This is a genomic window from Devosia sp. J20-27, assembly GCF_055808595.1.
On sequence record NZ_CM147875.1, the window covers coordinates 514058 to 625927 of the forward strand.

At 64.0% G+C, this 111870-nt stretch carries 109 protein-coding genes, 1 tRNA gene, 1 pseudogene and 1 riboswitch (2 of these 112 only partly in view); of the genes and pseudogenes, 43 read left to right on the top strand and 68 right to left on the bottom strand.

The annotated features are described in order from the left end of the window. Positions 1 to 115, bottom strand: a riboswitch (cobalamin riboswitch); it reaches 106 nt to the left of the window's first position. Between the two features lie 20 nt (positions 116 to 135). Then, positions 136 to 780, bottom strand: a complete 645-nt coding sequence (locus tag AC0L4C_RS02430) for a hypothetical protein (protein ID WP_473401928.1) — start codon at positions 778 to 780, stop codon at positions 136 to 138. Positions 781 to 875: 95 nt separating this feature from the next. On the opposite strand from AC0L4C_RS02430, the gene AC0L4C_RS02435 reads away from it, so the two are divergent. After that, positions 876 to 1232 (top strand): DMT family protein, encoded by a 357-nt coding sequence (locus tag AC0L4C_RS02435; RefSeq protein ID WP_473403438.1) that lies wholly within the window; start codon positions 876 to 878, stop codon positions 1230 to 1232. Here the strand turns inward: AC0L4C_RS02435 and AC0L4C_RS02440 are convergent. Beyond that, positions 1213 to 2127 carry an NAD(P)/FAD-dependent oxidoreductase gene (locus AC0L4C_RS02440; protein WP_473401929.1) on the bottom strand — a complete coding sequence of 305 codons (915 nt, stop codon included), beginning with the start codon at positions 2125 to 2127 and terminating at the stop codon, positions 1213 to 1215. The genes AC0L4C_RS02435 and AC0L4C_RS02440 overlap by 20 nt on opposite strands. Positions 2128 to 2176: 49 nt before the next feature. After that, positions 2177 to 3142 carry a zinc ABC transporter substrate-binding protein gene (locus AC0L4C_RS02445; protein ID WP_473401930.1) on the bottom strand — a complete coding sequence of 322 codons (966 nt, stop codon included), beginning with the start codon at positions 3140 to 3142 and terminating at the stop codon, positions 2177 to 2179. Positions 3143 to 3265: 123 nt separating this feature from the next. On the opposite strand from AC0L4C_RS02445, the gene AC0L4C_RS02450 reads away from it, so the two are divergent. The 3 genes from AC0L4C_RS02450 to AC0L4C_RS02460 are packed head-to-tail and all read left to right on the top strand — an operon-like array spanning position 3266 to position 5385. After that, entirely contained in the window at positions 3266 to 4081 is an 816-nt protein-coding gene (locus AC0L4C_RS02450) for an ATP-binding cassette domain-containing protein (protein ID WP_473401931.1), read from the top strand. A 53-nt stretch (positions 4082 to 4134) separates the two neighbouring features. Further along, on the top strand, positions 4135 to 4947 hold the full coding sequence (locus AC0L4C_RS02455; protein WP_473401932.1) for a metal ABC transporter permease: 813 nt from the start codon (positions 4135 to 4137) through the stop codon (positions 4945 to 4947). Between the two features lie 3 nt (positions 4948 to 4950). Continuing rightward, positions 4951 to 5385, top strand: coding sequence for a Fur family transcriptional regulator (locus AC0L4C_RS02460; protein WP_473401934.1), 435 nt, complete (start codon positions 4951 to 4953; stop codon positions 5383 to 5385). On the opposite strand, the gene AC0L4C_RS02465 is transcribed toward AC0L4C_RS02460, so the two are convergent. Next, positions 5382 to 7595 carry a bifunctional diguanylate cyclase/phosphodiesterase gene (locus tag AC0L4C_RS02465; RefSeq protein WP_473401935.1) on the bottom strand — a complete coding sequence of 738 codons (2214 nt, stop codon included), beginning with the start codon at positions 7593 to 7595 and terminating at the stop codon, positions 5382 to 5384. The two genes, AC0L4C_RS02460 and AC0L4C_RS02465, sit on opposite strands and share 4 nt — an antisense overlap. Before the next feature lie 436 nt (positions 7596 to 8031). On the opposite strand from AC0L4C_RS02465, the gene AC0L4C_RS02470 reads away from it, so the two are divergent. After that, entirely contained in the window at positions 8032 to 9051 is a 1020-nt protein-coding gene (locus AC0L4C_RS02470; protein WP_473401936.1) for a Gfo/Idh/MocA family protein, read from the top strand. Here AC0L4C_RS02470 and AC0L4C_RS02475 read toward each other — a convergent pair. The 5 genes from AC0L4C_RS02475 to AC0L4C_RS02495 are packed head-to-tail and all read right to left on the bottom strand — an operon-like array spanning position 9048 to position 14283. Further along, positions 9048 to 9887, bottom strand: coding sequence for a dipeptide ABC transporter ATP-binding protein (locus AC0L4C_RS02475; protein ID WP_473401938.1), 840 nt, complete (start codon positions 9885 to 9887; stop codon positions 9048 to 9050). The two genes, AC0L4C_RS02470 and AC0L4C_RS02475, sit on opposite strands and share 4 nt — an antisense overlap. Next, entirely contained in the window at positions 9884 to 10726 is an 843-nt protein-coding gene (locus AC0L4C_RS02480; RefSeq protein ID WP_473401939.1) for an ABC transporter ATP-binding protein, read from the bottom strand. The genes AC0L4C_RS02475 and AC0L4C_RS02480 overlap by 4 nt, the downstream gene beginning before the upstream one ends. A 2-nt stretch (positions 10727 to 10728) precedes the next feature. Continuing rightward, entirely contained in the window at positions 10729 to 11628 is a 900-nt protein-coding gene (locus AC0L4C_RS02485) for an ABC transporter permease subunit (RefSeq protein ID WP_473401940.1), read from the bottom strand. Then, a complete protein-coding gene (locus tag AC0L4C_RS02490) occupies positions 11628 to 12635 on the bottom strand; it encodes an ABC transporter permease subunit (protein ID WP_473401941.1) in 1008 nt (335 codons plus the stop codon). The genes AC0L4C_RS02485 and AC0L4C_RS02490 overlap by 1 nt, the downstream gene beginning before the upstream one ends. 52 nt (positions 12636 to 12687) lie before the next feature. Beyond that, positions 12688 to 14283: an ABC transporter substrate-binding protein gene (locus AC0L4C_RS02495; protein ID WP_473401942.1), complete on the bottom strand. Its 1596-nt coding sequence runs from the start codon at positions 14281 to 14283 to the stop codon at positions 12688 to 12690. Between the two features lie 229 nt (positions 14284 to 14512). On the opposite strand from AC0L4C_RS02495, the pseudogene AC0L4C_RS02500 reads away from it, so the two are divergent. From AC0L4C_RS02500 to AC0L4C_RS02515, 4 genes and pseudogenes are all read left to right on the top strand, one after another. After that, positions 14513 to 14898 (top strand): annotated as a pseudogene (locus tag AC0L4C_RS02500) (VOC family protein). 71 nt (positions 14899 to 14969) lie between these two features. After that, positions 14970 to 15917, top strand: a complete 948-nt coding sequence (locus AC0L4C_RS02505) for an aldo/keto reductase (protein ID WP_473401943.1) — start codon at positions 14970 to 14972, stop codon at positions 15915 to 15917. Next, positions 15914 to 16411 carry a hypothetical protein gene (locus AC0L4C_RS02510; protein WP_473401944.1) on the top strand — a complete coding sequence of 166 codons (498 nt, stop codon included), beginning with the start codon at positions 15914 to 15916 and terminating at the stop codon, positions 16409 to 16411. Before AC0L4C_RS02505 ends, AC0L4C_RS02510 begins: the two co-directional genes overlap by 4 nt. Beyond that, positions 16408 to 16884 (top strand): hypothetical protein, encoded by a 477-nt coding sequence (locus tag AC0L4C_RS02515; protein WP_473401945.1) that lies wholly within the window; start codon positions 16408 to 16410, stop codon positions 16882 to 16884. The genes AC0L4C_RS02510 and AC0L4C_RS02515 overlap by 4 nt, the downstream gene beginning before the upstream one ends. On the opposite strand, the gene AC0L4C_RS02520 is transcribed toward AC0L4C_RS02515, so the two are convergent. The 6 genes from AC0L4C_RS02520 to AC0L4C_RS02545 all read right to left on the bottom strand — a co-directional run bounded on the left by AC0L4C_RS02520 (position 16869) and on the right by AC0L4C_RS02545 (position 21432). Then, entirely contained in the window at positions 16869 to 17600 is a 732-nt protein-coding gene (locus tag AC0L4C_RS02520) for an SDR family NAD(P)-dependent oxidoreductase (protein ID WP_473401946.1), read from the bottom strand. The genes AC0L4C_RS02515 and AC0L4C_RS02520 overlap by 16 nt on opposite strands. Positions 17601 to 17766: 166 nt before the next feature. Continuing rightward, a complete protein-coding gene (locus AC0L4C_RS02525) occupies positions 17767 to 18264 on the bottom strand; it encodes a 2,4'-dihydroxyacetophenone dioxygenase family protein (protein WP_473401947.1) in 498 nt (165 codons plus the stop codon). Between the two features lie 86 nt (positions 18265 to 18350). Then, positions 18351 to 18641: a putative quinol monooxygenase gene (locus tag AC0L4C_RS02530; RefSeq protein ID WP_473401948.1), complete on the bottom strand. Its 291-nt coding sequence runs from the start codon at positions 18639 to 18641 to the stop codon at positions 18351 to 18353. 10 nt (positions 18642 to 18651) lie between these two features. Beyond that, positions 18652 to 19590, bottom strand: coding sequence for a Gfo/Idh/MocA family protein (locus AC0L4C_RS02535; protein ID WP_473401949.1), 939 nt, complete (start codon positions 19588 to 19590; stop codon positions 18652 to 18654). A gap of 236 nt (positions 19591 to 19826) precedes the next feature. Beyond that, positions 19827 to 20174 (bottom strand): VOC family protein, encoded by a 348-nt coding sequence (locus AC0L4C_RS02540; protein ID WP_473401951.1) that lies wholly within the window; start codon positions 20172 to 20174, stop codon positions 19827 to 19829. 4 nt (positions 20175 to 20178) lie between these two features. Beyond that, a complete protein-coding gene (locus AC0L4C_RS02545; RefSeq protein WP_473401952.1) occupies positions 20179 to 21432 on the bottom strand; it encodes a glycerate kinase type-2 family protein in 1254 nt (417 codons plus the stop codon). A gap of 274 nt (positions 21433 to 21706) precedes the next feature. Between AC0L4C_RS02545 and AC0L4C_RS02550 the strand changes: the two genes are divergently transcribed. The 5 genes from AC0L4C_RS02550 to AC0L4C_RS02570 all read left to right on the top strand — a co-directional run bounded on the left by AC0L4C_RS02550 (position 21707) and on the right by AC0L4C_RS02570 (position 24520). Continuing rightward, the gene (locus AC0L4C_RS02550; protein ID WP_473401953.1) at positions 21707 to 22408 is read left to right on the top strand and encodes a DUF1045 domain-containing protein; all 702 of its coding nucleotides are present in this window, start codon (positions 21707 to 21709) and stop codon (positions 22406 to 22408) included. After that, a complete protein-coding gene (locus tag AC0L4C_RS02555) occupies positions 22408 to 23544 on the top strand; it encodes an alpha-D-ribose 1-methylphosphonate 5-triphosphate diphosphatase (RefSeq protein ID WP_473401954.1) in 1137 nt (378 codons plus the stop codon). The genes AC0L4C_RS02550 and AC0L4C_RS02555 overlap by 1 nt, the downstream gene beginning before the upstream one ends. After that, positions 23544 to 24095 carry a phosphonate metabolism protein/1,5-bisphosphokinase (PRPP-forming) PhnN gene (gene phnN / locus AC0L4C_RS02560; protein ID WP_473401955.1) on the top strand — a complete coding sequence of 184 codons (552 nt, stop codon included), beginning with the start codon at positions 23544 to 23546 and terminating at the stop codon, positions 24093 to 24095. The genes AC0L4C_RS02555 and phnN overlap by 1 nt, the downstream gene beginning before the upstream one ends. 73 nt (positions 24096 to 24168) lie before the next feature. Then, the gene (locus AC0L4C_RS02565; protein ID WP_473401956.1) at positions 24169 to 24318 is read left to right on the top strand and encodes a hypothetical protein; all 150 of its coding nucleotides are present in this window, start codon (positions 24169 to 24171) and stop codon (positions 24316 to 24318) included. After that, the gene (locus tag AC0L4C_RS02570; protein ID WP_473401957.1) at positions 24311 to 24520 is read left to right on the top strand and encodes a hypothetical protein; all 210 of its coding nucleotides are present in this window, start codon (positions 24311 to 24313) and stop codon (positions 24518 to 24520) included. Before AC0L4C_RS02565 ends, AC0L4C_RS02570 begins: the two co-directional genes overlap by 8 nt. Here the strand turns inward: AC0L4C_RS02570 and AC0L4C_RS02575 are convergent. The 5 genes from AC0L4C_RS02575 to AC0L4C_RS02595 all read right to left on the bottom strand — a co-directional run bounded on the left by AC0L4C_RS02575 (position 24517) and on the right by AC0L4C_RS02595 (position 29202). Next, positions 24517 to 24759: a hypothetical protein gene (locus AC0L4C_RS02575; protein ID WP_473401958.1), complete on the bottom strand. Its 243-nt coding sequence runs from the start codon at positions 24757 to 24759 to the stop codon at positions 24517 to 24519. The two genes, AC0L4C_RS02570 and AC0L4C_RS02575, sit on opposite strands and share 4 nt — an antisense overlap. Positions 24760 to 24852: 93 nt before the next feature. Next, positions 24853 to 25065, bottom strand: a complete 213-nt coding sequence (locus AC0L4C_RS02580) for a hypothetical protein (protein WP_473401959.1) — start codon at positions 25063 to 25065, stop codon at positions 24853 to 24855. A 537-nt stretch (positions 25066 to 25602) separates the two neighbouring features. Then, positions 25603 to 27411, bottom strand: a complete 1809-nt coding sequence (locus AC0L4C_RS02585; protein WP_473401960.1) for an ABC-F family ATP-binding cassette domain-containing protein — start codon at positions 27409 to 27411, stop codon at positions 25603 to 25605. Positions 27412 to 27539: 128 nt separating this feature from the next. After that, entirely contained in the window at positions 27540 to 28010 is a 471-nt protein-coding gene (gene rirA, locus AC0L4C_RS02590) for an iron-responsive transcriptional regulator RirA (RefSeq protein ID WP_473401961.1), read from the bottom strand. Between the two features lie 145 nt (positions 28011 to 28155). After that, positions 28156 to 29202: an aldo/keto reductase gene (locus tag AC0L4C_RS02595; protein WP_473401962.1), complete on the bottom strand. Its 1047-nt coding sequence runs from the start codon at positions 29200 to 29202 to the stop codon at positions 28156 to 28158. Between the two features lie 528 nt (positions 29203 to 29730). Between AC0L4C_RS02595 and AC0L4C_RS02600 the strand changes: the two genes are divergently transcribed. After that, the gene (locus tag AC0L4C_RS02600) at positions 29731 to 30753 is read left to right on the top strand and encodes a PAS domain-containing protein (RefSeq protein WP_473401963.1); all 1023 of its coding nucleotides are present in this window, start codon (positions 29731 to 29733) and stop codon (positions 30751 to 30753) included. Here AC0L4C_RS02600 and AC0L4C_RS02605 read toward each other — a convergent pair. Both AC0L4C_RS02605 and AC0L4C_RS02610 read right to left on the bottom strand, forming a co-directional pair. Then, on the bottom strand, positions 30750 to 31391 hold the full coding sequence (locus tag AC0L4C_RS02605; RefSeq protein WP_473401964.1) for an NrsF family protein: 642 nt from the start codon (positions 31389 to 31391) through the stop codon (positions 30750 to 30752). The genes AC0L4C_RS02600 and AC0L4C_RS02605 overlap by 4 nt on opposite strands. Next, positions 31388 to 31930, bottom strand: a complete 543-nt coding sequence (locus AC0L4C_RS02610; protein WP_473401965.1) for a sigma-70 family RNA polymerase sigma factor — start codon at positions 31928 to 31930, stop codon at positions 31388 to 31390. Before AC0L4C_RS02610 ends, AC0L4C_RS02605 begins: the two co-directional genes overlap by 4 nt. Positions 31931 to 32090: 160 nt before the next feature. Here AC0L4C_RS02610 and AC0L4C_RS02615 point away from each other — a divergent pair, with 160 nt between their 5' ends. The 8 genes from AC0L4C_RS02615 (at position 32091) to AC0L4C_RS02650 (ending at position 38066) form a co-directional block, all read left to right on the top strand. Beyond that, positions 32091 to 32378, top strand: a complete 288-nt coding sequence (locus AC0L4C_RS02615; RefSeq protein WP_473401966.1) for a BufA1 family periplasmic bufferin-type metallophore — start codon at positions 32091 to 32093, stop codon at positions 32376 to 32378. A gap of 55 nt (positions 32379 to 32433) precedes the next feature. Further along, positions 32434 to 33306, top strand: coding sequence for an MNIO family bufferin maturase (bufB, locus tag AC0L4C_RS02620; RefSeq protein WP_473401967.1), 873 nt, complete (start codon positions 32434 to 32436; stop codon positions 33304 to 33306). Then, positions 33303 to 34076 (top strand): HvfC/BufC N-terminal domain-containing protein, encoded by a 774-nt coding sequence (locus AC0L4C_RS02625; RefSeq protein ID WP_473401968.1) that lies wholly within the window; start codon positions 33303 to 33305, stop codon positions 34074 to 34076. Before bufB ends, AC0L4C_RS02625 begins: the two co-directional genes overlap by 4 nt. Beyond that, positions 34060 to 34554, top strand: a complete 495-nt coding sequence (locus tag AC0L4C_RS02630; protein WP_473401969.1) for a DoxX family protein — start codon at positions 34060 to 34062, stop codon at positions 34552 to 34554. The genes AC0L4C_RS02625 and AC0L4C_RS02630 overlap by 17 nt, the downstream gene beginning before the upstream one ends. 13 nt (positions 34555 to 34567) lie before the next feature. Beyond that, on the top strand, positions 34568 to 34960 hold the full coding sequence (locus AC0L4C_RS02635; RefSeq protein ID WP_473401970.1) for a thioredoxin family protein: 393 nt from the start codon (positions 34568 to 34570) through the stop codon (positions 34958 to 34960). A gap of 2 nt (positions 34961 to 34962) precedes the next feature. Beyond that, positions 34963 to 35685, top strand: a complete 723-nt coding sequence (locus AC0L4C_RS02640; protein WP_473401971.1) for a cytochrome c biogenesis CcdA family protein — start codon at positions 34963 to 34965, stop codon at positions 35683 to 35685. A 125-nt stretch (positions 35686 to 35810) separates the two neighbouring features. Continuing rightward, entirely contained in the window at positions 35811 to 37100 is a 1290-nt protein-coding gene (locus AC0L4C_RS02645; RefSeq protein WP_473401972.1) for a hypothetical protein, read from the top strand. After that, complete coding sequence (locus AC0L4C_RS02650) at positions 37101 to 38066, top strand: NAD(P)-dependent alcohol dehydrogenase (RefSeq protein WP_473401973.1); 966 nt, start codon at positions 37101 to 37103, stop codon at positions 38064 to 38066. Positions 38067 to 38069: 3 nt separating this feature from the next. Here AC0L4C_RS02650 and AC0L4C_RS02655 read toward each other — a convergent pair whose 3' ends face one another. From AC0L4C_RS02655 to AC0L4C_RS02675, 5 genes are all read right to left on the bottom strand, one after another. Next, the gene (locus AC0L4C_RS02655) at positions 38070 to 38720 is read right to left on the bottom strand and encodes an NADPH-dependent F420 reductase (RefSeq protein ID WP_473401974.1); all 651 of its coding nucleotides are present in this window, start codon (positions 38718 to 38720) and stop codon (positions 38070 to 38072) included. Between the two features lie 125 nt (positions 38721 to 38845). Beyond that, entirely contained in the window at positions 38846 to 39949 is a 1104-nt protein-coding gene (locus tag AC0L4C_RS02660) for an ATP-dependent DNA helicase (RefSeq protein WP_473401975.1), read from the bottom strand. Continuing rightward, positions 39949 to 40635, bottom strand: coding sequence for a fumarylacetoacetate hydrolase family protein (locus AC0L4C_RS02665; RefSeq protein WP_473401976.1), 687 nt, complete (start codon positions 40633 to 40635; stop codon positions 39949 to 39951). Before AC0L4C_RS02665 ends, AC0L4C_RS02660 begins: the two co-directional genes overlap by 1 nt. A 105-nt stretch (positions 40636 to 40740) precedes the next feature. After that, positions 40741 to 41577, bottom strand: a complete 837-nt coding sequence (locus AC0L4C_RS02670) for a transglutaminase-like domain-containing protein (protein ID WP_473401977.1) — start codon at positions 41575 to 41577, stop codon at positions 40741 to 40743. Between the two features lie 2 nt (positions 41578 to 41579). After that, positions 41580 to 42491, bottom strand: a complete 912-nt coding sequence (locus tag AC0L4C_RS02675) for a transglutaminase family protein (protein WP_473401978.1) — start codon at positions 42489 to 42491, stop codon at positions 41580 to 41582. Between the two features lie 122 nt (positions 42492 to 42613). Between AC0L4C_RS02675 and AC0L4C_RS02680 the strand changes: the two genes are divergently transcribed. Continuing rightward, a complete protein-coding gene (locus AC0L4C_RS02680; RefSeq protein WP_473401979.1) occupies positions 42614 to 43453 on the top strand; it encodes a transglutaminase-like domain-containing protein in 840 nt (279 codons plus the stop codon). Between the two features lie 19 nt (positions 43454 to 43472). Here AC0L4C_RS02680 and AC0L4C_RS02685 read toward each other — a convergent pair whose 3' ends face one another. From AC0L4C_RS02685 to AC0L4C_RS02705, 5 genes are all read right to left on the bottom strand, one after another. Continuing rightward, positions 43473 to 44804 (bottom strand): metal-dependent hydrolase family protein, encoded by a 1332-nt coding sequence (locus tag AC0L4C_RS02685; RefSeq protein WP_473401980.1) that lies wholly within the window; start codon positions 44802 to 44804, stop codon positions 43473 to 43475. A 104-nt stretch (positions 44805 to 44908) separates the two neighbouring features. Beyond that, a complete protein-coding gene (locus AC0L4C_RS02690; RefSeq protein ID WP_473401981.1) occupies positions 44909 to 45703 on the bottom strand; it encodes an alpha/beta fold hydrolase in 795 nt (264 codons plus the stop codon). Between the two features lie 21 nt (positions 45704 to 45724). Further along, positions 45725 to 46708, bottom strand: coding sequence for an iron exporter MbfA (mbfA, locus tag AC0L4C_RS02695; protein WP_473401982.1), 984 nt, complete (start codon positions 46706 to 46708; stop codon positions 45725 to 45727). 112 nt (positions 46709 to 46820) lie between these two features. Beyond that, positions 46821 to 47186, bottom strand: a complete 366-nt coding sequence (locus tag AC0L4C_RS02700) for a response regulator (RefSeq protein ID WP_473401983.1) — start codon at positions 47184 to 47186, stop codon at positions 46821 to 46823. Positions 47187 to 47391: 205 nt separating this feature from the next. Next, complete coding sequence (locus tag AC0L4C_RS02705; protein WP_473401984.1) at positions 47392 to 48294, bottom strand: LysR substrate-binding domain-containing protein; 903 nt, start codon at positions 48292 to 48294, stop codon at positions 47392 to 47394. Between the two features lie 309 nt (positions 48295 to 48603). Here AC0L4C_RS02705 and AC0L4C_RS02710 point away from each other — a divergent pair, with 309 nt between their 5' ends. Then, positions 48604 to 48735 carry a hypothetical protein gene (locus AC0L4C_RS02710; RefSeq protein WP_473401985.1) on the top strand — a complete coding sequence of 44 codons (132 nt, stop codon included), beginning with the start codon at positions 48604 to 48606 and terminating at the stop codon, positions 48733 to 48735. Positions 48736 to 48745: 10 nt separating this feature from the next. On the opposite strand, the gene AC0L4C_RS02715 is transcribed toward AC0L4C_RS02710, so the two are convergent. Continuing rightward, positions 48746 to 49555: an extensin-like domain-containing protein gene (locus AC0L4C_RS02715; protein WP_473401986.1), complete on the bottom strand. Its 810-nt coding sequence runs from the start codon at positions 49553 to 49555 to the stop codon at positions 48746 to 48748. Positions 49556 to 49627: 72 nt separating this feature from the next. Further along, on the bottom strand, positions 49628 to 50353 hold the full coding sequence (locus AC0L4C_RS02720; RefSeq protein WP_473401987.1) for a class I SAM-dependent DNA methyltransferase: 726 nt from the start codon (positions 50351 to 50353) through the stop codon (positions 49628 to 49630). Positions 50354 to 50481: 128 nt separating this feature from the next. On the opposite strand from AC0L4C_RS02720, the gene lepA reads away from it, so the two are divergent. Next, positions 50482 to 52287 (top strand): translation elongation factor 4, encoded by a 1806-nt coding sequence (gene lepA / locus AC0L4C_RS02725; protein ID WP_473401988.1) that lies wholly within the window; start codon positions 50482 to 50484, stop codon positions 52285 to 52287. A gap of 336 nt (positions 52288 to 52623) precedes the next feature. Continuing rightward, positions 52624 to 53067, top strand: coding sequence for a Crp/Fnr family transcriptional regulator (locus tag AC0L4C_RS02730; protein WP_473401989.1), 444 nt, complete (start codon positions 52624 to 52626; stop codon positions 53065 to 53067). A gap of 24 nt (positions 53068 to 53091) precedes the next feature. Here AC0L4C_RS02730 and AC0L4C_RS02735 read toward each other — a convergent pair whose 3' ends face one another. Both AC0L4C_RS02735 and AC0L4C_RS02740 read right to left on the bottom strand, forming a co-directional pair. After that, positions 53092 to 53430, bottom strand: a complete 339-nt coding sequence (locus AC0L4C_RS02735; protein WP_473401990.1) for a YciI family protein — start codon at positions 53428 to 53430, stop codon at positions 53092 to 53094. 94 nt (positions 53431 to 53524) lie between these two features. Then, the gene (locus tag AC0L4C_RS02740; RefSeq protein ID WP_473401991.1) at positions 53525 to 54409 is read right to left on the bottom strand and encodes a LysR family transcriptional regulator; all 885 of its coding nucleotides are present in this window, start codon (positions 54407 to 54409) and stop codon (positions 53525 to 53527) included. 103 nt (positions 54410 to 54512) lie between these two features. Between AC0L4C_RS02740 and AC0L4C_RS02745 the strand changes: the two genes are divergently transcribed. Further along, positions 54513 to 55469: a sodium-dependent bicarbonate transport family permease gene (locus AC0L4C_RS02745; RefSeq protein WP_473401992.1), complete on the top strand. Its 957-nt coding sequence runs from the start codon at positions 54513 to 54515 to the stop codon at positions 55467 to 55469. 217 nt (positions 55470 to 55686) lie between these two features. Beyond that, entirely contained in the window at positions 55687 to 56262 is a 576-nt protein-coding gene (locus AC0L4C_RS02750) for a hypothetical protein (RefSeq protein WP_473401993.1), read from the top strand. A gap of 570 nt (positions 56263 to 56832) precedes the next feature. On the opposite strand, the gene AC0L4C_RS02755 is transcribed toward AC0L4C_RS02750, so the two are convergent. The 4 genes from AC0L4C_RS02755 to AC0L4C_RS02770 form a co-directional block, all read right to left on the bottom strand. After that, positions 56833 to 58686, bottom strand: a complete 1854-nt coding sequence (locus AC0L4C_RS02755) for a TadE/TadG family type IV pilus assembly protein (RefSeq protein WP_473401994.1) — start codon at positions 58684 to 58686, stop codon at positions 56833 to 56835. A 249-nt stretch (positions 58687 to 58935) separates the two neighbouring features. Then, positions 58936 to 59724 (bottom strand): orotidine 5'-phosphate decarboxylase / HUMPS family protein, encoded by a 789-nt coding sequence (locus AC0L4C_RS02760; protein ID WP_473401995.1) that lies wholly within the window; start codon positions 59722 to 59724, stop codon positions 58936 to 58938. 105 nt (positions 59725 to 59829) lie between these two features. Then, entirely contained in the window at positions 59830 to 61098 is a 1269-nt protein-coding gene (locus AC0L4C_RS02765; RefSeq protein ID WP_473401996.1) for an MFS transporter, read from the bottom strand. Between the two features lie 63 nt (positions 61099 to 61161). Next, positions 61162 to 62271 carry a mechanosensitive ion channel family protein gene (locus AC0L4C_RS02770; protein WP_473401997.1) on the bottom strand — a complete coding sequence of 370 codons (1110 nt, stop codon included), beginning with the start codon at positions 62269 to 62271 and terminating at the stop codon, positions 61162 to 61164. A 209-nt stretch (positions 62272 to 62480) separates the two neighbouring features. Between AC0L4C_RS02770 and AC0L4C_RS02775 the strand changes: the two genes are divergently transcribed. After that, a complete protein-coding gene (locus AC0L4C_RS02775) occupies positions 62481 to 62903 on the top strand; it encodes a Crp/Fnr family transcriptional regulator (RefSeq protein ID WP_473401998.1) in 423 nt (140 codons plus the stop codon). Position 62904: 1 nt separating this feature from the next. Here AC0L4C_RS02775 and AC0L4C_RS02780 read toward each other — a convergent pair whose 3' ends face one another. Next, positions 62905 to 63876 (bottom strand): acetyltransferase domain-containing protein, encoded by a 972-nt coding sequence (locus AC0L4C_RS02780; RefSeq protein ID WP_473401999.1) that lies wholly within the window; start codon positions 63874 to 63876, stop codon positions 62905 to 62907. A gap of 116 nt (positions 63877 to 63992) precedes the next feature. On the opposite strand from AC0L4C_RS02780, the gene AC0L4C_RS02785 reads away from it, so the two are divergent. The 7 genes from AC0L4C_RS02785 to AC0L4C_RS02815 all read left to right on the top strand — a co-directional run bounded on the left by AC0L4C_RS02785 (position 63993) and on the right by AC0L4C_RS02815 (position 68093). Further along, the gene (locus tag AC0L4C_RS02785; RefSeq protein WP_473402000.1) at positions 63993 to 64613 is read left to right on the top strand and encodes a DUF1236 domain-containing protein; all 621 of its coding nucleotides are present in this window, start codon (positions 63993 to 63995) and stop codon (positions 64611 to 64613) included. 107 nt (positions 64614 to 64720) lie between these two features. Then, positions 64721 to 65152, top strand: coding sequence for a Crp/Fnr family transcriptional regulator (locus tag AC0L4C_RS02790; protein ID WP_473402001.1), 432 nt, complete (start codon positions 64721 to 64723; stop codon positions 65150 to 65152). A gap of 2 nt (positions 65153 to 65154) precedes the next feature. Continuing rightward, positions 65155 to 65454, top strand: coding sequence for an Rdx family protein (locus AC0L4C_RS02795; RefSeq protein WP_473402002.1), 300 nt, complete (start codon positions 65155 to 65157; stop codon positions 65452 to 65454). Between the two features lie 116 nt (positions 65455 to 65570). Further along, positions 65571 to 66365 carry a substrate-binding periplasmic protein gene (locus AC0L4C_RS02800; RefSeq protein WP_473402003.1) on the top strand — a complete coding sequence of 265 codons (795 nt, stop codon included), beginning with the start codon at positions 65571 to 65573 and terminating at the stop codon, positions 66363 to 66365. Between the two features lie 38 nt (positions 66366 to 66403). Next, positions 66404 to 67213 (top strand): amino acid ABC transporter permease, encoded by an 810-nt coding sequence (locus tag AC0L4C_RS02805; protein ID WP_473402004.1) that lies wholly within the window; start codon positions 66404 to 66406, stop codon positions 67211 to 67213. Between the two features lie 86 nt (positions 67214 to 67299). Then, the gene (locus AC0L4C_RS02810) at positions 67300 to 67806 is read left to right on the top strand and encodes a CreA family protein (protein WP_473402005.1); all 507 of its coding nucleotides are present in this window, start codon (positions 67300 to 67302) and stop codon (positions 67804 to 67806) included. A 113-nt stretch (positions 67807 to 67919) separates the two neighbouring features. Further along, positions 67920 to 68093, top strand: a complete 174-nt coding sequence (locus AC0L4C_RS02815; RefSeq protein ID WP_473402006.1) for a hypothetical protein — start codon at positions 67920 to 67922, stop codon at positions 68091 to 68093. Between the two features lie 4 nt (positions 68094 to 68097). On the opposite strand, the gene AC0L4C_RS02820 is transcribed toward AC0L4C_RS02815, so the two are convergent. From AC0L4C_RS02820 to AC0L4C_RS02835, 4 genes are all read right to left on the bottom strand, one after another. Beyond that, complete coding sequence (locus AC0L4C_RS02820; RefSeq protein WP_473402007.1) at positions 68098 to 68364, bottom strand: hypothetical protein; 267 nt, start codon at positions 68362 to 68364, stop codon at positions 68098 to 68100. Positions 68365 to 68453: 89 nt separating this feature from the next. Then, complete coding sequence (locus AC0L4C_RS02825; RefSeq protein ID WP_473402008.1) at positions 68454 to 68804, bottom strand: MmcQ/YjbR family DNA-binding protein; 351 nt, start codon at positions 68802 to 68804, stop codon at positions 68454 to 68456. Continuing rightward, complete coding sequence (locus AC0L4C_RS02830; RefSeq protein WP_473402009.1) at positions 68801 to 69175, bottom strand: MmcQ/YjbR family DNA-binding protein; 375 nt, start codon at positions 69173 to 69175, stop codon at positions 68801 to 68803. The genes AC0L4C_RS02825 and AC0L4C_RS02830 overlap by 4 nt, the downstream gene beginning before the upstream one ends. A 3-nt stretch (positions 69176 to 69178) precedes the next feature. Next, a complete protein-coding gene (locus AC0L4C_RS02835; RefSeq protein WP_473402010.1) occupies positions 69179 to 69502 on the bottom strand; it encodes a hypothetical protein in 324 nt (107 codons plus the stop codon). Between the two features lie 230 nt (positions 69503 to 69732). On the opposite strand from AC0L4C_RS02835, the gene AC0L4C_RS02840 reads away from it, so the two are divergent. Next, a tRNA-Ser gene (locus AC0L4C_RS02840) sits at positions 69733 to 69822 on the top strand. A gap of 456 nt (positions 69823 to 70278) precedes the next feature. Here the strand turns inward: AC0L4C_RS02840 and AC0L4C_RS02845 are convergent. The 6 genes from AC0L4C_RS02845 to brxF are packed head-to-tail and all read right to left on the bottom strand — an operon-like array spanning position 70279 to position 82842. Beyond that, complete coding sequence (locus AC0L4C_RS02845; protein WP_473402011.1) at positions 70279 to 71016, bottom strand: hypothetical protein; 738 nt, start codon at positions 71014 to 71016, stop codon at positions 70279 to 70281. Next, positions 71013 to 73013, bottom strand: a complete 2001-nt coding sequence (gene pglZ, locus AC0L4C_RS02850; protein ID WP_473402012.1) for a BREX-3 system phosphatase PglZ — start codon at positions 73011 to 73013, stop codon at positions 71013 to 71015. Before pglZ ends, AC0L4C_RS02845 begins: the two co-directional genes overlap by 4 nt. After that, on the bottom strand, positions 73010 to 75823 hold the full coding sequence (locus AC0L4C_RS02855; protein ID WP_473402013.1) for a DEAD/DEAH box helicase: 2814 nt from the start codon (positions 75821 to 75823) through the stop codon (positions 73010 to 73012). The genes pglZ and AC0L4C_RS02855 overlap by 4 nt, the downstream gene beginning before the upstream one ends. Then, positions 75820 to 78609: a DNA methyltransferase gene (locus tag AC0L4C_RS02860; RefSeq protein WP_473402014.1), complete on the bottom strand. Its 2790-nt coding sequence runs from the start codon at positions 78607 to 78609 to the stop codon at positions 75820 to 75822. The genes AC0L4C_RS02855 and AC0L4C_RS02860 overlap by 4 nt, the downstream gene beginning before the upstream one ends. Before the next feature lie 28 nt (positions 78610 to 78637). Continuing rightward, entirely contained in the window at positions 78638 to 82363 is a 3726-nt protein-coding gene (locus tag AC0L4C_RS02865) for a DUF6079 family protein (RefSeq protein WP_473402015.1), read from the bottom strand. A 20-nt stretch (positions 82364 to 82383) separates the two neighbouring features. Further along, the gene (gene brxF / locus AC0L4C_RS02870; RefSeq protein WP_473402016.1) at positions 82384 to 82842 is read right to left on the bottom strand and encodes a BREX-3 system P-loop-containing protein BrxF; all 459 of its coding nucleotides are present in this window, start codon (positions 82840 to 82842) and stop codon (positions 82384 to 82386) included. An 806-nt stretch (positions 82843 to 83648) separates the two neighbouring features. Between brxF and AC0L4C_RS02875 the strand changes: the two genes are divergently transcribed. Further along, positions 83649 to 84041 (top strand): hypothetical protein, encoded by a 393-nt coding sequence (locus tag AC0L4C_RS02875; protein ID WP_473402017.1) that lies wholly within the window; start codon positions 83649 to 83651, stop codon positions 84039 to 84041. Here the strand turns inward: AC0L4C_RS02875 and AC0L4C_RS02880 are convergent. The 7 genes from AC0L4C_RS02880 to AC0L4C_RS02910 form a co-directional block, all read right to left on the bottom strand. Then, positions 84038 to 84376: a hypothetical protein gene (locus tag AC0L4C_RS02880; RefSeq protein WP_473402018.1), complete on the bottom strand. Its 339-nt coding sequence runs from the start codon at positions 84374 to 84376 to the stop codon at positions 84038 to 84040. The genes AC0L4C_RS02875 and AC0L4C_RS02880 overlap by 4 nt on opposite strands. A gap of 94 nt (positions 84377 to 84470) precedes the next feature. Then, positions 84471 to 84728 (bottom strand): hypothetical protein, encoded by a 258-nt coding sequence (locus AC0L4C_RS02885; protein WP_473402019.1) that lies wholly within the window; start codon positions 84726 to 84728, stop codon positions 84471 to 84473. Between the two features lie 346 nt (positions 84729 to 85074). Beyond that, positions 85075 to 87792, bottom strand: a complete 2718-nt coding sequence (locus AC0L4C_RS02890) for a DUF5906 domain-containing protein (RefSeq protein ID WP_473402020.1) — start codon at positions 87790 to 87792, stop codon at positions 85075 to 85077. A gap of 36 nt (positions 87793 to 87828) precedes the next feature. Beyond that, positions 87829 to 88044 carry a helix-turn-helix transcriptional regulator gene (locus AC0L4C_RS02895; RefSeq protein WP_473402021.1) on the bottom strand — a complete coding sequence of 72 codons (216 nt, stop codon included), beginning with the start codon at positions 88042 to 88044 and terminating at the stop codon, positions 87829 to 87831. A 203-nt stretch (positions 88045 to 88247) separates the two neighbouring features. After that, positions 88248 to 89630, bottom strand: a complete 1383-nt coding sequence (locus AC0L4C_RS02900) for a tyrosine-type recombinase/integrase (RefSeq protein WP_473402022.1) — start codon at positions 89628 to 89630, stop codon at positions 88248 to 88250. 369 nt (positions 89631 to 89999) lie between these two features. Next, positions 90000 to 92714, bottom strand: coding sequence for a cation-translocating P-type ATPase (locus tag AC0L4C_RS02905; RefSeq protein ID WP_473402023.1), 2715 nt, complete (start codon positions 92712 to 92714; stop codon positions 90000 to 90002). A 175-nt stretch (positions 92715 to 92889) separates the two neighbouring features. Beyond that, positions 92890 to 93858 carry a glucokinase gene (locus tag AC0L4C_RS02910; protein ID WP_473402024.1) on the bottom strand — a complete coding sequence of 323 codons (969 nt, stop codon included), beginning with the start codon at positions 93856 to 93858 and terminating at the stop codon, positions 92890 to 92892. Positions 93859 to 94023: 165 nt separating this feature from the next. On the opposite strand from AC0L4C_RS02910, the gene ppsA reads away from it, so the two are divergent. Next, entirely contained in the window at positions 94024 to 96420 is a 2397-nt protein-coding gene (ppsA, locus tag AC0L4C_RS02915; RefSeq protein ID WP_473402025.1) for a phosphoenolpyruvate synthase, read from the top strand. A gap of 104 nt (positions 96421 to 96524) precedes the next feature. Here ppsA and AC0L4C_RS02920 read toward each other — a convergent pair whose 3' ends face one another. The 5 genes from AC0L4C_RS02920 to AC0L4C_RS02940 form a co-directional block, all read right to left on the bottom strand. Then, positions 96525 to 97796 carry an ABC transporter permease gene (locus tag AC0L4C_RS02920; RefSeq protein WP_473402026.1) on the bottom strand — a complete coding sequence of 424 codons (1272 nt, stop codon included), beginning with the start codon at positions 97794 to 97796 and terminating at the stop codon, positions 96525 to 96527. 5 nt (positions 97797 to 97801) lie between these two features. Then, positions 97802 to 98941 carry an ABC transporter permease gene (locus AC0L4C_RS02925; RefSeq protein WP_473402027.1) on the bottom strand — a complete coding sequence of 380 codons (1140 nt, stop codon included), beginning with the start codon at positions 98939 to 98941 and terminating at the stop codon, positions 97802 to 97804. Continuing rightward, complete coding sequence (locus AC0L4C_RS02930; protein ID WP_473402028.1) at positions 98938 to 100461, bottom strand: ABC transporter ATP-binding protein; 1524 nt, start codon at positions 100459 to 100461, stop codon at positions 98938 to 98940. The genes AC0L4C_RS02925 and AC0L4C_RS02930 overlap by 4 nt, the downstream gene beginning before the upstream one ends. Positions 100462 to 100538: 77 nt before the next feature. Next, complete coding sequence (locus tag AC0L4C_RS02935; RefSeq protein ID WP_473402029.1) at positions 100539 to 101549, bottom strand: BMP family lipoprotein; 1011 nt, start codon at positions 101547 to 101549, stop codon at positions 100539 to 100541. Positions 101550 to 101746: 197 nt separating this feature from the next. Next, on the bottom strand, positions 101747 to 102427 hold the full coding sequence (locus AC0L4C_RS02940; RefSeq protein ID WP_473402030.1) for a phosphoribosyltransferase: 681 nt from the start codon (positions 102425 to 102427) through the stop codon (positions 101747 to 101749). 166 nt (positions 102428 to 102593) lie between these two features. Here AC0L4C_RS02940 and AC0L4C_RS02945 point away from each other — a divergent pair, with 166 nt between their 5' ends. Further along, positions 102594 to 103571, top strand: a complete 978-nt coding sequence (locus AC0L4C_RS02945; protein ID WP_473402031.1) for a ribose-phosphate diphosphokinase — start codon at positions 102594 to 102596, stop codon at positions 103569 to 103571. Here AC0L4C_RS02945 and AC0L4C_RS02950 read toward each other — a convergent pair. Continuing rightward, entirely contained in the window at positions 103516 to 104559 is a 1044-nt protein-coding gene (locus tag AC0L4C_RS02950; protein WP_473402032.1) for a hypothetical protein, read from the bottom strand. The two genes, AC0L4C_RS02945 and AC0L4C_RS02950, sit on opposite strands and share 56 nt — an antisense overlap. Before the next feature lie 121 nt (positions 104560 to 104680). Here AC0L4C_RS02950 and ftsH point away from each other — a divergent pair, with 121 nt between their 5' ends. Both ftsH and AC0L4C_RS02960 read left to right on the top strand, forming a co-directional pair. Further along, entirely contained in the window at positions 104681 to 106483 is a 1803-nt protein-coding gene (gene ftsH / locus AC0L4C_RS02955) for an ATP-dependent zinc metalloprotease FtsH (protein ID WP_473402033.1), read from the top strand. 190 nt (positions 106484 to 106673) lie between these two features. After that, the gene (locus tag AC0L4C_RS02960) at positions 106674 to 107525 is read left to right on the top strand and encodes a Crp/Fnr family transcriptional regulator (protein ID WP_473402034.1); all 852 of its coding nucleotides are present in this window, start codon (positions 106674 to 106676) and stop codon (positions 107523 to 107525) included. 51 nt (positions 107526 to 107576) lie between these two features. Here AC0L4C_RS02960 and AC0L4C_RS02965 read toward each other — a convergent pair whose 3' ends face one another. The 4 genes from AC0L4C_RS02965 to AC0L4C_RS02980 form a co-directional block, all read right to left on the bottom strand. Continuing rightward, positions 107577 to 108110: an Hsp20/alpha crystallin family protein gene (locus tag AC0L4C_RS02965; protein ID WP_473402035.1), complete on the bottom strand. Its 534-nt coding sequence runs from the start codon at positions 108108 to 108110 to the stop codon at positions 107577 to 107579. Between the two features lie 225 nt (positions 108111 to 108335). Further along, complete coding sequence (locus AC0L4C_RS02970) at positions 108336 to 108737, bottom strand: c-type cytochrome (RefSeq protein ID WP_473402036.1); 402 nt, start codon at positions 108735 to 108737, stop codon at positions 108336 to 108338. 146 nt (positions 108738 to 108883) lie between these two features. Further along, positions 108884 to 111394 carry a cation:proton antiporter gene (locus AC0L4C_RS02975; RefSeq protein WP_473402037.1) on the bottom strand — a complete coding sequence of 837 codons (2511 nt, stop codon included), beginning with the start codon at positions 111392 to 111394 and terminating at the stop codon, positions 108884 to 108886. A 109-nt stretch (positions 111395 to 111503) separates the two neighbouring features. Beyond that, positions 111504 to 111870, bottom strand: partial view of a carbohydrate ABC transporter permease gene (locus tag AC0L4C_RS02980; protein WP_473402038.1) — the final stretch only. 518 nt of this gene lie beyond the right edge of the window; 367 of the gene's 885 nt are visible here — the last part of the coding sequence; its start codon lies beyond the right edge, outside the window; it ends in the stop codon at positions 111504 to 111506.

A 111870-nucleotide genomic window follows, 5' to 3' on the forward strand; every position in this document is an offset into this window, starting at 1 on the left:
GCTTACAGTTGCGGGGGCAGCCACGGATTCGGTCCCTGATGGGTACGCCTCACCGTATTCCCTTTTGATTCCGTCGCCCAAACGGGGTCGGGAAACCAACGTGGCATCAGTCTTAGGCCGGCAGAGGGGCGGTGGTCAACCGCGCGTATCCTCGACCACCGGGGCGTTGCCCATATCCTCCTCCTCATCGAAGTTTGGATAGGGATAGCTGATGGTGACCGACTGGATGCGGACATCGAGCCGCGCCAGCAGCGGCTCGCTCGAGGGAACTTCGCGATCGCCACTGACCGGCTCGACATCGAGCCCGCCGGGCACGTCGATGGCGGGCTGGAAGGAGACGGAGAGCAGGCAGCCGCCGGGCACGTCGGCCAGATTGCCGGTCTGGAAGCTGGCGTAGCCGCCATAGTCCCACCAGAAGCCCGTCATGCTGAAGGGCGCACCGTTGAGCGCCTCGACCTGGCTGACGGTCATGCCCCTCGTCAGGCCGAAGGCCGTGTCCGGAGGCGGCAGTTCGACATAGCTCAGATCGGCATGGGCCTCTTCATCCCACCAGCCGAAGACAAGCTTTCTGTCGGGGTCATCGGGATAGACAGTGGTGGCGATGATCGTGGTGCCTTCCGGCCCGTCGACCTCGCCGGTCACCACGTTCTCGGCACCAAAGGTCTGGTTGAGCCGCTCGATGGTGGTATCGACGGCGAAGGCGCCGTCGCAGGTGATGTCAGCGGCCAGCGCAGCGGGTGCGAGCAGCAGCAGCGGCAGGAAGACGGCGCGACGAAGCATGTGAAGTCCTCAACCCTGATCGCTTCAGTGTGGCCGAGCTTGCAGTGCGCCGCAAGGCGCGCAATGTCGCTGCAGCTTCCCGATTCAGGTGCGACATGCTGCTGCTTTCTCCCGCCATCCTGCCGATCCTGCTGCTGATCGGATCGAACGTGTTCATGACCGTTGCCTGGTACGGGCATCTCAAGTTTCCCGCCGCCGCCATGTGGGTGGCAGTGATGGCGAGCTGGGGCATCGCGCTGGTCGAATACTGGCTAGCGGTGCCGGCCAACCGCATCGGCTACGGCACCTATTCGGCCGCCGAACTCAAAACCATCCAGGAGGTCATCAGCCTGACGGTGTTTGCCGGCTTCGCCGTATTCGTGCTGGGCGAGAAGCTCACCTGGAACCATGGCGTCGGCTTCGCGCTGATCGGCGCCGGCGCCTTCTTCGTGTTCAAGGGGCCGCTGAAGTAGCGACCGGCGGGAAGAGCAGCGAATGGTGGGCCATGGCGCCGGCCACCACGCCGGCTGACATGGCCAGCGTGGCATTGTGCATCGGGCGCGCCAGATCACCGGCCGCGAAGATGCCTGCCACGGTGGTGGCCTGCCGGTCGTCGACCTTGATGTAGTCGCCGGACGGTCCGGTTTCGAGGGCGCAACCGGCGGCCAGATGCAGGTCGAGCGAAGGGGCGGTGCGGGGGGCGACGAAGATGGCGTCGCGTTCGACGTCGCCGTCCGTGGTGACCACGTGCGTGAGCAGCCCGTCCCGGTGCCGCAACTCGACGACCGGCGCATCGATGATCTGCACGTCGAGCGCTTCGATGCCGGTGCGGGTTTCGGCATCGATGACGTTGCCATTGGCATACATCACGAGGTCAGCGCTCCAGTCGCGATAGAGCCGCGCCATCATCAGCTCGAGGCCGGGCGAGGCCAGGAAGGCCAGCTTGCGGTCGCCATATTCGAAGCCGTGGCAGTAGGGGCAATGCAGCACCGACAGGCCCCAGCAGGCAGCCAGACCGTCTAGGGGTGGCAAGGTGTCGGTGACGCCATGGGCGAGAATGATGCGGCGGGCCGCCAGAGTGCCGTGCGCCCTGGTCTCGACGATGAAATCGTCAGCGGTGCCGGCCAGCGAGATGGCTTCCGCCTGCAGCAGCGCGACAGTGCGATAGGGCGCCATCTGCGCCCGCGCCGCGGCGAGCAGATCGCGCGGCGGCGTGCCGTCATGGCCGAGAATGCCATGGGCGGCCGGCGAGAAGCGGTTGCGCGGACGACCGGTATCGAGGACCACGACATCGCGGCGGGCGCGTCCAAGCTGCATGGCGGCGGCGAGCCCGGCAAAGCTGCCGCCGATGATGATGACGTCGTGCATGGACGTACTCCAGGTCGGGGTGGGACGGAGGGAGAAATTCCCCCGCGAGTCACTTGCCGAGGCAGGCGACAAGGTTGTCGGCGAGGGCATTGAGCAGTTCGCCGTAAAGAGCGGGGCCTTCGGTGAGGTTGGCGCCCTCCGGATCGAGCACGCCCTTGCCGGCGCTGGTGCCTTCGATGAGCACATCGACAAGACGCGGATCGAACTGCGGCTCGGCGAAGACGCAGGCGGCGTCGAGCGTCTTGAGCTTGGCGCGCACTTCAGAAATGCGGTCGGCGCCCGGCATGCTCTCGGGATTGACGGTGATCGAGCCGGCGATGTTGAGACCGAAGCGACGCTCGAAATACTGGTAGGCGTCGTGGAAGACCACAAAGGGCCGCGACTTGACCGGCTCGAGCTTGAGGTCGATCTCCTCGATCAACCTGTCCAGCATGACCAGTTCAGCCGTCGCGTTGGCTTGGTAGGTATCGGCATTCTCCGGGTCGGTTTCCGACAGCGTATCGGCGATGGCGGTGACCATCATCCTGGCGTTCATCGGATCGAGGAACATATGCATGTCGGCTTCGCCGTGCGCTTCAAGGTCGTGCTCTTCATGATCATGCCCGTCATGATCATCGGCCTTGTGATCGGCATGCTCCTCATGATCGGCGTGCTCTTCGAACGTACCGCCTTCGCGGGCGGAAAGCAGGTCGATGCCCTCGGCCTGGCCAAGGGCGACAACCTTGGCATTCGGGGCCAGCGTGGCGAGCGAGTCCTGGAGGAAAACCTCCAGGTCATGACCGGTCCAGAAAATGACACTCGCCGCCTCGATGGCGCCGGCGTCGGACGGTTTCAGGCTATAGACATGGGGCGATGCTGCACCCCTGACGATCAGAGTGGGCTGGCCCAGATCGCCCATAACGGCAGCAACCAGCGAATGGATCGGTTTGATGGTGGCCACAACCGCCGGCACCTCGGCCGAGGCAGCAGCCGTTCCGGACAACAGGGCAAGGAGTGCAAGCAGAGGACGCTTCATGTGTGCAACCCGATCTTGATAAAGCAGCAGGACGATGTGATATGTTATGACATAACGCTTTCGCGATGTAACGCTATAACGTAATGGTCGGAAGACGGTCAAGATCAGATTGGACGGGTTTTCATGGACGCCAGAGCGACCCATGACATCATTGCAGAAATGGCCGGCGCCGGGGTGCGCCGCAACGGCCGCTGGCTGGTAGAGGGCGTCGACCTCAGCATCCGGCGCGGCGAGATTGTGACGCTGATCGGCCCCAACGGGTCGGGAAAGTCGACGACGGCGAAGCTGCTGACCGGGGTGCTGAAACCGGACGCCGGCCGGGTCACGCGGGTCGACGGACTGCGCGTCGGCTACGTCCCGCAAAAGCTCAGCATCGACTGGACCCTGCCGCTATCGGTCAATCGGCTGATGAACCTGACGGCACGGCATACGCGGGCCGAAGTGGCAGCCGCGCTCGAGGCGGTCGGCATTGCGCACCTCGCCAACGAGGAAGTGCAGCACCTGTCGGGTGGCGAGTTCCAGCGGGCGCTGATGGCTCGCGCCATGGTGCGCCGGCCGGACCTGCTGGTGCTCGACGAGCCGGTGCAGGGCGTCGATTTCTCCGGCGAGGTGGCACTGTACGACTTGGTCAAGCAGATCCGCGACGAGACCCATTGCGGCGTGCTGCTGATCTCGCATGACCTGCATGTGGTGATGGCCGAGACCGATACGGTGATCTGCCTGAACGGTCACGTGTGCTGCCGCGGCAATCCGGAATCGGTGGCACAAAGCCCGGAATACCTGCAACTGTTCGGCACTCGCGCGGCCTCGACCCTGGCCATCTACCAGCATCATCATGACCACACGCATCTGCCCGACGGTAGCGTGCAGGAGAGGGACGGCCGGATGGTGGACGCGCACGGGCACGACCATGGGGAGCATCATGGCCATCAGCACTGAGGGAACGTTCTCCTCCCTGGCGACGAGACAGGTCCAGAGAGAAATAGGCCGCCATGTTTGACGACTTCTTCTCGCGCGCCATCATTGCCGGGATCGGACTGGCGCTGGTGACCGGGCCGCTAGGCTGTTTCATCGTCTGGCGGCGGATGGCCTATTTCGGCGACACCATGGCGCATTCGGCGCTGCTGGGCGTGGCGCTGAGCTTCCTGCTCAATATCAACATGACGCTCGGCGTCTTCGTGGTGGCGGCGACGGTGTCGGTGGCGCTGCTGCTGCTGCAGCGGCGGAACAATCTGTCGACCGACGCGCTGCTCGGCATTCTCAGCCATTCGACGCTGGCCATCGGGCTGGTGCTGGTGGCGTTCATGTCGTGGGTGCGCGTCGATCTGATGGCGTTCCTGTTCGGCGATATCCTCGCGGTATCGGTGTGGGACATTGCGCTGATCTACGGTGGCGGCATCGTCATCCTTGCCGCGCTGGCGGCGATGTGGCGACCGCTGCTGGCGGCGACCGTCAATGCCGACGTGGCGGAGGCCGAGGGCCTGCGCCCCGAAGTGTCGCGGGTGGTGTTCATGCTGCTGCTGGCCAGCGTCATTGCCATTGCCATGAAGATCGTCGGCGTGCTGCTGATCACCTCGCTGCTGATCATTCCGGCGGCGACGGCGCGGCGCCTGTCGAGCACGCCCGAGCAGATGGCGGTGATTGCCGCGATCCTCGGCGCCCTGGCGGTGGCCGGCGGGCTCTTCGGCTCGTTGACCTACGACACGCCGTCGGGACCCTCGATCGTGGTGGCGGCGCTGGCGCTGTTCCTGATTTCCATAGCGGTGCCGGTGCAGCTCTGGCGCAAGCGCCGGCGGGAGGTATAGCCGATGGGCCACACCCATGACGATCATCAGCACGAGCGGCCGCGGGACCTGACACGCAACCAGGACCTGGTGCTCAAGGCACTCAACCATGCCGAGGCGCCGCTATCGGCCTATGACATTCTCGACCTGTTGCGGGCCGAGGGATTGCGGGCGCCACTCCAGGTGTACCGGGCGCTGGAAAAGCTCATCGACCAGGGCCTGGCGCATCGTCTCGAATCCCTGAACGCCTTTGTCTGCTGCGCGCAGGCGCACGGGCATAGCGGCGCGACGACCGGCTTTGCCATCTGCAATGGCTGCGGGCGGGTGGACGAGTTTGCCGACGAGGTGGTGACCGAGCGGCTCAGGAACTGGGCCGGCGAGCACGGCTTCGTGCCGGAGCAGACCGTGATCGAGCTGCGCGGAAAATGCGCCAACTGCCAGGGCGCGGCTGACGCCTAACCGGCCTTGCGCTGCGGCTGGTCACCAAGCAGGCGGGTCAACCCGTCGAGCGTCAGCGGCCGCGAGAACAGATAACCCTGGAATTCGTGACAGCCGAGACGCGTCAGCGAGGCGGCCTCTTCCTTGCGCTCCACGCCTTCGGCGGTAACGGCCAGACCCATGGCGTAGGCAACGACCATGGTGGACTCGACGAGCGCCGTCTTGACCGGATCCTTGTCGAGCATGTCGACCAGCGAGCGGTCCAGCTTGACCCTGTCGAACTTGAACTGGCGCAGGTAGCCGATCGAGGAGAAGCCGGTGCCGAAGTCATCGAGCGCGATCAGGATGCCGCGGGCGCGCAGTTCATCGAGCGCGGCAGTGGCGCGTTCGGGCCGGGTGAGCAGGAAACTCTCGGTGATTTCGAGCTGCAGCCGCTTGGCCGGAAAGCCGGTCTCGGAGAGGATCGTATCGATCTGGCTGGCCAGCATCGGATTGCGGAACTGGACGGTCGAGACGTTCACCGACAGTTTCAGGCCTGGATAGTCGACCAGGTCGCGGCAGGCCCGGCGCAGGGCGAAGATGCCGAGATCCTCGATCAGGCCGGAGGACTCGGCAGCCGGGATGAAGTCGCCGGGGGATTTGGGTCCTCCCGTGCGGCGGCGCCAGCGCAGCAGAGCCTCGACGCCGATCATTGCCTGGGCGTTGAAATCAAAGATGGGCTGATAGTCGACATCGAACTCGTCGGCCTCGAGGCCGCGACGGATATCGGCCTGCTCCTCGATCCGCCGCTGGCGTTCGATCTCGATGGAGTCATCATGCTCGATGATGTGGTTGCCGCCGGTTTCGTGGGCGCGGTGCAAGGCCGCCTCGGCCATGCGCAGCGGTTTGGCGACATCGGCCTTCTGGACGGTGACCTCGGCCAGCCCGATGGAAACACCGATCTTGATGCGCCAGCTTTCCACCGGCAGGGGGGCGCTGACGGCCTGCAGGATCTTGCGGGCGATGTGGCGGACAATGAGCCCAGCATCGTCGCCGATACGGCTGACGACGAACTCGTCGGAATCGACCTGGGCAAGGGTCGCCTGGCCATCGATGGCCTGCTCGAACAGATCGAGCACACCATCGAGCAGGACGAGGCCGGACTGCTCGCCATAGGCCGCCACCGCGTCGCGGTAGTCCTCAAGCGCGACATGGGCGACAGCGATATTGACCTCGGATTGCTTGCGCGGCACCTGCAGGCGGAAGCTCTCTTCCAGTCCGAAGCGATTGATCAGGCCGGTGTCCTCGTCATAGCGCGCATTGATCCAGTCGCGTTCGTCGGCTTCGGCCCGGCGCTCCACCGAACGACGGAAGGAATAGAGTACGGCAAACACCAGAAAACCAAGCACCAGCAGCACCAGGGAGGCGATGCCTGCGGCATGGTTGAAGGCGATGTCGCCGGGCCGCAGCGGCGTCCAGATCAGCGACGCTACCCGCGTTCCGGTCGCATCGCTCAGCGGCAGGCCATTTTCGACCTCGGCCGACTGGGCCACGTAGGGTTCCGGGATCTGAAAGCGCAGGGCGATCTGCTGCAGCATGCCCGCGTCGATCTGCCGGGCGAACCAGAGAACGCGGCGTTGGTCATCGGGAATGGAGATGTGGCCGGTGGTCGAGCGGATAACGGCTCCGGCAAGCCCGGCTACACCGCGCGCGTTGCTGGTGAAACTGCCGATCCTGGCGTCGCTGCCGCGCGGCTCGATGCCCTTGCCGAGGGACTGGAGGATGACATCGGTGCCGCTGAAGGTATCCGATATCTTGCCGGTCACGGGTCCCGCCCGGCCTTCGCCGAACAGGATGTTGCCCTTGGCGTCGGTGACGATGGCCGTGTCGTAGTTGTCGGAAATCCGCGCCGTGCTGCCCCAGCTGTCTTCGAGCCAGGCCGGATTGAAATTCACGTAGGTGTTGACGTAGGCCTCGGTCCAGCTCGCCTCGTCGACGACGCTTTCGCCCAAGGTGGCAACAAAGGAATTGAGGGCCGCAGTGACCGCCTTGCGGCCGCGATCACCCTCGATGCGGTTGATTTCGGCCGTCATCACCCCGAGGGTGACGAGCACCAGCACACAGACGCCGACATAGACCAGCACGGCGGGAAGCGCGATGAAGTAAGTGAAACTTCTGAGCGGATTCCTCGACCAGCGTGGCCTGACGCCACGGTCGGGCCGGCTGGCCCCCACCGCGGTTTCGGACGGCAATGTTGCGTCAGGCTTTGGCAACCCTGTCATCGACCTCTTATTCGGGCCGAGAGTAGCCGGATGCGCCTAAGATTAGCTTAAAAGCCGATCAGCAATTGGGAGCCGGGAGGCAGGTTCTGTTCATCGACGCCGAAGGCGGATGGACTGCCAGGCAAGAGTTGGGGCAGGCGGATGAAACCCAAATCATCCACCTGCCCCACTGTCCGCTGCGACGTGACTGACTAGGTTTTGCAGCAACGGATCGACCTGGACGCGACCGGAAGTGACCTGCCCCGCGCCCTCGGTGCGACACAGAAGGGAGGATTGTGGCGCGATTTGGAGCGCCGTCGGTCACAATCGTGACTGTAAGCAATTAATTGGCTGGGCTGGCTTTTTGGCTTTTGGGTTGCGGCTGATCGGCCACACCGGCATGGTCGCCCCAGACAAGGAGACTGGCATGTTCGGCATTGGTATCGTAGGCGCGGGAATGGCAAGCAAGCCGCACGCGCTGGCTCTCAAATCTCTCTCTGACCGGGTCGCCGTGCGTGGTGTCTACCGGCGCGACGCTGCCAAGCGGCAGGCCTTTGCCGATGAATACGGCTTTCCGGCCGCGCCCAGTTACGAAGCCATGCTGGCCGACCGGGATACGCATGCGATCCTGCTGCTGACAACGCCGAACGCGCGTGAGGACCTGGTTGCTGCGGCAGCCAGGGCCGGCAAGCACGTGCTGATGGAAAAGCCGGTGGAGCGAACCACGGCCGCAGCCGAACGAATCGTCGCCACTGCCGACGCCGCGGGGATCCAGCTCGGCATCATCTTCCAGCACCGGTTTCGCGCCGCTTCCAAGAAGCTCGCCCAACTGCTGTCCGAGGGCACGCTGGGCGCGCTGCAGGCGGTGCAACTCTCGGTGCCGTGGTGGCGGCCGCAGAGCTATTATGACCAGCCCGGTCGCGGCACCGTGGCGCAGGATGGCGGCGGCGTGCTGATGACCCAGGCAATCCATCCGCTCGATCTGATGCTCAGCCTGACCGGTCCGGTGAGCGAGGTGTCGGCGATCGCCACGACTACCGGCCTGCACAAGATGGAAACCGAGGACTTTGTCGGCGCCGGACTACGCTTTGCCAATGGCGCGACGGGCGCGCTGATGGCGACGACAGCGTTCTACCCCGGCGGGGCGGAAGTGCTGACGCTGGCCTGCGACAGGGCCGTGGCGACGCTTTCGGGCGGGGTCCTCAAGCTCGACTGGCTCGATGGCCGCAGCGAGAGCTTCGGCGAGGCCAAGACCGCCTCGGGCAGCGGCGCCGATCCCATGGCCTTTCCATTCGACTGGCATGCGGCGCAGATCGCCGAGTTCGTCGAGGCGGTGGAGGCCGGGCGGGCACCGCTGTCGAACGGTCATACCGCCTTGCAGGTGCACCGGCTGATCGACGCGCTCATGGCCTCGAGCCGCGAGGGCAAGCGGGTCAGCGTCGGCTAGGCACTGGCAGCCAGTGCGGCGCGCCTGGCGAGGCGCGCCTTGATGCTTTCGACGTCGGCCCGCGGCGTCGCGGCAAAGAGCTGCCTGGTGTAGTCGTGCTGGGGATTGGCAAAGACGCTCTCGCGGCTGCCATATTCCACGACTTCGCCGAGATACATGACCAGCACATCGTCGGCGATGTAGCGCACCACCGAGAGGTCGTGGCTGATAAACACATAGGTCAGCTGGAACTCGTCCTGCAGGTCGGCAAGAAGGTTCAGAATCTGGGCCTGCACCGAGAGATCGAGGGCCGAGACGGGCTCATCGAGCACCAGCAGCGACGGGTTCAGCATCAGGGCCCGGGCAATGGCGATGCGCTGACGCTGGCCGCCCGAGAACATGTGCGGATAGCGGTTGAAGTGCTCGGGGCCGAGGCCGACCTTGACCAGCATTTCCATGGCGCGATCGCGGCGCTCGGCCTTGGGCGTGTCGGTGTTGAGCATCAGAGGCTCGGACAGCACGTCGCCGATCTTCTGGCGCGGGTTGAGCGAGCCATAGGGGTTCTGGAACACCATCTGCACCTTGCGGCGCATCTCGGCGGTGACGCCGGTCTTGCCGATATCGATGGGGGCGCCATCGATGAACAGTTCGCCCGAAGTTTGCCGGTCGATCATGGTGAGGATGCGCGCCAGGGTGGATTTGCCCGAGCCGCTTTCGCCCACGATGGCCAGTGTCTTGCCCTTTTCGAGGGTGAAACTGATGTTGCGGTTGGCGGCGACAAACCGGGGCTTGCCGAAGAGGCCACCGCCGACGCGGTAGTCGCGATTGAGATTGCGGCCTTCGAGGACGACGGTCATGCGAACCCGCCTTCGGCCGAGAAATCGCCGGTAATGGTCGGCAGCCGGTCGCCAGTGGCGTTCTCGGGCAGGGCCGACAGCAGGGCGCGCGTATAGGCGCTCCTGGGGGCGGTGAAGAGTTCGAGCACGCCGGCCTCCTCCATCTTGCGGCCCTTGTACTGGACAACGACGCGATCGGCAGTTTCGGCGACAACGCCGATATTGTGGGTGATCATGATCAACCCCATGCCGTGGCGGGCCTGCAGCGACACCAAGAGGTCGAGGATCTGTTTCTGGATGGTGACGTCGAGGGCCGTGGTCGGCTCGTCGGCGATCAGCAGTTTGGGATTGCAGGCAACGGCCATGGCGATCATGACGCGCTGGTTCTGCCCGCCCGAGAGCTGATGCGGGAAGGCACCGAGGCGGCTTTCCGGATCGGGGATGCCGACCTGGTCGAGCAGTTCGATGGTGCGGGCGCGGCGCCGCTTCTGATCCATGCCAAGGTGGAAGCGCAGCACCTCCTCGATCTGGAAACCGATGGTGAAGCAGGGATTGAGGCTGGTGGTCGGCTCCTGGAAGATCATGGCGACGTCCTTGCCGATGATCTTGCGCTTGTCGGCGGCCGACATGGCCAGCAGGTCCACGCCGTCAAAGCTCATGCGATCGGCCGTCACCGTGGCGGTGGAGGGCAGCAGGCCCATGACCGAGAGCATGGCCACCGATTTGCCCGAGCCGCTTTCGCCGACAATGGCCAGCACTTCGCGGGCCTCGACATGCAGGTCGATGCCCTGCACGGCGTGAAAGATGCCGACCGAGGTGTCGAAGGTGACCGAGAGGTTTTTGACTTCAAGCAGGGACATGGTCAGCTCCGCTTGAGCTTGGGATCGAGAGCATCGCGCAGGCCGTCGCCGATCAGGTTGATGGCGAGCACGGTGATCAGGATGGCGAGGCCGGGCATGGTGACAATCCACCAGGCGGAGGTGATGAACTCGCGGGCCTTGGCCAGCATGGTGCCCCATTCGGGCGTCGGCGGCTGCGCGCCCATGCCGAGGAAGCCGAGCGCCGCTGCCTCGAGAATGGCGTTGGAAAAGCTGAGCGTTGCCTGGACGATCAGCGGGCCGAGGCAGTTGGGCAGGATGGTGACGAACATCAGCCGCAGGTTCTTGGCGCCGGCGAGGCGGGCCGAGGTCACGTAGTCGCGGCTCTTTTCCGACATCACGGCGGCGCGGGTCAGGCGGGCGAAATGCGGCTGCAGCACCAGCGCGATGGCCAGCATGGCATTGAACAGGCCAGGGCCGAGAATGGCGACGAGCACCAGCGCCAGCAGCAGCGAGGGGAAGGCGAGGATGATATCCATCACCCGCATGATCACGGCATCGACCCAGCCGCGGAAATAGCCGGCGAGCAGGCCGAGCGTCACGCCCACCAGCATGGCACCGATGACGACGACAAAGCCGATGAACAGCGAGTAGCGGGCGCCGTGGATGAGGCGGGAAAGGATATCGCGACCGACATCATCGGTGCCGAGGAAATATTCCGGGCGCGTGCCGCCGGCCCAGGGCGGCGGCATGCGGATGGCGTCGCGGAACTGCTCCTCTGGCGAAAACGGCGCCAGCAGGGGCGCAAAGATTGCCACGAGGATCAGCAGGACGAAGACGATCAGCCCGAGGACGGCGCCCCGGTTGACGGAGAAATAGTACCAGAACTCGCGCAGGGCGGCGAAGCGGCTGGTCTGGACGACGGGGGTGAGTTCAGTGCTCATCACTGCACCCGGATGCGCGGGTTGATGACGGCGTAGAGAATATCAACGATCAGGTTCACGGCCATGACAATCAGCGCGATCAGCAACAGCCCGGATTGCACCGAGACGTAGTCGCGCTTGGAGATGGAATCGATCATCCACTTGCCGATACCGGGCCAGGAGAAGATCGTTTCGGTGAGAATGGCGCCCGCCATCAACAGGCCGATCTGCAGGCCGATGGTGGTGACGACGGGGATCAGCGCATTGCGGAAGGCATGCAGGCCGACAACACGGCCGGGAGACAGGCCCTTGGCCTTGGCGGTGCGGACATAGTCCTCGCCCAGCACCTCGAGCATGGCCGAACGGGTCTGTCGGGCGATGACGGCGAGCGGAATGGTGCCCAGCACGACCGATGGCAGGATGAGGTGGCGCACTGCCGAGACGAAGCCATCGGGCTTGCCGGCCAGAAGGCTGTCGATCAGCATGAAGCCGGTGACGCGCGGGAAGAAAAAGCTCAGGTCGATGCGGCCCGAGACCGGAGTCCAGCCAAGGTAGCCGGAAAAGAAGATGATGAGCAGCAGCCCCCACCAGAAGATCGGCATGGAATAGCCGGTGAGCGCCACGCCCATGGTCAACTGGTCGAACCATGAACCGCGCTTGATGGCGGCAAAGATGCCGGCAGGGATGCCGAGCGCAATGGCGATGAGCATGGCGAACAGCGCCAGCTCCACCGTCGCGGGGAAAAGCGTCAGGAATTCGTTGATGACGGGGCGCTTGGTCGCGAGCGAGATACCGAAATCGCCCTGCAGGATGCCGCCCACGTAGTTGAAATACTGCTCCCAGATCGGGAGATTGTAGCCGAACTGCTCCTTGAGGATGGCGTAGCGCTCGGGCGTGATGCCGTGCTGGCCGGCCATGGCCTCGATGGGATCACCGGGCAGCAGACGGATGAAGGCGAAGGCGGCGATCGTGATACCGATGATGGTCGGCACGATCAGCGCGAGTTTTTGCAGGATATATCGGATCATCTAGGTGTGCCAAAGGGCAGCGCCAGAGACGGCGCTGCCCTCCGGAATGGCCTTATTCAGCGACGTCGACGTTGTCGAAGCGGTGAATGCCCAGCGGGTCCATGGTGAAGCCGAGAACGCGCTTGTTCATCGGCATGAAGACCTTGGAGTGAGCGAGCGTCAGGGCCGGCTCTTCGGCTTTGAAGATTTCCTGAGCCTTGGTGTAGAGCTCGGTCCGCTTGGCCTGATCGGAGGTCTTCTTGGCATCCTGGATGGCCGCCTCGAACTCGTCATTGCACCAGCTCGAGTAGTTGGACACGCCAATGGCCGAGCAGGAGAACAGGGTGGCGAAGAAGTTGTCCGGATCACCATTGTCGCCGGTCCAGCCGATCTGGAACGCACCCGGGCGATCTACGGCCTTGCCGCGCTGACGATACTCGGTCCACTCGTAGGTGACGATGTTGGCGGTGACGCCGACAGCGGCCCAGTCGGACTGGATGAGTTCAGCAATACGCTGCGCATTGGGGTTGTACGGACGGCTGACCGGCATGGCCCAGAGGTCGATGGTCAGATCGGCGACACCGGCGGCGTCGAGCATTTCCTTGGCCTTGACCGGGTCATAGACGTCGGCCGGGATGGCGTCGTTGTAGGACCACATGGTGGGCGGGATCAGGTTCTTGGCGTCCTGGCCGGCACCCTGGTAGACGGCATCAATGATGGCGGCCTTGTTGATGGCCATCGAGAGCGCCTTGCGGACGTCCTTGTTGTCCATCGGGGCGACGGTCGTGTTGTACGACATGTAGCCGATGTTGAGGCCTTCCTGCTCCATCACGGTCAGGTTCGAGTCAGACTGCAGACCGGCAATATCGGCCGGAGCGGGGTAGCTCATGACGTCGCATTCGCCGGCCTTGAGCTTCTGCGCACGCACCGCAGGATCGGTGGTGATGGCGAAGATCAGGTCATCAATGGCCACCTTGCCGGCCCAGTAGTCGGCGAAGGCCTGGTACCGGATGACGGCGTCGGTCTGGTAGTCGAGATACTGGAACGGGCCGGTGCCGACGGGCTTGTTGGCGAAGTCGGCGAGGTTGCCGGAAGCCAGCACCTGGTCAGCATATTCCTTGGAGACGATGGAGGCGAAATCCATGCCCAGGTTGGCGATCATCGGCGCGTTCGGCTCGGTGAGCGTCATCTTGACGGTCAGGTCATCGACCTTTTCCAGCGAGGCGAGGAACTTGGGCATGTCCATGCCCTGGAAGTAGTCCCAGCTCAGGCCTTCGAGATAGGTGTAGAAGGGGTTGTTTTCCTTCCACTGACGCTCGAACGAGAAGATCACGTCATCGGCGTTCAGCTCGCGGGTCGGCGTGAAATAGGACGTGGTGTGGAACTTGACGCCCGGACGCAGATGGAAGGTGTAGGTCAGGCCGTCGTCGGACACTTCCCAGCTCTCGGCCAGGCCCGGCTGCACGGCGGTGCCGCCATGCTCGAACTCGACGAGGCGGTTGTAGATGGTGCGCGAGGACGCGTCGAAATCGTTGCCGCCGGTCGTCGGACCGGGGTCGAAATGCGCCGGGGAAGCCTCCGAGCAGAATACGAGCTGCTTGGCATAGGCACTTCCGCCCATGACCGCGATCAAAGCGGTCGCGGCGAGCAGGGTTTTCATCAATTTCATGATGTTCGTCTCCCGAAAAATATTACGTCGCTGGCTTTGCACCTGCGACTTGGGCGGCAGAAAAGCGTTTTTTCCCAGGCAGCGCAACGACAATATTATGCTGTCAAACAGGCCTGATCCGGCTTGTTGATGCTCTGGTGGAAACTGCCGGCGGGCCGCGCTCCGCTTCGGCGAGGGCTATGTCATTGCAATATTTGACCAAATGGTCAAGATGCGGTGAGGAGGCGCCATGATGCAATCGATAACCACCGTCACTCTGGTTGTCCGGGACTACGGCGAAGCCATCGCCTTCTATCGCGACAGGCTGGGGTTTGAACTGGTTGCCGATGTGCCGCTGGGTGACGGCAAACGCTGGGTCACGTTGGCACCGAAGGGCGGCGCGGGTGCCCGGCTGCTGCTGGCGCAGGCCAACGGGGCAGAACAGGTGGCGCGGATCGGCGACCAGACCGGCGGTCGCGTCGGACTGTTTCTCGAAACCGACGATTTCGCCCGCGATCATGCGGCCTATGTGGCAGCGGGTGTGCGCTTTCTCGAGGCGCCCCGGCACGAGCCCTATGGCTCGGTGGCGGTGTTCGAAGACCTTTAAAGTGGGACCTGATCGAACCCAAGGGGTAGTTGGCAAGGGCGGCCGACCGTCCTAGTCTTGCCGTCCCTTCCTGACTGCAATCCCATCTGCGGAGACCAACATGACCAAGCGCCGCCTCGGACGCTCCGACCTGCATATCGAGCCGCTGGTGCTGGGCACCAACGTCATGGGCTGGACGGCCGACGAACAGACCTCGTTCGGGGTGATGGACGCCTTTGTGGCCGAGGGGTTTACGGCCATCGATACCGCCGACAGCTATTCGCGCTGGGTGCCGGGCAATGACAGCGACAGTGAAAAGATCATCGGTCGCTGGATGAAGGCGCGCGGCAACCGCGACAAGGTGCAGGTGTTCACCAAGGTCGGTTCGGACATGGGCCAGGGTCACAAGGATCTCAGCGCCAAATGGATCGTCGAGGAAGTCGAGGCCTCGCTGAAGCGACTGCAGACCGACTATATCGATCTCTACCAGAGCCACTGGCCCGACGAGCGGACGCCGCAGGAGGAAACGCTGCGCGCCCATGACAGCCTGATCAAGGCGGGCAAGGTGCGGTTCATCGGCACCTCCAACCATGACGAGAAGCTGCTGACCGAAGCGCTGGAGATTTCGCGGCGCGAGGGCCTCGCCCGCTACGAGACGATCCAGAACGAGTTCAACCTCTATACCCGCGACAAGTTCGAGGGCGCGGTGCAGGACATCTGCGTGCGCGAGGAGATTTCGGGCATTCACTATTACGGGCTGGCTTCGGGGTTTCTCTCGGGCAAGTACCGGACGCAGGCCGATGCCAGCAAGAGCCCGCGCGGTGGCGGCATTGTCGGCAAGTACCTCAACGAGCGGGGGCTGCGGATCCTGGCCGCGCTCGACGCCGTTGCGGCGCGGACGGGCGCGGCCCATGCCGAGATCGCGCTGGCCTGGGTGGCGGCGCAGCCGGCGGTGGCCGCGCCGATCGCTTCGGCGACCAGTGTCGAGCAGGTCGCGAGCCTTGCCCGCGGCGCCCGGCTCGAACTCAGCGCGGCCGACCTGCAGGACCTGACGAACGCCGGAAAATGAAGCCGCTCGTCAGCCTTGCCCTGTTGCTGGCGTGCTGCCCTGCCCTGGCGCAGGAGGCAGGCTGGCACTACTCGCCGCTGCCCGGTGAGGGCGACCGGGCGGCGATGGGCTGCGGCTATGGCGCCAACGCGACGGACTATGCCTGTCTCGTCGTGCGCTGCGAGGATGATTTCTCTGTCGGCCTTCACATCCATACCAGCCGGCCCGGCGGTGACGCCGGACGCTGGGGACTGGAGTTCGACAAGGGCGATCCGCGCTTTGCGGTGACGGCAGTTGCCGGCGCGCCCTACCATGCGCGGGTCGAGGGCGATGTGGCGCCGATGATCGAGGCCATCCGGAATGGCGCCATGGTCTATCTCGACCCGGCGGAAGGCGCGCCGATCGACCGGGCCATTTCGCTCTCCGGCTCGCTCTATGTGATCAACCAGGCCCTCTATTTCTGCACACCGAAGGTGGTGCCTGAAATGGAGACGGAGTCGGAGACGACAGAGTGACACGTCTGCTGCTGCGCTTCCTGCCATCGCTGTTTGCGCTGGTCTTTATCCTGATGGCCTGGGGCAGCTGGAATTTCGGCGTGCCGCCGACCTGGACGCAGTTCGCCGAACGGGCGGCGAGCGAGGTGGTGTCGTCCACCGTGGTGGAGGGCCCCTATGGCAATGGCACGACCAAATACAGTCCGACAGTGATGGTCACATGGCCGCCGGGCAGCGCGGACATCGTCGAACTGGGCAATGTGGCGCCCGAATTCTTCAGCTACAATTCCCGGGGTGCCCGGGAGGTGGCGGCGCGTTACGTGCCCGGCACACCGATCACCGTCCGCGTGTTCGAGGGCCGGCCCTATGCTGACCAGATCGAGTGGTTCAAGCTGACGCATGCCAGCTTTCTCAGCCTGATGTGCATCGTGCTGGTCGGCATCGCCTGGCTGTTTTTCAGGATCTTTCCGCCGGAGCGTCAGGCGACGAGATAGCCGCCATCGATAGGCAGGATGGCGCCGGTGATGTAGCCGGCCAGCGGCGAGCAGAGAAACAGTGCGGCCGGCGCCAGATCGGCCGGGGTGCCCCAGCGGCCCAGCGGGGTGCGGGCCATCAGTTCGGCATTGCGGGTTTCGTTGGCGCGGGGCACGGCGGTCATGGCGGTTTCGATCCAGCCGGGGGCGAGGGCGTTGACGCGGATGTTGTCGGTGGCAAAGCCCGTGGCGAGAGACTTGGTGAGGCCGGCGACGGCGTGCTTCGAAGCGGCATAGGCCGGGGCGTGAGGGGCGCCGAAAAACGAGAACATCGACCCGATATTGAGGATGGCGCCGCCCTTGAGGTGCTCACGGAAGGCATAGGCCGTGCGCATCGAACCATTGAGATTGATGTCGATGACAGTGGCAAAGCCGGTGGGAGTGTGCTCGGCGGCGCGGAGGTTCACCCCGGCGCAGTTGACCAGCACAGCGACTGATCCGATGGCGGCGGCATATTCCGCAACCGCCTCGTCGCTGCGGACGTCGAGCTGGGTGTAGCGGAAGCGCGGCTCAGCGGTGCCGGCGGCCTCGACTTCGGCCTGCGTGGCGCCGGTGGCATGGACAATGGCCCCGGCATCGGCAAAGGCGCGGCCAATGCCCTGGCCAATGCCCGAGGTGGCGCCGGTGATGACGACGGTCTTGCCGGAGTAGAATTCGGTGGCCCAGTGCGTTGTCATTTCTGGCCTTTCTTCCTTCTCCCCTTGCGGGAGAAGGTGGATCGGCCGCAGGCCGAGACGGATGAGGGGTGGTTTGTGCAATCGCGGATGCGGAGACAAACCCCTCATCCGCCCTTCGGGCACCTTCTCCCGCAAGGGGAGAAGGCGACCACGGCAGCGTCAATGATCAGCGGATGAACTGGTCGACATAGTCGGCGCCGAGGCCGTTGGCGGTGTAGTGCTTGCGGCACATGTCGATCTTGGTGAAGACGTCCTCGAAGCCGATCTGCTTGTTGTCCTTGTCGAGATAGACCATGCAGCCCGAGATGTTGAAGAAGGTCATCATCTCCGGCACGTCCTCGGGGACGGTGAGCGTGTGGATTTCGCCGGGCGGCTCGAAGACGTAGGAGCCGGTTTCCGCCACCCAGTCGTGCTCGAGATAATGCCACTTGCCCTTGATGACATAGCCATGCACGGGCTGCGGATGCAGATGCCGGCTGAGGATGCCGGCGCGGCGCACGCGCAGCAGGTTGCACCACTGGCCCTGCAGGGTATTGAGCATCAGCGGCCGGAACCAGACGCCCTCGGCCTGCGGCACCCAGACGCGCTCATCCTCGGGGACGGCGGTGACAGCAATTTCCTTTGGTGCCAGCGGGTGAGCTGAGCCGTTCAGGGTCTCATACATTTGGGGTCCTCCTCAGGAAACGCTAGAGCGCCGACGCGCGGCGCGCCAGTCCGACCATGGTCTAGACAGGCGTGACAGATCGTCCGTCAGATGCCGATGCCACCGACGGGCTCGAACTCGATGCGATCGCCGAAGCCGGCGATCAGCGGCATGGCCGTCTTGATGATGGCGGCAACGGCCGGGATATTGAGCGAGGCCCTGTGGCTCGCGGCCGAGTCCCAGATCTCGATGATGCGGATCAGGTTCGGGTCGGCCTGGTCCTTGCCGACCACGTAGCTGCGGCAGCCGGGCATATCGTTGACCGCCAAGGTCATCAGCGCGACCAGTTCGTCGCGCTTGCCCGGATGGGCGCTGAAACTGCCGATCAGTCCGAACATGCCGAGCCTCCTACCAGTTGAAATCTTCGACGTTCTCGCGAGCGCCAAGGAAGAAAGCGTCCGAGATCAGCCGCAGTGGGGCGCCGTCCATGTCGGACTTGCCCTTCTTCAGGAGCTTGGCGAAGCGATCATAGATGCCCTCGTATTCTTCCGAGGGCTGCTGGATGACCACATGGTCGTTGACGACCAGCACCGTGCCGCCCTTTTCGAGCCGCAGCTTGTTGCCCTTGCCGGTCTTGATGTCGAAGGTCCAGATTTCGCCGGTCTCCTCGAGCCAGTTGAAGCCGGCGCTCAGTCTGGGCTGGTGCTTTTCAAGGGACTTGAAGGTGATCTCGACATCGACAGGAGTCTGCCGGTTGGCCGGGTATTTCAGATGCGAGGCCTGTACGAAGACCGGAAACGGCATGATCTTGGTGAAGATCGACATGGCATTGATGCCGGGATCGCAGACGCCAAAGCCACCCGGCTCCCAGACCCAGTCCTGACCCGGATGCCATTTGCGGACGCTTTCGCGCCAGTCGATGCGGACCGAGGCGACGCCCTCCTTCTTGAGGATCTTTTTGGTTTCGTCGACGGCGGCGTTGTACTGGCTGTGCCAGGTCTGAAACAGCACCCTGCCGGTCTTCTTGCCATAGGCTACCAGATCGTCGAACTCGGTGAGTGTCTGGGTTGGCGGCTTTTCGAGCAGCACATCCTTGCCGGCGTCGAGCGCCTCGCGCACCATCTGGTGCCGGACGCTGGGCGGCGTACAGATCGACACCAGCCCGATTTCGGGCATGGCCTTGTAGAGTTCGGCCGGGGTCTTGAACACCGGCACGTCGCCGTGGCCGATGCCGCGCATGGAGACGCAGGCGGCGAGCTGGAAATCGCGCGACTTGTCGATGACCGGCAGGTGCTGGTCCTGCGAAATCTTGCCGATGCCGATGACGGCAATCTTCTTTTTGGCCATGGCGACAGGCTCCCCTTTTTGTGCCGGCACTTAAGGCGAATGGCGGTCAAAAGGGAAGCCGGGCACGGGAGTATTTTCCGGGGGGCCTCACTCCATCAGCGATCTCTAGGTCCCCCTCCCCCTTGAGGGGAGGGGTCAGGGGCGGGGGTGGGTGCGGCGGGTCGCCGATGGACCCCACCCTCGGTCCCTCCCCTCAAGGGGAAGGGAGGCGTAGACTGAGAGGCCGGTGCCTTGGCCTACTCTGCCGGTGGTTGCCAGAGTTCGATGGGATTGCCCTCCGGATCGTGAATGCGAGCGAAGGTACCGGTCTCGGGCGTATCCCACTCGGGGCGCGTTTCGACGGCAATACCGGCCGCCGTCAGTTGCGCCATCAGGCCAACCAGATCGTCAACGCGGAAATTGATCATCCACTGCCGGCCGGCGGGGAAATAGTCGGTATCGCCCGGAAACGGCGCGAAGACGGTCGGACCGGCCTCCTGCATCCAGAACCCGGAGACCCCCAGATGCGTCTGGTACCACTTGGCCAGCGCCTTCTGATCCTTGGCGCGGAAGAACACGCCGCCTATGCCCAGTGCCTTGGCCATTGTGCTACCTCACGATGATGGCGCGGAAGTCGTTGACGTTGGTGCCGGTGGGGCCGGTCATAAAGAGCCCGCCGATCTCGCGGAAGGCAGTGTAGGCGTCGTTATTGGCGAGCGCCGCCTGCGGGTCGACGCCGGCTGCCCGCATGCGCGTGGCAGTGGTGCCGTCAGCGATGGCGCCGGCATTGTCCCCTGCCCCGTCGATGCCGTCGGTGTCGGCGGCCAGTGCGGTGATGCCGGCCATGCCCTCGATGGCGATGGCGAAGGCCAGCAGGAATTCGGCATTGCGGCCGCCGCGGCCGGTGCCACGCATTGTTACGGTGGTTTCGCCGCCCGACAGCAGCAGTGCCGGCTTGGCAAAAGGCCGGTTGCGCCGCTGCACTTCCCTGGCGATGGCAGCATGCACCTTGGCCACTTCGCGGGCCTCGCCCTCGATGGCGTCCGAGAGGATGGCCGGATTGAGCCCCATGCCGCGGGCCGTTTCGGCCGCGGCCTCGAGTGATATGGCGGCCGAGGCAATGACGCGGACGGTATTATGCGCAAAGGCCGGATTGGTTGGCCGGGGCGCCGGGTTGTCATCGGAGGCCAGCAGTTCGGCGACGGATGCAGGCAGTTTCAGCCCATAGAGGGAGACGAGGTGCCTGGCTTCGGCGCGGGTCGCTGCCATCGGCACGGTGGGGCCCGAGGCGACCAGAGCCGGGTCATCGCCGGGGATGTCGGAGACCACCAGCGTGGCGACGCGGGCAGGCGCGGCGAGAGCGGCAAGGCGGCCACCCTTGATAGCCGAAATCTGGTTGCGGATGACGTTCATAACGCTGATCGGTGCGCCCGAGGCTAGAAGCGCCTCGTTGACGGCCTGCTCGTCCTCGAAGTCGAGGCCGGGCGCCGGCATTGGCAGCAGAGCCGATCCACCACCCGAAATCAGTGCCACCACCAGATCATCGTGGCTGAGTCCGGACACCCGTTCCATAATGCGCCGTGCCGCGAGGAAACCGGCGGCATCGGGCACCGGGTGAGCCGCCTCGACAATCTCGATGCGTTCACATGGCGTGGCATAGTCGTAGCGGGTGACGACAAGCCCGGAAATCTCGCCCGGCCAGGCCGCTTCAAAGGCCTTTGCCATCTGTGCCGAGGCCTTGCCGGCGCCGATGACGACGGTGCGGCCGGCCGGCGGTTTTGGCAGATGCGCCGCCACGGCCTGATCGGGCTGCGCAGCGGCCACGGCCACCCTGAAGAGAGTTTCGAGATTGTCGCGATCCATCCGTGGCCCCTTTGGAGCCGCATATTGAGACTCACGGGGGCACCGCGCAAGGACAGCGATGGCGCTCGCGGTCCGCTTTGCACGTTCATCTGCAATTCATTTTCGCGCCTCTAGGTTCCCGCCACTGCAAAGGCTGCGGCGCAAGCGGCGGTCGTGCAGCCACCCGGCATGAGCATGATGGGGCTCATGCCGGGTGTGACGATCCGGGCTTGTCAAATAGCTGTCATGCTCTTCAACTAGGCAGGCCGCTTGTCCCATCCCCCCGATTGAGCTGATGCCAGACCGTTTCGCGATCTACTATGCGCCGCCCACTACAAGCGATCTCTGGCAGCGGGCTGCACGCTGGCTCGGTCGCGATGCCGCTGCGGGACCGGTCTCCAACGAGGGCATACCGGGCATTGACGGGACGACGCTGACCGCCATCACGCCGTCGGCCTCACGCTACGGTTTTCACGCCACGATCAAGGCGCCGATGGCACTGGCCGATGGCCGGACCCAGGCCGAGCTCGAAGCTGCGGTGGAACAGTTTGCCAGCGGGCATGCACCGGTACTGCTGGGTCCGCTGGAAGTGCGCTCGCTCGACGGCTTCCTGGCGCTGACGCCGGTGCTGCAGAGCGACACGCTCACCACGTTTGCCGGTGACGCGGTCACCGCCTTCGAGCCGTTCCGGGCGCCGATGTCGGCAATCGACCGCGAGCGGCGCCTCAAAAGCGGGCTGAGCGCGCGCCAGACCGAATTGCTCGACCGTTTCGGCTACCCCTATGTGATGGAGCAGTTCCTGTTTCACATGACGCTGACGGACCGGCTCGACCCGGCCACCCTGCCGGCAGTGATGGCGGCAGCGAAAGACTGGTTCGCGCCGGTGCTGGAAGAGGCTACAATGCTGGACCGGCTGACGCTCTACACCGAGACCGGATCGGGTGCGCCATTCTGCCGGGAGACCGACTATCCGCTCAGCACGCAGGTGAAGGTCTGATGACCGAACTGAGGATTCGCAACGCCAGGATCGTGCTCGCCGACGAGGTGATCGAGGGCTCGCTACTGGTGCGCGATGGCGTCATTGCCGCCATCGACGCCGGGCCGTCGCAGACCGGCGAGGATTTCGAGGGCGACTACCTGATCCCCGGACTGGTCGAACTGCACACGGATCATTTCGAGAACCATTATCGCCCGCGCCAGGGCGTCACCTGGCACGCCATGGCGGCGCTGCAGTCGCACGACGCGCAGATCGCCGGCGCCGGCATCACCACGGTGTTCGATGCTGTCCGGCTGGGCTCCGATCCCGAGACGGGCGACATCACCGATGACGTGGCGGCACAGGTCGATGCCATTGCGCAGGCCGATGCGGAAGACCGGCTGCGGGCCGAGCATCTGGTGCATCTGCGCTGCGAATTGCCGACCGCGGACGTCTTCGAACAGTTCGATGCCCATTGCGCCAAGCCGGTGGTCAGGCTGGCGTCGCTGATGGACCATACGCCCGGTGCGCGGCAGTACACGACGCTCGACCACTACATCGCCTATTACCAGAAGCGCATGCGCTTTTCCGAAGCCGAGATGGCCCAGTACATTGCCGACCGGCAGCGCGAGCGCGGGCTCTATGCGCAAAAGAGCCACGACGCCATCCTGGCGCGCGGCCGCGAGGTCGGGCTGGCCTTTGCCAGCCATGACGACGCGACCCCGGCGCATGTCGACGAAGCCGTCGCCGACGGGGTGGTGATCGCCGAGTTCCCCACCACCATGGACGCCGCACGGGCGGCGCACGGCGCGGGCCTGGCGGTGCTGATGGGGGCGCCCAATGTGGTGCGCGGAAAATCCCATAACGGCAATATCTCTGCGAGCGAACTGGCGCGCGAGGGCGTGCTGGACGTGCTGAGCTCGGACTATGTGCCGTTTGCGCTGATGTTTGCGGCTTTCGTCCTGCCCGAGCGGATCGACACGATCACGCTGCCGCAAGCGATCTCGATGGTGACGCGCAATCCGGCCAAGGCAGCGCAGCTGGACGATCGCGGCGAGATTGCCACAGGCAAGCGCGGCGATTTGGTACGGGTGCGCAAGACCAGTTCGGCACCGGTGGTGCGTTCGGTGTGGCGGCAGGGCAAGCGAGTGAATTGATGCCGCGTCCGGGGGCTCTGGTACTGGTGGTCGGCCCGTCGGGCGCCGGCAAGGATACGCTGATGGCGGGCGCCAGGGCGGCGCTGGCCGGTGACGACGGGTTCGTCTTTGCCCGCCGGGTGATCACCCGCGATGCCGTTGCAGCGCTCGAAGACCACGACAGCATCGACCGTCAGGGATTCGAGGCGGCGAAGGCGCGGGGCGATTTCGCGCTGACATGGGACGCGCACGGGCTCAGCTATGGGGTGCCCGCCAGCATCGACCGCGAGATCGGCGAGGGCCGCACGGTGGTCATGAACGGTTCGCGGCGGATGATTGGCGACGCGCAGGCGCGCTACCCGCGCTGTCTGGTGACGTTGATCACTGCCGATCCGGCGGTGCGGGCCAAACGCCTGGCGGGACGAGGCCGCGAGACGGAGGCGGAGATCGCCGATCGGCTGGCGCATGAGGGCGCCCCGGTGCCCGACGGCGTGGAAGTGGTCCGCATCGACAATTCGGGCGATCTCGACACAGCGATAGCGGGGCTGGTGCGAGCGCTGCGACAGGCCTAAAGCCTGAGGCGCAATGAACCCGGAGCCGCCGCCGCGCGTTAGGTTCCCATCAGCGTCAACAGAGGCTATCCTCATGAACCGGAATTCGCTCTACGCCATCATCGCCGTGCTGGCGATCGCAGTGGCTGGCTTTGCCATTTACACGATGTACCAGGAGAGCCAGAACCCGGGGCTCGAGATCAAGATCGACGACAAAGGACTATCGGTGAATGGAAATGGCTGAGCTGGACGAGCGCAAGCAGACCATCCTTGAAGCGCTGGGCCGCGAGATCGCGCGACAGGCCGGGACCGACCTGAAAGAGATCGATCTCGTCCGGCTGGCCGTGGCGATCGACAGGGCTCTCGGCGGCGACGGCATCATGCCTGGCGAGGAATTCGACGACGGCAAGGAGCCGGACGAGCTCAACGCCGCCAATGACGGCTAGGCATAGAAATCCACGAGTCTGCGCGGCGTCAGAGATGCCGCCGCGGTGTCGCCGACAGCGGTGACGCGCGTTGTGTCGCGCGGCAACTCCCTGGGTGTCTTGCCCTTGAGCAGATCCGCCTCTGCCAGTTGCTCGGCCTTGACGGGATCATTGCGCGGGTTGCGCGGGTCAATGTTTTTGCGGGCGACGGCGACGTCGCACGAGGACGTGCAGGGATATCCGTTGATCACGGCGAACATGGCCCAAGGTCACGGGCGCAAGCCTAAGCGGCGGTAAATTACACGCGGTTGTGACACCGGAGCCATGGAGGAGAGGCGCGCCCGTGGGCCCGCCTACTGCGCGTGGTAGTCCCTCAGAGCCGCGCCGGCGGCCCGCTCGGCCGCTTCGACGGTCGAGAATGTCTGCCCGTCAATGCCGAAGGCGTTATAGCGCACGGCCAGAAAGCGGTAGCCTTCCGGGTCCGGGACGACAACGCCCAATGGCTCCCCGTTCACGGCGATGGTGACGGGCCTGCTGCCTGATGGCTTGTTGACTGTGTGCTGCATGAAAAGTTCTCCTGCGGCGCGTCGCTGGCGACGGCCGGGTGGTACCGAATTTGTGAGACGAACAGGTGACGGTGGGTCACATTCGTTTCGAGCGGCAACACCCGATGGCGGAGCCTACGCGTTTGTCCGAGATCCCCGACTCGGAGTGCAGTGGCTGATTTCATCGCAGTCTCCTTCCTCAGGTTCGGGCCGATGCTTCAAGCAGTCGGCCAGCGTAGTTACGCGAGATGATGGGGCGGCAGCGTGACACCCCAAGGCTTTTTGTGTGGCCATTTCCGGCCAAGGAGAATTTAGGTTCTCCGCCCGGCGAATTCAAATGGCCTTTAGTCTATGCGGCAGCATGAAGAAAAGACTCATGTTCCCAGCGCTTTGAAACCTAGCAGCTGGAAGATGAAAAAACCAGACCAGGCCGGTCTGTTTTTGCAGCGGACGGCGCAATAGTGTGCCCGCATTGCAGAGCGACGGGGAAATGCCGCGACCCTGAAGCGGGACATTCAGAGGTTCCGATTGCCTTGGGGAACCCTGAGGCGCCTTGCCTCAGCCCTCGATTTCCTCGCGGATCATCTCGAGTTCAAGCCACTCGTCCTCGGCCTTGGCCAGGGACTTCTCGGTTGCCGTCAGGGCGGCGGTGGCGGCGCTGAAGGCCTTAGGGTCCTTGGCATAGAGCTGGGGATCGGCCAGCGTCGCATTGAGCCGTTCGATCTCGGCGCGGAACTTGGCCATCTGTTTGGGCAGGGTTTCGAGCGCGTGCTTGTGCTTGAAGCTGAGCTTGCCCTTGGGGGTGGGCGGCACGATCGGGGTGAGAGGCGCAGTACGCCCTGCCTTGGCCTTTGGCGCGCCCTCGGGCGCCCGCACGCCGAAGCCGCGCTGGCTTACCATGTCGGAATAGCCGCCCGCGTATTCGGTCCAGACACCGTCGCCCTCGGCCACGATCACCGAAGTGGCGACCCGGTCGAGGAAGTCACGATCGTGGCTGACGACAATGACGGTGCCGGGATAGTCGTCGAGCATTTCCTGCAACAGATCGAGGGTTTCAAGATCGAGATCGTTGGTCGGCTCGTCCAGCACCAGGAAGTTGGAGGGCTGCGACAGGGCACGGGCCAGAGCGAGACGGCCGCGCTCGCCGCCGGACAGCTTGGCCACCGCGGTGCGGGCCTGCTCGGGGGTGAAGAGAAAATCCTTCATGTAGCCGACGACATGCTTGGGCTGGCCATTGATGGTCAGCGTATCCGAGCCGCCGCGCGTCAGGGCTTCCTTGAGGGTGGTTTCCGGCGACAGCGCCGCACGGCGCTGGTCGAGCGTCGCCAGTTCGAGGTTGGACCCCAGACGGATACGGCCGCTATCGGGCTCGAGCTCGCCGGTCAGCATGCGGATCAGCGTGGTCTTGCCGGCGCCGTTGGCACCGATGATGCCGATGCGGTCGCCGCGGATCACCCTGGTGGAGAAGTCGACAACGATCGGCTTGTCATAGGTCTTCGAGATGTGCTCGGCCTCGACCACCATCTTGCCTGATGTATCGCCTTCCGAGATCGACATCTTGACGTCGCCGACGACGCGGCGCTGGTCCTTGCGCTGCTGGCGCAGGTTGAACAGGCCTTCGAGACGGCGGACGTTGCGCTTGCGGCGGGCGGTGACGCCATAGGTCAGCCAATGCTCTTCGCGCACGATCTGGCGATCGAGCTTGTGGCGGGTCTGCTCTTCTTCCTCGAGGACAGCATCGCGCCACTCCTCGAAGCCGGAAAAACCCTTGTTGAGCCGGCGGGTGACGCCGCGATCAAGCCAGTAGGTGACGCGCGTCAGGTCAGCAAGGAAGCGGCGGTCGTGACTGATGATGACCAGTGCCGAGCGGATCGACTTCAGTTCGCTTTCCAGCCACTCAATGGCGGGCAGATCGAGGTGGTTGGTCGGCTCGTCGAGCAGGATGATATCGGGCTCGGGCGCCAGCACGCGAGCCAGGGCCGCGCGGCGGGCCTCGCCGCCGGAGAGATTTTTGGGGTCTTCCTCGCCGGTCAGGCCGAGGGCATTGAGCAGGTAGGTGGCCCGATAATGGTCGTCGCCGGCCTCCATGCCGTCCTCGACATAGGCGAGCGTGGTGGCAAAGGCGGAGAGATCGGGCTCCTGCGGCAGATAGCGGATGGTGGCACCCGGCTGCAGGAAGCGCTTGCCGCCGTCGGCCTCGATCTGGCCGGCAGCGATCTTGAGCAGGGTGGACTTGCCTGAGCCATTGCGGCCGACCAGCGCAATCTTTTCGCCGGGCAGCACCGAGAGTTCGGCAGCCTCGAGCAATTGCGTGGTGCCGAATGTCAGCGCGATGTCCTGCAGGGCGAGTATGGGCGCCGCGGCCATGGGTCAGTTCCGATTGCAAAGGGATTTGGGCGCATAGAGCACGCGCGTCGGGGACGATCAAGCCCGCCTGCCGGACAGGTGCCGGGCCGCCGAGGTTCAACTGATGGCGGGCGGACCGCCGCAAGCCATCAGTTCATGGCAATGAGGGCGGGCTCCATGTCCTCGTATTTGAGGCCGAGCTTCTCGCGCAGCGACCGGCGCTTGAAGGCCAGATCGGCGATGGTCTTGCTGTCGAGCACCTCGAAGAACGCGCCAAGGGCTTCGCGCAGGGCTGCGTTGACGTCGCAGGCATCGACCAGCGGGCAGGTCACATCGCCGCCCTCGAAGCACTCTGCCATGGCAAAGCTCTCCTCGGTCAGCTTGATGGTATCGAGCAGCGTGATCTCGCTCGCCGGCCGACCGAGCTTGATGCCGCCGTGGCGACCGCGCACGGTTTGCAGCAAGCCGTTCTCGACCAGCGGCTTGATCAGCTTGAACAGGAACAACTCCGAGATCGCATGCGCCTTGGCGATGTCGGCAATGCGGCTGAGCCCCGGCTCGCTGACCGCGCAATAGATCAGCGTGCGGATGGCATAGCTCGACTGGCGCGTCAGTTTCATGGTCGAATCCCGTTAAGTCAGGCCCGCCACTTTATAAGAGTTCTAAAGTTCGTCAAGCAAAGCTGATGGCTTTCATCAGGAATTGATCGACGAAGGCTCTGGGCGCGGCAGCCATGCCGCCACGCCCCCAAACACCCAATTGGGACTATTGGTCGAGATAGGGCCGATGCAGCGACAGATCCGCCTCGCCGAGGCGGTCGCGGGCCGTAAAGCTCTGGTGCCAGTAGGGATAGATCAGCGGCGGCCGGCTGACCTTGTCGAGGCGGGCCACCTCGTCGGCGCTCAGCGTGAGGTCCACAGCTTTCAGATTGTCCTCGAACTGCTCGATATTGCGGCCGCCGATGATCACCGAGGCGACCAGTGGCCGCTGCAGCAGCCAGGCCAGCGACACCTGGGCGCCGGAAACGCCGTGCGCGCCGGCCACTTCGTTGATCACGTCGACAATGTCCCAGAGTTTTTCCGGATCATAGATGGGCGGCTCCTTGAAGCCGGTGACCTGACGGCCACTCGATGGCGTGCTGCTGCGGGTATATTTTCCCGACAACCAGCCGCCGGCGAGCGGCGACCAGATCAGCAGCGAGACGCCCTGATCCAGCCCGAGGGGCACGAGTTCGTACTCGGCCTCGCGCGAATGCAACGTGTAGTGGATCTGCTGGGAGACAAAGCGCTGCTGATGCGCCGCGTCGGCGACCCCAAGCGCCTTCATCAGGTGCCAGGCGGAATAGTTCGAGCAGCCGACATAGCGCACCTTGCCCTGTTTGATCAGCGTATCGAGGGCCTCGATCGTCTCTTCGAGCGGTGTCTGGCCGTCCCATTGATGCACCTGGTAGAGATCGATGACATCGGTCTTGAGGCGCTTCAGCGAGTTCTCGCACTCGCGGATGATGTGCCAGCGCGACAGGCCACGATCGTTCGGCCCCTTGCCGGTGGGAAAGCGCACCTTGGTGGCCAGCAGGACGCGGTCGCGCCGCCCGTCGCTCAGGGCTTCGCCAATGATCTGCTCCGAGACCGAACTGGAGTAGACATTGGCGGTATCGATGAGATTGACGCCGTGATCGAGACACAGGTCGATCTGGCGCTGTGCCTCGCGCGTGTCGGTGTCGCCCCAGAGTCCGTCGCCACCGAACGTCGCCGTGCCAATCGCCAGCGATGACACCTTGAGCCCCGACCGGCCGAGCAATCGATAATCCATGAAATTCTCCCTTTGAAATCCGCGCAGACCCTAGAATGAGTCGGCGGCCGGATGGACACAAATGCTGCCCGGGGCGCCGGAGACGGCTTCTGCGGCACAAAAGCTGATCGGAAGTGGAAAGATTTCGGGCGCGGCCAAAAAGACTCTTCCCGAGTCGCACTTTTTCCGTTCAGATGCCGCCCGGCAAAGGCCTCCTGCTCACACCATGGATGGCCGCCACTAGCCAGCGGCAAGATTTCAGCCGCATAGCCAATAGACTAGTCGGAACAGCAATCGTTCCTCAACATGTTTTCTCGTTCGACTTTGCGTGTCTGGGGTTCTTGCTGGTCTGTTTATATATCGGCGTATTGCTGTCAGTATTGAAGCGGACTGATGCAGACGTCTGCAAGACATAGCGGTCATAGCTCCGCGGATCTGCGCCGTCATCAAGCTGACTGCCCGACTACTGCCGGGTGGTTCGAATAAGGCCCATTTGGGGGGCCGAAAGAGGGAATAGATGAAACGTTCTGACGAGGCTGATTCAGTCACATGATCAGCGAGAGGACGCCGGGCCTGAGCCCGAGTGAGTCGCTTGAACTGATCGAAGCTCATGGAATTGGGACGTGGACGTGGCTGCTGGACGCAGGCCACTTCACCTGGTCGCCAGGGATGTCGCGCATCCTGGGCGTCGAACACGCTCCCGACCGGCAGAGTCTCGATCACTTCGAGCAGTTGATCCACCCTGACGATCAGCAGGATTTCCGCAATCCCGCGCAGGTGGCAGCCAGCGACATGCTGATGGACCGCGAGTATCGCGTGCTGCGGCCTAATGGCGAGCTGTGCTGGGTGCAAAGCCATGGCAGGCTGATCCATTCCCGCGACGGGCGACCCGAGCGGCTGGTTGGCGTGGCCATGGATGTCACCGACATCCGCCAGGGCATGCTGGCGCTGCAGCAGCGCGAGGGCCTGATTGCCGCCCTGCGCGAGATGTTCGACGTCGTCATCTGGACGACCGAGGCGAACGGCGAGATCCGGGACGAGATTGAATGGTGGCGCAACACCGGCCAACGGGGGCGCGTCGGCAACTGGGACCGGCTCAATTCCGTGCATCCCGATGATCTCGACCGCGTCAAGGCGGCGTGGGAGGACGCGCTGGGTCACCGGCGCCGCTATTCGGTGGCATGCCGGGTGCTGATGGGCGACACCTATGTGCCGGTGGTGTCGACGGCGACTGCCGTGCTGGGACGCGGTGGCACACTCGAGGGCTGGATCGGCTTTACCGCGCGACAGGATTCCAGCCTGGGGGTCAAGCTGGACATGCCCTCGCCCGGGGGACCGCCGCTGTCACCCGGACAGGTGCGCGCCGCGCGCGGCTATCTCGGCTGGTCTGCCGAGCAGCTGGCCGAAAATGCCGGTGTGTCGTTCTCGACCGTCCGCCGGGTGGAAACCCCCAGCGAGCGCGGCGTGCGCGAGCAGAGCGTGGCGGCAATCCGCAAGGCGCTGGAGCGTGCCGGCATCAGCTTTTCCAGCGGCAGCGACGGCCGCACCGGCGTGTCGCTGAGGCCGATCTAGAAGCGGGCAAAGACTCGCCCGAGGACAAACCCCAGTCCGGCGAGGATCAGGATCGCCGCCGGATACCAGATCGCAACAAAGAACGGCGAGTCGTCGGTGCAATGGGCGGCGTAGAAGCTGGCGGAGATGCCGCCGGCGACGATGCCGGCCACGGCTCCCGACAGGCCCGGGCGCGTCGGCGCTCCGGTGCGCAGGGCGGCGATCATGGCGGCCAGCGGGCCCAGTCCGATCAGGGGCACGAAGGTCAGGCAGATCAGGCCGTTCTTGCCGGTAGCCGCCATCTGCCATTGGGGTGAGGGCAGGAGAAAGGCCTCGATGACTGCCATGATGGCCAGCACGGCCGGGGCGGTCGCGAGCACGGCGAAATCGACCCAGCGCACGGCGCCGGGGCGCATCAGGCGGTCGAGCAGCAGGATGCTGGTGACTGCCAGCAGCCCGGTCACCAGGAACTTGCCGACGAAGCGATAGGTCTGGGCCACGTCGGCGATGTCGGGACGCGGGCCGATGGTGGAAAAGAACACTGCGGCGGCAGTGATCACGGCGACGACCAGCGCAATGGCGATCGCCCTGCCCGGCCGCATGCGCTGACGCGGCAGGTCCGAGGCAAGTGCGGCAATAAGGTCATCGGTCTTGATCATTGCTGTCCAAACTTGGCCGCGATGGTCGCGAGCCCACGATGCAGTGCCACGCGCACTGCGGTTTCCTTCATGCCGAGGCGTGACGCCGTCTCGGGAATGCTCAGGCCTTCGACACTGATCGACTGCACCACCACCCGCTGCCCGTCCGACAGACAGGCGAGGGCGCGAGATACTTCGGCACCGCTCAGTGTCTGGCTCTCGGGTTCGGCGAGAGTCTCGGCGAAATCGGCGATATCAACCTCGACCCGCGTGCCGCGGCGGCGATAGGCATCGACGATCTTGTAGCGGGCAATGGCGAACAGCCATGGCGTCACCAGTTCGTCGGTCCGCCATGTGTGTCGCTTGAGATGAATTGCCAAGAGCGTCTCCTGCACAATGTCCTCCGCGTCGATCTGCAGATTGCTCGCCAGCTTGCGCCGGGCAACCGAACGCACCAGCGGACTGACCGCCGAGAGAAACTCGGCATAGGCCCTGTCGTCGCCGGCGAGTGCCGCCGACAACAACCGATGCAGCCGTGTCTCCTCTTGTGTGGAGGCCACCTATATCTCCCAGTTCGTAGCGCCGGCGCATTTGTTACGTCGGACGGGGCGCACGCGTCTCTCACGAACACGTGTACGGGATGAACGTAACAAATCTACCCACCGCGGCGAACTCGTTGGTGTTGGCAGGATGGACCTGCCGAAAACGAGGAGTTGTCAAATGAACCACGTCGCCACTCTCGCCCTTGCCGCTTCGCTCGCAACCGCCATCGGCGGCATTGCCACCACTGCAAGCGCTGCCGACACCGAAAAGTGCTACGGCGTCGCCCTCGCGGGCCAGAACGACTGTGCCGCCGGCCCCGGCACGACCTGCGCCGGCACATCGTCGGTCGACTATCAGGGCAATGCCTGGAAGGCCGTGCCGATGGGCACCTGCGCCACCATGGAACTGCCGGAAGGCCGCATGGGCTCGCTCGAAGCGCTTGAGCGCGACGTTCCCGCCGCCTGATCCTGCTGCAGTCGGGGGGCTCCGCGCCCCCCGCACCTTTCCGGAGGACCAACACATGCCAGCCACCGCACCAGAACAGCTTCCGCACCGCGCCGGGCTCGGCCTGAAGCCGGAGCACTATCGCGACATCATCGACACGGCGCCCGATATCGGCTTTTTCGAAGTGCACGCCGAAAACTACATGGGCGACGGTGGCCCGCCGCATCACTATCTGGAAGCGATCCGCGAGCGCTATCCGCTGTCGCTGCACGGCGTCGGGCTGTCGATCGGCGGCAATGGGCCGCTGGACAAGGCGCATCTGGAACGCCTTCGCAACCTCAACGAGCGCTACAAGCCGGAGTCGTTTTCCGAGCATCTCGCCTGGTCGACGCACGAGAGTGCCTATCTCAACGACCTGCTGCCCCTGCCCTATACGCCCCAGACGCTGCAGAACGTCATCGCCCATGTCGATGAGGTGCAGCAGGTCCTGGGACGCCGCATGCTGCTGGAGAACCCCTCGACCTATGTGCTGTTCGCCGAGTCGAGCATCGACGAGATCGAGTTTCTGGCCGCCATCGCCGCGCGCACCGGCTGCGGCCTGCTGCTCGACGTCAACAATGTCATGGTGTCGTCGGTCAATCACCGGCTCGACCCGTTTGCCTATATCGACCGCTTCCCGCTGGGGCTGGTCGGAGAGGTCCATCTTGCCGGCTATGACGAGACCGAGGACGACGCCGGCGAGCGCCTGCTGATCGATGCACATGGCAGCCGGGTCAGCCCCGATGTGTTTGCGCTGTTCCAGCATACGCTGGCCAAGGCAGGGCCGCGCCCGGTGCTGGTCGAATGGGATAATAACGTACCCGATTTCGCGACGTTGGCGGATGAGGCCGGGCGCGTCGATACAGCAATCGCCGCCAGCACGCCGGACGCCCTGAGGCGGGCATCGTGACGGTCACGCTGGAAAGATTTGCGGCGGCCGTGCTTGATCCGGCGCGGCCGGTGCCCGATGGCGTGCAGAGCCCGCGCGCCACGCCCGACAGCAAGCGCTTTGCGGTCTATCGCAACAACGTCTTCGTCAGTCTGGTCGGCGTGCTCGAAAAGCGCTTTCCGGTCACCCGCCGGCTGGTGGGCGACGCGTTTTTCACCGGCATGGCGCGCGCCTTCGCCGGGATCGAGCGGCCGGCCTCGCCGATGATGATGCGCTACGGTGACGGCTTTCCAGGCTTTGTCCGCGGCTTTCCGCCTGCCGCCGGCATCGCCTATCTCGGCGACGTAGCCGAGCTGGAGGCACGCTGGTCCGACGCCTATCACGCCGCCGATGCGACGCCACTGGCGGTTGCAGCTCTTGCCGAGATCGCGCCCGACGCCGTGGCGACGACGCGCTTTGTGCCGCATCCGGCAAGCCGGCTGCTGCGCTCGGCTTTTCCGGTCGGCAGCATCTGGGCGGCGCATCAGAGTGCCGAAGTGAAGCCGCTGACCCATCGCATGGCCGAAACGGTGCTGATCGTCCGGCCGGGGGCCGAGGTCCGCGTCCATATCCTGCCGCCGACAGACGCCGGCTTTGCCGCCGCGCTGCTGGCCGGCGCCAGCATTGGCGCGGCTGCGGCGCATGGAGCGGCGGGATTTGATCTGGGAACGGCTTTGGTCGGACTGGTCAGGCTCGGTGCCTTTGCCGGGATTCACACTGGAGGGGAGACTGACGATGTCGACGCTGACTGACTTTTTCGATCGCGGCCGCACGCTGCAGACCACGCTGGCCGGACTGCTGACCGCCCCGGCACTGCTGGCGTTGCGGGTGGCGCTCGCCATCCCGTTCTTCCGCTCGGGGCTGACCAAATGGGACGGCTTTCTCAGCCTCTCGAGCGGCGCCACCTATCTCTTCACCGAAGAGTTCAAGCTGCATTTCTTCTGGGGCGAGATGGCCTATCCGGCGCCGCTGCTGATGGCCTTCCTCGCCGGCATCGGCGAGATCGTCCTGCCGGTGCTGCTGGTGCTCGGCCTCAGCACCCGGCTGGCCGCGCTCGGGATCCTCGCCATGACCATCATCATCCAGCTCACGATTCCGGATGGATTGATCAACTTTCATCTACCATGGGCCGCAATGGCGCTGGGGCTGATAGCCTTTGGCGCAGGCGCATGGTCGCTCGACCGCTTTTTCGGCCTGGCACGCCGTGCCGCAAGACCTGTCACCCAGTAAGGGAGTTTTCCGTATGCTCACCATCATTCGCGGCATCGCCATTGCCGGCTTTGGCCTCCTCGCGTCCATGTCTGCCGCGATGGCCGGAGAAATCCGTCTCTGGGACGAGGCGGGCTTTGCCGCCGCGCAGGCGGCCGGCCAGCCGGTCGTCGTGCATGTCACGGCGCCGTGGTGCCCGACCTGCCGGGCACAGAAGCCGGTGATCGAGTCGCTGGCAGGCAGTGCGGACTATCCGGACCTGCTGGTCTTCGAGGTCGATTTCGACAGCCAGAAGGACGTGCTGCGCACCTTCGGCGTACGGCAGCAGAGCACGCTGATCGCCTTCCGCGGCGAGACTGAAGTAGCCCGCTCGGTCGGCGTCACCAATGCCGAGGCGATCTCGAACTTCGTCGCCGAGACGCGCTGATCATGGATCCCCTGTCACTGCTGCTGGCCGGACTGGCGGGCGTGCTCTCGACGCTGTCTCCCTGCGTCTTGCCGCTGCTGCCGGCGGTGCTGATCGGCGCCCAGTCCGAGCATCGGCTGGGGCCGGTGGCGCTGGCCGGGGGCCTGGCGCTGTCATTCACAGTGCTCGGCCTGCTGGTGGCGACGGTGGGATTTGCGCTCGGGCTCGATCCGAACCTTTTCCGTTATGCTGGCGGCGGCGTGATGATGGCCATCGGCGTCATCCTGCTGGTGCCGCTGGCGCAGGTGCGGCTGGCGACGATGGCGGCACCGATCCAGACCTGGACGAACGCGCGGCTCGGTGGCCTCTCCACCAGTGGCCTTGGTGGCCAGTTCGGGCTCGGGCTGCTGCTGGGCGCCGTCTGGGCGCCCTGTGTCGGGCCGACGCTGGGTGCCGCTTCGCTGCTGGCGGCGCAGGGCACCGATCTGGGCGCCGTGGCCCTGACCATGGTGCTGTTCGGGCTCGGCGCCGCTGCACCGATCCTCCTGCTCGGACTGCTGTCCCGGCAGGTCTGGAGTTCGGTCACGAGGCTGGGGCGGCGTACGGCCGGGTACGGCAAGCCGATCCTCGGCATCATCCTCGTCGGCATCGGTCTGATGGTGGTCACCGGGATCGACAAGCAGATCGAGGCCGTGCTGGTGTCGGTGTCGCCGCAGTGGCTCACCAACCTGACCACCGCGATCTGACCGCGCCGGCCGGCGCGACCGCCGGAATTCGGCTTTACCAGGAGAGACTTGAGACATCCGTGCGGATTGACCTCGCCAGCGGGGGCGTGTCCAATGGCACCAATCGAGTACACAGGACGCGTGTCATGAAGAGTTTTTCGTCGTCGAGTTTCGCCAGCAATCATACGCTGGCGCTCGAAGCTGCCCATGCGGCCGTGCAAAAAGACCCGCTGGCGCTGTTCACGGACTTCCAGTGGTTCCTCTATGCCGGGCGCGACACCATCTTTTTCACCGCCTTCTCGAAGGAGAGCTTCGACAAGGAAAAGCTCAAGAACCTGGCGGCCCGGGTGGTGGCGCTGGCGCCACAGCTGACGCATGGCTTTGAGGGGGCCCTGCCCGGACACCCGCTGAGCGAGACGCAACTCGACGCCATCACCTCGGTCGAGATGGTCGATACGTTCGACGGCTATCCGGACAAGTGGCTGAGCACCAGCGCCGACATCTACGAGACCAAGGGACTGCCGCTGTTCCGCTTCATGGCCGCCACCCGCACGGGCGGGCCGGACGGCGAGGGCCGCGCCTCGATCATCCAGGTGCGGGCCGCCCACGCGGTACTCGAGGGCTCGGACTCGGCCCTGCTGGCGCGCTCGCAGACGGCCGGTCACGGCATCCAGTCGGACGAGAAGAACAAGGTGAGCCTGGGGACCCGCATCGGCGCCTTTCTCAGCGGCCTGCTCGGCGCCTCGATCCACATGTTCTTTGCCTGGGTGCTGTCGCCCACCGAAAAGCCGACGCTGTTCCGCACGCTGCCGATCGAGCGCAGCCGCATCCGTCGCCTCGCCAACGAGATCGGGGTGCGGCAGCGCTCGGTGTATTTCGCGCTGGTGACGCACGCGCTGCATACGGAAGGCGACAAGAAGCACAACGAGAAGGTCATCACCGCCGCCTACACCATGCTCGACACCAATCGCACCGCCGGGGACGACGACTTCTTCCGGGTGCGCACGCTGATGGCCAAGTTCCCCCACAAGGACGACTTCCTCGAGTATGTGCGCGGCGTCGACAAGGTGGTGGACGAGATCGAGAACAAGGATGTCACCAAGTTCCAGATGGGCATCCTGGCGCTGTTCTCGATGCACCGGCGGATCTCCAGGCTGTTCCCGTTCCTCTACAGCCCGCGCTTCTGGCGCTTTTCGGGGACCAAGGACACGACGGTGCTGACGCTGGTGCCGCCGCATCGCAGCTTCGGGCCGGTGACCGAGTGGATGATGGAACCGATCTATTGCGGCGCCTATCACCCGTCCTCCAATATCTGCACCTTCTGCCCCGGCCGTGAGTACATGACTCTCAACTTCACCATGGAGCAGCGGCAGATCGCCAAGGTCGACAGGATCCCGACCCTGATCGAGGCGGTGGAACAGCGCGTGCTCGGCTAAATGCGGGTCGCCCGCTACGAGCGCTATGGCAGCCCGAAACGGGTCGCTGTGGCGGAGGTGGACGCACCACAGGCCGGGCCCGGCGAGATCGTGGTGCGCGTGCAGGCCGCTTCAGTCAATTCCTGGGATATCGACAAGCTCACCGGCAACGTGCTTGGCCGCCTCGATGGCCCGTTCGCGCCGCGCCACACGGTGCTGGGTGCCGAGGTGGCGGGCATCATCGACAGCATCGGACCGGTTGTCAGTGGACTGGCCGTCGGCGACAGGGTGTTTGGCGACCTGACCGAAAGCGGCTGGGGTGGCTTTGCCGAACTGGTCCGGGGCAAGGCCGGGGCCTTCCTGCCCATGCCGGAGGGGCTAGGCTTTGAGGAGGCGGCATGCGTCCCGCAGGCCGGGCTGCTGGCGTTGCAGGGGTTGCGCATGCATGGCGGACTGCGGGCCGGCATGCGCGTGCTGATCAACGGCGCAGGCGGCGGAATGGGCTCGTTCGCCATCCAGCTGGCCAAGGCCGCCGGCGCCGAGGTGACCGCCGTGGACCGGGGCGACAAGCTGGCGTTCATGCGCGGGCTCGGCGCGGACGAGGTGATCGACTACACGCAGCGCGATTTCGCCAGGTCGGGCGGGGCTTATGACTATATCCTCGATGCGCAGGGGCGACGCTCGATCGGCCGGCATCTCGGCGCGCTTGCCGATGGCGGCACCTATGTCCTCGCCGGTGGCAGTGTTTCAAGCCTCTTGCAGACGGCCCTGTTCGGCGCAACCAAAGGCAAGGCACAGGGCAAGCGCGTGTCGCTGCTGTTCTGGCGTCCGCTGCCGGCAGACATGCAAGAGCTGGCGGGCATGCTCGCCGCCGGAACGCTGCGCGCCGTCATCGACCGACGGTTCAAGCTGGCGGAAACGGATCAGGCGCTGGCCTGGGTGGCCGAAGGCCATGTCAAAGGCAAGGTCGTGGTGATGCCGGCCTGACGGCTAGCGTGCCTCGACCTCAAGACCGAGCTGCGTCAGCAACCGGTCGCGGGTCTCGACGACGCCGAAGGCGGGACCGCCTGGGCCCAGTGCCGCGCCGGCGGCGAGCGGCCCGGCATCGACCGGATCAAAACCCAGATCGTCGATCAGCCGCAGGACCGAACGCACCGCGTCGCGGTCGTTGCCGGCGGCCGCCATACCAATGCGGCCGGGCGTGCCGCGCGGTTGCCGCTCGTCGCGAAACTGGTTGTAGCCGAGCTGGTTGAGGCTCTTGACCAGCCGCGCCGAGGGAAAGTGACGCTGTACCGCCAGGCTGGTGTCGGCGGGCGCTTCGGCAAACTCGGGGATCACCCCGTCGGTCTGCTCCCAGTAGTTGATGGTGTCGATCAGGATCTTGCCGGCAAAGGTATCAGGCGGCAGTTCGCGGAACCGCCAGGACGGCACGGCGAGAATGATCATCGAGGCATGGGCTACGGCATCGGCCAGCGTCACCGCCCTGGCGCCGGGCGCGAGGATATCGACGAGCATCTCGATGCTTTCGGGCGGACCGGAGCGGGCCAGCACCGTATCATAGCCGGCTTCCACTGCCGCACGCGCCAGCACGGTGCCGAACTTGCCGGCACCGATGATGCTCAGGTGGGGGCGGATATCCAAAAGGTCACTCCAGGCACGTCGCGTTGGCAGGCAGTCGGGTCAAACGAGCTTACCTATGTAGGGATTGAGGGCAGGTAACATCAACCGCCTCCAGGGCACAGGGAGGAAACCGGGCGCCGCAAGGCTCAGGTCACCACCGTAATCCGCTCGCTGGCACGGGTGATCCCGGTATAGAGCCAGCGCTTGCGATCCTCGCGGAACACGAAGCTCTCGTCGAATAGATAGACATTGTCCCACTGGCTGCCCTGCGCCTTGTGGACGGTGAGGCAGTAGCCGAAGGTGAATTCGTCGAACTGCTTGCGCTCGGGCCAGCTCAGATTGTCCTCCTCGCCGGAAAAGAAGGCGAGATGGCTGATGACCTTGGCCTGGGTCTTGTTCTTGCCCGTCGCCGGCTCGTCGGGGTCGAGCAGCATGGAGAAGCGCCCGCCGGAGCGTTTCTTGACTTCAGCAGCGGTCCAGATCTGGCCGTTGAGCAGCTTTTTCTGCGGATTGTTCCGCAGGCAGACGAGGCGGTCGCCGACGACGGGTTCGTGGCGCGGCATGTTCTTGAGTTCGCGCATGCGGTCATTGTAGGCGACGCGGGTCTTGTTGCGGCCGGCCAGCACCTGGTCGGCCTCCATGACGGCCTGGCGGTCGACATCCTCGCGGCTGATGACGAGGGACTCGCCATAGCGGCCGTGTTCAAGATGGTCGCCCTCGCGGATATCCATCGACATGCGGATGATCGGGTTGTCGCGGGCCTGGCGATGGATTTCGGTGAGCATGATGTCGGGATCATGGGCGGTGAAGAAGCCCGCGCCCTGCACCGGCGGCAGCTGGAACGGGTCACCCAGCACCAGCACCTTGGTGCCGAAACTGAGCAGGTCGCGGCCCAGCGCCTCGTCGACCATCGAGACCTCGTCGATGACGATGAGATCGGCCAGTGCCGCCTCGCTCTCGGGATCGAGGGCGAATTTCGGTTCACCCTCCTTCTCCGAAACCAGCGAGTAGATCAGCGAGTGGATGGTCGAGGCGCCACGGCAGCCGTTCTTGCGCATGACCAGCGCCGCCTTGCCGGTAAAGGCAGCGTATTTCACCGATTTGACGCCCTGCGCCAGATGGCGGGCCAAAGTCGACTTGCCGGTACCGGCCCAGCCGAAGAGGCGAAAGACCTGCGGGCCGGACTTGTCCTTGAGCCAGTGCGAGACGGCCATCAGGGCTTCGTCCTGCTGCGGCGACCACTCCACCATCAGACGATGGTCGTCCGCACGGAACCAATGCCGTCGATCTCGCCCTCGAGCACATCGCCCCGCACCACGGCACCCACACCTGCCGGAGTGCCGGTGAAGATCAGGTCGCCGCGCTGCAGTTCGATGGATTTGCTCAGATAGGCGATGACATGGGGCAGGTCCCAGATCATGTCGGCAATGTCGGCGTCCTGGCGCAGGGCGCCATTGACCTTGAGGCTGATGCGCGCCTTGTGCGGATGGGCGCCAAGGTTCATGGCCGGCAGCAGCTTGCCGATGGGGGCGGAATGGTCAAAGCCCTTGGCCATGTCCCACGGCCGGCCGCCCTTCTTGGCAAGTGCCTGAATGTCGCGACGCGTCATGTCGATGCCCGCCGCATAGCCCCAGACATGGCTCATGGCGTCGTCGACGCTGATGTTGCTGCCACCGCTGCCGAGCGCGGCAACCAGTTCGATCTCGTGATGCAGGTCGGCGGTCTCGGGCGGATAAGGCATATCGCCGCCGCCGGTGACCAGCGCATCGGCGGGCTTGCCGAAAAAGAACGGCGGCGCCTCGTTGGGGTCGTGCCCCATCTCGCGGGCGTGCTCGGCATAGTTGCGTCCGACGCAGTAGACGCGGCGGACCGGGAACAGCGCCCCGTCGGTGGTGGGCACGGCAATGATGGCAGGCGGGAAAACGTAATCGGGCATGAGACTCTCGCAAATATCGGGCGGACAGTAACCGAATTTGTCCGTGTACAAAATGCGAACTTTGCCGCCTGCCGCGGCCGGCGGTCAACGCCCGACGCCGGCTGCTCAGGCCGGTGATCTCGCCGCACTGGCAGGTGCGGCAAGTTCGTCGGTCACCACCTCGAAGCCGTCCAGAACGGCGGGGCCGAACTGGGTCGACAATGCCACGTCGGTGGCGTCGCGACCGATGGCCATCAGGATGCGGCCGATGCGCGGCGTGTTGTGCCGGGCGTCGGCCGTATACCAGTGGCCGCCCAGATAGACCTCGAACCAGGCCGAGAAATCCATCGGGTCGGGCACGGGCGGAACGCCGATATCGCCGAGGTAGCCGGTGCAGTAGCGCGCCGGGATGTTGAGGCAGCGGCAGAAGGTGATGGCGAGATGGGCAAAGTCGCGGCAGACGCCGACCTGCTGGTTGTAGCCGCCGAAGGCGGTCCGCGTGGGGTCGGCCTGCATGTAGTCGAAGCGGATGTGATTGTGGACGAAGTCGAGCACCGCCTGGACGCGCGGCCAGCCCGGCGGCGTATTGCCGAAGAGCTGCCAGGCGACATTGCCGAGCAGGTCGGTCTCGCAATAGCGGCTGCCCATCAGGAAGGTCAGCGTGTCGTCGGGGAGGTCGCGGATGTGATGCTGCACGGCATCGTGCGGCACTACGTCGGGCAGGCCGGAATCATAGATCTCGAAGGCTGTGGAGATGGTCAGCGCGCCGGCCGGTGCGGTCACCCGGGTCGCAACATTGCCGAAGCTGTCGGTATAGTCCCAGACCTCGGCCGGCGGCGAAAAGTTCAGCACCTGCGGCGTCAGCAGATCGGCCCGCCGCGAGGGGTGGATGTTGAGATTGAGCAGCATCGGGGTGGGCTGCGGGCATTCGTAGCGCAAGGTATAGCCGGCCTTGATCTGCATGATCAGACGTCCTCGATTTGCGGGATGGGCGCGATGGCGGGATCGGCCGTGGTGACGTTGACCTGGACGGTCATGCCCTGCGGATCGTCCTTCCGCCCGACATAGGTGCCGCTGAGCGGGATGGCCTGGCGCGGATCGCGCGCCACCCCGACGCGGATGAGGTCGCGATTGCCGACAATGCCGTTGGTGGGATCGAACTCGACCCAGCCGGCGCCCGGCAGGTAGACCTGACACCAGGCGTGGGTGGCGCCACCGCCGCGGGTGACCGAGCCATCGCGGCTGGGCACGTAGATGTAGCCGGTGACGAAGCGCGCCGCGAGGCCGAGCGAGCGGCAGGCCTCCATCATCAGCAGGGCGAAGTCCCGGCAGGTGCCGCTGCCGATCGACAGGGTCAGTTCGGGCGGCTGGGTGCCCGGATCGGTGCGGCGCGAGTAGACGAAGCCCTCGCGGATGGCCATGGTCATGGTGGCGAGCAGGTGCGCGGTGTCAGTGGTGCCTTGCGGCTTGACGAAACGGCGGGCCCATTTCTCCACCGCGCCGGCATCGTTGGTATAGTGGCGGCGCATTGACGGCTCGAGATCTGGCAAGGTCTCGTCGTCGTATTGCATGGGCCAGGTCCGGCCCTGCTTCTGGGTCTGGAACTGCGGCGCGGTCGGCGGGGCGTGGTCGAGGGCGATGTTGGTCTCGAAGCGCAGTTCGGCGGCCTTGCTGTCGAACCTGGCGAGGGCGACGCAGTTGCCGAAGACGTCGTGCATCCAGGTGAGCGATGACGGTACGGGCGAGATGTCGATATCGGCCAGCAGCAGGCGCTGGTCGTAGCTGTCGCGCGGGCGAAACAGCACGCGATGCTCGCCGAACCCGACGGGGCGCCTGTAGGCGTAGGTTGTGGTATGACGAACGCGCAGTATGGTCATGGCGTCGTCAACGCGCAGAGGCGAGAAAAGTGCCGCGCCTGCGGCAATTGCGATGCAATCGCCGGGAACCGTAGCACATCGAGACCATTGTGGGTCGTCATCACCTGTACCAGGAACACATCATGCGGTTCTCGCTTGGCTGCGAACTCGACTACACCATCGAGCAGCCGACTACCCTGATCCTCAACATCGAGCCGATGCGTGGCGCACAGCAGCACGTGCTGTCGGAGCGGCTGACGCTGACGCCGTCGATCCAGAGCGAACCGCATCAGGCCAAGGAGAGCTCCAACCTCTACCGCCGGGTACTGGTCTGGCCGGGCACGCTGAACATCCGCTACGAGGCGGAAGTCGAGACCATGCCCAAGGCGTTCGACCCGTCGAGCATCTACGAAGTGCCGGTGGCGCAGCTGCCGCTCGACGTGCTGCCCTATCTCTATCCCAGCCGCTATTGCGAGAGCGACAAGCTGGGGCGCTTCGCCTGGCGCGAGTTCGGCAATGTCGGCGTGGGGCACGAGAAGGTCACGGCGATCTGCAACTGGATCTACGACCGTGTCGACTACGTTGCCGGCGTCAGCCAGTCGGCGACTTCGGCGCAGGATACCTTTTCCGAGCGGGCCGGTGTCTGCCGCGACTTCGCCCATCTGGGGATCAGCTTCTGCCGGGCGCTGGGCATTCCGGCCCGGTTCGTGTCAGCCTATGGCTGGCAGCTGCAGCCGCAGGATTTCCACGCGGTGTTCGAGGCCTATCTGGGCGGACGCTGGTACCTGTTCGACGCAACGCGGCTCTGCCCGGTCGACGGCATCGTGCGTATCGGTATTGGCCGCGATGCCGCCGACACGGCGTTCGTGACATTCTACGGCCAGGTGCAGAGCGCGCCGAAGTCGGTGTGGATCGAGCCCATCGACGGGGCCGACCGCGGCCGTGACTGGACCACCGAAGCGGTGAGCGTGGCGGAAGTCTAGCCGCCACGCCCGGGATGGATCAGACCGGCGCCGGGCCCGTCGCCTGCCGTGCCTGCGATCCCCTGCTGCCCGCCTTGCCGGCGGCATAGGGATTGGTGCGCGGATCGCGCGGGTCGCGATGCAGGGCCCCGTCCTTCATGATCAGCGAGAAGTGGTGCGGACCCACGAGGATGGACTGGTCGAGCAGCGGGTTACCGTCGACCAGCAGGATGTCGGCCAGCGCCCCCTCCCGGATGACGCCGAGCTCGCCCTTGTGACCCATCAGGTCGCCGCCGACGGCGGTGGCGCAGCGCAGGGCTTCGGCGGGCGAGTAGCCGAAGAACTTGACGAAGTGGCCGATATCGCGCGCATTCTGGCCCATCGGCGTAACGGTGAAGCCGTAGTCGCCGCCGACCACCACGCGCATGCCGCGCTTGCGCATCTGGTGATAGGTTTCGATCGTGTGCTCGATCTTGCGGAAGAGGCCCATGGCCTCGACGCGCTCCCGTGTCAGACCGACCACGTCGCCCTCATAGACCGAGTTGTGGACCAGCCCGAAGGCAGGCCCGACGATGACGCGATCCTTGGCGGCCTCGAGCATGTCGAGCGCCTCCTCGTCGGCGAAGTCGCAATGGTAGATGCAGTCGACACCGGCGCGCACGGCGCGCTTGACCGACTCGGCGGCGCGCGAGTGGCAGGCGACGCGCTTGCCCCAGTCATGGGCGGTCTGCACGCCGACGGTCAGTTCCTCTTCCGACAGCGAGACGATCTCGGCCCGCGCATGGCCGACGAACTCGTCGCCGGAGACATTGAACTTGACGTTGTCGACACCCTCGCGGCAGCAGAGCCGCACGGCCTTGCGGACCTCGTCGACGCCATCGGCGATCAGGCCGAAACTTTCGGCATGCATATGCTGCTTGCGCTCGTCGCCAAGCCCGCCGGTGACGGTGATCTCGGGACCGGCGGCACGATAGCGCGGGCCCTTGAGATAGCCGTCCTCGATCTCCTGGCGCACCACCACGTCGATGCGCATCTTGGCGCTGGCCGCCGAGTAGCAGGAGGTGAAGCCGTAATCGAGGATCATGGTGGCGTTGCGACAGGTGCGCAGCAGATGCTCCTCGGGCGGAATTTCGCCGAGGTCCTGGTTGCGCGCCGGGCCGACGAAGCTGAGATGGCAATGGCCCTCGACCAGCCCCGGCATCAGGAACTGGCCACCGCCATCGATGATCTCGGCAGCACTCGCGTCGCTGATCTGGTTGGCGCCGCGCGCCACGGTCTTGATGCGGTTGCCTTCGACGACGACCTCCCCGACGAACGGCTCATCGTCGATGGCGTCCCAGATGGTGACGTTCCTCAACAGATATGAATTCATGGCTTTCCCCTCCAATGCTGCCGGACAGCACGGCGTTTGTCGCCAGGTCAGCCGGTCGCAACCGGAACCATAGGGCGGGGAACCGGGACTGTCATCGTCGGCAGCTAGGAGGCGGCCCAGAAGCGCTCGAGTTCGGCGTGCAACTGGTCGGCGGCGTCGAGATTGGCGCAATGGCCGCCGCCGGGCAGGTCGACGAGGGTGAAATTCGGTCGCTGCAGCATGGCCGCGAGGGTCGGCCCGAGTGCGGCGTTGATGGCGCGGTCCTCGCTGCCGCGCAGCAGCAGGATGGGCAGCCTGGCCCGCGTGGCGTTGGCGATCAGATCGTAATGGGCGAGGTTGCGCGTCAGCGGCAGGCCGACTGCCGGGTCGAACTGCCCGATGAGCCGTTCGATCATGGGTCGTGCCGCCAGGTTGCGGGTCGTGGCTCGCGCAGCGATCCAGGCGACCAGCGGCTTGCCGAGCAGCGCCTGCAGGGGCGGCACGATGGGCGCCCAGAAATCGGGGACGCTCAGACTGTAGCTGGTGCCGAAGGTCGCCAGCGTGCGCAGGCGCCGTTCGTGGCTGCCCAGCATCCAGAGCGCGACGATGCCGCCCAGCGAATTGCCGACCCAGTGGACCCGATCAACGCCGGCATGATCGAGCATTTCGAGCAGGTCGGTGGCGAGGCGATCGATGCCCAGCGTCTGCTGGTCGAGGGATGCCGGTTTGCCGGAGCGGCCGTGGCCGCGCAGGTCGGGCACCAGCACACGATGACCGCGGCCGGCAAAATAGTCGGCATCGGCAAAGAGCTGTTCGCCGGCTGCCGCGAGGCCATGACAGAGCACCACGACGTCGGAGCCGGCGCCGCGATCATCGTAGACCAGGCTGACGCCGTCGGAGGCAGTGAACCGCTGCTCCATTACTCCCCCAGACCGGTTTCCTCAGGCACTACCTATCAGGATGCCGGCGGCAAAGACCAGCGCGCCGCCCACCACCACCTGCAAGGCGGCCCGCCAGAACGGCGTCTGCATGTAACGCTGCTGGATGAAGGCAATGGCCCAGAGTTCGACCAGCACGACAACGGCAGCGACGCTGGTGGCGACCCAGAAATCGTGGATCAGATAAGGCAGCGCATGGCCGAGCCCGCCGAGCGCCGTCATCACGCCGGCCGCCAGGCCGCGCTTGATCGGCGAACCGCGGCCGGTGAGCTTGCCGTCATCGGAAGCCGCCTCGGTAAAGCCCATGGAAATGCCGGCGCCGACGGCCGCAGCAAGGCCGACCAGAAAGGTCTGCCAGGTATCGCCGGTGGCAAAGGCCGCCGCGAACACCGGCGCCAGGGTGGAGACCGAGCCGTCCATCAGCCCGGCGAGGCCAGGCTGCACATAGGTCAGCACGAACTGGCGATGCGCCTCGCTCTTTTCGGTCTCCCTGCCCGTGATGCCGAGCTTGTCGGCGTCGAGCTGATCGGCCGCATCGGCGTGGTGCCGTTCCTCTTCGGCCAGATCGCCCAGCAGCTTGCGGACGGAGGCATCGCCGCACTGCTTGGCCGCTTCCATATAGTAGCGGTAGGCACCCTCCTCCATTTCCCACACCACCTGGCGCACGGCCTCGAGGGTGAGGTTCTTCATCAGCCAGATCGGCTTGCGCTGCAGGAAACCGCGCACATGCTCGCGGCGGATGGGGACCAGGCGGGGCCCGAATTTCTGCTCGTAAAGTTCGAGCAGGCGGCGGCGGTGTTCATGCTCCTCGGCGGCCATGCCCTCGAAGATCGCCGCCGAGCCGGGATAGGTCGGCTCGAGCTGCGTGGCCAGCTCGGAATAGATCTGACTGTCCTCTTCCTCCGCAGCGATGGCCAGCGAGAGGATTTCCCGCTCGTTCAGGGAACTGAATTCGCGCCGATTGGCTTGCCACAAGCGACTGAACATAAACGATATTCCTCTTTAGATTAGAGGAATTCTAATGTTTGAGATGGCGAAGCGCAAGCCGGCACACCGCGTGCCGCGATGCGGCATGACGGCAAAGGGCTGAATGCCGGTGCTAGCGGACGCTGGTGAGCGACCTGGCGGCGTCGACGATGGAGGTTTCGCTGAACGGCTTGCCGATGACCATGACGCCGGGAAAGCGGCTCTGCATTTCCTCTGGTGCGGAGCCGGTGCAAAAGGCAAACGGAATGCCCTTGGCCTGCAGTTCGGACCAGAGCTGCTCACTCGAGGACGAGTTCAGCCGGTAGTCGAGGAAGGCGAAGTCGACCTTGCGATCCCGCAGCAGGTCTGCCGCCTCGTTCTCCTGGGTGGCGAGCAGCACCTGGATGCCCTCACGTGCCAGGATGTCCTCGATCATGGCGGCGATGAGGAATTCATCATCAACGACAAGGGCCGTTTTGCCTGCAACATGAATGTTCATGGTCAAGTCCGCGCTCGAAGGACCGGCGTCCGCCATGGAAACCGGCATAGATAAATGCTTGCGCAGGATTGCTCCGCCCCGATACAGCGTCTGTCACGATGCCCGCAGGACACCCGCCTATCGGGTCTGTCCGGAGGTTTGCACGGAGACCGACGGGCTGCAAATAACATAAGTATGTGGGGGCGCGGTTTGCGACGGCATGCCGTCACATGGTCGTGAGCGCCGCTCCGTCACCGGCCATCTCGGCTGCCACCCATTCCCGGAACAGCCGCGTCTTGCGTGGCTCGCGGCGCCCCTCGACGGAAATGAACCAGTAGCCCAATCCGTCGCGCACCGAGAGATCGAAGGGCCGGACCAGCCGCCCGTCGGCAATGGCATAGGCGGACATGGCGTCGACGGTCAGCAGCGCGCCCTGCGCCGATACGGCCGCGTCAAAGGCGAGGGCCGGGTCGGAGTAGGTCGGTCCGGTGGTGACCGGCTGTGGCCGAACACCGGCGAGCTCGAACCAGTCGGCCCAGCTCAGCATGGTCGCCAGATCCTGGATCACCGGAATAGTGGCAAAGTCGGCCGGCGTCCGCAGCCCTGCCGCCAGTGCCGGTGCCACCACCGGGCTGTAGCTCTCGCCGCCGACGCGCTCCGATCGCAGCCCGCTCCAGACGCCACGCCCGTAGCGGATGCCGCAGTCGATATCGGAATGCGCGAGATCGATCGGCGCGCCGTTGACCGCCAGCCGCACGTCGATGTCGGGGTGCAGCTGGGTGAACTTGCCCAGTCGCCAGACCAGCCAGCGCGAGGCAAAGACATTGCCGGTGGTCACGGTCAGCACGTGGTCGCCGGCCACCCGGAGGGCGGAGACGGCATTGGCCAGCACCGCAAAGCCGTCGCGCAGCTGCGGCGCAATCGCCTGCAGTGCCGGCGTCGGCACAAGGCCCTGCGGCGTGCGCTCGAACAGCTCGATGCCCAGCCGCTCCTCGGCGCGCCGCAGGTGCTGGCTGACCGCGCCGGGTGTCACTCCCAGTTCCTCTGCGGCAGGCGCCAGGGCACCCCGGCGCGCCACGATCTCGATGGCACGGATGGCATTGAGCGGAACGGGAAAAGGATTTGCCATGTAGGTTTTCTATATCGAGACAGGTCATCTTGTCGATTGTTTCGATCTGCGGGCGTCCGATATTACGGTCTCAACCGAGAAAGGCGGACACGACATGTACAAAATCTTCATGACAATCCGGGCCTGGCTGGCGACACTCATTGAAGTTGAGTGCCCGCCTGACCATCTGTCTCACATGAGCCGCAGCGAACTTGCGGATCTTCCCCACACGCATCCGCCAACAGACGAATGCAACGCCTGCTAGTTCATGTCGGGTTCATGCAACCTGACTAGAACCGGCAGCGAAACAAAAAGGACTTGGACTGAACAATGAGATTTCTAGCGATACTTGGCCTGCTGCGCACTTCGTCGCGGCCGCGCCGCACCACCTGGCAGGATGGCCTCAGCCTGCGGGACCTAGCCGACCTGCCGACCCATCATCCCCGCCGCGACGACCGCTAGGCCGTCGCGACTACTCACACAGCCGCGCCGTACACGTCTTGCCGTGACATCCCATATCGATGTGGAGATGATCGTGATGCAGGGCATTGGCCTCAGGGCCGAGCGTGGTGGTGAACTGCGTACAGGCGCTGTCATGCGCAAAGCGCAGCAAACGGCCCTCCGATGAGAGCGGATCGCTCCATCCCCCCTCGACAGTCACTGTCCTGCCATCCTGCAGTTTGAAGCCGATCACGTCCAATGCCTCGGCAAAGGCGTGAAAGCTCAAATTGCCGGAACCGGCATTGTTGACGTTGCGGCACATGTAGCTGGTGCCGATCAGCACCTCGTCGAGACGGGTGTTTTCCCTGGCAAAGAGATAGGCATCGATCGACGCCGCCCAGGCCGGCAGTGCGGTGGCAACGCCGCAGGTGGTGGTCACGCCGCCCGAGATTTGCACCATGCGGCCATTGACCAGTACGCCCGTCAGCGCCAGCGGCGAGCGCGCGCCGCACTGGCTGTCGGCAATCGGTGGCAGCATGTCGGCCTCGACCGCGCCGGCGACCACGGCGGGACAGGCGCTCTGGTAGACGCGCGGCGGCCCGGGTGGCTCCTTGGGTTCGTCCTTCGGCGCGGGTCGCTCGTCGGGGCCGGTTGGCTCGCGAGTGACATCCTCGGGCGCCTTCGCGTCCGGTTCGACCGGAACTTTGGTCTCGTCTGCATTCGGCCGGGTGCGTGGCAGGGGTACCTCAGGCGTGACGGCCGGTGGTTCCGCGGTGGTGACGGTAGCGGGACGCGGTTCAGGCAGCGACACCGTGGTGTCCTGCGCAAAGGCCTGGAACATTGTTATCTGGGCAAGGGCCGCAAGACACACGACTGCTGGAATCCGCATGTCCATCCAACGCGCTAAGGGCGCTCAGGTTGCCCGCACGAGAAAGATCATTTCCTCCTGGGTACCATCGAAGGCGGCACCGGCCCAGTCGCCGAGCACGCGGTCGAGCCGCAATCCGGCTGCCGCCAGCCGGGCCGCGATGGCGTCGTGGCTCATGAAGCGCAAGGTGCTCCGCGATAGCAGCGTCTCGTCGGGGAAGCTGAAACGCTGCTCGAAGCGCACGAATTCTCCATCCCGCCCGAGGAACTGCCGTTCTTCCCTCAGCGGCCGGCCGTCGACCGCGACTTCGGCAACGGCGTAGTCCCAGCGGGTGGCCCAGTCGATATCGGGATTGCGGCTCTCGAAGACGAAACGTCCGCCGGGCGCCAGCCGACCCGCCACCATGGCGAAGGTCCGGTTGACCGCTGCGTCGTCGAGCAGCACCTGAAAGGCGTGGCCGGTGGAGATGATGAGATCGAAGCGGGCCGACGAGCGGAAATCCTCCGCCGCGGACAGCACCCAGTCGATCTCCGGCCCGAAGGGCCGCCTGCGGGCCACATCGAGCATGGCGGCGGCGGGATCGACGCCGGTGACGTGGTGGCCGCGCGCCGCATAGGCATTGGCGAGCAGCCCGGTGCCGCAGCCCAGATCGAGGACGCGCTGCGGGGTCGAGGGCGCCAGCGCCAGATAGAAATCGCGATCCGCCGACCAGCCGCTGCTGAGGTCGTAAATGGCGGCCAGCCGCGGATTGGCGTAGTGCTCATCGATCATGGCACGACCTCTAGGGCCTCGCCCGTGCACCGTCCAGCCATGCACGGTGCACATGGGCCGCAATTCTGCGGCTTAACCGCTGATAAACCATCTTTGCCGGACCCCGCGGGTCTGCTATCAGCCGCCTCATGTCCGTACCCCTCGACCATATCCGCAATTTTTCCATCGTCGCCCATATCGACCATGGCAAGTCCACGCTGGCCGACCGGCTGATCCAGATGACCGGCGGGCTCGAATTGCGCGAGATGAAGGCGCAGGTGCTCGACTCGATGGATATCGAGCGCGAGCGCGGCATCACCATCAAGGCGCAGACGGTGCGGCTCAACTACAAGGCGCAGAACGGCGAGACCTACGTTCTCAACCTGATCGACACGCCCGGCCATGTCGACTTCGCCTATGAAGTCAGCCGCTCGATGGCCGCCGTCGAGGGTTCGCTGCTGGTGGTCGACGCCAGCCAGGGCGTCGAGGCGCAGACGCTGGCCAATGTCTATCATGCTCTGGACGCCGACCACGAGATCGTGCCGGTGCTCAACAAGGTCGACCTGCCGGCCGCAGACGTGCCGCGAGTCAAGCAGCAGATCGAGGACGTCATCGGCCTCGACGCCTCCGAGGCGCTGGAAATCTCGGCCAAGACCGGTATCGGCATCGACACCGTGCTGGAAGCCATCGTGCATCGCCTGCCGCCGCCCAAGGGCGACGTGTCGCTGCCGCTCAAGGCGTTGCTGGTCGACAGCTGGTACGACACCTATCTGGGCGTCGTGGTGCTGATCCGCGTCATCGACGGCACCATCAAGAAGGGTCAGAAGATCCGCATGATGGCCTCGGGCGCCACCTATGAGCTCGACCGTGTCGGCGTGTTCACCCCCAAGCTCGTCGATATCGGCGAACTCGGGCCGGGCGAAATCGGCTTTTTCACCGCCTCGATCAAGGAAGTGGCCGATACCAATGTCGGCGACACCATCACCGACGACCGCAAGCCGACGGCCGAGCCGCTGCCCGACTTCCGGCCGGCGCAGCCGGTGGTGTTCTGCGGCCTGTTCCCGGTCGATGCTTCCGATTTCGACGAGTTGCGCAATGCCATGGGCAAGCTGCGGCTCAACGATGCCAGCTTCTCCTACGAGATGGAAACCTCGGCGGCGCTCGGCTTCGGCTTCCGCTGCGGCTTTCTCGGGCTGCTGCATCTCGAAATCATCCAGGAGCGGCTCAGCCGCGAGTTCGATCTCGACCTGATCGCGACGGCGCCCTCGGTTGTCTACGAAGTGCACATGACCAATGGCGACAAGCTGATGCTGCACAATCCGGCCGATCTGCCGGATGTGGTCAAGATCTCGGAAATCCGCGAGCCATGGATCAAGGCCACCATCCTGACGCCGGACGAGTATCTCGGCTCGATCCTCAAGCTCTGCCAGGACCGGCGCGGCGTGCAGCGCAACCTGAGCTATGTCGGCAACCGGGCACTGGTCGAATACGACCTGCCGCTCAACGAAGTGGTGTTCGATTTCTACGATCGCCTGAAGTCGATCTCCAAGGGCTATGCCAGCTTCGACTATGTGCTCGCCGACTATCGCGAGGGCGATCTGGTCAAGCTCTCGGTGCTGGTCAATTCCGAGCCGGTCGATGCGCTCTCGATGCTGGTGCACCGCAACGTGGCCGAAACGCGCGGCCGCATCATGTGCGAAAAGCTCAAGGAGCTGATCCCGCCGCACCTCTTCGTCATTCCTATCCAGGCGGCCATCGGCGGCAAGATCATCGCCCGCGAAACCGTGCGCGCCATGCGCAAGGACGTGACTGCCAAGTGCTATGGCGGCGACGCCACCCGCAAGCGCAAGCTCTTGGAAAAGCAGAAGAAGGGCAAAGCCAAGATGCGGCAGTACGGCAATGTCGACATCCCGCAGGAAGCCTTCATCAAGGCGCTGAAAATGGGGGACGAATAGTCCCCCAGGCGAGTCGCGAGCCCCTGCGCGAGACGTCCGCCAACGCAAGAACAGCGTGACGCGCCGAAACCCGCACCGCCTCAGTATGCCGCGAGCCGGCCCTGCCCTACTGCGACATCGCGTGTTCAGCGCGGGACGCCATTGTTGGTCGGCGGCTGCTCGCATAACGGCTCGCACCTCGCAGTTCGTTGGCGGCTGCTCGCATAACGGCTCGCACCTCGCAGTTCGTTGGCGGCCGCTCGCATAACGGCTCGCACCTCGCCTCAGCCCCGCCATATGCCATTGCCCGCCCGGCCGCTTCATCCTAGGCTCGCTTCTTCTCTTGCGGAGACCGACATGGCCAATCTGCTCACCCTCACCAATGCCCAGCCGTCGCGGACGCTCGAGCCCGGCGACGACCTCATCGAAGCCGGTGAGGCCGGTGGCGAGCTTTTCGTGCTGGTCAGCGGCAAGCTCTGCGTGATGCGCGACGGCATCGAGATCGCCCGCATCGAAGGCGCCGGGGCACTGGTGGGCGAAATGAGCGTGCTGCTCGGTGTCGATCACTCGGCCACGGTGCGGGCCCTGACCCCGGTCGAGGTGCGGGTCATCGAGGACGGCATCGACTGGCTGGAGCGCACGCCGATCGCGGCACTGCATGTCGCCACCCTCGCCTGCCAGCGCCTCGACGCCACCAGCGCGGTGCTGGTCGAGCTGCGCAAGGAGATGCAGGGCAACAAGGAACAGGGTTTTCTCGAGCGCCTGTTCGGCGCCGTCAGCGGCGACGGCGCCAAGGCGTAGACCCGCGCCGGCTTCCGGCAGTCGTCAGTAGAACGGCCGCACCTCGACATTGGCGCGGCAGGCGATCGTTGCCTTGCGGCCCCAGGCCAATGCCGCGTCCATGTCGGCGACGTCCAGCACCCAGAAGCCGCCAATGTGCTCCCTGGTCTCGATATAGGGCCCGTCGGTGACCAACAGCCCGCCGTCGGCCTCGGCGCGGACCGATCTGGCCTCCCCCGGTGGCCGCAATCCGCCGACAAAGACCGTGACCCCGGCTTGCTTCATCTCTTCATTGAGCTCGTTGATGTCGCGCGCCGTCGCCGCATCCTCCTTGGACGCATCGAAATCATCGCGATGATGAATGGCCACCAGAAACCGCGCCATCTGTCTCTCCCTCAATTGATACGCACCCGCATGGGCTGCTTCACACATGGTCGACGGGTTGAGCCGGAATTCGACAGCGCCAGGCTGTGCCACTTCAGCGTTCCCAGGACGAGGCGGTTTCGATCAGCTCGCCGGCGACGCGGCTGGGGAACTGTCGACGGAAGGTCAGGGCGTAGAAGGACTCGCGGATGCCTGGTAGCGGCACGATCTGACGCAGCGTGCCGGCCTCCAGTTCGTCGCGGACGACGATGGCCGGCAGTGGTGCGAGACCGATTGCCTCGCGCGCCATGAGGCGAAGCATGGCCATGTCGTCGACCTCGGCCACCACGATGGGGATGACGCCGAGGCGAGTGCACAGCGCATCAAGGTCGGCTCGCAGGCTGCTGTCGCCGGTGGGCAGGATGACCGGATGGGATGACAGCGCCTCGCTCGGTGTCGCGGCGGTACAGTTCAAGCGCGGCGCACCGAACAGGCTGATCGCCTGCTGCGCCAAGCGGTGCACGATGAGGCCATCCGGCGGTGAGGACGGCGGCGCGTTGCAAAGCACGACATCCAGCTCGAGGTGCTGCAACAGGCCGACCAGTTCGGTCAGGCTGCCTGAGGTCAGCACGATCTCCAAGTCGGGCCGACCAAAGCTGGGGCTCAGAAACTGGATCTGGAAATTCCGCGACAGGGTCGCCAACGCGCCCACGCGCAGCGCCTGACGACGACCGGAATTGGCCCGCAGCGTCGCCAGCAGGTCCTCGCCGGCCGAAAAGATCGCATCGGCATGCTCGAGAGCAATGCGGCCGGCCTCCGTCAGCATGAGGCGTCGCCCCACCCGTTCAAACAGCGGATGACCCAGACGCTGCTCGAGCGTGCTGATCTGCGTCGACAGCGCGGACTGGGAGACTCCAAGGCCTTGCGCGGCGCGCGTCAGGTTCCCCAGGCGCGCCACTTCCCGGAAGTACCGCAGATGGCCGTAGTTCAAGCTCGACATTCATTCACTTATACAGAACATCTCTATATTTTAAATGAATTTTTCAGAACGAATGCGCCGGTCTAGAGGAGGCCCAGCAACTGGCACGAACCCGGCGACACTCATGGATACCCTTCTCTCCCCCATCATTTTGTTCTTCGTCCTCGGGGCTGGCGCGGCGCTGGTGCGCAGCGATCTGGTGGTGCCCGAGGTGATCGGCAAAGCGCTGGCCCTTTATCTGATGGCGGCAATCGGTCTGAAGGGCGGAGTGCAGGTATCGGAAACCGGCTTCACCTCGGACCTGCTGGTTGCCGGGCTTGTGGGGACCTGCCTCAGCCTGCTGCTGCCACTGCCGGCCTTCTGGGTATTGCGCAAGCTGGCTCGCCTCAATCAACGCGACGCCGGCGCCATCGCGGCGCATTACGGCTCGGTCTCGGTCGTCACCTTTGTGACGGGCGCGGAAATCCTCACTGCTGCCGGCATGCCCCCGGCCGGCTACATGGTGGCGGTTCTGGCCCTGATGGAAACCCCGGCAATCATGACCGGGCTGTGGCTGGCGCAAAGGTCTAGCGCAGCAGGCGTCAGCCCCACCCACGGTGGCCACACCCATCTGGCCGAGGCATTCACCAATGGCTCGGTGCTGCTGCTGGCCGGCAGTTTCGTGATCGGCCTTGTCGCCGGACCATCCGGCTTCGCGCCCATCGAGCCGGTCTTCAAGGATGCGTTTCGGGGGGTGCTCTGCCTGTTCATGCTGGACATGGGTCTGGTGGCGGCGCGTCACCTGATCAAGACCCGAAGCCTCACCCCGAAGCTCGTTGGCATCGGCATCGGTCTGGCGGTGGTGAACGGCACCATCGGCGTCGTCGCGGGTTCCCTCCTGGGCCTCGATCCGGGGTCTGCCGCCGCCCTCGGGATCCTGACCGGCAGCGCCAGCTACATCGCCGCGCCCGCCGCCGTCCGGCTCGCCCTGCCGGATGCAGATATCGGTCTGGCGATTGCCATGTCGCTCGGCGTCACCTTCGTTTTCAACATCCTGCTGGGGATCCCGCTCTTCGTCAGCCTGGCGCGGCTGCTGGCATAGGAACAAGCAAAGGCCGCGCAGCGGAGGGTTCGCGCGCGGCCTTGCCTGGTGCCGCTGCTGCATCGGGGGAGTGCGCGGCGGCTTGTCCGATAGATTGGGTCCGGCCGGCCATTGTGCAAGGCGCCGGCCACCCGCCCGGATGGGCAGGTCCTCTGCACTCATCCCCGTCCGTCTTGCCGGAAGTAGACTGCTCCGCAACGGCAATCGGGAGTGCACAATGGCAGTTTCAAAGCTCACGGCGGCGCGGGCCGCGCGGCACGAGGCGCTCTATCTGCGGCTGCAGGCGCTGCATACACAGGTTGCGGCGCTGGCGAGAACCCGGCCGGGCGAGGCAGCGCTGCCGCTGCTGGCCGGGGTGGCCGAGGAACTGCTGTTTGCCTGCAGCGAGTTTCGCGCACCTGGCCAGCGGCGCGGCCTCGTCGGCGCGGCGCCGCATCTGGGCGGACTGGCGGCGCAGCTCGGTCAGGCGCTGGCGGTGCTGCAGGGATATGAAGCGGCCCATACGGGCTGGATCGAGAAGCGGCAGCATGTCGTCTGGCTGCTCGCCGATGGCACGCAGCTGCCGGTGCAGCGGCTGCATCCGCAGGCGCCGCCGCCGTCACTGGCCGCCGTCGAGGGCGAGAACATGCCGCAACTGCGCGCCAAGCTGGCACGGCGCATCGATGGACACATCGAAGGCAAGGTCCATGAACGGCTGCGCCAGATGGGTATCGACCCCTACGCCCCGCGTGTCGAACCGACAGCTGAGGCGGCAGAGACGTGGAGTTATCCCCGTCGTTTCGGGCAGGACTAGACTGGCCGCCATCTGCCCACGCGGACGGATCGCGACGAACGATGTGGTGTCAGACTGCCGGGAGGGGGAAGGAGGTCGCTCCACGCCCCTGGGCCAAGCGCACGGAGTTGAAAAGGGGCGGCAAGTCGGGCTCCAGTCTCCCGAAGCGCGGGACAATGCCACAAACCCCGGTGCCCCGGATGCGGATGCATCCACAAAACTATCCCATCGGATGCGTCCGCACCCGGGGTCCGTCTGTTCTGCCTGTCCCCGGCGGGTCTCGTACCCGGCCGGCGGCAACGGCTGCGGTTTTCTCCGGTTCGGTCGGGCGACCCAGCCAGCCCCCAGACTTCCTTCTCCCCTTGCGGGAGAAGGTGGCTGCGCAGCAGACGGATGAGGGGTGACACGCTCAAAACCGACCCCTCATCCGCCCTTCGGGCACCTTCTCCCGCAAGGGGAGAAGGGGAGATTTGAACGTGAGGTGGCCTTTGCTTGCTGCCGTCGCAGATCTCACACCCCTCATGGTGAGCCTGTCGAACCACGAGGGGCTGCATCGCAAGCTGCAAGAAGCGCCCGCGGGCGCCGCTTCGCTTACTGTGCCAGGCGCAGTTCCGAGAGCTGCTCGGCGATTTCCTTGAACACGGCGACCAGATCGGAGGAGCTCGACGGGAAATAGGAGAACTTCACCGTCTTGCCGCCATCGACCTTGGAGGGCGTGGCGCAGTTTTCCAGCATGGTCCTGGTGGTCGAGTTGGGGACCGACAGACCGATGGTATAGACGATGATGCCCCTGGCCTTGGCATTGGCGCAGGCCAGTTCGGTGCGGCGGTTGACCTCGCCGATGACCTGCGAGGAACTGGCAGTGGAGTCCCTGGGCGAGGTGGATTCGGTCAGCAGGCGCTTGTTGGAGCGGAAGCCCCAGGCGGTCCAGCTCGAGTTGCCGTAGGGATTGCTGGACGAATAGTACTGGTAGTTCGGGTTGTTCTCGCCGTCGGTCATGATGATCATGATCTTGGACGTCGCCTCGTCGTAGGGGCGGCCCTCGGTGAAGGGCTCGGTGGGCGACAGCGAGCGGAACCCCCACACCGTGCCCTGCTCGATATTGGTGGAGCCGGAGGCGACCATGGCGTCGATGCGGTCCTTGATGGTGGCGCGCGTGTTGTCGAGCGGCAGCAGGGCCGTGGAGGGGCAATCCGAGTTCGGACCGCTGCCGGAGAAGCTGGCGCCCTTGTACTTGCAGAGGCGCTCCTGCTTTTCGCGGTCGCTGAGATCGGGATCGTATTTGTCAAAGCAGGTGCGGATGCGGGTGCGCTTGTACTTGTAGTAGCCGTTGACCCAATCGACATCCCGCGTGTCCGAGAGGATGTCCTCACCCGAACACGAGCAGGCACTCGAGCCGCTCTCGGTATGCCCGTCGGGGTAGCTGGCCTCGTAGTCGTTGTCGCGGCCCGACCAGCAGTTCCGGCCCGAGGAGTTGCAGCCATAGCGCGTCTCGGTCCAGCTGCAGGTGCGGGTCTTCTGGCACCAGGTCGGGGTATCACTGATGTAATTGTCGGGCGGGCCGTCCGGCGCGAACACCGGCTGGAACATGGTGTCGGGAACGGCATTGTTGGGGACCGTATCGTCGGTATCGAACGGCGCCACGCGGGCCTCGACGCACCCCTTCCAGCTCTCGTTGTAGAACTCGTCGTAGAGCGTCCAGCGGTTCACCGTGTCGGTGAAGGGCGTATCCTCGTCGTCGTCATCGTCGAAGTTGAGATGCGAGATGCTGGAGGCGCCGGTCTGGCTCATCCAGCTGGCATAGCGGTTGGCGGTGCCGACATTGACGTACTGGGTGAAGGGCACGACGCTGATGAAAACGTTGGGCTGGGTCGCCTGGTCATCGAACAGGATATCGGTGGCGCTCTTGGCCGCTTCCTTGAGCTTGCTCATGCGAGAGTAGCTGCCCATCGAGCCGGAATTGTCGAGTACCATGGCGACCTCGAGGTTGAGCCGCTTGCGCGTCGCTTCCGACAGCAGCTTGGCCTTGACCGTGGTGATCCCCACCAGCGAGACGAAGGGCGTCGGCACGCTGACCTCGGCGTTGAGGATCAACTGGCCGTTGCGTGCATTGAAGGTGGCGGATGTGATGCTGGAGGAAATCTGCTCATCACCCAGCCGCTCGGCCAGAAACCGGCCGGCCGTCTCGATATACTGGGCTTCGGTCCAGGCCGGGTCGTCGAAGACATGCGGTTGCAGGCCGAGCGCGGCAGCGTCCAGCGCGTTCTGCGCGCGCGTCCGGGTCTGCTCGATCTGGGTGAAATCAACCACCGCCCCGGCGGTCGCGATCAGCACCAGGGCCATCACCCCGAACAGCACGAGGAAGGCGCCCCGCTCGTCGCGGCGGAAGCGACGCACCACATCTTTCAACCGTTCCAGCACCAGCACCTTCCTTGCGATCGGCAATCTCGCCAGCAAGATGCAGCAAAATGGTTTTCAAACGTTAATCGAACCGCGACAAATGGGACAGCTTCGGCCCATTCCGGCAACATCGCCGCCGATATCCCGCCTCTTCCTGTCAGGTCTGATGTCGGATATAGAGCCCTCCATTGCTCTTATATCTTCCCGATAGACAAACATATCTATCTGTTTCTACTTCTCCATCGATTCATTTATCTGTTGACCGCTCGGCAGAAAAAACAACCTGCACCGACTTCACTTCTCCGTCCCCGCTACCCGGGCGATGAAATCGGCGACCAGCGCCTCGATCTCTGCTGCCGGCAGGTCGTAGCGTGCCTGGCTGTCGGGCAGACCGAAATTGCCGCTGATGACGAAAGCCCGCAGGCCGCTTTCCGCGAGGCCCTGCGCCTGGGCGATGCTGAGGCCGCCCACGACCTGCACCGAGGCGGCCTCGCCGACTGCCTCGAACACGGCACGCGCCACATCGGCGAGGTAGCTCGACTGGTGCAACGCCGGATCGGCCCGCCGCGCATCGAGCTGCAGATGCAGGCCGACGCCATCGACCCCCGCGTCGAGCATGCGCCGGGCGACATCGACTGCCACATCGGCAGGCCCCTGGTGCGGCACGAGGATATCGGCAAAGGCCAGACGCGGCACGTCCGGTTCCGCATTGCGGAACTCGTCGCGCACGGCACAGACCGCTCTGGCCGAGTTGACCCCGGCGAGAGCCAGAAAGTCGATGATATTGCCGCCGCCGGCATAGACCGAGCGCGCCTCGAAGCCGCCGCCATCCATGGTTTTCATGTCGGCCAGCAACAGCGCATCGGGAAACTGTCGGCGGAAGGCCGGTACGACGTTCAGCACGCCCTCGGACTTGAGCAGTGGCGTGCCCATCTCGACCAGCGTGACGCCGGCGGTCAGCGCCGCGGCGGCAACGTTCAGGCCCAGGCTCAGCGAGCCGGTATCGACCGAGATCTGAAACGAATAGGCGGTGCGCAGCTGTTCGAGCAGGCGGGCAGACATGGTCTGAGCCGGTACGGCCATGACGGGAAACTCCTCCGGGTGGGTGGCCGGTCTGGTGCCGACTCTTGGGGTGGGAGGGTTGCGGCAAACCGGCGGCCCGTCAAGGCAGGCCGCCGCAGCCAAGCATCAGGTCTCGGCTTCCTGCACGACCAGGTCGCTGAGCTGGACGGCGCCTTCGTCGCCCACCACCGAGACGGCGGCACTGGTGCCCAGATCGAAGCTCTGCTTTTCGGCCTCGGGCAGGCCTTCGCGGCGCGACAGACGATAGCCGACAAAACCGATCAGCCCGACCTGGACCAGGAGGTTGAAAATAAAGAGGCCATTGGGGCCGTAGACCTGAATGGCCAGCGAGCTCAGCAACGGTCCCACCGTCGATCCGAGGCCGTTGAGCAGCAGCAGGCCGGCGGAGAGCTCGACATAGTCGGAGCGGTCGGCAAAGTCGAAGACATGCGCGGCTGCCACCGCATAGCTCGGCAGCAGCCCCGCCCCGAAAGCAAAGCCAAGCCCGAGCCAGAGCACCGGACTGAAGGGGAAGACGATGATGGCTGCGCCCGCAACGGCACAGAAAGCGGCCAGAAAGATCATGACCCAGCGGCGGTCGACACTGTCGGAGATCTTGCCGGCCGGCCATTGCACGAGAGCGCCGGCGAGCACCGCCGTGCTCATGAACAGCGCCGCCTCGGTCACGCTGCCGCTGATCTGGTTGGCATAGGTCGGGCCGATCGACCAGAACGAACCGGTGGCGAGGCCGATCAGGAAGATCGCCACCGTGCCGGTCGGCGACAGGCGGAACATGCGCAGGGGTCGGAAGCGGACATAGGTGATCGGAGGTGGCTGCCGGGAGCGGGTCAGGGCGATGGGCACGGCCGCAAGCGATACCAGTACCGAGGCAATCGAGAACAGCACGAACGATGTCGGCTGCACCAGCGTCACCATCATCTGGCCGAAAGTGATGACGATGAAGTTGATCGCCACATAGGTGGAGATCAGGGTGCCGCGGGTCTCGTTGGTCGCCTGGTCGTTGAGCCAGCTCTCGACGACAAGATAGAGCCCGGCGAGACAGAAGCCGGTGATCAGGCGGAAAGCCACCCAGACCCAGGGATCAACCGCCAGCGGGTAAACCAGCGCCACCGCCGACGCGATCGACACCAGCGCAGCGAAGGTGCGGATGTGACCGGCGCGCATGATCAGCAGCGGCGTGGCGGCGCATCCGAGCACGAAGCCGAAGAAATAGCCAGAACCGAGCAGGCCCACCTCGACCGGCGAGAACCCCTCGATGCCGCCCCGGATGGGCAGCAGCATCAGTTGCAGGCCATTGCCCATGATCAGCAGCGCCACACTGAGATAGATGGCGCCGGCTGCGAGCAGCGGAGAGCGAACGGGAGACTGGGTCATCCCTGCACCCTAGCCCAGATGCACTGCCGAGGGCGACCATGCTTGGGCCAGATCGAACGAAAACTATCGCAACCCGACGTTGCCGCCCGCCGGCTGGCTGCCGTCGGCCTCCGCGCGCAGGCGTGGCAGCGATTGCGGATATTCCTGCTGCAGAAAGGCGACCAGCTTCTCGCGCACTTCGCAGCGCAGGTCGAAGGTCCGGGGCGCGTTGCGGGCCGAGACGAGGATGCGCACCTCCATGGTGAACTCCTTGAAGTCGGTCACCTGCACGGCGACGACACCGCCCTCCCAGAGCGGGGAAGCGCGGGCAATCTCGTCGACCTTGGCGCGGACCGCATCCATCGGTGTCCGATAGTCCAGGTAGATGGTCACCACGCCAATCAGCGCAGCCCCCTCGCGGGTCCAGTTCTGGAACGGGTTCTCGATGAAATAGCTGAGCGGCAGGATCATCCGGCGCCAGTCCCAGATCTTGATCACCACATAGGTCGAGGTAATTTCCTCGACATTGCCCCACTCGCCCTCGATCAGCAGCGCGTCATCGATGCGGATCGGCTGGGTAATCGCCAGCTGCAGTCCGGCGAAGATGTTCTTGAGCAGGGGCTGCAGTGCCAGGCCCACCACCAGTCCGGCCGCGCCGGCCGACGCGAGCAGGCTGACGCCCCACTGCGCCACACCATCGAAGGTCATCAGGGCCGCTGCAATACCGACGACAACCAGCAGGGTGACGGCGATGCGCTCGAGAATGCGGCTCTGCGTGACGTGCTTGCGGGCCAGCAGGTTGTCTTCGGAATCGAGCTCGAAGCGGCGCAGATAGAGCGTCATCCAGATGTGGAGCGCGGTGCGGGCACCGAGCACGGCCAGCGCGATGATGGCGAGGACCACCGCGTGCGACACGATGTCTGCCTGCTCAGTACTGAGCGGGGCCACGGCGGCAGCGGCGCGCACAAAGATCACGATCAGCGCCAGCCGCAAGGCCGTGCCGGTCCGCTTGACCAGCGAGCGCCAGAACATGTCGCGCCTGGCAGCGGCTCTGGTCAGCAGCCTCGCCAGCACGCGATGCGCCAGCAGCGCGAGGACCACCGCGGCGACAAGCAGGAGCAGGGAGATTACCCAGTCGGGCAACCAGGAGATCTGGTGCAGGAGGTTCTCGATTGCTGTGGTGACGTCGCTCATGGCGCGCTCCGCTCGTTCGAGGTCCGTGCCTCCCCGCACGAACGCAACGCTTTGGTGCCGGCCTCCCGTTCCGGCGCGAGGCACAACTGTCCGGCATTTGCACGTGGCAGGCAAGCTCGCACGGCAGATGCGGGGCGGCGCAGGATCGCAGATGGACACCGGACCACCCGGTGAGGCATATTTGTCCGGTGCTCACGGAGCCGGAAGCAATGATGCTGAAGTCGTTTGATCGCTCGCCTCCCCGCATCTTCACCGAAGGCCAGCTGCTGCTCAAGGAGGGCGGCCCCCCGAGCAATCTCTATGTGCTCGAGTCTGGGGAGGTCGAGGTGCTGCGCCACGGCATGGTGGTGGCGACCATTGCCGAGCCGGGAGCCATCATCGGCGAAATGAGCGTCCTGCTCGACGCGCCGCATTCGGCCTCCGTCCGCGCCAAGACCACCGTCATGGCACATGTGGTCGAGAATGCCCGGGATGCGCTCAAGAAGCGGCCGGAACTCACCTACAAGGTGGCGCAGATCCTGGCGCGGCGGCTGGGGGCCACGACGAGTTTTCTTGTCGACAGCCGCGAGAAGCTCGAAAACACATCCGATCTCGAGTTCCTCGAAAAGGTCTACGATCTGCTGGGGCGCTAGCCTATTGCGGCAGCGGTACATCCTCGATCGGCGATGAACTCATGGCCTCGCACAGGCTCATCATGGCCTGCAGCTCGGTTTCCTCGCTGGCGGTGCGCTCGCGTGTGAGCATTTCCCACATGTTGTCGGCCTCGACCTGCTCGAGAGCGCAGCCGCAATAGCGCTCGGCAGCGAGTGCATCGGATGAACTCTGGAGACGCGTGGCCCGGCAACTCTCGACAAAGTCCTGCGCTTGGCGTTCCGCACCTGCCGATGGCAGCAAGAGGCTCACCCCATAGAGGCCGCCATAGAGCAACGGCTGATGCAGCAGGTAGATGACCAGGCTCCAGCGTCCCATGGTGGCCAGCCAGCCGGGCGCCGGAAGGGTCCAGAAGACCCGGCCGTCGAGAAATCGTGCGGCCACCAACCCCAGCAGCACGACGCCCAGCCAGGGAAACACCGGGACGATGTCTGCCGTTGCCGGCGACACGGGCCAGAAGCCGATCCAGGCCAGCCAGCGCTCGCGCATCAAGGGGTGCGTGACCAGCAAAGGAGCGACAATCACGGCGATGCCGACGGCGGCGGTTGCCAGCGGCGGTAGCCGCAGGAACGGCAATGCCAGCAGCGAAAACAGAGCGATCGCGTGCAACACGCCGAAAAACGCGAAGTAGTCACCGAAGGCCAGCCAGGTGCCGGCGCTCACGGCCAGCGCGGCGGCCACCAAAATGGCCTCGCGACGCCAGAAACTGCGCCAGCGGATGGCTTGGCCATGGCCAAGCCACAGGCCGATCCCGGCCAGTGCCAGAAACCCCGTGACGATGGCCTTCTGGAAGGCCGTCCAGAGCGGATCGGTGGAAATATCAAGGGACGTAAAGCCCAAGAAATAGAGGTCCCAGGCGACGTGGAAGATCACCATGGCGATGATCGCTATGCCCCGTGCGGCATCCAGCAGCGGATAGCGGGGGCGATGGAGGGGGGCGGCGTCAAGGCTCATGGCGCGACCCTGCCCCGGCGCCGGAACGCGGTCAATCGAGTTCGGAACCAAGCCCGTTCGGCGCCGTTAGCTGGGCCATGGGGCACACAAGAAAACGACCTCGAAAGGAATTTCACATGCGTAATCTTCTTCTGATCAGCGTTGCTGCACTCTCGCTTGGCGCCGCGATGCCCGCCCTCGCCCAATCCTCCGAAACCGGCAAGGCCGTGGTCGGCGCAACTGCGGGCGGTGCAGCCGGCGGTACGATCGGCTTCCTGCTGGGTGGCCCGATTGGCGCCATTGTCGGCGGTTGGGCCGGTGCCGTGATCGGTGGCGATGCCGCCGTATCCGAGGCCTCGGTCCGCTATGCCGGCGAAAACCCCGTCGATGTCGTGTATCTGGAAGGCGATCTGACGGTTGGCACCCGGGTGGGCGATGACGTCACGATCTATCCGATCGAAGGCGATGACCAGTATGGCTACATCTATGCCAACAATCGCGTCTACATCATCGATCTGAACGAGCGCGCCGTGGTGCAGTCGCCGGGCTATCTGATCCCGAACGAAGCCGTGTCCTATGCCGAGGCAAATCCGACCGCTTCGGTCAGCGTCAGCGGCAATCTCGAGGCCGGCCTGTCGCTCGATGCCAACGTGGCCCTGAACGACATCCCGGACTCCCGTACCTACAAGTACGTCTACATCAATGACCGTCCGGTACTGGTCGACGCCGGTACACGCACGGTGGTCTGGGTCCGCTAAGCGCTCCCGGTTTCCCGTCCCTGAGCCGCCCGGCGACCCCGTCGCCGGGCGGCTTGCATTTGTCTCGCCCTCGGCTAGGCTTGCGTCGGACAACGCAGGGGAAAGCCGTGACCGACGCTCCCGACTGGCTCAAGTTCGAGTTCTTCCTCGCCGGTACCGTGCTGCTCGAACAGGGCACGCAGACGGGCAAGCTGATTGTCCTCAAGGATGGCGAGCTGGAAGTGGTTCGGGACGGGACCTTCATTTCCTCGACCAGTGCCCCCGGCGCCATCTTCGGCGAGATGTCCCTGCTGCTCGAGAAACCCCATACGGCGACGGTGCGCTCGGTGAGCGATGTCGAATGCTACGTCATCCATGATGCCCTCAAGGCGCTCGAGACCCATCCGGCCTGGACGCTGCAGATCGCCCGGTTGCTGGCGCAGCGCGTCAACAGCACGACAAGCGCGTTGATGGCAGCCAGACCAGGCGTCGAAGAGGACGAGGAACGGCTTATCCTGCCGCATTACGTGTTCTCCGACTGGGCGGACCCGCAGGTCTGAGGATGGACAAGCCTTCGCTCACCATCACCTATTGCACCCAGTGCAACTGGCTGCTCCGCTCGTCCTGGATGGCGCAGGAGGTGCTCTCCACCTTCAGCCTGGAGATGGGCCAGGTGACACTGATCCCCGGCACCGGCGGCATTTTCGAGATTCGCCTCGATGGCCAGCTGATCTGGGAACGCAAGCGCGACGGCGGCTTCCCCGACGTCAAGCAACTCAAGCAGATGGTCCGGGACCGCATCGATCCCGACCGCGACCTGGGCCATATCGATCGCCCGCACGGCCCGGCTGCGGGACGATGAAGGCCTTCCGCCGCGGTGGGCGAGAAACGTGTTGAGCGGTGGCCGCCGACATGGCTAGAGTCCGCGCCAATGCCGGGGCAAGGATCCCGGCCGCCAACACGGGAGACCGCCGCCTCATGAAATCGATCCTTCGCCTTGCCGCCGCGCTGATCGCTGCGAGCCTTGCCGCACCCGCCGTCGCGCAGGACCTGCCGGACCTGGGTGGCCGCACCATCCGCGCCGTGACCGAAAACGCCTACTACCCGTTGAACTTTGCCGATCCCAAGACCGGCGACGGCATTGGCTGGGAGTATGATGCCGTCAACGAGATCGGCAAGCGTCTCAACGCCAGGATCGAATGGAACCTGTCGAGCTGGGACGTGATGATCGAGTCCGTCAAGAGCGGACAATTCGATATCGGCATGGATGGCATCACCATCAATGACGAGCGCAAGGAGCAGGTCGATTTCTCCGCGCCCTACCTGACCAGCCAGCAGTTCATGCTGATCCGCGCCGACGACGACCGGATCAAGGAAAAGACGGCCTTTGCCGAGAACACCGACCTGCTGATCGGCGCCCAGGCCGGCACGTCCAACTTCTACGCCGCGGTCTACGACATCCTCGATGGCGACGAAGCCAATCCACGCATCAAGCTGTTCGACACGTTCGGCGCTTCGGTGCAGGCCCTCAAGTCTGGCGACGTCGACATGGTGCTGATGGATCAGGCCTCGCTCGACGGCTATATCGCGGCCGACCCGGGCGTCTTCAAGACAGTCGGCGAGCCGGTCGGTTCTGACGAATTCGGCTTCATCCTGCAGAAGGGCTCCGACCTCGTCGAGCCCGTCAATGCGGCGATTGCTTCGATGCGGGCCGATGGCACGATCGACGCGCTCAACCGCAAGTGGTTCTTCGAATACGGCCAGAGCCAGTAGCCGCAAGCGAGAGGGGCGCCGACCCGGCGCCCCGCTCCATGTCCGTTTCAACACCCCCGCACAAGCGTGGAACCGCGTTCCCGTGGTGGCTGCTGGCGATCGCGCTGCTCTTTGTCGTCCTCTTCTGGGCAATCATCGCCGACGAGGGCTATTCCGAGATCTTCAACATCCTGACGCGCGGCGTGGTGACGACTGTGTGGGTGACGCTCGTCGCCTTCGGGCTGGCGACTGCGCTCGGCCTGCTTGTGGCCGTGGCGCGCACCTCGCACAACCCGATCCTGCGGCAGGTGGCGACCTTCTACACCGAGATCCTGCGCGGCATTCCGATCCTCGTGGCGCTGTTCTACGTCGCATTCGTGGGGGCACCGGCCATGGTCGAGGCCGCCAATTTCGTCCTCGGCCCGGTGATCGACCAGGGCTGGCTGCCGCGCCTGACGGTCCGCAATTTCGATCTCACCTGGCGGGCCATCGTTGCCCTGACGATCTGCTACTCGGCGTTCATCTCGGAGATCTTCCGGGCCGGCATCGAAGCCGTCGCCGAGGGGCAGGTCGAGGCCGCCCGGGCCCTCGGCCTGTCGCGCTGGCACACCTTTCGCTTCATCATCGCCCCGCAGGCCCTGCGCACCATCCTGCCGCCGCTCGGGAACGACTTCATCTCGATGATCAAGGATTCGGCGATGGTGTCGGCGCTTGGCGTCCAGGACATAACCCAGTTGGGAAAGGTTTACTCGTCGGGCTCTTTCAAGTTCTTCGAGACCTACAATGTCGTGGCCCTGCTCTATCTGACCATGACTATCAGCCTGTCGCTGCTGGTTCGCATGCTGGAATCGCGGATGCGCCGCCGATAGAGGGAACCGAAGCGCGCCCATGTTCTTGTTATGCGGAGCGCCGGTGACCATGTAGAGCGCGTCGTCAACCGAACCCGGGACCACAGATGTTCAAGAAAATTGCCACCGTTGCACTGCCGCTGGCGCTCCTCGCGCTACTTGCCGGCTGCGGCAAGAACAACGAAGTTGGCAGTGTCGGCGTCGACTGGACCGGCAATGACATTTCGGTGGACGCGGTCGCCGATCCCGAGGTGCAGGGTGTGGTTTGCCATATCGCCTACTTCAACCGCAGCTTCATCGACCGCATCAGCCAGGGCAACTGGTTCGAGGATCCCTCCTATTCCGCTGTCGACTGCGAGGCCAGCGGACCACTGACCATCGGTGATATTTCGCTGAACAAGGGCGGCGAGGAAATCTTCAAGCAGGGCCGCTCGCTGATCTTCAAATCGATCCGGGTGTCGCGCGTCTATGACGCCGAGAACAACTCGCTGCTCTATCTCGCCCATGCGCGAGAACTGCAGCAGGGCTCGGGCAAAATGTCCCTGTCGGTCGTCCCCCTCGGTGGCCGGGACGTCACCTGGACCAATGGCGCTCCGGCCGCTGCGGCCCGGTAGAAGCCGACAATTAGATTAAAAACCGACCACCCGCTGCAATTGTCCGGAAATGCTCGGGGGCGCCTGCTGCAGTCAGGCCCAACGAGGGCCGAAGCGTTGTGCGGAGGGTCGCCATGCAATTTATCACAGCGGTGACGCAAACTGCGCCAATCGTCTTCGCCATCGTCCTGGCAGTGGCGGCGTTTTACTCGATCGGTCGCGTGGTCAATGCGCGGCAGCCGATAGCGCTGGCGTTTGCCCTCGTCCCCATGCTGCTGCTCTGGACCGCGCAACAGAGCCTGGTCTAACCGATCAGGCCTGACCGCGCAGGCTGCGGTTGATTGCGCCGAGCAGCATGATGATGCGGGCCACGCCCATCAGCAGCAGGCCGCCGACGATCGGCGTGACGGCCCAGCCGAGGCTGCCGAGCAGGCCGCCCACCACTCCGAACATGTTCTGGTTGCCGGCATCCATGGCCGCAGAAAAGCTCTGGAACATCGCCGGGGCGCTGTAACCGATGATGACAATGCTGACGAGTACGGCGATCAAGCCGATCAGATAAAGTAGTCCAGCGACCATGATCTCCCCCACGCTGCCGGGACTGCAGTAAATTCGGCTGCCGCGGTTCCGTCAACTGTCGACAGACTTTCGGGGTTTCCGCCGAACGACTACAGCCCCAGTGCTGCCCGGGCTTTTCGGGTGAGCCGCGCGGCAACCAGAGCGTGCGCCTCGGTCAGATAGGCGGCAAGTTCGGGCTGGCTGAGCGGCGCGAGCGGCCCGACGGCCACCCAGCCGGCGCGCGCAAAGTATGGCGCCGGACGAATTCCGGGCAGTTCGGGCAGCATGCGGAAGGCCATGTCGGACGCCTTGAACCAGATTTCGCCGCCATCCCGATCGAACAATGCGAACACCTTGCCGCCGATCTTGGCGACGGAATCGTCGCGCCACTGATGCACCAGCGTAACCTTTGGCAGGCCCAGTACGAAGGCTTCGAACGCAGCCCGCTCGAACAGGCTCACTGAGCGATCCCCAATTCGCGGCGCAACTTGCGCGTCAGCTTGCCGGCGATGATGTGATGGGCCTGGGTGACATAACCTGCCAGCAGGTCTTCCGGCAGGGCGCCCGGGTTCACCCGCACCCACTGACGTCTGGCAAAATAGGGCGCCTGGGTGATGCCGGGCAGGTCGACGAGGCCATCGAAGGCCAGTTCGGTCACCTTGAAGACCAGTGGACTGTCCGCGTCGCCCAAGAGGCAGAATACCTTGCCGCCGACCTTGGCGACGAGGCTCTCCCATTGCGGGGTGAGGGTTGTGCCGGGAAGCGTCCCGATAAACGCACCAAACGCCGCCCGGTCATGCAGGCCCAGCGCCTGGCCCGACGGCCCCGCCACGGCTCAGATCCGTTCCTGCTTGATGAAGACCCGGGTTCGCTTGGAGCGCCCCAGCCAGGCCAGCAGCGCACCGGGAATGCCGAGCACGGCCCAGCCGGGAAAGCCCAGCAACGCCCCGATCATGCCTTCCAGCACCGGTCCGAAGAACCGGCTGTCGATAAAGGCCTGCAGCTGCACGAGGCTCTCGGCGTGGATCGTCGCCCAGGTGGTACCCAGCGGCGTGATGACCAGCGCGTTTTCGCCCAGGGATCGCGTGCCGTCGAGAATGATCAGGATGAGAGCCAGCGCCAGAAGCGTCGTGCCGATGATCCGCAGGAGAAGCCGCATGTTTCCCTTCGCGCGGGCCGGACCGCGCCGCCCCAGGAGTTCCGGGCCTTTCTGGCACAGCCCGGGTCCGTCGTACAAGCCAATCCGCCCCGCGAGCCGACAAAGACGCGCATTCGGTCACTGATGGCTTGCGGTCGAGCGGTTCCTGAGTATATTGCGCCCGCTTGCGACCGGCCATGTGCCCATGCATGCGGATCGCGGCCGACCCCGCCTTCCGTCGGAAGACAAGCGGAGAGGTGGCCGAGTGGTCGAAGGCGCACGCCTGGAAAGTGTGTAGGCGGGTAACCGTCTCGAGGGTTCGAATCCCTCTCTCTCCGCCAGTCTTTTTTCTAAAGCGTTGTTTTTAATTAATTATTTCGCGCATTGTCAGTTGAGCGGCGGCCCGGCCACCTTGTGGGCCCCCTTCTCCAATGCATCTCCGGTCATCAATCGGCGCTCATGCGAGTAAGCAGGCCTTGTGAGGTATGGTCGCAACAGCGATGGGGCGTGGAATAGCATGGCAAGAGCTGTCTCGATAAGCTTCCGCAGCCTTCAGAAATGTAATGCCACCATGTGCACAGAGTGTCTGGACGCAAGCTTCTGGTTGGCCACCCAGTACGGGAATCACTCAGCGAGCCACTACTAAGGCTTGCGTCGCCATCACACTGGCCGTTCTATCCCCGGACGCTCCCCCCCCCCCCCGGCTACACTGGATTGCTCGCCGCTGTTCCTATCTAGGAGCAGCGTAAAGCGGAGGCTTTCTAATCTTTTTGACAATCTAGTCAAAAACGAACTTTTCACGGCCGCCGGAGCAGCTGATTAGTGTCTAGGCTTAGGATCTGACTGCCTGCGCTGTCGACCCGCAGTTCAACCACTTTGGACTGGGCAAGAGAATACGTGCTCGCCGCAGATAGGTCGAACGGATAGAGAGCGGGGCTCGACTGGATGCCGGCGAGAGGAGTATCTCTTCCGCTGAAGCGCAAACCTGATTCTATGAGCCAAATGGCCAATCTCGTGCCGACTGGATTTCTTGGCGAAGTTCGAACTATCCGCTTTCGCCCGTCGAGGCGTTCGATCGCCCCCCAGCTTGCCTGAGACTGCAAAACCATATTGGTCATGCGGCGAGTACCCTCCCGTTCTCCGTAGAGCTCGGTCATACGCCGATGGACCTCTGCGGACGTGCAATCGCCTTGCAGCGCCGTCAGTCGGCCGACGATCTCTGACACTCTTCCAAAGAAAGGATACGTGGCGAGGGCCATACCCCAGGTCAGTGCGGGAGCAGTGGTATCGGGTGCATCGCGATAGATTCGAATGCCGCGATCTGCGAAATCGACAAGGTCAGGCCGCGGTTCCAGCCAAAGGCGATTAAGTACAGTTCTGGTCTTCTTCTTGGCTGCCGGCCCAGCGTGCGACGAGCCCAGATCCTCCATGAGATCTTCAATAGTGGCCACGCCCACCCTGATGCGGAGCGCGATTGCAGCCCAGTCCAACTGAATGAAGCGGTCAAATCCGATTTGCGGGGACGGCGAGTTCATGAAGCAGTGCTCGTGACATTTATTCTTATGAAAGGGACAATCAGCTCCTCTACAGAGATACCACCGTGTGCAACGATTCGATCTCCCTTCGGAACAAATGCTCCCCGCGTGCCAGCGTATAGCGGCAAGAAGTCCGGCGGCAGTCCGGGACTATCAAACCGGAAGGCGTCGATTTCCGGCGGTACAGAAGATGCTAGGGATTCACTGCGATAAGTTCGAACCCTTTCGCCCCTCAGTTCGGACACCACACCCTGACTAAGTCGTCCAATGCCTTCCGCGTCGACGTTCCCGTGGTCCGCTGTAAGGTAGATCTGATACCCATGCTCAGCGAGGAGCAGAAAGAGCTTCTCGACAAAGCCAGTTTCGCACCATGCATGGATCTGCCCTGCGATACCTCGCTTCCCGAGCATCGCCCCATGAACGATTTCATCGATCATATCGACGACTATTCCGGCAACCTTCGTCGTCGGCCTGGCGATGGCCTCCTCTAACTCAGCCAGTTGCTCAGTCCGCTTCAGGCTCTTTTGGTAAATGATCTCTGACTTTCGAAGTCCATTCTCCTGCCAGAAACGGGCCCACAGAGAAGGTTCCTGAGACGTGGTTTCGATCGAGTTCTGGAATTCGCGGGGCTTGAGACCCGAGAACAGGGCCTGTCGTGAAACCGACGTCAGAGTGGGCAACCAGGCGAAACATCCGCTTTCATCCGCCGAAAAGCTGGGGACGCGTGCCGTCAGATGCTCTCGGATCTGGGTCCATTGATCCATGGCCAAGCCGTCGAATACAAGCAGCGCCACCCGCTCTTCGCCGGCGCTCCGACGCAATGCCAGATACCGCGGCACATGATGGACCATCACGGGCCCTTTCGCGGCTGGAAGAGACGGCAGGTCCGCGAAATGCTGGAACAGCCAATCTTTCAAACGCTCGTCCACGTCGCGCTGCAGCGCACGGACCTGCTTCTGTATCGGCTCAGCAGTTTGCGCGCTCAGACCATTGAACCGGGAGATGACCTCTCCAAGTCGGCGGGCCAGCTCCACCCAGTCGCGATGCGATGACGCGACCGAAGGCAGATCGGCGGCGATCCTCTTCACACCTTCGGAGACAAGGTTGCCGAGCGCGTGAGGATCTTCAACCAGCCCCACATTGATCCACCCCGGCAAGTCAGCCGGGAGAGACCCTTGCACACCGACCGGCTGAATGGCTCCTTCGAGAAACATCGTGTCGACGATGACCCTGACATCGGGATGCTCAAACGGGACCGAAACCGGTTCGAGCGCCTCTGTAGTTCCGTCGTTCGATGCACGATCACTCTGGATCCCGTACTGCGACAAGAAGCGGCTCCATGCATCCTGCACGGTGCGCACCATGTAGCTCTTCGTCGAGAGCAGCTCTGCGATGGGCAGGTCGCCGAGGGGCGTGTCCTTCAATATTGCCGCAACATGCCTCGCGAGCAGATCCGGCAGCCCGGCTCCACGGTAATGGAGTCGCAGGACCTCTCGCCAGAAGTCCTCTGGTCTGCTGAGCAGGTAAGGGCTGATGCGGAAGATGTGGGTGAGGATGAAGTCCTTGGTCGCGCCTTCTCCGAGCGGCTGTGTGGCATGCTTGTTGTGCGCCAGGAACATGGCTTCGTGGTGCTCCGAGTCGATCTGCCGGATTACACCATAGCTCAGCCTGGGAAACAGATCGGCCAGGCTCAGGCTTACCTTGCGGCCCATGCGGACATAGTCCCAGGGCAGCGTGTTCAGATCTGTCCCGCGCAGCTGCAAGACGAGCGCCTTCGATGACCCTTCGTCACCGCGATCCCAAGCGGCCCGGTAGCGCTCTTCATATTCTGTTCTGAAGGCAACGGAGTCTTTGAAGGGCAGCACCTCGAAGCCCCGTTCCCGAAGACTGTGAAGGATGCGCTCATCCAACAGAAGATCGTCGGGGTCGCACGCGATCCAGAAGCGGGAAAGATCAGCAGGAAACTCCTGCAGTATGCGGTCTGTCCAAGCGCTCATGATGCACCGAGCGCCGGTTCGCCGACGCGCAACATGAGGACAGCATTGAGATCGGGCGTGTACGCATCGGCAGCATCGAGCTGGGCCATACGGGCATCATGGTCGGACTTCAGACGCTTGCGACGGTAATCCCGAACCGTCTGGAGGCCGATCCGGCCGATCGCCTGGTGTCGCGCCTCGTAGGCGTACTCGGCGCGTTCGCGCTCTTCCAGGATCCGGGTCCTGTGCTCCTCGACCAGATCGGTGAAGATACGCTCACCCTGAGCGAGAGCGGCATTCCTTGACCGACCAAACCAGCCATCGGCATCTCCCGCAGCGACTGCTCCGACCCGCTCGACTTGTTCCGTGAGAAGAAGATCCCAGATCCGCTTGGCTGTCGGCAGGAAGGTACGCCCTTCGTCGTTGACAAACACGGATAGGAAACGCCGCCGGCTGAAGTCATCGGCGGACAGGCTGATCTCCCAAAGCGACCATACGCCCCGGACGCTGTCAGTAAGCCCTGCAATCCGGACTGTCGGCAGTGGTTGACCCGAAACGCAGCGCGGCAGATCGCTGATCACAGCCCGAGCGCGGGGATCTTCAAGCGTCACCCATTCGATTTCGGGCCGGTCTTCTGCTGTTCTCGCGTCGAAGCAGACCTTGGCTGACTCGCTGCCATCCGCCCAACGCACTTGCCATGCGTCGCCTTCCTTGACAGCTTTCCCGCCACGTGCGGGCAACCCGGTCGTGATCGCCCGCTCCAGCCAGAACTGCGCCGGGTGGTCCCGCCACTTGCGGGCAGCGTCTGCATCAAGCTCGTGCCCATCGGACAGAAGCTCGCTGCTCTTGCGGCTCTCTGAGATCGTCGATCGGAGCTGCGATACAACGGCGTCGCATTCGCTTTCGATCGCATCGGGGTTCTGAAGGCCTTGCACGAACAGCTCGTCGAAAAGGGGCTCGGCTTCGACCGAGTCCATCACATCGGAGGCTTTGTCGACGCCGAACTCTTCGGCAATGACCGCCAGCTTCGTTTCCAGGACCTCACGGACACGATGCTCGACCGTGTCCTCCAGCACGAAGTTGATCGCGCGAACGATATGTGGCTGTCCGATACGATCAACCCGGCCGATGCGCTGTTCGACGCGCATCGGATTCCACGGCATGTCGAAGTTGACGATGATATGGCAGAACTGAAGGTTCAGGCCTTCGCCGCCGGCATCGGTTGAGACAAAAATGCGGACATCGCGGCAGAAAACCTGTTGAGCCCGCGCGCGTGCTTCGAGATCCATGCTCCCGTTCAGCGTGGCGACCGAGAAGCCGCGGCTTTCGAGGAAATCCGCGAGCATCGCCTGCGTTGGCACGAACTCGGTGAAGACCAACACCTTCATCTCAGGATCGTTCTCTTCCTGCTGAAGTTTGTAGATCAATTCGAGGAGTGCTTCGGCTTTGGCGTCCGTGCCCTGAGCTTCAGTGGACCGGGCCAGTTCGAGCAGCGTGTCGACCTCGGCTTTCTCCATCTCCCAGCCTCTGGTCTGGACGGCGAGATCCACCTGGGTTTGGCCATCGAGCTCGGTCCATTCATCGACGTCGGCCGTTTCGAACAGGGATGGCTGGAACTGCGGCTGGTCCAGCAAGGCCTGCCGCTTCTCGAGCGTCGTGCGGATGGCGGCCGTGCTGGAAGTCACCAGCCGCTGCATCAGGATCATCAGGAACCCGATGTGGCGTTGCTTCGCGGCCATGGCCTGGTTGTAGCCGTGGCGGACATAGTCCGTGACAGCCTCATAAAGCTTCTGCTGAGCCGCATGCCGGTCCTGCCAGGGAACAGGCTGAAGCCGGGTTATGCGCGGCTTGAACAGAGGTTTGCCTTCAGCATCGATCGCGACGCGTTTCTCTGTGCGGACCACAAAGGGGCGCACCCGCTCGCTCGTCACGCTGCTCTCATCCGGGAAGGAATCCCGGTCGATCAGCTGCAGCAAGCGATGGAACTGGTCGGTCTTTCCCTGATGCGGCGTCGCTGAAAGGAGCAGCAAGTAAGGCGCGGCCTCCGCCAATGCGGCGCCCAGCTTGTAGCGTGCGACCTGATCCGTACTCCCGCCCATGCGGTGGGCTTCGTCGATGATGACCAGATCCCAGGACGCCGAGATCAGGTCCTCGAAGCGCTCCCGATTGTAGGTGCTGAGCTGCTCGAGGCTCCAGCCGCGACGGCCTTCGAGCGGCTTCACGGAATCTAGCGAGCAGATTACTTGATCATGCAGCCGCCAGAGGTTTTCCTCGTCGCTGCGCCATTGGCGGAAGGCGGAGAGTTCGGCGGGCTCGATGAATTGGAAGTTTTCTCCGAAATGTAGCCGCATCTCCGCCTGCCACTGCCGGACCAGCCCCTTGGGCGCGACCACAAGGATCCGCTTTGCCATCCCGCGCAGCTTGAGCTCGCGCAGTATGAGACCAGCCTCGATCGTCTTGCCGAGCCCGACTTCATCCGCCAGCAAATAGCGGATCCGGTCCCGGCTCATGGCTCGGTTGAGCGCGTAGAGCTGGTGCGGCAGCGGCACGACGCTCGACTGGATCGGCGCCAGCAAGAGGTTGTCCTCCAGCGCGTCCAGAAGCTTCGCCGCCGCAGCAGTGTGCAAAATCTGCTCAACCGTAGGCTGGACTGCGTCGAGCGGGCTCAGGTCGCGTGAACGGGCGCGAACGACGGCGTCCTTGCCGGGCAGCCAGACCCGATAGGCGGTCTCGCCCCAGATCTCCTCCCGGTCAACGACGCGGCAGGGTGCGGCATGTCGCTCATGCCAGCACCACTCGCCGATGCCGTGTCCGCTGCCCGCATGCGTCACGCATCAGCCTCCATGCGGGTGAGCGCCTGGTCATACCAGAGCAGCAGTTTCTCATCCTCCTGCAGCGCCTCCTCGGGGACCTTCTGGGCGATGCCGATGATGGTCTTGTAGTCTTTCGCCGCCCACGCGGCCTTGAAGCCCGCGCGCAGCACCTCGAGCCGGAATTCCCTGAGCCGCCGTCCGGGGGCGGACTTATAATTCTCGAATTCCTTCAGCAGCGACCGCTCGCGCTTTTGCTCCAGGTCCTTCGCCCTGCTCGGGTCGGGCACGAACCAACGGTCTTTCGCCTTGGCCTTCAGACGCGGGTCCTCCTTCTCCAGACCGCGGAGATCCTTGAAATTTGAAGACAGGTAGCTGTGGATCTGGCTCGGCACGTCGCCATTGCCGTCGTAGCGGAGGAAGTTGTCCTCCAACAAAGCTGAAAGTTCTGGCTTCTCCTCGTGCTTCTTCCAGCCAGCGCCAAGCTGCGTCATAAACTCTGGATGCATATCCTGATAGGTCGAGGGACGCCTTTTCAGGAAGTCCGTCAGCCAGTCGATCGCGCTGCGTTCATCCGCTACGAACAGCTCCATCTGTGGTGCATGTGGGACTCGGGCCCGCTTTCGATCGTATTCTGTAGCCTGCTGAGGAAGAAAGACCATGCCATCTCTCTCAGAAAAGCGAGTGCGCAGGCCATCCTGAAACTCTTGGCTAGAGAGTGGAACAGGCACATTATGTCTAACGAACCAAGCGATCATCCTGTCAAACATGATCCTTGGATCCCGCTCTGAGACGAACTCCAACACCTCTCCCTTTGTCTTACTAGAAGGTAAGTACGTTAGGTGAGTGCGAACAAAATCCCAGGCAGACTGTTCAGTTCCACCAGATTTCCTAAACCTTTCTTCCAAGCCGCCATTCGGTTTGTAGGCTGAAATGACTAGATCCTGTTTTACAGATGTCTTGTTGTTCACCGAATTGAAGCTGCCCTGTTTCTTATCAAGGGCAGACACATTCGCGATCACGAAGCCAGCTTCCTGAATCGATGTTTGAATTGCATTCCATACGGCGGCCTGCGTGTTCGAAAATTCAACCGTAATCCATCGGCCCGGCTTGAGTATCCGGTAGGCCTCTGAAAAACATCTCGTCATCGACTTCCTATACGACAACAGATCTTTGCCTTGCGACTTACTTTCGATCGCTTCCGGTTTCGTATCGGTAAAAACTTTGAGCCAAGACTCCCAAAGAAAATTCAGCTCAGAGTACATTAGGTTCGAGCCAAACGGAGGATCTAGAAAAATGTAGTCAACCTGCGAGTCGCCAATATGTTGCCTACTGGCAGATCCAGTCGATATAATGCTCCGCCTAGAGTCAGTCACCGGCGGAACGCCTCGCGCTGATGCGGCACACCGGCTCTGAAATATGTTCAGCCAGTTCTGTTCTCCGGAAATGGATGGAATATACATTGTACCGGCCGTATGCGGTTTCATTGGACCGGTATCTTTTTGAATCCAGCGCAGTGGAAGAAAGCGCGCAGTCTTTAGTCCGACTGTATAGCCGCCAAGCAATGCTAATCTTGTAAGTGGAGAATCTGCCCGAGAATAAAGAGCTGAAAAAGTTAGAAGGCTTCTCTTTGTGTAAAGATGATGCACATTAGTAAGACCAATTCTAATCGGCTCACCAGTTTTGTCGCCATCAGGAATTGCGTCCACGGGAAACTGGTGCCGAAATGCTTCGGCGTCAATTTTTTCTATAAGTGAAAAATCTAGTTCGTCTGGATCCTTTTCATATCGCTTTCCGCCAAAGGAGTAATTGATCAGGACTGGAACCTGTTTCACTTGGCGGACAATTTTTCCAAGCGCCATGTCTAATTTGGAAGTCCAGGCACGATCCATATTGCGCTTCGACAGCTCGGCAGAACAGTGCGGACACGGGAATATATCTTTTACTTGCCCGCCGATTGGATCAACTGCCTCGCGCCAAAATATCACTTCGCCCGTGCACTCACGGCAGGTAAATACGTCTGACCAAACCGTGTAGTTTATCCGCCCAGTCGCTGCGCTACCGCCGTGGCTAGTTTCATACATCCAGCCATATTCGTCCTCCACCTTTCCGAGGATTTTTCTGGACAACGCACCAAATGAGTCGATGTCCTCGGGAGCGTTATAGTTTTGTGCAATAAACGTGGCAGCTGGCGAGAGATCAGCTAGTATTGCTCTGCGGGAACCAAGCTCAGAGAACGGTATCCATTCCAAACGTCCTTCCACGTTTTCTTGTGTTAGAATAGTTCCATCATGCGCAATTCGATATCCGAGCTCCTCGATCGTTCTTCGATTGCCGCACAGGCTCGCAGCAACTCCCGTCATACCGGTTCCGCAGAATCCATCGAAAATCAGGTCACCAGGCTTAGTGTAATGCAATATGTAGCGCATAATTGCTTTATGCGGCACTTTTGTATGATAGCTATGAGCATTGTAGATGGGGTCGTTCTTTCCTTCGCTCACATCGGCGGTAAATGGCTCTTTGCTGTATGGCGCGGACGGATCGTAGTTTGTCCCGTAATTGGTCGCAAAATCTGAAAGCCACGGATTGGGGCATGCCGTGTAATATGGCGGATCTGACATGGCCAGGATCGCGTCGTCAGATCCTTGCGGAAAGCCCTCCTGGTTCCGGAACGCCGGATCCCTCAGTTTCTCAGCCAGCAGCTCCAGAAAATGCTCCCGCCGCGCGTCCTCGCTTGGGAACGTCATTCCAAGGCACTCGACTGGGCCGCTCGTCTTCCCGCTCGCCATCGTCAGTTGATCATTCATTGGTTCTCTCTTTCCAGATGGCGAGCGATCATTCGACCACGAAGCGCAGCTTGGTCGTGTCCTTGCCTTTGCAGCGGTCGTTCAGGAACGATTCGAAGCGCTTGCGCAGATCCTCGGGCGTGGCCGGCGACCCACCTTGGAGCAGCGCCTTCCTGATGTCCTCTTGGGCAACACTGATCTTTTCAAGACCAGACAGCGCCTCCTGAACGGCAGCTATGAACTCGGGTGTGACGAACTCGGGAAGGGTCTTGGTTTCGGCAAAGCCGGTGACGATCTTGCGCGACGAGTCCTTCAGGAGTTCGAAGTTCGACTGAATGATCGGATCCTCGAGGTTGTCGACCAGCGTCTGCACCCAGCCTTCCTGAAGGCGGTCAAGCTCGTCATCGAGCTGCTTCAGCACATTCGCGGCTGGAAGCAGGTCGCCTTGCTCGTTCGCGGGCCTAAAGTTGCAGTGCGGGCAGACCGGGCTGGCCGAGAGCTCGGACTCCACCAGCGACGCGCAGCTTTTCAGCTTGTCCAGCTTATCCTCGAAGCTCGTGAGCTGGCTGGTCGGCATCAGAGAGATGCCAGCCAGTGCCCGCATCGCGACGAGCCGGGGGTCCTTGCGCAGGGCAGATTTCGTCTTCTCTTCCGTAACCCCAAGGCGCGCCTTGCTGTGCTGCCCGACATAGGCGGTGATGTAGTCCTTCTTAAGCCGGGCCAGCGTCTGCCGGTACTCGGCCGCATGCTGCGCGGTGCGATCCGAAGCGAGCTTGTCGAGTATCTGCTTCCGGGTCTCCTGCGCCTGCTTCGCCCAGGCATGATCCGCCGACAGGACCATCTCGGCCTGCGATAGATAGCTGGCCGTTGCGCCGAGCTCGGTGACCAGCTCCAGCATCCCCTCGACGGCTTCCAGGACTTCGAGGTTCTTCTTCTGGGCCGCGATGTCGTCGGAGCCGATGCGAAGGTTCTTGAGCTTCCCGACCGTGTTGTAGGGTGCCAAGCTTTCCGAGAAGGTCTTTAGCGCATCAAGTTTGGTACGCCAGTCGCGGATCTCTTCTTCCCGCAAGAGGGGCTGACCCCAGAAGCTTAACCTGCCGGTCATGTCCGTGGTCGCGCTGAGCACGCGCCGCGTGAGCTTCCCGACCTCCTCCTGGAGCAGCTTGACAGGCTCGTCGGAGCCTTGCGTTGCCTGCTGGGCGAGACCGGGCGGCAGACCCAACATCTCGAACAGCGAGCGGAGGACGGCGACGTTAATCTCTTTCGGCGCCTCGACGTGCTTGAACTGCTTAAGTTCGTCCAGCGGCCGTTCGGCGAGCAGCGTGATCTTGCCGGAGTCGATCTTGTCGCCGGTGATCGCCAGGACAATGTCGCCGGCATAGACCAGTCCGCCGAGAACGGTGGCCAGAAGATCGGGCTCGAGGCGGAATTTGATCGGGGCGAAATACTCAACGTCGGCGTCGCCGCTGATCAACTCGCCGCGATTCAGCACCTGGCCATGCCCTTTGGCTCTGAGCCGGGTCAACACCTCCTGTGCGTACCGAGACCGGGTGGGGTCGATCCGATCGCCGTCAAGCATCTCCAGCCCGTCGAGAATGACGACCGCGTCCTTCGTGCGGTTCCCGCCTGCAAGCGCGCGGATGGCGTTCCCGACGAGCTGCTTGCGGTTTGACTCGGTTACGAGCGCGGAGAAGGTGGGGTACTCGGGCGCCACTTCGGCGAACTGGTTGTTCAGTGCCAGGCCGGAGATGACGTTCACGGCGTCGCGGAAGTTGATCCGCTCCTCCGGCCCAAGCCGGGCTTTGTCGCGCAGCGAGACGCCCTTGGTCCACTCCTGCAGGGTCTTCGTCTTTCCCTGATAGGTAACCTCGAACGCCGCCATCTGCTTTTCCTGCAGCCACTTGCTCATATCACGCAGAGCGTCTTTGGCCTTGTCGAGGTAGATGGATTTCGCACCGCCGCTGGCGGTCGATGCGAGATCCTGAGCGGCAGCATAGAAAGAGAGATGACGCCGGATCGCATCGTCGAGCCCCTTCAGCCGAAGAAATACCTCATCGGCTTTGTGGTCGTCTCGAAACCGCGGCGGCTCGAACGGCTGAATGAAATAGATGTAGAAGTCCCGCTCGGGCTGAGCCGTCGGCCGATCGTTGGGCGCGCCGAAGAAGAGGTAACCATTGCGTTCGACGCGCCGGTCTTGCCACTCGATCTGGTACTGCCAGATTTGGTGGCCCGTCACGTAGGTGGTTTCGTCAGTGCGCTCCATAAGCTGTCGGATGGCGCTGTAGTAGGCGCGATCCAGCGCATCGTCGGAAAGGGCTTCAGAGCGCTTCTCGACCTGGGCGTCGTAGTCGACGTCCTTCTTCAGATCGAGATAGTATTGTTCGGTGTCCGGCGCTTTGGAGATGAACTGGCCGTTGACGGTCTTCAGCGTCTCCCGCAGGACGGTCTGCACGAGTGACAGCAGGTCGGCTTCCGGTTCTCCACCCATATCTTCGATTCCGGGCTGGAACAGGCAGAGCGTGTCACGGAGTTCCTCGGCGGTTGGGCCGACGGGAACGTAGATGTCCCCGCCCGTCGTCAGGCGATGGACCGCGAGACCGTCAATGATCCGAAGCGCCATCGGCTTGTAGGTCGGTCGGGTGAACGCCTTCCGCACGCGTTCTGACAGGACCTCCGACACCTTGAGCACAGGCCCGATGTTCGGATCCGAGCGCAGGACGGAGTTCGACGTGACCGTTTCCCAGAACTTGTCGTAGCCGATCAGCCCTGGTCGATCGTCGGGCACCTCATTGTTGAGGACGGCCTGAATCTGATCCCGGAGCGTGACCAGTGCGCCGCGCTTTTCGGTGAACACCAGGCGCTCGAACGTTCCGATGTAATCAGGATGCACCGGAAAAAGCCGGACGTACTCATCCATGCGCTCATTCATCGAGCCATAGAACTTGGCGAACGGCGCAAGGTAGGTCCGGATTTTGTTCTGCTGATCGGCTGTCTTCTTGAGGAGCCGCTCGGCCACCACGAAGCTGACGTCCTGCCGGGCGAGAAGGACCTGTGTGAAGCGATCCTTCACACGACGCAGGCTATCGGCGACGTGCTGGAAGCGACTGCTGTCGAAGATCGCTTCCTGGACGCCGGCGACGAAGCGGAAGCGGAGGTGCTTCGTGACCTCGCCGATCTCTCGCAGGAACGACAGGTCGAGAACGAGGTCGTGATCCCTTCGAGAGCGAAGATAATCCAGAAACTCGTCGACGACGAGAAGAACGCCATGGTTCGGGTGACCCTCGGCGAACGCTGCCATCATTTCTTCGAATGCCGCCTTGTTGTTGGTCACCTTTTCGGCTGGCGGGAAAGTGTAGCTGACGCCGTGCCTTTCCAGGAAGAGTTCAAGCTGCTGCGTGACGATGTCTCGAAGTGACATCTGGCTGGAGATTTCGATCCGATGTACCTTGAACTTTCCAGCGATCGCAGCTGCGGCTTCGGCGACCTTTGGATGGCGGATCATCGGGACATAGGCGGCGTCCTCTGCCACCAGCGAAAGCACTGACATCAGGTGCGATTTGCCGGTCCCGTAATTGCCGACAACCAGCACGCCCATATGGTCCACCGCCGCGTCGAACGAGAGCTGGGGAATTATGAGCCTCGCAATCCGCTCTGCCATGTCGTCGGAAATGACGTAGGTCGAAACAAGCTTCTTCGCCTCGTCTGGGCGGTTGGCGTCCAGAAGCTGAATGACCGACTCGATCGGCTCGAATTGAATGAGATCGCCATAACGCATCGGCATCCCGTGTTCCCCCTTCAATGAATTTTGAACGGGACCAGGCCGTCTGTGCCGTAGTCCTGATGTTCTGGATGTCCTGTCGTAGCGTAGGAAAGTCGGGCTTCCCGAAGGTCTCCCGGCCATACTGCAACGACGCGGCGCGCATGAGCATGTCGCTTCAGTAAGTCGAGCGGGCTGAGCTGCAGCGTCCGGTCAAAAAGAAGCTCGATGTTGTCCATGAGCAATAGCCCATGGCTGGCAAAGTCGTCCGCGAGGTTCTTCAACATGTCGGCTGCCCGCAAATGTCTTTGCATACTAGGAATAGCAAGGAGCTCGCGGCCAAGAGCAGCGCTAGCGTTCAGAACTCGCGCCTGCCGACGCAAAGCAAGCTTTCCGAGGAGACTGCTCTTCCCAGATTGCGGCGCCCCGGTCAAAAGTATCAATTTACTGTTCAGATCCAATGTGTCCTCAACGAGGGCATCAAGTATTTCAATCACGTCTCAGCCACCCCGCATGTCGGCCTAATGTCTTCGTCAAGTGTTTGCGCTCCAACGTGCTCAGAAATCGGCCAATTAAGGTGCTCTGTGGGATTGCGGGCAAGCTAGTTGGCGAGCGGCCGACATTCAATCGAAACTCATGAAGCTAATGGAAATTGCACACGCACCGGACACCGACGGCCCTCACAAAAAGTCAAAAAGCACAGTGATGTGCCTACTCCAGAGTATGGATAATCTCACGTCGACATGGGCGTACATAGAGTTTCTCAGGCTGGCGGTCCCCAAATCAGATAAGATGACATGTACATCACAGTTGGTCTGGCGCAATGAAACTCGCGGGCGGATTTTATTCTCAGGGTCATGAAGTAACGTTCGCTGCAGCGTCTCGGGCCGTGCGCCGAGGGGGGCAGGCAGAGAAGACTTGTGGTGCCCGCACTCGTGGCGGAGGCACTTGCGGTCAGCCACCTCTGGTAGGCGGCGCGCGCTGCCTGCGGCATGCAGGTCCTCACGCCGCCCGCGCCCATCGCCAGCGGCAGTTCGAGGCTCTGGCCAGGGGCAAGCTTTCCCACGAGGACTTTGCTCGGTTTGAGGCGCGGCGGGCCATCAATGCACTGCGCAACGCTTGGCGGCGCGACCCGTGGACACCCGGACAAACTATTGACCTCGGGAAACACGAGCGCCGGTTTCAGACCGTGTCCGGGCTTGCCCGGCTCGACACACCGGTGCCCCCGGCCGTGCTTGACTGGCTTCGGTGGCGTTACCGCCGCCTTCAAGTAGACGGGCGCCGCGATGATGAGTGGGCGCGGGTGGTCTTTGATGAGTATCCGCGCCGGGTGCGGGATGCAGGACCGCCCCCACCGACCTATGATCCGTCGCAACTCGGTATCGGTCGACCGATGTGGACGGCAGAGGCGCCGCCGCACTGGTCCCGGCGGAACAACGCCGACGGCCCCCGTGTCGTGGCCGGTGAACCGGTGCCGGTCATCCGCGCGGCGGAGGATCAACACGACGCCACCGCCCTGGCGATGGTCGCGTATGAGCAGCGGGAAGTGCTTTCCCCGCTGCTGAAGTTGTGCGGCACCGCGGTCGAACAGAGAGCGGTGATCGGGACCCTGAAGAGCTATCTGGACCGTCCCCAACACCACGCCGCGATGCGCCGCTGGCTGGACATGGTCAGCGCTCTGCGGTCGCGCGCCTAGTGCTGCCGCGACTTTTCCGGCAGGGTGATGTCTGGGGACAACTGCGCGACTCCAACCAGGAGGCCGCGCGCCTTGCCTGAGTCATAGCAGCTGGAACACAGGCGCGCGAACTTGCGTCCCATGCCAGCGGTGATCACAACAAGCTCGCCAGTGCGGATTGCGCGGCGGCAGCCATCGCAATGCGCCAGCCCATCCCGGCTCGTCCGAGTAAGTGCTTCGCGGCCCTTGCGGATCAACGCTTCCTTAGTCGCCGGACGCCCCCGGCGGCGAGTGGGGCGGTTGATGTCAAGTGTCGGGTGGAACGGAACGTGGAAGTCGGGGCTGTCCTGAGGCATTTGTATCTCCGAAACTACGGGCTCACCGCGAGCCCGGAAACGGGGTCATGGACACCTCCTTTCTGGTTGGGGGGCTGATGGTCTGCTTGGCGCGTCACGGGCCGTCGCGGGCGACCATCTGCCAGTACTCCACTTCCTCGTCACGGCTAGACTGGCCGTTGGCGTAGCCGTCCTCGAAGATGCTGTCTTCACCGTCCCAGCGGGACGCCTCGCGGTCCTCGTACGCTTCGTAGGTGGCCTTGGTCCACTCGTCCCACTCGGCACGGGTGGGTGCGCCGGTCTTGAACCACTTCACGGCGAGTTCGAGCACCTTGTCCTGCCAAGGTTTGGTTTTCGCGAATGGGCTGGTCATCTGGTTCCCCGGTTCAACTTGTGGCGGCCCTCGTACTTTGCGTGGGCCATATCTTGGGCACCGGGGATCCCCTGTGCTTGATCCAGTGTTCCGGCGATCCACGCGCTTTCATCACCTCTAGAAAACGCTGCCAAAACAGTCAGGAACCATGAAAGTTCTGACTATGATGTCAGGAACTACTCTCTTGTGACTTCCCTCTTGGATCAGTGGATCATTGGATCAGTAGTCAGAAACTCCAAGGTCTGCAGGGCTTCCGCTGATCCGCGACTGATCCACTCTGATCCCCCCTCGTGCCGGCCGTTCCACGGGAGCACTCCGGCTGGATCAGGATTGGATCATAACTGGATCACGGGCTGGGCGTGCCCACCGCTTTTGAGAACGCATCCCGACACTCGCCAAGGGCCGGATACTCAAAGCCCCTGACAGGAATACCGTTTACACGGGGACGATGTGGCTTGCGGCCTGGGCACATCTCACCAATGCGCCGAACCACCTCGATTTGAGACGGCAGGTGCCGAGTGACGCCCGCGCCCTGGGCGAAGCGCGTGAACGCTGCATAGAGGTCTGCATTGCTACTGAAGATGGCACCCGCCGCCCAATCCTGCGTGTTGGACACGGCGCCAGGAAGAAAGCCAGTTTCCAGTGCATCCGCCCAGAAACGCGAGATGATATCTCCCGCCTCCGCCAACGCCGCTGCTTTCTCGGGGGTATTGAGCGGCCGCCTGGGATCGAATTTCGCCACGTCGCGCCCCATGAGGAACTCGATGAAGGCCTCGCGCCCCCCGTTTGTCCAGACGGAACGAAGCTCGCCAAAGTAGGCATTGTCTGCACGCTTCGCATCGGACACCCGCAGCAAGGTTGTCCGGCGGTCCCCCGGTTCAAGAGGGACTACCGCAGCGCTGTTGGAGGTCAGAACGACTGCGAGCATGTTGTCAGCGTCACGGAGGTCCCGCCCCTTCGCCTCAATGTGCAGCCGGGAACCGGTGACAAGGTCCTTGAATGGCCCGGCCATTTTGGGGTCCTTGCCCAGGAATGCCTCCTCGAACACGGCGAGCACTTTGCCTTCAAAGTGCGCGTTGAAGTTGCCAGCCATCTGACGCTCCTGCGACGCGGTGACGGAGTGGTGGCGGCCGAAAATGTCGATGAGCATTTCTGCGAGTGTGCTCTTGCCGGTGCCCTGTTGCCCCACCAACGCGAGCACGGTTCCGGGGGCGGACAGAGGATTCTGCACCTTAAATGCGATCCAATCGAGGACGTAGTCTGTCTCTACAGGACGGCCGGAAGCGATCACGTCGCGGACAAAGGACAGAATTGGCGAAAGCAAGTCTACAGGCGGCGCCGCACGAGAGTCTTTGTGCCAGCCGGAGCGGGTGGGGATGCCGTGCCAAAGATTCAACGAGTCAGCAGGTTCTTTTCCGACCGGCCACAGTCCGACCCTCTTGTAACGGCGCGCGTCCGACGACTTGAGCCAAGCCGTTCCGAGGCCAACGCGTCCCACCCGGTCGGCACCGTCATGAAATGCCTTGAAGGCGGCGAGCGTGTGCTGCGCGGTAATTCCCCGCTCATCGACCTCCACCACGCGGTCGAGGGACAGCACGTGGGCGTACTCCCTGTTGAGGTCTGTCACCCATTGTGGGACGCCGGGCTCGGCAGTAGGCACCAGCGCAGCGAGTTGTGCGAGCTGGACGGGGTCAATAGGAGCAGACGCAAGGTCAGCCAACTGTTTGGCCCGGAAGGCTTTTTCGACTACTTCGTACCCCGAGGGGTTGAGGGCCGCCAGCGTCTGCATAATCGTGCCCCAACCCGTGTGTGGGTTGCGGCAGGTATCCCAGAACTCGGCATTCTTATCGGGATCGCCGCCCCACTGTTCGCACCATTCTAGCCAGATTTCGCGACCCTCGCTCTCCACGTCTGCCGCAACGGCCGCGCCCTTCACCGCGTGCCCAAAGGAAGTCCATTCGTCGCGGTCGTCGAAATGGCCGCCGGACTGGTTGGGGGTGTGGCTCAGCGCGAGACGCAACAGGTCGGCACTCGGGGCGGGGCTGGGCCTCTTCTCGCCCACCCTCTCACTCACCTTTGCCAGCACGGACGCCGACCCAGTTTCACCCGTTGCAGTGTGTCCGCGCCAAACGGCGATCAGTTCGTCCACGGACCGCACGGGGGAAGTATTGTCCACTGGGCTGACGATCTTGGCCAGGGACACCCCCGCCCCGCGCTTCTTTTTGATCGCGGTGGGCACGTTGATGGTCCACGGAAGACGCGTGATCCTATCCGGGTTCTTCATGCTGCTGTCGGCACGAAGAGGTTTCATGGCGCTGCCGAGCGCGGCACTACTGGCCTCATCAACAGGCGCGCCCGGTGCAAGCTTAAACCAGAGATGAGTGCCGTTGCCGGTCATCACCTCAGCCAGCGGCTGGTGCAAGCGCAGCGCAGCGAGCATGCTTGCATGCCTCGGGTCGTCCTCCGGTGCGTCCTTATTGTCGAAGTCAAGCACAGCATACCGGCGCTCCGGAATTTCGGTGGCTTTTGCCTGATGTGGGGCGCCAGCGAACTCCGTAGGACGCGGGTTGATGCCGGCGTAGAGGTTCCGGCGCCCGAAGTGCTCTGCAATGAAGCTCCGCATACGCTCCAACTGGGCCGGGTCACCGAGTTGCCCGCTGTACGAAATGCGCCTTGTGCGGCCGGTCATTTCATCCAGAGCGCTCAACTCAATGACCGTGTCCGGGTCGTAGAGGTTGCCCAGCCACGAAAGAACCTTCTGGCTGGCGCTCTCGCGGGACGCTGCCAGAAGCGCGGCGTAGGCCATTTCTGGAGGCGTGGTGCCGCCCAGGACCTCCTGCGCTGCTGCACCCAGAACCAAGCGGAGTTCGGCGGCCACAAGACCGCTCGCGAGCGCGTCATTGATAAGCGCCGCGACGTTCTCTTTGGTGGGCGCGAAGCCCAACTCAGCACGAATTTCAAACTCAGCCGCACGACGGGCGTGCCGGTTCAAAGTAGGTCCCGCCGAAGCGGTTTCGATTGTGTTATTAAGCATGTTCTCGGTGCCCAGCCCGTCATTCGCCATTAAGTCGGCGCGTGGCGGGCTTTCCTCTTTGATCGGTTACGCGCGCTTCGAAGCGGCCTCTTGCTCTGCAAGCCAGGAATGCACTGCGCTCTCCCGCCAGCGGCTGCGGCGCGGGCCAAGCTTGATGGGGCGGGGGAAGGTGCCGGCGCCCGCGTGCGTAGCGCGAACAAGCTCGTAGATTGACGACTGAGGGATGCCAGTCATGGCAGAGACCTCATAGATTGGGATCAGGCGGTCGTTGAGGGTGGTCACGTCAGTTCTCCAGCGGCCCGACTATGGGCCAGTCGCTTACATTGCTGATCGTCCTCCTGCGCTTGTTGGAGCAACTCGGGTAACAGGCGAGTCGGTGATTTGTCAGAGCGAAGTTGGGGCTCCTGACGGACGGAGCAAAAAGAGTTGCGGCCCAGTCTTTAAGGACCGAGCCGCTGAGATCTGAGAGGCCTTGGTGCGTGAACCTATGCCCGCTTGTGGTACAGACGGACGACCTCCGCGCCGACACCCCCGATGCTGCCCAGAAAGGCATCCCAAGCCGCCATAAGTTCAACACGCTGGTCGAAAGCATCGCCGCGCCGGTATGCGGCTTCAGCCTTGTCCTTGATCGTATGGGCAAGGGCGGCCTCGACAACCCGCGCGGGGAACCGTGCCGCGTCTTCGGCCCAGTCCCGGAACGTGGACCGGAAGCCGTGGACAACCACGTCGTCCCCACGGGCATCCCGGAGAAGCCCGCGCATCGCTTCGGCCTCGTCGCCCTTACCCTCCCGCATGCGCTTGAGCACGGCGCTCAGCGTCATGTCGGATAGCGGGGGCGTGTCCAGTTTGGAGCGCCTTGTCTTTTGACCGGGGAACACCAGGCCATCAGCTGGTTGATCCTTCATTCGCAGCATGTCCATCTCGGACAGGATTGCCCGTGCCCGATCCGTGAGTGGCACCCGGTGCTCGCGTCCGGCCTTCATGCGCTCGGCCGGTATGGTCCAGACCTTGCGGTCACCGTCCAACTCGTTCCACCGCATGCCGCGAACCTCTCCCGACCGAGCGGCGGTGAGGATCAAGAACTCTAGCGCACGCGCGGCGACGCCGTTGCGCTCCCGCAGCGCCGCAACGGCGGCCGGGGCCTTCTCGTAGGGCAGCGCCGGGTGGTGCCGTTGAGATGTTTTTGGCCGAGCAGGTAGGACCAGTTTCAGGTGACCCTTCCAGCGTGCAGGATTTTCTTTCGACTTGTCTCGAAGCCCGACGACTCCAGCTGCGTCTAGCAGCCTCTCCAGTCGCCCTTGCACGCGCTTCGCGGTTTCCGGAACGCGAGTCCAGAGCGGCGTCAGAATCTCCAGCACGTCTTCCTGCGTGATCAGGTCGGGGGTCTTGTCCCAAAGGGGTTTGGCATAGGTCCCAATGGTGCTCAGCCACTGCTCTCTGTGCTTTGCGTTGCGATGCTCGGCAGTGTTGCGGGTGACGTTTAGGTCGATCCATTCCTCTGCCCACTGCCCGAACGTTTTGGGGGGCGCTTTGGACGCCTGCTCGACAATCTCTGCGGCTCGTCTGTCGCGCTCCGCTATAGGGTCGAGACCCTGTTTGAGCAGGTCATGTGCTTGCCGTGCGCTTGTCCGGGCCTCATCAAGCGTGACGCCAGTCGGGTCTTTGGCCGCCCGCTTGGCGGCACCTAGCCCCATCTCAACCCTTTTATTGGTCAGCGGAGATTTGTATCGAAGCACCCACCGGCGCCGGGTGTCCGAGACGAGGAGATATAGCCCGCCGCCATCGTGGTAGATGCCGGGGCCGAAGGTCTCAACCTGTCGGGTGGTCAGGCGCCGTTCGGCACGACTACGGCCGGTGAGCGGAGTCATTGGGTCTTTTGCTGAGGCCACAGTCCAGGTCTCCATGGCAGACGCGATCAGTGACCTTTACTCCGGCCACCTTATGGGCCACCTTACACTCCCATATCTTCTCAGTCATCCCCATAGCTCTTGATACGAAGAAACGTCGGTATATCATGCAATTACATCAACTTGCGGCGAGTACCCAGAGCACCTCAGACCTTCTCAGTCTATCTAATGGCGGACTCTCTCTCCGCCAGTTCCTTTGAATGCGTCAGTATCTTAAGCCCCCCTGCGGAGACGTTCGACGTCGCCTTCGGATCAATGCGCCCAATTCATAGTCCATGGCTGCGGCTCGTGCTTCGCCCGCGCCTCACGGCCCCGCCACGCCACGCCCGTTCACGCCCGCCCGCGGGATGCGAGCCAACCAGGGCCCATGGCCAGCAGCAGGATCTGGCCAACGGCAAGGGGCAATGTGCTCATGGCTGCGGCGAGGAGCAGCCCCGCCATGCCGGGATCCGGCAGGCCGAGGACGACGGATAGACCCGGGAGCCAGAGCGCCAATGCAATCACTGCAAGGCAGAGGATGAGCGCGCCCCAGACATAGGGATTGTGCGTCACGTCGTTGCGGAGGAAGCGGCCGGCCGGGTCGCGCACGTTGAACACATTCCAGAGCTGCGCCAGCGCCAGCGTCAGGAACGCCACCGTCACCGCATTGGCGGCCGCAAGCTGCAGCCAGAACAGTGCCAGAACAAAGGCACCAAGCGTGGACAGGGTGATGCCCCCGCCGAGCAAGCCGATCAGGATCCAGCGCGAACGGTCCACGATGGCCTCTGCCGGATCGCGCGGCGGCTGCGACATCACCGTGTCGTCGCCCCTGCCCAGCCCCAGCGCGAAGGCCGGAAAGACATCGGTGACCAGGTTGAGGAACAGGATCTGCAGCGGCAGCAGCGGCGACGGCAGGCCCATGCCGACGGCCAGCCCGACGACCAGCAGTTCGCTGACATTGCACGACATCAGGTAGACGACGAACTTGCGGATATTGGCGAAGATGACGCGCCCCTGGCGCATGGCCTCGATGATGGTGCCGAACGCGTCGTCCTTGAGCACCATGTGCGCCGCCTCGCGGGCAACCTGGGTGCCGCGCTGGCCCATGGCGATGCCGATGTCGGCCTTCTTGAGGGCCGGCGCATCGTTCACCCCGTCGCCGGTCATCGCCACGACGTGCCCCGCCCGCTGGTAGAGCGTCACCAGCGTCAGTTTCGTCGCCGGCGACACACGGGCGAAGACGTCGGCGGCGAGCAGGCGCTCGCGCATGGCGTCGTCCAAATGGTCCGCATCGATGTTTTCGAGTTCATCGCCCCGGATGTCTCTGAGGTCGCCATCGCCAAGCCCCGCAGCGCGCGCAATGGCCTCGGCAGTTTCGGCGTGGTCGCCGGTCAGCATCACGACCCGCACGCCCGCCCGGCGACTGGCACGGATGGCTTCGGCAACGTCGGCGCGCAAGGGATCCTGCAGGCAGACCAGCCCGACCAGGGTGAGCCCGCCATAGGGATCGGCGTCGCAGGCATCTGCCCGTTTCATGGCGAGCGCCAGCAGCCGCAGCCCTTCCCTGGCAGCCGCTGCGTTGCGGTCTTCCCACGCGCTGCGTCCCTTGTCCTCAAGGGGACGCGGTCCGTCGGGTCCGAGCTCCTTGTCGCAGACGGCGATGACCGCCTCGGGTGCGCCCTTGACGGCAAAGACATGCGCCTCCCCTGCCCTGTGGACCGTTGCCATCATCTTGGCGTCCGGATCGAAAGCGTGCTCGCGCTCCTCCTGGTAGTCGGCCAGCATTTCGGTGCGGCGCATACCCGCCTGGTGCGCGACGGCCAGCAGCGCAATCTCCATCGGGTCGCCGGCACGCCCGTCGCCCGAGTGCCCATCGGCACCGTTGCCGAGCGACGCTGTGTTGCACAGCGCTCCGATGCGCAGCGCCCAGGCCAGCCGCGCATCGTCCTCGAGCGAGAGGCGCGTGCCTTCAGCCGCGAATGAAAGCGCACCCCCCTCGGGTTTGACCTCGACATCCTGACCCGCCAGCAGATAGCGCACCGCCGTCATGCGGTTCTCGGTCAGCGTGCCGGTCTTGTCGGTCAGGATGATTGTGGTCGCGCCGAGCGTTTCGACCGAAGACAGCCGCATGATCAGCGCGTTGCGCCTTGCCATGCGCCACATGCCGCGGGCTAGGCTCAGCGTCGCCACGACCGGCAGACCCTCGGGCACGGCCGCTACGGCAAGCGCAATCCCGGTCTGGATCATATCTATGGGTGAATGGCCCCGCAGGAGGCCCAGGCCGACAGTCAATGCCGCCAGCGCGAGGGTCAACCAGACGAGCCGATGGCCGAGTCGGTCGAGCCGCCGCTCGAGTGGCGGCGCCTCGCCCTCGGCGCTTTGCGCGAGGTCGCTGATGCGACCGAGCTCGGTCCTCATCCCCGTCCTCACAACAATGCCTTCGCCGGTGCCCTGCGTGATTGCGGTGCCCTTGAAGGCCATGCTCAGGCGATCGCCGAGCCCGACCTCCGGGGGTACTGCCTCGATGTGCTTGGTCACCGGCACGGACTCGCCGGTCAGCACGGATTCGTCGCATTGCAGGTTCGACGCTTCGATCAGCCGCAGGTCGGCGGTGACCATATCGCCCGCCTCGAGGACCACCAGGTCGCCAGGTACCAGGTCGCGCGCGTCGACCTCCATCTCGTGGCCATCGCGGCGCACCCGGGTGCGGACCATGGCGATCCGCAACAGCGCCTCCAGTGACCGCGCGGCCCGCAGTTCGGTGAAAAATCCGATGGCGCCGTTGATTGCCAGGACGACGACAATGGCGACGCCCTCGGGGATATCCCCGAGGAAAAAAGAGAGAGCCGCTGCCGCTGCGAGAAGCCAGACGATGAAACTCTCGAACTGATGCAGGAGGATGGTGAGCGCGCTTTTGGTCGCCCGCCGGCGCAACAGGTTGGGGCCGTAGAGATCGCGGCGCTTGTGCACCGCCTCGGGATCGAGCCCCCTGCCGGCATCGGTGTCGAGGGCTGTCGCAACATCCTCGATCGATTGCGCATGTGGGTTTTCAAGCAGATCCGCCAAGCTACACTCCACACGGCGGGCGCCGCACATTGATGTCGCAGGTATGGAAACCGTGCGGCGTCATGCATGGCGTCGACCCCGCATCTCCTTTCGCAAAGATGTCCTCAACGACAGACGCCGCAAGTGGTGCATGCGCCCGCCGAGGAGTCGAGAACTCACGGCAAGATCATATCGCCTAGGACCGCTTCTCGAAGGTCAGCGCGACGCCGCGCAAACCCGCATCCGACGTTGCCTTGATGATCTGGAGCGGGATCGTGGCGGCATAGGGTGCAAGGCGGCCTCTCGCACGGAAGGCGGTCTCGAAGGCGTCGCTGTTGAGGGCGGCGGCGATGGCCGACGGAATGCCGCCCGCCAGATAGACCCCGCCGCGCGCCCCGTAGAGCAGGGCAACATCGCCGGCAAAGCGGCCAAGCCATTGAGCAAACTGGGCGAGACTGGCTTCGGCGACCGGGTCCTCGCCGGTTGCTGCGGCCTTGACCACATCGGGCGCGTCCAACTGGCGGACGGTCGTGCCGGTTTCCTTGGCGATGACCTGATAGAGCAGGCGCAGTCCGCCGCCCGAGAGCAGGAACTCCGCCGCCGGATAGTCATGACCGGCGGTGACGGCCGTCATGCGCGCCAGTTCGTCCGCGCTCTGTGCGCCGAACGAGGCGTGCCCGCCTTCGCCAGCGATGGCGACCGCGCCCGTTGGCGCGGGGACAAGGGCCGCGACGGCAAGGCCGGTCCCGACGCCGATGACGACCTTGGGTGCCTTTGCATCGGCGGGGTGGCTGTCACCGACGGTGATCAGATCATAGTCGGTGAGGTGCGGCACCATCAGGGCGACGGCCTCGAAATTGTTGATGAGCGTGACCTCCTCTGCCCCCGTGGCGGCGCGGATATCGTCCGCCGTGAAGGTCCAGGGAACGTTGCTCATCGTGGCTGTCGTTCCGGTGACCGCGCCGGCAATGGCCAGTCCAACCTTGGCGGGACACGCTGGGATGGTGCGCAGGTACTGCTTGAGCGCCTCCTGCGGCGACGCAAAATCGGCTGTCCGCAACGAGGCAAAGTGATCGATGGTCAACTCATCGAAGTCGGAAACGGCAAACCGGATATTGGTGCCCCCGATATCGCCCACGAGGGCCTTGCGCGCATAGTCTGTCATGATCTGGGGTCCTGCTCGTATCGAATACTGCAGGCACCCTAAGGCAGCGGCAGAGCCGCATATTGACGTGGATCAAGGCCATGCCGGCCCCGTCGTCCCAAGGTGATCGACAGGACGTCCAGTCACACCAGCCACCTTTGACAGCTGCAATCGGGATTGATCACCATGACCCAGACTCCGTCGCCCATCGCCTGGTTCGAGGATATCGGTCGCTCCGATGTGGCCAGGGTCGGGGGCAAGAACGCCTCGCTGGGCGAGATGGTTCGCGCCCTCGGCGGGAAGGGCATCAAGGTGCCGCCCGGCTTTGCCACGACCGCCGATGCCTATTGGGCCTATGTCGAAGCCAACGGGTTGCGCGACAAGGTCGCGTCGCTGATCGCGACCTGGCAGGCCGGCAAGGCGACGCTCGCCGACACGGGCGCCGGAGTGCGCGCGCTGTTCCTGCAAGGGGACTGGCCGGCCGACATGGCAGCGGCGCTCGTCGCCTCCTATCGGGAGCTGTCGGGCCGGGTGGGCAAGCAGGATGCCGCCGTGGCGGTGCGGTCGAGTGCGACCGCCGAGGATCTGCCGGACGCCAGTTTTGCCGGCCAGCAGGAAACCTATCTCAATGTGAGCGGCGAGGCAGCGCTGCTGAACGCCTGCCGTCGCTGCTATGCGTCGCTCTTTACCGACCGCGCCATCAACTACCGGCAGACAAGGGGCTATGATCACCTCAAGGTGGCGCTGTCGATCGGTGTGCAGATCATGGTGCGGTCCGATCTGGCGGGTTCGGGTGTGATGTTCTCCATCGACACCGAGACCGGCTTTGACCGGCTGGTGCTGATCAATGCTGCATGGGGACTGGGAGAAAACGTCGTACAGGGTGCGGTCGACCCCGACGAATACGAGGTCTTCAAGCCGCTGCTGTCCCAGCCCCGGTTCACCCCGATCATCAAAAAGAGCTGCGGCGGCAAGGCCAAGAAGATGGTCTATGCCACCGGCGAGTCTCCGACCCGGAATGTGCCCACATCGCTGGCCGAGCGGGCGGCATTCGTCCTCACCGACGCGGAAATCCTGACCCTGGCGCGCTGGGCAGCAACCATCGAGGCACACTACGCGTGTCCGATGGACATGGAGTGGGCCAAGGACGGCGAGACCGGCGAGATGTTCATCGTGCAGGCGCGTCCCGAGACGGTGCAGGCGCGCCGCGAAGCCGGGGTCTTCACCTCGTTCGAGATCGGCAAGAAGGGCAGGCTCATGGTGTCGGGGGCCGCAGTGGGCGATGCCATCGTTTCGGCCCCGGTCTGCCTGATCAGGGACGTCAAGGATTTTGACCAGTTCGTCGACGGCTCGATTCTCGTCACCTCCAATACCGATCCCGATTGGGGACCGATCATGAAACGCGCCGCCGCCATCATCACCGATCATGGCGGGCGAACATCGCACGCCGCCATTGTCAGCCGCGAACTGGGTCTGCCGGCCATCGTGGGCTGTGGCAACGCCACCCATATGCTGCATACCGACCAGGTCGTGACGGTGTCCTGCGCCGAAGGCGAGGAAGGTTTTGTCTATGATGGCAAGGCAGAATTCACGGTCAGCAAGGTCGATATTACCGACGTGCCGCAGACGCGCACCGAGGTCATGCTGAACCTCGCCAATCCGGGAGCGGCCTTTCGCTGGTGGCGCCTGCCCGCCGACGGCGTGGGTCTGGCGCGGATGGAGTTCGTCGTCAGCAATGCCATCCAGGTGCATCCCATGGCTCTGGTCAAGTTCGACACGCTCACCGACGCGGCGGCGAAAAGCGAGATTGCCGCGCTTACAGTCGGTTATGCGGACAAGCCCGAATATTTCGTCGACAAGCTCTCGCGCGGGCTGGCGCGTCTGGCGGCGGCGGCCCATCCCAAGCCGGTTATTGTGCGGATGAGCGACTTCAAGACCAATGAATATGCGGGCCTGCTCGGGGGCGCCGAATTCGAGCCCGAGGAAGACAACCCGATGATCGGCTTCCGCGGCGCGTCGCGCTACTATTCACCGCGCTACCGCGATGGCTTCGCCCTGGAGTGCAAGGCCATCAAGCGGCTGCGCGAGGAGATGGGCTTTGACAATGTCGTGGTGATGATCCCGTTCTGCCGGTCGATCAAGGAAGCCGACAGGGTACTGGCGGAGATGGCGGCCAATGGCCTGGAACGCGGACAAGCCGGCCTGCAGGTCTACGTCATGTGCGAAATCCCGGCCAATGTCATCCTGGCGAGGCAATTCGCCGAGCGCTTCGATGGCTTCTCGATCGGTTCGAACGATCTGACCCAGCTCACGCTCGGCGTCGATCGCGACTCGAGCGACCTCTCCGAGCTGTTCGATGAACAGGACGAAGCGGTCAAATGGATGATTGCCCGTGTCATCAAGGAGGCCGGCGAGGTAGGGGCCAAGATCGGCCTCTGCGGTCAGGCGCCCAGCGACTATCCCGAATTTGCGCGGTTCCTCGTGGAATGCGGGATCAACTCGGTGTCCGTCAGTCCCGACAGCTTTCTGGCGGTCAAGCGTCAGGTGGCGAGCGCCGAGGCCGGCGCAGCGCCTGCGGCGTAGCGCCGTGCCCTGCGGGGCATTGCCCGCCGGTTCCGGCAGGGCGGCGCTGCGACTACACTCTCCAGCATCGCGGACAGGATCTCGGCCCGGTCGCGTGGCGAGGATCACTCCTTGACGTAGGCCTTGCCGTCCGCGGCAGGCGGGCGGGCGCGGCCGACCAATCCGGCCACCAGCACGATGGTTGCCAGATAGGGCGCCATGGCGAGGAACTCCGACGGGATGGGCGTCTGCAGCAGCGCAAGTTTCTGTTGCAGGGAATCGGCGAAGCCGAAAACCAGGGCAGCCAGTAGCGCACCGACCGGATGCCAGCGACCAAAGATCATGGCTGCCAGACCGATATAGCCGCGCCCGCCGGTCATGCCCTCGTCGAACATGCCGACCGAGCCGAGCGTGAACCAGGCGCCGCCGAAACCGGCCACCATGCCGGCCAGCGTCACATTGATGTAGCGCGTCCGATAAACATTGATGCCCAGAGTGTCTGCCGCCTGCGGGTGTTCGCCCACGGCCCGGGCCCGCAGACCCGTACGGGTGTAGAAGAGATAGTAGGTGGCGATGGCGACGAGGATCAGGGCGCCATAGACAAACAGGTTTTGCTGGAACAGCACCGGCCCGAGCACCGGAATGTCGCTGAGCAGCGGTATCCGGATGGGGGCGAATACCGGCGCATTGTTGAGGAAACGGTACTGCTGGAAGACCTGGCTGCTGACATAGGATGTCACGCCCAGCACGAAGAGATTGATCACCACGCCGGCAATGATCTGGTCAACCCTGTAGGTGACGACGAGCGCGGCAAGAATGAAGCCGAAAAGACCACCAGCGGCCACCGCCGCGGCCAGTCCGATATAACCGCCGAGCAGTGAGCCGATCAGCGCGCCGGTGAAGGCGCCCGCCAGCAGCATGCCTTCAATGGCGATGTTCACGACCGCGACGCGTTCGGACAGTACGCCTGCGAGGCCGCCCAGAGCGATCGGCACGGCACGCACCATGGTGGCCTGCAGCATGCCGGTCATGGAGAACGACTTGCCGGCCGTGGCCCAGACCAGAAAGGCCATCACCGCCAGCGCCAGCCCGATGCCGAGCGACAGCCCGATCCACTTGACGCCACCCTGCAGCAACTGGCGCACACCCAGAAAGGCGAGCACGGCGGCGATGACGTAGTTGAAGGGACCGGCAGGCACGATCAGGTTGGGCAAGGCGAAGGGGTCGGTTGGCCGTGACAGGCCGAACGACGCATTGCCGGAAACCCCAAGCCCGAAGGTCAGCGCCACCATGATGGCGAGGCCGATGAGCAACCCGCCCACGATGCGGGACTGGCGCAGTCTGGCGCTGTTGAGCTTGGTTTGTGCGGGGGCGGTTGTGTCAGCGACTGCGGTCATCCGGGCTACTCCTTTTCCGCTCTGGCGGCGCGGCGAAATCCCCATGGGAAGATGGCGCGGACCAGCAAGGGTGCGGCGATGAACACCACGATCAGGGCCTGAATGATGCCGATCAGGTCGATGCTCACTCCGGCATCGACCTGCATCTGGCGGCCACCCACCTCGAGCGCACCGAACAGCAGTCCGGCCAGCAGAACGCCGACGGGGTGGGAGCGGCCCAGCAGGGCCACAGCGATCGCGTCGAAACCGATACCGGCGGAGAACCCCGGCGAAGCGCGCCCCAGGACCCCGAGCACCTGATTGGCGCCGGCGAGGCCGGCCAGGGCGCCGGCCGACACCATGACGACCACGATGATCAGGCCGGAGCGCATGCCGGCGAAGCGGGCCGCCTCGGGGTTTTCACCGCTGGCGCGAAACTCGAAGCCGAGCTTGCTCTTGAACAGGACCCAGTGGACCAGCCAAACCGCGCCCAGCATGAGCAGCACGCCCCCATGCAAACGCAGCCCCGGGTCGATCCAGTCGAGCAGCTTGGGCAGTTCGGCGCTCTCCAGTACGGACTTGGAAATCGGATCGGCGCGCCCGGTGCGCTGAATCACCGGCAGGCGCAGCAGGTAGTCGACCAGCCGATAGGAGATCAGGTTGAGCATGATGGTCGTGATGACTTCATGGGCCCCGGTCGCGGCGCGCAGCCAGCCGGCGATCCCGGCATAGAGTCCGCCAATGACAGCCCCGGCGAGCAGAGCCAGCGGCAGGTGGACGACCAGAGGCAGTCCCGGAAAACTGAAGCCGACGATGACCGCAGCCATGCCGCCCATCAGCAGCTGGCCTTCGGCACCGATGTTGAACATGCCGGCGCGGAACCCGAGGGCCAGGCCAAGGCCGGCGAACACCAGCGGCGTGGCCGCGGTCAGGGTCTCGGACAGCGCATTGATCGATCCCAGGGACCCCAGCAGCAGGGCGACGTATGACTGGCCGATCGTGGCAATGTCGACATTTGTCGCGAGCATGGCCAGCATGCCGAGGACCAGTGCGGCGACCACGGCAAAGACCGGCACGATCACAAGGTCCTCGAACCTGACCCGGTCCGGCGCAGCCTTCCTGAGCAGGGCGTTGATGGTGGACGTCGTGGTTGGCTGCTCGCTCATGCTGCTGCCTCCGGCTCGGCGCCGGCCATAGCCAGGCCGATGGCATTCTTGTCGACAGGTCGTCCGTTCTCTCCGAATTCGGCGACGAAGCGACCCTTGAACATCACGAGGATCCGATCCGACAGCGAGATGATCTCATCGAGTTCGGACGAGACGACGAGCAGGCCGTCGCCGCTGTCGCGGGCCGCGACCATTTGTTCGTGGATGTATTCGACCGAACCGATGTCGAGACCGCGTGTGGGCTGGGCCGCAATCACCAGGCCGATCTCGCGCGACAGTTCGCGGGCCACCACCAGCTTCTGCTGGTTGCCGCCAGACAGGCTGCCGGCAGGGGTGAAGACCGACGGCGTGCGCACGTCGAAACGGACTACCAGTTCGGCGGCATTGGTGTTGACCGCTTTCCAGTTCATCTGCGGCCCGGCGGAGAAACGCTCGTCATAGTAGGTGTCGAGCACCATGTTCTCGGCCACCGTGAAATTGGCGATCAGCCCGGTTCGCTGGCGATCCTCAGGGATATGGGCGATGCCGAGCCGATGGCGCTCGCGCGGCGAGGTCCTGGTAATGTCCTTGCCGCAATAGGTCACCCGGCCGCCGGCGACCGGCTGAAGGCCGGTGAGCGCCTCGACGAGCATGGTCTGGCCATTGCCCTGCACGCCGGCAATGCCGACAATTTCTCCGCCATGCACGGTCAGGCTGATATGATCGACTGCCAGTTCGTCATTGTCGCGCAGCACCGTCAGGTCCTGCACGTCCAGCAGGACAGGTCCCGGTGCATAGGGTTGCTTTTCGACCGAGAAGCTGACCGGGCGACCGACCATCATCTCGGCAAGCTCCATTTCGGTGATGTCCCCGGGGACCCCGCCGCCGACGATCTCCCCCTGCCGCAGCACGCTGATGTGGTCGGCTATCTCCAGGATTTCGTGCAGCTTGTGCGTGATGAAGACGATGGCCTTGCCGGCATCGCGCAGCGACTTCACGATCTCGAAGAATTCGGTGACTTCCTGCGGCGTCAGCACGGCAGTCGGTTCATCGAAGACGATGACATCGGCTTCCCGGAACAGCACCTTGATGATCTCGACCCGCTGCTGGATGCCGACGGGAAGGTTCTCGATCAGCTCGTCCGGATCCACACGCAGACCGTAGATCTCGTTGATGTCGCGGACCTGCTCATAGGCGGTCTTCAGGTCGAGGAAGTCGACAGGTCCCGTGGGCTCGACGCCCAGGACGACATTTTCCGCGACCGTGAACACCGGCACCAGCATGAAGTGCTGATGCACCATGCCGATGCCCGCCCGGATCGCGTCCCCCGGACCGTCAAATACGGTGGGTTTTCCGTTGACGAGGATCTCACCTGAATTGGGGGCGTAGAGACCGCTCAGCACATTCATCAGTGTCGATTTTCCGGCACCGTTCTCGCCGAGCAGGCCAAGAACCTCACCGGCCTTGATCGACAGGTTGACGTTGGAATTGGCAACCACTTCGCCGAAGCGCTTGGTGATGCCGCGCAATTCAATGTCCACGGTTCCCACCCCCTCTTGCCAGTCGTCCGGCCTGTCGCGACCGGAGTGGCCGCGACAGATGCGATGTGATTTGCGGGCTAGTTGCCGACCTTGACGGTGCCGTCGATGATGCCTTGCCGCACCGTGTCCAGTTCGGCCTTCAGCGCATCGGGCACGAGGCTGTCCATTTCGTGGAACGGGGCGAGCGCCACGCCGCCATTCTCGAGCGTACCGAGCAGGATGCCGCCCGTGAACGTGCCGTCCATGGCCTTCTGGATGACCTCCAGGACCGTCTTGTCCATGCGCTTGGTGATGGAGGTCAGGTAGACGTGACGCTTTTCCGGATCGGTCAGGTAGAGGTCGGCGTCGACGCCGATGATCTTGAGCTTGTCGACCCCGAGTTCGTTGGCAAGGGCCGCTGAACCCAGCCCGACAGGACCGGCCACTGGCAGCACGATGTCGGCGCCTTCGTCGTACAGGTTCTGGGCGAAGGCCCGACCGTCATCGAGGGAGTCGAAGTTGTTGGTGAACAGGCCCTCGCGGGTATCCGGGTTCCAGCCGAGCACCGTCACGCTCGTGCCCTTCTGTGCATTATAATAGTCAACGCCGCGGGCAAAGCCGTCCATGAAGATCGTCACCGGCGGAATGTTGATGCCGCCGAAAGTGCCCAGTATGCCCGTCTTCGTCACGCCGGCAGCGACATAGCCGGCAAGGAACGCGGCCTGATCGGTTGCATAGACCTGGCTCAGAACATTGGGGATCGCCGGGTCATAGGCGAAGTCGATGATCGAGAATTTCTGCTCGGGATTGGCTTCAGCAGCTTCCTTGGTCGCGTCACCGAGCAGGAAGCCCACCGTTATGATGATGCCGCACTGGCCACCCAGCAGCGCGTTGATGTTGGCCTGATAATCGGTCTCTGCCTGGGATTCGAGAAACCTGCCATCGATGCCCAGGCTCTCCTGGCCATCCAGCACACCCTGCCATGCGGTCTGGTTGAAGCTGTTGTCGTCGATCCCGCCCGTATCGGTGACCTGGCAGGCGGTGAAGTCGGCAGCACTTGCCGCAGGTGCTGCGCCCGCAAGCAGGCTGGTGCACAGAACCGACGCCATTAGGTATTTCCGGAGTTTAGACATAGCTTTGTTCTCCCTTTGATTATCCATGAGGCCGTGGAATGCAGGGCCGCGGAACACCGGCGCCCTCATTGCTGCCCTGCGGCGGGCAACGACTTGCTCTCTGTTGACTGCCATTGTGCACGGGCCGGCCCGTGAAGCGTTGATCTGCGTCAAGACGGAGCGGGGTGGCGCGATCAGGGTTCTGGCGATCTGCGAGGCGGCGGTTCTGGCGCAGGTATGCTCTGCAATGCGGCGACCACCGCTGCGTCATCGACCTGCCGGAAGTCGCGATAATGGGCGCCGACGGCATAAAACATTTGCGGAATTTCCAGGCAGACGAGTTCGTCGGCGTCATCGCGCAAGGCAGTCATCACGTCGGCCGGCGCGACGGGAACAGCCAGGACTATGCGGGCCGGTTGACGGCGTCTCAGGGCCCGCAGCGCAGCGCGCATGCTTGCACCGGTGGCAATGCCGTCATCGACGACGATTGCCGTCTTGCCTGCGACGGGGAGTGGCGCGCGATCGGCCAGATAGACCGTCCGGCGCCGCTCGATCTCGGCGAGCCCGGCCGCGCTCATCCCCCGCACATCCTCGTCGCTGAGACCCAGGCGGGTGGCGATTTCGTGATTGACGACCACCTCCGGCCGCTCCCCTTCGACGACCGCCCCGACGGCGAGTTCCTCATGTCCGGGCGCGCCGATCTTGCGTACCAGCAGCAGGTCCAGAGGTACCCCTGACCGCGCCGCGACCTCGACGGCAACGGGCACTCCGCCCCGCGGCAGCGCGAGGATCACAGTGTTGTCTGGGTCGAGCGGACCGAGGCGGTCGGCCAGGGCGCGCCCGGCGTCGCGCCGATCGGCAAACACCCTCGTCATCTGTCTTTCCCCACGGGTGCGAAGACAGGGCGGCAGATTGGTATCCGTACCGGTGGCATTTCGATCTCCCGCTGCACAACCATCGACCAGGAGACTAGGCCGTCCGCCATGCCGGCGATTTGACCATGATCAATACAGCGCGGCGCCGGCGTGGTATGGTCTGCGCATGCGCTTTTTTGCTCTGCACGGTTCGGAACTGCTGGGAACGGCCATCGCAGGAGCGATGGCCGTGACCCTCGACCCGCATGAGGAACGCGATTTCGAGGACGGGGAACACAAGACCCGCCCCCTGATCAGCGTGCGCGGCGAAGACGTCTATGTGCTGCATGCGCTCAACGGCAATGACAGCCATTCGGTCAACGACAAGCTCATCCGCCTGCTGTTTTTTATTGCGGCCTGCCGCGAGAACGGGGCCGCGCGGATCACGGCCATCGTTCCCTACCTGGCCTACTCCCGCAAGGACCGGCAGACCAAGCCGCGCGATCCCGTCACCACCCGCTATGTCGCGCAATTGTTCGAGGCGGTAGGCACGGACATGGTGGTCACGCTCGACGTGCACAACATCGCTGCGTTCCAGAACGCCTTTCGGTGCGGCACTACCCATCTCGATACCTGCAGGCTGTTTGCCGCCGATATCCGGCAGCGCGTCGCCGATGGGCCTTTGGTCATCATGTCGCCCGATGGTGGCGGGGTCAAACGCGCCCAGTTGCTGCAGGAGGCCTATGAGGAGCTGACCGGCGCGACGCCCGGCTTCGGCTTCCTTGAAAAGCGGCGTAGCGGCGGGGTCCTGTCGGGCTCCCTGTTTGCCGGCGATGTCGACGGCGCCTCGGTGGTCATCGTCGATGACATGATCAGCAGCGGCGGCACCATGCTGCGGGCGGCGAGGGCCTGCCGCGAGCGCGGTGCAGAGCAAGTGTTCGCCTACGCGGCCCATGGCCTGTTCCACAGCGGTGCAGAAACGGTCCTCGACGACGACGCCTTTGACCGGATCGTTGTCACCGACAGCGTGGCGCCGTTTCGCCCGTCTGCAGAGCTGATCGTGCGGCGCCTCGACATCCTGCCAGCGGCGCCGATATTCGCCGAGGCGATCATGCGCCTGCACGGAGGCGGTTCGATCCACCGTCTTCTGGCGGGCCAGGAATAGTCCATTCAGCCTGTGTCATGGCCAGATAGGCCCGCGCCCTGCGGGGCCAGATCTCAGGGGTTGCTGGGTTCTCGTCCAACAGGTGCGCAATGCAGATGCGGGCGCGCAGCACCGCCCGGAACGCACCGTAGAACGCCATCAGCTCTGCCGATGGTCGGGCGTGCAGCCGGTCATCGAGCGTTTCCAGCAGCAGGGCACCGATCCAATCGGCTCCCAGAAACCGACACTCCAGCCCCAGGTAGTTGATTTCGTCATAGGGATCGAGAATCCGCATGCCGCGATTGAACTCGAGGCAATCGATAATCAGCGGCGGGGTGGTCAGGCAGACATGCTCGGGGCGCAGGTCCCCGTGGCCTTCCACGACGTGCCCGGCCGCAATGCGCGCCTCGATTTCCTCACGGACGCCGGCCAGCTGCGCGTCGACCCTGTCGAGGGCCGCAGTGGCTGCGTCGGCCAGACCGAAGCGGGGACGGGTCAACAGGTCCCGACTGACGGCATGCTCCTGCACCAGGTGTTCGAGATAGAGATGCCCGTCGGCGCGCTGCGGCGCACAGGCGGCGTAGAAGTCGGCCAGCTTTTCTGCGACCGGAACAATGTCCGTCTGCTGCACCGTGCCCTCCGCCAACCGCCGGTCGAGCATCATCGATACCGGCAGGCGGACCATTTCCACCAGCCATTCGACGATCGTGCCTTTGCCATCGAGCGCAAGCTGGCCGTCGGCTGACTCGGTCAATGGCAGGATGCGCCGATAGGTGTCGCCGGCCAGCCTCTGGTTGAGGCGATGCTCTTCGGCGCAGTTGCGATGCCGCGCGGCCAGCGTGCTGAAATCCAGAAAGGGCAGACGCTCGGGTTTCTTGAACTTGAAGACCCGGTCACCGGCGAAAAAGACCCAGGACCAATGGGTTTCCATGAGCTCGACACTTGCCGGCCCGTGCGGATACGAGCCCGGTTCGCTCAAAAAGCGTACCTTTTGCGCAAGTGTTGCCATTGCCTGTACCCCGCTAGCCTGTGTCCTTCTTATCGTCGATCGCGGCCTGTCAATTGACCTTGGTCAATGGCTGCGTGGCACGCTGCGCTAAGAACGGAGCTTTCCGGACAGAGGACAGGCAATGGACAAGAAGCAGCAGATCAATCTCTACTATGTGATTGTCGCCTTCTTTCTGGTCTTTGCCTTCCAGGTCTGGCTGGGCAGCCGCTCGGTCAGCCAGATTTCCTATTCCGAACTGCAGACCTATCTGGCCAATGGCGCAATCGCCAACGTGACGATCACCGAGTCCATGGTCGAGGGCCGGTTCAAGTCCCCGCAGGACGGTGCCGACTACTTCATCACGCATCGGGTCGACCCCGAGATCGTCGCCATGTTCGAGGCTGCCGGGGTCGAGATCAACGGCGCCAGCGACAGCAACTGGCTCACCTCCTTGCTGTCCTGGGTATTGCCCATCATCGTGTTCTTTGCCCTCTGGCTCTTCGTGTTCCGCGGCATGGCGGAGCGCAGCGGCCTTGGCGGGCTGACCAGCATCGGCAAGTCCAAGGCGAAGGTCTATGTCGAAAAGCAGACCGGCATCAGCTTCGACGACGTGGCCGGCGTCGACGAGGCCAAGGCCGAACTGCAGGAAATCGTGGCCTTCCTCAAGGACAAGACGACCTTCGGCCGGCTCGGCGCCCGCATTCCGAAGGGCATCCTGCTTGTCGGCCCGCCCGGCACGGGCAAGACGCTGATGGCCCGCGCGGTGGCCGGCGAGGCCGGCGTCCCGTTCTTTTCCATTTCCGGCTCCGAATTTGTCGAGATGTTCGTCGGCGTGGGCGCGGCACGGGTGCGCGATCTGTTTGAACAGGCCCGCAAGGCGGCGCCCTGCATCATCTTCATCGATGAGCTTGATGCTCTGGGCCGCGCGCGCTCTGCGTTCGGCGGGATGGGCGGCGGCGACGAGAAGGAGCAAACCCTCAACCAGTTGCTCTCGGAACTGGACGGCTTCGACCCCAGGGTGGGCATCGTGCTGCTTGCGGCCACCAACCGGCCCGAGATTCTTGACCCGGCGCTGCTGCGTGCCGGGCGCTTTGACCGCCAGGTGGCGCTGGACCGCCCCGACAAACTGGGGCGCGAAGCGATCCTGAAGGTGCATCTGCAAAAGATTACCGTCAGCCCCGACATCAATCCCGACCGCATCGCAGCAATCACCCCCGGCTTTACCGGCGCCGACCTCGCCACCCTGGTCAACGAGGCCGCCATCGTGGCCACGCGACGGGGCGGCAAAGCCGTCATCATGGACGATTTCACCGCTGCCGTTGAACGGATCGTCGCCGGGCTGGAGCGTCACAGCCGGGTCCTGCGGCCTGAGGAACGCAAGCGCGTCGCCTATCACGAGATGGGGCACGCACTGGTCGCTGCCACCCTGCCGGGCACCGATCCCGTGCACAAGGTCTCGATCATCCCGCGCGCCATCGGCTCACTGGGCTACACCATGCAACGGCCGACCGAGGACCGCTTCCTGATCACGCTGTCGGAACTGCAGGACCGCATGGCCGTGCTGATGGCCGGGCGGGCAGCCGAGAGCTGCACGATGGGCGACATGTCGACCGGCGCCGCCGATGATCTCGCCAAGGTCACGGACATTGCCAGGCAGATCGTGGCGCGGTTCGGCATGAGCGACGAGCTGGGACAGGCCGTCCTGGAAGAGCAGCGCCAGACCTTTCTTGGCGACGGCCGGTTCGAGACCAGCAAACGCGACTATTCCGAACTGACCGCCCGCGAGATCGATCTGGCGGTGCGGGCCCTGATCGCCCGCAGCTTTGATCGCGCCACGGCCATTCTGGTGCAGCGCAAGGACGATCTCGAGGCCGGCGCCGCACTGCTGCTCGAGCGCGAGACCATCACGCCGGAAGATTTTCTGCCTCTGCGCGCGTCGGCCTGAAGTAAGCGGCTCGCAGCAAGCTGTAGAGACTGTGCGATACAGTACCAATGCCTCCAACCATGCGCAGCTTGATCCATGTCAAGCTGAGGTACGCTCGTCGCAATAGTGTCGCCCTGCGGCATGGATCTGGAGACATGTATCCAGCCGGACAGATTGATAGCTGCCTCCGTTCAAGGGTCGGATTTATCATATGGACAATGTCGTCAAGAGTGTTGAGGAGCCGTTCTCCTGTGCGCGCCGGAGCGCGTCGGTATGCTCCACCTGCCAGCACATCGATGCAGCGGCCCAGGCCGAAGTTGCGCAGATTTCCGGCCGGCGCTTTGTTGATGCCGGTGCGACAATCCTGGCCAACGGTGGCGAAGCCCGGTTGGTGGGTACGGTGCTCGCTGGCATCCTCAAGATTTCCAAGACACTGCTCAACGGCAGCGAGCAGATCGTCGGACTTGTCTATCCGGGCGAGTTCTTTGGGCAGCTGTTTGGCGACAGGATGGACGTCGCCATCGAGGCGGCAACGGACGTTGAGCTGTGCGTGGCCGATCGGCTCGCCTATGAGGCGCTGGTCATGCGCTACCCCAGGCTGAAGCAGCTCGTCCTGATGAACAGCCTGCACGAGCTTGCCGTAGCGCGCGAGAGCATGCTGCTGCTGAGCTGCCAGACGACGCTGGAACGGGTCGCCACCTATCTGCTGGTCATGCTGGAACGACGGGTGCAGATGCTGACCGACATCTCCGTGCGGTCGCAAAGGGATATCGCTGCGTCCCATATCAGGCGCGTCGACCTGGCAAGCTATCTCGGCACGACGTTCGAGACCATCAGCCGCCACCTCAACTACCTTGCAGGCCGGGGCATCATTCGCATCATCGACAGCAACCATTTCGAGATCCTCGACAAGGACGGGTTGCTCGCCATCTCGGGCGTCAGCGATGCTGACTTGCGGGTTTTCAGACCGACGGATCTGCAGCTCAATGCGCCGCAGCCAGCGACACCTACCGGTCCAGACCGCCGCAGCCGCACCAACGCGGACACGCTGCCGGACCTGTGATCTCGTCCGGCACCGCCTGACGGCTGCAGCACTCCAGTCGGCCAGTCCGGATCAATGCTTCCTGATATCGATCCGGCGTTTGGCGGCCTTGGCATTGGGGTCTTTCGGCAGGACGACGCGCAGCACGCCATTGGCGTAGTTTGCCTCGATCTTGTCGGCGTTCACCCCTTCGGGGAGCGAGAAGCTGCGCTCGAAGGCGCCGAAGCGACGCTCGCGCACGTAGTGATCGGCGGACTCGTCCTTGGCCTCCTCGCGCTTTTCTCCGCGGATGCTCAGGCCGCCATTGACCAGCGCCACCTCGATGTTCTCTTCGTCCATGCCGGGAAGGTCGGCCGTGATCTCATAGGCGTCATCCTTTTCGATGACATCGACTGCGGGCGCGCTCATCCATGGCGTTTCGCCGTTGCCGGCCTTGGGCACGACGCCGGCCATGCGCGAGAACGGGCTCAGCCACTGCATCCGGTCCATATCCGCAAACAGCCGGTCGAACTCGCGGTGAATGCTCTCGAACGGGTGCCAGGATGCGCCCGTGGACGGCGCCTTGTCGGCGCCCTTGATCGGCAGGTTGGACTTGCTGTCAGCCATCTTGATCAACTCCGATTGTACATTGCGAGCGGCGAGCGATCCGTCGGCGTCCAGTCGAACTCGACCGGTTCCGTTCTCACCGCCTGATCCAGTCAGTGTGTGCCGACCGGGACGGCAGCGCATTGACGACCATCAAAACGCGTTGCGGGGCAGCTTGAGCTGAGCCGCGATCGCTAACGGGCTGACACTGCGATCGCGGGACGAGACCGGTCCTTTCGGCAATTACTATTCCGGCTGGCCTGCACCGGGTTCGAGCGACTTGAGATAGGCAATGATTGCCGCGGCCTGCTGGGGGTCGAACTCGAATTCCGGCATGTCGGGATGCGCCGTCACAAGGCCCTCGACCAGAGCCTCACTGAGAAGCTCGACGTCATAGCGGAGGTGCAGTTCGCGAAACGGCGGCGCAATGGCGAGACGCCCTGTGTCCGTCGCCCCGACGGCGTGACAATCGGCGCAGTACATGGTGACCAGTGCGCGTCCCGTCTCGACCGGCTGCTCGTCCTGCGCATTGGCTCCTCCTGACATCAGCAGCAGGGCGGATGGAGCGACAAGGCGGACGAGGGCGCGAGCGGCACCGGTCATGGGGCTGGAACGATGGCGACAGATGGCCTTGGACGTGATGCGCATGCGCGCCTCCTGTGATTGACGAGCATCTTACGCTTCATAGGGTGATCGAAACCATAAGGTCAGCGGTGCAAATCGGAGTGCGTCGCCACCGACCATAGCATCTCGTCACCCCGAATGCGCCCATGCTCAGCGCCCCTTGCGGCTCATCACAGGTCGGTACCGTCCGGCAGAATCGAGTCAGGCTCAATGCCGCGCTTTTCTGCGCTTGAGCGAACGGCGTCCTGCAGGGTCGGGCTGCGGCCCAGCAGGCGCCGGAATCGCGCCTCGTCGAGAACGAGGAGTGTCGATGGCACGATGGCGCGCACTTCCGCGCGACGCGCCTTTTTCATCAGGATAGCCATCTGGCCGAACATCTCGCCGCGGCCCAGCCGCCAGGTCTGGCCGGCAGATTCGAGTTCCATCGCACCCGAGGCGATGAAGAACACGCTCCGCGCCACGCTGTCCTTGCGCATGACCACTTCGCCGGCATTGACGTAGCGGGTCTCCAGCCCCCGGCCCAGCTTCTTGAGCGCGGCGTCGTCCAGTTCGGCAAAGAGGGGGAACTGCCGGACCAGTTCGGCCCGCTGCAGCGCGATGTCGAGGCGCGGGCGTTCCTCGGCGGCAGCGCGGCGGGCGCCGAGATCCTGCATCAAGGCAGTGAACACTTCGGCGCCGATCAGCCCGTCCTCGCGCATGGCGGTATACTCGCGCTCCTCCAGACGCAGGGCAGTCCGCCGGATGAAGCGCCGCTCCACCTCCTCGGCGTGGCCCGGGTACTGCAGACGCAGGCCGTCCAGCGCCGTGCCGACAGCCTCGACCCGCCGGGCCACCGGCTCGTGCAGCAGGTCCGCCACCCGCCGTCCGTGGATGCGGCGAATACGTCCATCGATGAAAGCGCCGAGATCGCGCAAGATCAGACGCTGCGACAGCAGCAACTCGAACTGATCCGCTGTCATGCGCGCCAGCGGTCCGGACAGGCCCAGCCGGTTGTGCAGCATGACGGCCAGCCGGAAGGAGCGGCCGTAGGCCACACTTCGCCGGGCGGCCCGCTGATAGCCGCTGCGGCCCTGCGCGCGGGCGCCTTCGATCAGCCGGTCCGCATCGAGCAGTATCTGTTCGGCCATTCGCGCAGAGATCAGGCGTTCGCGCACGCGGGCCAGGATGGTGTCACGCTCGTGACCTGCGAGGGCGATCAGGCCCAGCGTGATACGGTCGCGATTGAGGATGTCGGCGCTGTCTTCGGCGGTACCGACCGCTTCGGACAGTCGTTCGCCGAAACGCTTGGCCTCCGAGCGTACGATGTCGTGGCTCAGCTCGTAGTTCTCGGCGTTGCGCGCCATTTCCTCGCGCACGGTCTGCAACGCCACGGCAACCACCTGCCTCGACAGTGCCTCGTCGACCGGTGACAGCCGGTCGAGCCCGAGCCAACCGATGACGGTGCGGAGCGTTGCGCCCTGCACGATCAGCGTAAAAAGCGTGAAGCCCGTGGCCAGGATGCCGACGAGGCGCTTGATTTCAACGGGTACAAAGAAGCTCTCGGTGACCGCCAGCGCCAGGGCCAGCGTCACGGCGCCGCGCAGGCCGCCCCAGAGGATGGCAATCCGATAAGGACGCTCGACGGCGGGCGATACCTTGAGCGCGGTCAGCAGCGGCAGCAGCCCGAAAAGGACGGCCACCCGGGCGACGATGGCGGCAAGGATGACCACGCCGATCAGCGCCACATCCTCGAGACGCACCTCCTCGAGAAGCCGCGGGATCAGCAGCGCGGCAAGGATAAAGATCAGCGCCCCTGCCCAGTGCGCAAGGACGTCCCAGACCTCGCGCAGGTTGGCCCAGGCCTGCGGCGGCAGTCGGCCCGGCCCGGTCAGGTTCAGCGTCAGGCCCGCCGTCACCACGGCGATCACACCCGAGGCGCCGATGCTCTGCTCGGCTCCGATATAGGCGAGGTAGGGCAGCGCCACCGAGATCGAGATCTGCGCCAGTTCGTGGCGCGGGAACAGGGCCATGATCGAGACTGCGATCCGGGCCGCCAGCCAGCCGGCGAAGGCGCCTCCGGCGATCAGGATCGGAAAGCGGGCGAGCGCATCGCCCAGGTCGGGATCGGGCATGCCCAACGTCACGAACCCCATGAAGAGTCCGAAGAGCGCAATGGCGGCCGCGTCGTTGAGCAGGCTCTCGCCTTCAATGATCCGCGCCAGCCGCCGCGGCGCCGCGATCGAGCGGAAGATCGAGACCACCGCCGACGGGTCTGTGGTGGACACGATGGCGCCGATCAGCAGGCAGGCAGCGAGCGGCAGGGTACTTGTCCAGGAGAGGGCGTAGCCGATGCTGAGGGTGGCCACCACCACGGCCACCACGGCGAGCACCATGATCGGCACCCAGTCGTCGAGCATCCGGCGCAGGTTCATCCCCAGCGTCGCCTGGAACAGCAGCGTGGGCAGAAAGACATAGAGGAAGACGTTCGAACGGATCGGCAGCCCGAGGATGGCCTCGGCGACCGGGTTGAGCGCATCGGTCAGTTCGGTCCGCAGGAAAAAGATCGCGCCGGAGCCGATGAGGATGCCCAGAACAGCGAGGATCACGCTGTAAGGCAGCCGCAGCCGCGCCGCGAGAGGCTCGGCCACGCCGATCACCAGAAAGAGCGACGCGATGACCGCCGTGAGCAGAACGATATCCATGCGCCTGACGTACCTAGAAAATCAGGCGTGGGGAACTGCCATGGACAGAGATAGGTGGATGCCTCGCTGCGAAAGCCCGGAATGGCTCCGGGCTTTCCAGTTTTCGGTGTCAGCTCTTGACCGAACCCGATGTCAGGCCGCCGACCAGCCAGCGCTGCATCACCACGAAGAGGATGAGAGCCGGGATGGTGGCAATGACGCAGGCAGCCATGAAGGCGTTGACATACTGCACGCCGCCGCCTTCGGAGGCGAAGTCGCCGATGCCGACCTGGATGGTCTTGAGTTCCCCCTGGCTGAGCAGCAGGCTGGCCCAGAGGAAGTCGTTCCAGGCGTTGAGGAAAGTGAAGATGGCGACCGCTGCGATACCCGGCAGCGATACCGGAATGATGACGCGCCAGAAGGCGGAGAAATGGCTGCAGCCGTCCATGAGCGCCGCTTCTTCCAGCTCGGGGGGTGCACTGGTTTCGAAATAGCCG

Bases quoted from the DNA above. Each gene is read 5' to 3' on its own strand.
- AC0L4C_RS02430 (WP_473401928.1), bottom strand. From the start codon at position 780: ATGCTTCGTCGCGCCGTCTTCCTGCCGCTGCTGCTGCTCGCACCCGCT.
- AC0L4C_RS02435 (WP_473403438.1), top strand. From the start codon at position 876: ATGCTGCTGCTTTCTCCCGCCATCCTGCCGATCCTGCTGCTGATCGGA.
- AC0L4C_RS02440 (WP_473401929.1), bottom strand. From the start codon at position 2,127: ATGCACGACGTCATCATCATCGGCGGCAGCTTTGCCGGGCTCGCCGCC.
- AC0L4C_RS02445 (WP_473401930.1), bottom strand. From the start codon at position 3,142: ATGAAGCGTCCTCTGCTTGCACTCCTTGCCCTGTTGTCCGGAACGGCT.
- AC0L4C_RS02450 (WP_473401931.1), top strand. From the start codon at position 3,266: ATGGACGCCAGAGCGACCCATGACATCATTGCAGAAATGGCCGGCGCC.
- AC0L4C_RS02455 (WP_473401932.1), top strand. From the start codon at position 4,135: ATGTTTGACGACTTCTTCTCGCGCGCCATCATTGCCGGGATCGGACTG.
- AC0L4C_RS02460 (WP_473401934.1), top strand. From the start codon at position 4,951: ATGGGCCACACCCATGACGATCATCAGCACGAGCGGCCGCGGGACCTG.
- AC0L4C_RS02470 (WP_473401936.1), top strand. From the start codon at position 8,032: ATGTTCGGCATTGGTATCGTAGGCGCGGGAATGGCAAGCAAGCCGCAC.
- AC0L4C_RS02475 (WP_473401938.1), bottom strand. From the start codon at position 9,887: ATGACCGTCGTCCTCGAAGGCCGCAATCTCAATCGCGACTACCGCGTC.
- AC0L4C_RS02480 (WP_473401939.1), bottom strand. From the start codon at position 10,726: ATGTCCCTGCTTGAAGTCAAAAACCTCTCGGTCACCTTCGACACCTCG.
- AC0L4C_RS02485 (WP_473401940.1), bottom strand. From the start codon at position 11,628: ATGAGCACTGAACTCACCCCCGTCGTCCAGACCAGCCGCTTCGCCGCC.
- AC0L4C_RS02490 (WP_473401941.1), bottom strand. From the start codon at position 12,635: ATGATCCGATATATCCTGCAAAAACTCGCGCTGATCGTGCCGACCATC.
- AC0L4C_RS02495 (WP_473401942.1), bottom strand. From the start codon at position 14,283: ATGAAATTGATGAAAACCCTGCTCGCCGCGACCGCTTTGATCGCGGTC.
- AC0L4C_RS02505 (WP_473401943.1), top strand. From the start codon at position 14,970: ATGACCAAGCGCCGCCTCGGACGCTCCGACCTGCATATCGAGCCGCTG.
- AC0L4C_RS02510 (WP_473401944.1), top strand. From the start codon at position 15,914: ATGAAGCCGCTCGTCAGCCTTGCCCTGTTGCTGGCGTGCTGCCCTGCC.
- AC0L4C_RS02520 (WP_473401946.1), bottom strand. From the start codon at position 17,600: ATGACAACGCACTGGGCCACCGAATTCTACTCCGGCAAGACCGTCGTC.
- AC0L4C_RS02525 (WP_473401947.1), bottom strand. From the start codon at position 18,264: ATGTATGAGACCCTGAACGGCTCAGCTCACCCGCTGGCACCAAAGGAA.
- AC0L4C_RS02530 (WP_473401948.1), bottom strand. From the start codon at position 18,641: ATGTTCGGACTGATCGGCAGTTTCAGCGCCCATCCGGGCAAGCGCGAC.
- AC0L4C_RS02535 (WP_473401949.1), bottom strand. From the start codon at position 19,590: ATGGCCAAAAAGAAGATTGCCGTCATCGGCATCGGCAAGATTTCGCAG.
- AC0L4C_RS02540 (WP_473401951.1), bottom strand. From the start codon at position 20,174: ATGGCCAAGGCACTGGGCATAGGCGGCGTGTTCTTCCGCGCCAAGGAT.
- AC0L4C_RS02545 (WP_473401952.1), bottom strand. From the start codon at position 21,432: ATGGATCGCGACAATCTCGAAACTCTCTTCAGGGTGGCCGTGGCCGCT.
- AC0L4C_RS02550 (WP_473401953.1), top strand. From the start codon at position 21,707: ATGCCAGACCGTTTCGCGATCTACTATGCGCCGCCCACTACAAGCGAT.
- AC0L4C_RS02555 (WP_473401954.1), top strand. From the start codon at position 22,408: ATGACCGAACTGAGGATTCGCAACGCCAGGATCGTGCTCGCCGACGAG.
- phnN (WP_473401955.1), top strand. From the start codon at position 23,544: ATGCCGCGTCCGGGGGCTCTGGTACTGGTGGTCGGCCCGTCGGGCGCC.
- AC0L4C_RS02565 (WP_473401956.1), top strand. From the start codon at position 24,169: ATGAACCGGAATTCGCTCTACGCCATCATCGCCGTGCTGGCGATCGCA.
- AC0L4C_RS02570 (WP_473401957.1), top strand. From the start codon at position 24,311: ATGGCTGAGCTGGACGAGCGCAAGCAGACCATCCTTGAAGCGCTGGGC.
- AC0L4C_RS02575 (WP_473401958.1), bottom strand. From the start codon at position 24,759: ATGTTCGCCGTGATCAACGGATATCCCTGCACGTCCTCGTGCGACGTC.
- AC0L4C_RS02580 (WP_473401959.1), bottom strand. From the start codon at position 25,065: ATGCAGCACACAGTCAACAAGCCATCAGGCAGCAGGCCCGTCACCATC.
- AC0L4C_RS02585 (WP_473401960.1), bottom strand. From the start codon at position 27,411: ATGGCCGCGGCGCCCATACTCGCCCTGCAGGACATCGCGCTGACATTC.
- rirA (WP_473401961.1), bottom strand. From the start codon at position 28,010: ATGAAACTGACGCGCCAGTCGAGCTATGCCATCCGCACGCTGATCTAT.
- AC0L4C_RS02595 (WP_473401962.1), bottom strand. From the start codon at position 29,202: ATGGATTATCGATTGCTCGGCCGGTCGGGGCTCAAGGTGTCATCGCTG.
- AC0L4C_RS02600 (WP_473401963.1), top strand. From the start codon at position 29,731: ATGATCAGCGAGAGGACGCCGGGCCTGAGCCCGAGTGAGTCGCTTGAA.
- AC0L4C_RS02605 (WP_473401964.1), bottom strand. From the start codon at position 31,391: ATGATCAAGACCGATGACCTTATTGCCGCACTTGCCTCGGACCTGCCG.
- AC0L4C_RS02615 (WP_473401966.1), top strand. From the start codon at position 32,091: ATGAACCACGTCGCCACTCTCGCCCTTGCCGCTTCGCTCGCAACCGCC.
- bufB (WP_473401967.1), top strand. From the start codon at position 32,434: ATGCCAGCCACCGCACCAGAACAGCTTCCGCACCGCGCCGGGCTCGGC.
- AC0L4C_RS02630 (WP_473401969.1), top strand. From the start codon at position 34,060: ATGTCGACGCTGACTGACTTTTTCGATCGCGGCCGCACGCTGCAGACC.
- AC0L4C_RS02635 (WP_473401970.1), top strand. From the start codon at position 34,568: ATGCTCACCATCATTCGCGGCATCGCCATTGCCGGCTTTGGCCTCCTC.
- AC0L4C_RS02640 (WP_473401971.1), top strand. From the start codon at position 34,963: ATGGATCCCCTGTCACTGCTGCTGGCCGGACTGGCGGGCGTGCTCTCG.
- AC0L4C_RS02645 (WP_473401972.1), top strand. From the start codon at position 35,811: ATGAAGAGTTTTTCGTCGTCGAGTTTCGCCAGCAATCATACGCTGGCG.
- AC0L4C_RS02650 (WP_473401973.1), top strand. From the start codon at position 37,101: ATGCGGGTCGCCCGCTACGAGCGCTATGGCAGCCCGAAACGGGTCGCT.
- AC0L4C_RS02660 (WP_473401975.1), bottom strand. From the start codon at position 39,949: ATGGTGGAGTGGTCGCCGCAGCAGGACGAAGCCCTGATGGCCGTCTCG.
- AC0L4C_RS02665 (WP_473401976.1), bottom strand. From the start codon at position 40,635: ATGCCCGATTACGTTTTCCCGCCTGCCATCATTGCCGTGCCCACCACC.
- AC0L4C_RS02670 (WP_473401977.1), bottom strand. From the start codon at position 41,577: ATGCAGATCAAGGCCGGCTATACCTTGCGCTACGAATGCCCGCAGCCC.
- AC0L4C_RS02675 (WP_473401978.1), bottom strand. From the start codon at position 42,491: ATGACCATACTGCGCGTTCGTCATACCACAACCTACGCCTACAGGCGC.
- AC0L4C_RS02680 (WP_473401979.1), top strand. From the start codon at position 42,614: ATGCGGTTCTCGCTTGGCTGCGAACTCGACTACACCATCGAGCAGCCG.
- AC0L4C_RS02685 (WP_473401980.1), bottom strand. From the start codon at position 44,804: ATGAATTCATATCTGTTGAGGAACGTCACCATCTGGGACGCCATCGAC.
- AC0L4C_RS02690 (WP_473401981.1), bottom strand. From the start codon at position 45,703: ATGGAGCAGCGGTTCACTGCCTCCGACGGCGTCAGCCTGGTCTACGAT.
- mbfA (WP_473401982.1), bottom strand. From the start codon at position 46,708: ATGTTCAGTCGCTTGTGGCAAGCCAATCGGCGCGAATTCAGTTCCCTG.
- AC0L4C_RS02700 (WP_473401983.1), bottom strand. From the start codon at position 47,186: ATGAACATTCATGTTGCAGGCAAAACGGCCCTTGTCGTTGATGATGAA.
- AC0L4C_RS02705 (WP_473401984.1), bottom strand. From the start codon at position 48,294: ATGGCAAATCCTTTTCCCGTTCCGCTCAATGCCATCCGTGCCATCGAG.
- AC0L4C_RS02710 (WP_473401985.1), top strand. From the start codon at position 48,604: ATGAGATTTCTAGCGATACTTGGCCTGCTGCGCACTTCGTCGCGGCCG.
- AC0L4C_RS02715 (WP_473401986.1), bottom strand. From the start codon at position 49,555: ATGTTCCAGGCCTTTGCGCAGGACACCACGGTGTCGCTGCCTGAACCG.
- AC0L4C_RS02720 (WP_473401987.1), bottom strand. From the start codon at position 50,353: ATGATCGATGAGCACTACGCCAATCCGCGGCTGGCCGCCATTTACGAC.
- lepA (WP_473401988.1), top strand. From the start codon at position 50,482: ATGTCCGTACCCCTCGACCATATCCGCAATTTTTCCATCGTCGCCCAT.
- AC0L4C_RS02730 (WP_473401989.1), top strand. From the start codon at position 52,624: ATGGCCAATCTGCTCACCCTCACCAATGCCCAGCCGTCGCGGACGCTC.
- AC0L4C_RS02735 (WP_473401990.1), bottom strand. From the start codon at position 53,430: ATGGCGCGGTTTCTGGTGGCCATTCATCATCGCGATGATTTCGATGCG.
- AC0L4C_RS02740 (WP_473401991.1), bottom strand. From the start codon at position 54,409: ATGTCGAGCTTGAACTACGGCCATCTGCGGTACTTCCGGGAAGTGGCG.
- AC0L4C_RS02745 (WP_473401992.1), top strand. From the start codon at position 54,513: ATGGATACCCTTCTCTCCCCCATCATTTTGTTCTTCGTCCTCGGGGCT.
- AC0L4C_RS02750 (WP_473401993.1), top strand. From the start codon at position 55,687: ATGGCAGTTTCAAAGCTCACGGCGGCGCGGGCCGCGCGGCACGAGGCG.
- AC0L4C_RS02760 (WP_473401995.1), bottom strand. From the start codon at position 59,724: ATGGCCGTACCGGCTCAGACCATGTCTGCCCGCCTGCTCGAACAGCTG.
- AC0L4C_RS02765 (WP_473401996.1), bottom strand. From the start codon at position 61,098: ATGACCCAGTCTCCCGTTCGCTCTCCGCTGCTCGCAGCCGGCGCCATC.
- AC0L4C_RS02770 (WP_473401997.1), bottom strand. From the start codon at position 62,271: ATGAGCGACGTCACCACAGCAATCGAGAACCTCCTGCACCAGATCTCC.
- AC0L4C_RS02775 (WP_473401998.1), top strand. From the start codon at position 62,481: ATGATGCTGAAGTCGTTTGATCGCTCGCCTCCCCGCATCTTCACCGAA.
- AC0L4C_RS02780 (WP_473401999.1), bottom strand. From the start codon at position 63,876: ATGAGCCTTGACGCCGCCCCCCTCCATCGCCCCCGCTATCCGCTGCTG.
- AC0L4C_RS02785 (WP_473402000.1), top strand. From the start codon at position 63,993: ATGCGTAATCTTCTTCTGATCAGCGTTGCTGCACTCTCGCTTGGCGCC.
- AC0L4C_RS02795 (WP_473402002.1), top strand. From the start codon at position 65,155: ATGGACAAGCCTTCGCTCACCATCACCTATTGCACCCAGTGCAACTGG.
- AC0L4C_RS02800 (WP_473402003.1), top strand. From the start codon at position 65,571: ATGAAATCGATCCTTCGCCTTGCCGCCGCGCTGATCGCTGCGAGCCTT.
- AC0L4C_RS02805 (WP_473402004.1), top strand. From the start codon at position 66,404: ATGTCCGTTTCAACACCCCCGCACAAGCGTGGAACCGCGTTCCCGTGG.
- AC0L4C_RS02810 (WP_473402005.1), top strand. From the start codon at position 67,300: ATGTTCAAGAAAATTGCCACCGTTGCACTGCCGCTGGCGCTCCTCGCG.
- AC0L4C_RS02815 (WP_473402006.1), top strand. From the start codon at position 67,920: ATGCAATTTATCACAGCGGTGACGCAAACTGCGCCAATCGTCTTCGCC.
- AC0L4C_RS02820 (WP_473402007.1), bottom strand. From the start codon at position 68,364: ATGGTCGCTGGACTACTTTATCTGATCGGCTTGATCGCCGTACTCGTC.
- AC0L4C_RS02835 (WP_473402010.1), bottom strand. From the start codon at position 69,502: ATGCGGCTTCTCCTGCGGATCATCGGCACGACGCTTCTGGCGCTGGCT.
- AC0L4C_RS02845 (WP_473402011.1), bottom strand. From the start codon at position 71,016: ATGAACTCGCCGTCCCCGCAAATCGGATTTGACCGCTTCATTCAGTTG.
- pglZ (WP_473402012.1), bottom strand. From the start codon at position 73,013: ATGAGCGCTTGGACAGACCGCATACTGCAGGAGTTTCCTGCTGATCTT.
- AC0L4C_RS02860 (WP_473402014.1), bottom strand. From the start codon at position 78,609: ATGAATGATCAACTGACGATGGCGAGCGGGAAGACGAGCGGCCCAGTC.
- AC0L4C_RS02865 (WP_473402015.1), bottom strand. From the start codon at position 82,363: ATGCGTTATGGCGATCTCATTCAATTCGAGCCGATCGAGTCGGTCATT.
- AC0L4C_RS02880 (WP_473402018.1), bottom strand. From the start codon at position 84,376: ATGCCTCAGGACAGCCCCGACTTCCACGTTCCGTTCCACCCGACACTT.
- AC0L4C_RS02885 (WP_473402019.1), bottom strand. From the start codon at position 84,728: ATGACCAGCCCATTCGCGAAAACCAAACCTTGGCAGGACAAGGTGCTC.
- AC0L4C_RS02890 (WP_473402020.1), bottom strand. From the start codon at position 87,792: ATGGCGAATGACGGGCTGGGCACCGAGAACATGCTTAATAACACAATC.
- AC0L4C_RS02900 (WP_473402022.1), bottom strand. From the start codon at position 89,630: ATGACTCCGCTCACCGGCCGTAGTCGTGCCGAACGGCGCCTGACCACC.
- AC0L4C_RS02910 (WP_473402024.1), bottom strand. From the start codon at position 93,858: ATGACAGACTATGCGCGCAAGGCCCTCGTGGGCGATATCGGGGGCACC.
- ppsA (WP_473402025.1), top strand. From the start codon at position 94,024: ATGACCCAGACTCCGTCGCCCATCGCCTGGTTCGAGGATATCGGTCGC.
- AC0L4C_RS02920 (WP_473402026.1), bottom strand. From the start codon at position 97,796: ATGACCGCAGTCGCTGACACAACCGCCCCCGCACAAACCAAGCTCAAC.
- AC0L4C_RS02925 (WP_473402027.1), bottom strand. From the start codon at position 98,941: ATGAGCGAGCAGCCAACCACGACGTCCACCATCAACGCCCTGCTCAGG.
- AC0L4C_RS02935 (WP_473402029.1), bottom strand. From the start codon at position 101,549: ATGGCGTCGGTTCTGTGCACCAGCCTGCTTGCGGGCGCAGCACCTGCG.
- AC0L4C_RS02940 (WP_473402030.1), bottom strand. From the start codon at position 102,427: ATGACGAGGGTGTTTGCCGATCGGCGCGACGCCGGGCGCGCCCTGGCC.
- AC0L4C_RS02945 (WP_473402031.1), top strand. From the start codon at position 102,594: ATGCGCTTTTTTGCTCTGCACGGTTCGGAACTGCTGGGAACGGCCATC.
- AC0L4C_RS02950 (WP_473402032.1), bottom strand. From the start codon at position 104,559: ATGGCAACACTTGCGCAAAAGGTACGCTTTTTGAGCGAACCGGGCTCG.
- ftsH (WP_473402033.1), top strand. From the start codon at position 104,681: ATGGACAAGAAGCAGCAGATCAATCTCTACTATGTGATTGTCGCCTTC.
- AC0L4C_RS02960 (WP_473402034.1), top strand. From the start codon at position 106,674: ATGGACAATGTCGTCAAGAGTGTTGAGGAGCCGTTCTCCTGTGCGCGC.
- AC0L4C_RS02965 (WP_473402035.1), bottom strand. From the start codon at position 108,110: ATGGCTGACAGCAAGTCCAACCTGCCGATCAAGGGCGCCGACAAGGCG.
- AC0L4C_RS02970 (WP_473402036.1), bottom strand. From the start codon at position 108,737: ATGCGCATCACGTCCAAGGCCATCTGTCGCCATCGTTCCAGCCCCATG.
- AC0L4C_RS02975 (WP_473402037.1), bottom strand. From the start codon at position 111,394: ATGGATATCGTTCTGCTCACGGCGGTCATCGCGTCGCTCTTTCTGGTG.